At 48.4% G+C, this 115,343-nt stretch carries 119 protein-coding genes and 4 tRNA genes (1 of these 123 cut by a window edge); 31 read left to right on the top strand and 92 right to left on the bottom strand.

The genetic code is table 11. The annotated features are described in order from the left end of the window. Positions 1 to 840 precede the first annotated feature (840 nt). Positions 841 to 1,056, top strand: coding sequence for a hypothetical protein (locus tag ACJJIP_RS06705; RefSeq protein ID WP_444946480.1), 216 nt, complete (start codon positions 841 to 843; stop codon positions 1,054 to 1,056). A 1,163-nt stretch (positions 1,057 to 2,219) separates the two neighbouring features. Here the strand turns inward: ACJJIP_RS06705 and ACJJIP_RS06700 are convergent. The 4 genes from ACJJIP_RS06700 to ACJJIP_RS06685 form a co-directional block, all read right to left on the bottom strand. Then, a complete protein-coding gene (locus ACJJIP_RS06700; RefSeq protein WP_444946479.1) occupies positions 2,220 to 2,747 on the bottom strand; it encodes a CbrC family protein in 528 nt (175 codons plus the stop codon). An 82-nt stretch (positions 2,748 to 2,829) separates the two neighbouring features. Further along, complete coding sequence (locus tag ACJJIP_RS06695) at positions 2,830 to 3,411, bottom strand: hypothetical protein (protein WP_444946478.1); 582 nt, start codon at positions 3,409 to 3,411, stop codon at positions 2,830 to 2,832. 1,372 nt (positions 3,412 to 4,783) lie between these two features. Continuing rightward, entirely contained in the window at positions 4,784 to 5,143 is a 360-nt protein-coding gene (locus tag ACJJIP_RS06690; protein ID WP_444946911.1) for a LexA family protein, read from the bottom strand. A gap of 15 nt (positions 5,144 to 5,158) precedes the next feature. Further along, positions 5,159 to 5,356, bottom strand: a complete 198-nt coding sequence (locus ACJJIP_RS06685; RefSeq protein ID WP_444946477.1) for a hypothetical protein — start codon at positions 5,354 to 5,356, stop codon at positions 5,159 to 5,161. 1,119 nt (positions 5,357 to 6,475) lie between these two features. On the opposite strand from ACJJIP_RS06685, the gene ACJJIP_RS06680 reads away from it, so the two are divergent. The 3 genes from ACJJIP_RS06680 (at position 6,476) to ACJJIP_RS06670 (ending at position 10,194) form a co-directional block, all read left to right on the top strand. Further along, positions 6,476 to 7,699, top strand: a complete 1,224-nt coding sequence (locus ACJJIP_RS06680; RefSeq protein ID WP_282953020.1) for a polymorphic toxin type 44 domain-containing protein — start codon at positions 6,476 to 6,478, stop codon at positions 7,697 to 7,699. 55 nt (positions 7,700 to 7,754) lie between these two features. Next, complete coding sequence (locus ACJJIP_RS06675; protein ID WP_444946476.1) at positions 7,755 to 8,273, top strand: hypothetical protein; 519 nt, start codon at positions 7,755 to 7,757, stop codon at positions 8,271 to 8,273. 1,093 nt (positions 8,274 to 9,366) lie between these two features. Beyond that, positions 9,367 to 10,194 (top strand): hypothetical protein, encoded by an 828-nt coding sequence (locus ACJJIP_RS06670; protein WP_444946475.1) that lies wholly within the window; start codon positions 9,367 to 9,369, stop codon positions 10,192 to 10,194. A gap of 127 nt (positions 10,195 to 10,321) precedes the next feature. Here the strand turns inward: ACJJIP_RS06670 and ACJJIP_RS06665 are convergent, their stop codons facing one another. The 18 genes from ACJJIP_RS06665 to ACJJIP_RS06580 all read right to left on the bottom strand — a co-directional run bounded on the left by ACJJIP_RS06665 (position 10,322) and on the right by ACJJIP_RS06580 (position 21,086). Then, positions 10,322 to 10,678, bottom strand: coding sequence for a GmrSD restriction endonuclease domain-containing protein (locus tag ACJJIP_RS06665; RefSeq protein WP_353376636.1), 357 nt, complete (start codon positions 10,676 to 10,678; stop codon positions 10,322 to 10,324). Between the two features lie 182 nt (positions 10,679 to 10,860). Further along, entirely contained in the window at positions 10,861 to 11,184 is a 324-nt protein-coding gene (locus ACJJIP_RS06660) for a hypothetical protein (RefSeq protein WP_020413309.1), read from the bottom strand. 283 nt (positions 11,185 to 11,467) lie between these two features. Further along, the gene (locus ACJJIP_RS06655; protein ID WP_444946910.1) at positions 11,468 to 12,064 is read right to left on the bottom strand and encodes an IS3 family transposase; all 597 of its coding nucleotides are present in this window, start codon (positions 12,062 to 12,064) and stop codon (positions 11,468 to 11,470) included. Between the two features lie 11 nt (positions 12,065 to 12,075). Beyond that, on the bottom strand, positions 12,076 to 12,384 hold the full coding sequence (locus ACJJIP_RS06650; protein WP_444946474.1) for a transposase: 309 nt from the start codon (positions 12,382 to 12,384) through the stop codon (positions 12,076 to 12,078). Between the two features lie 206 nt (positions 12,385 to 12,590). Beyond that, a complete protein-coding gene (locus ACJJIP_RS06645; protein WP_444946473.1) occupies positions 12,591 to 13,070 on the bottom strand; it encodes a hypothetical protein in 480 nt (159 codons plus the stop codon). A gap of 1,261 nt (positions 13,071 to 14,331) precedes the next feature. Then, positions 14,332 to 14,616, bottom strand: coding sequence for a hypothetical protein (locus tag ACJJIP_RS06640; RefSeq protein WP_444946472.1), 285 nt, complete (start codon positions 14,614 to 14,616; stop codon positions 14,332 to 14,334). Between the two features lie 149 nt (positions 14,617 to 14,765). Beyond that, on the bottom strand, positions 14,766 to 15,014 hold the full coding sequence (locus ACJJIP_RS06635; RefSeq protein WP_020413316.1) for a hypothetical protein: 249 nt from the start codon (positions 15,012 to 15,014) through the stop codon (positions 14,766 to 14,768). A gap of 202 nt (positions 15,015 to 15,216) precedes the next feature. Continuing rightward, complete coding sequence (locus ACJJIP_RS06630) at positions 15,217 to 15,525, bottom strand: hypothetical protein (protein ID WP_444946471.1); 309 nt, start codon at positions 15,523 to 15,525, stop codon at positions 15,217 to 15,219. 89 nt (positions 15,526 to 15,614) lie between these two features. Next, on the bottom strand, positions 15,615 to 15,932 hold the full coding sequence (locus tag ACJJIP_RS06625) for a hypothetical protein (RefSeq protein ID WP_444946470.1): 318 nt from the start codon (positions 15,930 to 15,932) through the stop codon (positions 15,615 to 15,617). Further along, positions 15,925 to 16,788 (bottom strand): hypothetical protein, encoded by an 864-nt coding sequence (locus ACJJIP_RS06620; protein WP_444946469.1) that lies wholly within the window; start codon positions 16,786 to 16,788, stop codon positions 15,925 to 15,927. The genes ACJJIP_RS06625 and ACJJIP_RS06620 overlap by 8 nt, the downstream gene beginning before the upstream one ends. Positions 16,789 to 16,810: 22 nt before the next feature. Continuing rightward, a complete protein-coding gene (locus tag ACJJIP_RS06615; RefSeq protein ID WP_444946468.1) occupies positions 16,811 to 17,215 on the bottom strand; it encodes a hypothetical protein in 405 nt (134 codons plus the stop codon). Positions 17,216 to 17,301: 86 nt separating this feature from the next. Beyond that, complete coding sequence (locus ACJJIP_RS06610; RefSeq protein WP_282953005.1) at positions 17,302 to 17,667, bottom strand: hypothetical protein; 366 nt, start codon at positions 17,665 to 17,667, stop codon at positions 17,302 to 17,304. A 157-nt stretch (positions 17,668 to 17,824) separates the two neighbouring features. Continuing rightward, entirely contained in the window at positions 17,825 to 18,112 is a 288-nt protein-coding gene (locus ACJJIP_RS06605; protein ID WP_282953004.1) for a hypothetical protein, read from the bottom strand. Positions 18,113 to 18,187: 75 nt separating this feature from the next. Continuing rightward, positions 18,188 to 18,931, bottom strand: coding sequence for a lysozyme inhibitor LprI family protein (locus ACJJIP_RS06600; protein WP_444946467.1), 744 nt, complete (start codon positions 18,929 to 18,931; stop codon positions 18,188 to 18,190). A gap of 90 nt (positions 18,932 to 19,021) precedes the next feature. Continuing rightward, entirely contained in the window at positions 19,022 to 19,531 is a 510-nt protein-coding gene (locus ACJJIP_RS06595) for a hypothetical protein (protein WP_444946466.1), read from the bottom strand. A 151-nt stretch (positions 19,532 to 19,682) separates the two neighbouring features. Beyond that, a complete protein-coding gene (locus tag ACJJIP_RS06590; RefSeq protein ID WP_282953001.1) occupies positions 19,683 to 19,976 on the bottom strand; it encodes a hypothetical protein in 294 nt (97 codons plus the stop codon). Positions 19,977 to 20,291: 315 nt separating this feature from the next. Further along, entirely contained in the window at positions 20,292 to 20,675 is a 384-nt protein-coding gene (locus tag ACJJIP_RS06585; protein WP_444946465.1) for a hypothetical protein, read from the bottom strand. A 78-nt stretch (positions 20,676 to 20,753) separates the two neighbouring features. Beyond that, positions 20,754 to 21,086, bottom strand: coding sequence for a hypothetical protein (locus ACJJIP_RS06580; protein WP_444946464.1), 333 nt, complete (start codon positions 21,084 to 21,086; stop codon positions 20,754 to 20,756). Positions 21,087 to 22,260: 1,174 nt separating this feature from the next. Here ACJJIP_RS06580 and ACJJIP_RS06575 point away from each other — a divergent pair. After that, positions 22,261 to 22,533, top strand: a complete 273-nt coding sequence (locus ACJJIP_RS06575; protein ID WP_444946463.1) for a site-specific integrase — start codon at positions 22,261 to 22,263, stop codon at positions 22,531 to 22,533. 1,027 nt (positions 22,534 to 23,560) lie between these two features. Here the strand turns inward: ACJJIP_RS06575 and ACJJIP_RS06570 are convergent. The 32 genes from ACJJIP_RS06570 to ACJJIP_RS06415 form a co-directional block, all read right to left on the bottom strand. Then, the gene (locus ACJJIP_RS06570; protein WP_444946462.1) at positions 23,561 to 24,445 is read right to left on the bottom strand and encodes an FAD-dependent oxidoreductase; all 885 of its coding nucleotides are present in this window, start codon (positions 24,443 to 24,445) and stop codon (positions 23,561 to 23,563) included. A gap of 375 nt (positions 24,446 to 24,820) precedes the next feature. Continuing rightward, positions 24,821 to 25,720, bottom strand: a complete 900-nt coding sequence (locus ACJJIP_RS06565) for an NmrA family NAD(P)-binding protein (RefSeq protein ID WP_444946461.1) — start codon at positions 25,718 to 25,720, stop codon at positions 24,821 to 24,823. 41 nt (positions 25,721 to 25,761) lie between these two features. Continuing rightward, positions 25,762 to 26,763 carry an NmrA family NAD(P)-binding protein gene (locus ACJJIP_RS06560; protein WP_444946460.1) on the bottom strand — a complete coding sequence of 334 codons (1,002 nt, stop codon included), beginning with the start codon at positions 26,761 to 26,763 and terminating at the stop codon, positions 25,762 to 25,764. A gap of 259 nt (positions 26,764 to 27,022) precedes the next feature. Next, the gene (tnpC, locus tag ACJJIP_RS06555; RefSeq protein ID WP_444946459.1) at positions 27,023 to 28,603 is read right to left on the bottom strand and encodes an IS66 family transposase; all 1,581 of its coding nucleotides are present in this window, start codon (positions 28,601 to 28,603) and stop codon (positions 27,023 to 27,025) included. A gap of 68 nt (positions 28,604 to 28,671) precedes the next feature. Next, on the bottom strand, positions 28,672 to 29,022 hold the full coding sequence (tnpB, locus tag ACJJIP_RS06550) for an IS66 family insertion sequence element accessory protein TnpB (protein WP_444946458.1): 351 nt from the start codon (positions 29,020 to 29,022) through the stop codon (positions 28,672 to 28,674). A gap of 5 nt (positions 29,023 to 29,027) precedes the next feature. Beyond that, a complete protein-coding gene (gene tnpA / locus ACJJIP_RS06545; protein WP_444946457.1) occupies positions 29,028 to 29,318 on the bottom strand; it encodes an IS66 family insertion sequence element accessory protein TnpA in 291 nt (96 codons plus the stop codon). Between the two features lie 69 nt (positions 29,319 to 29,387). Then, positions 29,388 to 30,170: a hypothetical protein gene (locus tag ACJJIP_RS06540; RefSeq protein ID WP_444946456.1), complete on the bottom strand. Its 783-nt coding sequence runs from the start codon at positions 30,168 to 30,170 to the stop codon at positions 29,388 to 29,390. Between the two features lie 457 nt (positions 30,171 to 30,627). Then, entirely contained in the window at positions 30,628 to 30,909 is a 282-nt protein-coding gene (locus ACJJIP_RS06535) for a hypothetical protein (RefSeq protein ID WP_444946455.1), read from the bottom strand. A gap of 199 nt (positions 30,910 to 31,108) precedes the next feature. Continuing rightward, positions 31,109 to 32,089, bottom strand: coding sequence for a right-handed parallel beta-helix repeat-containing protein (locus ACJJIP_RS06530; protein WP_444946454.1), 981 nt, complete (start codon positions 32,087 to 32,089; stop codon positions 31,109 to 31,111). Between the two features lie 289 nt (positions 32,090 to 32,378). After that, positions 32,379 to 33,344, bottom strand: a complete 966-nt coding sequence (locus tag ACJJIP_RS06525) for a hypothetical protein (protein ID WP_444946453.1) — start codon at positions 33,342 to 33,344, stop codon at positions 32,379 to 32,381. A gap of 321 nt (positions 33,345 to 33,665) precedes the next feature. Next, positions 33,666 to 34,049 carry a hypothetical protein gene (locus ACJJIP_RS06520; protein ID WP_444946452.1) on the bottom strand — a complete coding sequence of 128 codons (384 nt, stop codon included), beginning with the start codon at positions 34,047 to 34,049 and terminating at the stop codon, positions 33,666 to 33,668. A 15-nt stretch (positions 34,050 to 34,064) separates the two neighbouring features. After that, positions 34,065 to 39,125: a hypothetical protein gene (locus ACJJIP_RS06515; RefSeq protein ID WP_444946451.1), complete on the bottom strand. Its 5,061-nt coding sequence runs from the start codon at positions 39,123 to 39,125 to the stop codon at positions 34,065 to 34,067. Positions 39,126 to 39,127: 2 nt separating this feature from the next. Continuing rightward, a complete protein-coding gene (locus ACJJIP_RS06510) occupies positions 39,128 to 39,508 on the bottom strand; it encodes a hypothetical protein (protein WP_444946450.1) in 381 nt (126 codons plus the stop codon). 14 nt (positions 39,509 to 39,522) lie between these two features. After that, positions 39,523 to 42,129 carry a tape measure protein gene (locus tag ACJJIP_RS06505; protein WP_444946449.1) on the bottom strand — a complete coding sequence of 869 codons (2,607 nt, stop codon included), beginning with the start codon at positions 42,127 to 42,129 and terminating at the stop codon, positions 39,523 to 39,525. Next, entirely contained in the window at positions 42,119 to 42,286 is a 168-nt protein-coding gene (locus tag ACJJIP_RS06500; RefSeq protein ID WP_444946448.1) for a phage tail assembly chaperone, read from the bottom strand. Before ACJJIP_RS06500 ends, ACJJIP_RS06505 begins: the two co-directional genes overlap by 11 nt. Before the next feature lie 38 nt (positions 42,287 to 42,324). After that, positions 42,325 to 42,807, bottom strand: a complete 483-nt coding sequence (locus ACJJIP_RS06495) for a phage tail assembly chaperone (protein ID WP_444946447.1) — start codon at positions 42,805 to 42,807, stop codon at positions 42,325 to 42,327. Continuing rightward, positions 42,807 to 43,718: a phage tail tube protein gene (locus ACJJIP_RS06490; protein ID WP_444946446.1), complete on the bottom strand. Its 912-nt coding sequence runs from the start codon at positions 43,716 to 43,718 to the stop codon at positions 42,807 to 42,809. The genes ACJJIP_RS06495 and ACJJIP_RS06490 overlap by 1 nt, the downstream gene beginning before the upstream one ends. Before the next feature lie 10 nt (positions 43,719 to 43,728). Further along, entirely contained in the window at positions 43,729 to 44,133 is a 405-nt protein-coding gene (locus ACJJIP_RS06485) for a phage tail terminator-like protein (protein ID WP_444901246.1), read from the bottom strand. A 3-nt stretch (positions 44,134 to 44,136) separates the two neighbouring features. Beyond that, positions 44,137 to 44,517: a hypothetical protein gene (locus ACJJIP_RS06480; RefSeq protein WP_282952982.1), complete on the bottom strand. Its 381-nt coding sequence runs from the start codon at positions 44,515 to 44,517 to the stop codon at positions 44,137 to 44,139. Further along, positions 44,514 to 44,894, bottom strand: coding sequence for a hypothetical protein (locus tag ACJJIP_RS06475; RefSeq protein ID WP_282952981.1), 381 nt, complete (start codon positions 44,892 to 44,894; stop codon positions 44,514 to 44,516). Before ACJJIP_RS06475 ends, ACJJIP_RS06480 begins: the two co-directional genes overlap by 4 nt. A gap of 3 nt (positions 44,895 to 44,897) precedes the next feature. After that, on the bottom strand, positions 44,898 to 45,416 hold the full coding sequence (locus tag ACJJIP_RS06470; RefSeq protein WP_444901245.1) for a DnaT-like ssDNA-binding protein: 519 nt from the start codon (positions 45,414 to 45,416) through the stop codon (positions 44,898 to 44,900). 3 nt (positions 45,417 to 45,419) lie between these two features. Beyond that, a complete protein-coding gene (locus ACJJIP_RS06465; protein WP_444946445.1) occupies positions 45,420 to 45,701 on the bottom strand; it encodes a hypothetical protein in 282 nt (93 codons plus the stop codon). Between the two features lie 38 nt (positions 45,702 to 45,739). Further along, complete coding sequence (locus tag ACJJIP_RS06460) at positions 45,740 to 46,750, bottom strand: major capsid protein (RefSeq protein WP_444946444.1); 1,011 nt, start codon at positions 46,748 to 46,750, stop codon at positions 45,740 to 45,742. A gap of 24 nt (positions 46,751 to 46,774) precedes the next feature. Next, on the bottom strand, positions 46,775 to 47,488 hold the full coding sequence (locus ACJJIP_RS06455; protein ID WP_444946443.1) for a hypothetical protein: 714 nt from the start codon (positions 47,486 to 47,488) through the stop codon (positions 46,775 to 46,777). Positions 47,489 to 47,593: 105 nt separating this feature from the next. Beyond that, positions 47,594 to 48,661 carry a minor capsid protein gene (locus ACJJIP_RS06450; RefSeq protein ID WP_444946442.1) on the bottom strand — a complete coding sequence of 356 codons (1,068 nt, stop codon included), beginning with the start codon at positions 48,659 to 48,661 and terminating at the stop codon, positions 47,594 to 47,596. Beyond that, positions 48,651 to 50,072, bottom strand: coding sequence for a DUF4055 domain-containing protein (locus ACJJIP_RS06445; RefSeq protein WP_444946441.1), 1,422 nt, complete (start codon positions 50,070 to 50,072; stop codon positions 48,651 to 48,653). Before ACJJIP_RS06445 ends, ACJJIP_RS06450 begins: the two co-directional genes overlap by 11 nt. Then, complete coding sequence (locus ACJJIP_RS06440) at positions 50,072 to 51,373, bottom strand: terminase large subunit domain-containing protein (RefSeq protein WP_444946440.1); 1,302 nt, start codon at positions 51,371 to 51,373, stop codon at positions 50,072 to 50,074. The genes ACJJIP_RS06445 and ACJJIP_RS06440 overlap by 1 nt, the downstream gene beginning before the upstream one ends. Continuing rightward, positions 51,357 to 51,815: a hypothetical protein gene (locus ACJJIP_RS06435; protein ID WP_444946439.1), complete on the bottom strand. Its 459-nt coding sequence runs from the start codon at positions 51,813 to 51,815 to the stop codon at positions 51,357 to 51,359. The genes ACJJIP_RS06440 and ACJJIP_RS06435 overlap by 17 nt, the downstream gene beginning before the upstream one ends. After that, positions 51,815 to 52,078, bottom strand: a complete 264-nt coding sequence (locus ACJJIP_RS06430; protein ID WP_444946438.1) for a hypothetical protein — start codon at positions 52,076 to 52,078, stop codon at positions 51,815 to 51,817. Before ACJJIP_RS06430 ends, ACJJIP_RS06435 begins: the two co-directional genes overlap by 1 nt. Beyond that, entirely contained in the window at positions 52,075 to 52,533 is a 459-nt protein-coding gene (locus tag ACJJIP_RS06425) for a 3TM-type holin (protein WP_444901236.1), read from the bottom strand. Before ACJJIP_RS06425 ends, ACJJIP_RS06430 begins: the two co-directional genes overlap by 4 nt. Then, positions 52,533 to 52,910, bottom strand: a complete 378-nt coding sequence (locus tag ACJJIP_RS06420; RefSeq protein ID WP_444901235.1) for a D-Ala-D-Ala carboxypeptidase family metallohydrolase — start codon at positions 52,908 to 52,910, stop codon at positions 52,533 to 52,535. Before ACJJIP_RS06420 ends, ACJJIP_RS06425 begins: the two co-directional genes overlap by 1 nt. A gap of 170 nt (positions 52,911 to 53,080) precedes the next feature. After that, positions 53,081 to 53,290 carry a hypothetical protein gene (locus ACJJIP_RS06415; RefSeq protein ID WP_444901234.1) on the bottom strand — a complete coding sequence of 70 codons (210 nt, stop codon included), beginning with the start codon at positions 53,288 to 53,290 and terminating at the stop codon, positions 53,081 to 53,083. A gap of 1,257 nt (positions 53,291 to 54,547) precedes the next feature. Between ACJJIP_RS06415 and ACJJIP_RS06410 the strand changes: the two genes are divergently transcribed. From ACJJIP_RS06410 to ACJJIP_RS06395, 4 genes are all read left to right on the top strand, one after another. Then, positions 54,548 to 55,330: a heme-binding protein gene (locus tag ACJJIP_RS06410; protein WP_444946437.1), complete on the top strand. Its 783-nt coding sequence runs from the start codon at positions 54,548 to 54,550 to the stop codon at positions 55,328 to 55,330. A 681-nt stretch (positions 55,331 to 56,011) separates the two neighbouring features. After that, a complete protein-coding gene (locus ACJJIP_RS06405; protein ID WP_444946436.1) occupies positions 56,012 to 56,983 on the top strand; it encodes a TolB family protein in 972 nt (323 codons plus the stop codon). Positions 56,984 to 57,384: 401 nt separating this feature from the next. Continuing rightward, entirely contained in the window at positions 57,385 to 59,100 is a 1,716-nt protein-coding gene (locus tag ACJJIP_RS06400; protein WP_444946435.1) for a hypothetical protein, read from the top strand. A gap of 1,035 nt (positions 59,101 to 60,135) precedes the next feature. Continuing rightward, positions 60,136 to 60,615 (top strand): ion channel, encoded by a 480-nt coding sequence (locus ACJJIP_RS06395; protein ID WP_444946434.1) that lies wholly within the window; start codon positions 60,136 to 60,138, stop codon positions 60,613 to 60,615. On the opposite strand, the gene ACJJIP_RS06390 is transcribed toward ACJJIP_RS06395, so the two are convergent. The 7 genes from ACJJIP_RS06390 to ACJJIP_RS06360 form a co-directional block, all read right to left on the bottom strand. Beyond that, positions 60,608 to 61,273, bottom strand: coding sequence for a hypothetical protein (locus tag ACJJIP_RS06390; RefSeq protein ID WP_444946433.1), 666 nt, complete (start codon positions 61,271 to 61,273; stop codon positions 60,608 to 60,610). The genes ACJJIP_RS06395 and ACJJIP_RS06390 overlap by 8 nt on opposite strands. 215 nt (positions 61,274 to 61,488) lie before the next feature. Then, on the bottom strand, positions 61,489 to 61,776 hold the full coding sequence (locus ACJJIP_RS06385) for a nuclease domain-containing protein (protein ID WP_444946432.1): 288 nt from the start codon (positions 61,774 to 61,776) through the stop codon (positions 61,489 to 61,491). After that, the gene (locus ACJJIP_RS06380; RefSeq protein WP_444946431.1) at positions 61,773 to 62,243 is read right to left on the bottom strand and encodes a recombination protein NinB; all 471 of its coding nucleotides are present in this window, start codon (positions 62,241 to 62,243) and stop codon (positions 61,773 to 61,775) included. Before ACJJIP_RS06380 ends, ACJJIP_RS06385 begins: the two co-directional genes overlap by 4 nt. 17 nt (positions 62,244 to 62,260) lie before the next feature. Beyond that, complete coding sequence (locus ACJJIP_RS06375) at positions 62,261 to 62,506, bottom strand: hypothetical protein (RefSeq protein ID WP_444946430.1); 246 nt, start codon at positions 62,504 to 62,506, stop codon at positions 62,261 to 62,263. A 27-nt stretch (positions 62,507 to 62,533) separates the two neighbouring features. After that, positions 62,534 to 63,208, bottom strand: coding sequence for a helix-turn-helix domain-containing protein (locus tag ACJJIP_RS06370; RefSeq protein ID WP_444946909.1), 675 nt, complete (start codon positions 63,206 to 63,208; stop codon positions 62,534 to 62,536). 41 nt (positions 63,209 to 63,249) lie between these two features. Beyond that, positions 63,250 to 63,459: a hypothetical protein gene (locus tag ACJJIP_RS06365; protein ID WP_444946429.1), complete on the bottom strand. Its 210-nt coding sequence runs from the start codon at positions 63,457 to 63,459 to the stop codon at positions 63,250 to 63,252. 370 nt (positions 63,460 to 63,829) lie between these two features. Beyond that, the gene (locus ACJJIP_RS06360; protein ID WP_444901221.1) at positions 63,830 to 64,030 is read right to left on the bottom strand and encodes a hypothetical protein; all 201 of its coding nucleotides are present in this window, start codon (positions 64,028 to 64,030) and stop codon (positions 63,830 to 63,832) included. 157 nt (positions 64,031 to 64,187) lie between these two features. Here ACJJIP_RS06360 and ACJJIP_RS06355 point away from each other — a divergent pair, with 157 nt between their 5' ends. From ACJJIP_RS06355 to ACJJIP_RS06315, 9 genes are all read left to right on the top strand, one after another. Next, complete coding sequence (locus ACJJIP_RS06355) at positions 64,188 to 64,625, top strand: hypothetical protein (protein WP_444946428.1); 438 nt, start codon at positions 64,188 to 64,190, stop codon at positions 64,623 to 64,625. 309 nt (positions 64,626 to 64,934) lie between these two features. Continuing rightward, complete coding sequence (locus ACJJIP_RS06350; RefSeq protein ID WP_444901219.1) at positions 64,935 to 65,255, top strand: helix-turn-helix transcriptional regulator; 321 nt, start codon at positions 64,935 to 64,937, stop codon at positions 65,253 to 65,255. A 70-nt stretch (positions 65,256 to 65,325) separates the two neighbouring features. Next, positions 65,326 to 65,721: a hypothetical protein gene (locus ACJJIP_RS06345; protein ID WP_444901218.1), complete on the top strand. Its 396-nt coding sequence runs from the start codon at positions 65,326 to 65,328 to the stop codon at positions 65,719 to 65,721. Positions 65,722 to 65,754: 33 nt separating this feature from the next. Continuing rightward, entirely contained in the window at positions 65,755 to 66,495 is a 741-nt protein-coding gene (locus tag ACJJIP_RS06340) for a hypothetical protein (protein WP_444901217.1), read from the top strand. Continuing rightward, on the top strand, positions 66,492 to 66,995 hold the full coding sequence (locus ACJJIP_RS06335; RefSeq protein ID WP_444946427.1) for a siphovirus Gp157 family protein: 504 nt from the start codon (positions 66,492 to 66,494) through the stop codon (positions 66,993 to 66,995). The genes ACJJIP_RS06340 and ACJJIP_RS06335 overlap by 4 nt, the downstream gene beginning before the upstream one ends. Positions 66,996 to 67,046: 51 nt before the next feature. Continuing rightward, positions 67,047 to 67,496, top strand: coding sequence for a single-stranded DNA-binding protein (ssb, locus tag ACJJIP_RS06330; RefSeq protein ID WP_444946426.1), 450 nt, complete (start codon positions 67,047 to 67,049; stop codon positions 67,494 to 67,496). A 44-nt stretch (positions 67,497 to 67,540) separates the two neighbouring features. Next, positions 67,541 to 67,801: a hypothetical protein gene (locus tag ACJJIP_RS06325; RefSeq protein WP_444946425.1), complete on the top strand. Its 261-nt coding sequence runs from the start codon at positions 67,541 to 67,543 to the stop codon at positions 67,799 to 67,801. A 21-nt stretch (positions 67,802 to 67,822) separates the two neighbouring features. Further along, on the top strand, positions 67,823 to 68,077 hold the full coding sequence (locus tag ACJJIP_RS06320) for a hypothetical protein (RefSeq protein ID WP_444946424.1): 255 nt from the start codon (positions 67,823 to 67,825) through the stop codon (positions 68,075 to 68,077). A 14-nt stretch (positions 68,078 to 68,091) separates the two neighbouring features. Then, a complete protein-coding gene (locus ACJJIP_RS06315) occupies positions 68,092 to 69,309 on the top strand; it encodes a site-specific integrase (protein WP_444946423.1) in 1,218 nt (405 codons plus the stop codon). A gap of 99 nt (positions 69,310 to 69,408) precedes the next feature. Here ACJJIP_RS06315 and ACJJIP_RS06310 read toward each other — a convergent pair. The 11 genes from ACJJIP_RS06310 to uvrB form a co-directional block, all read right to left on the bottom strand. Continuing rightward, a tRNA-Pro gene (locus ACJJIP_RS06310) sits at positions 69,409 to 69,485 on the bottom strand. A gap of 112 nt (positions 69,486 to 69,597) precedes the next feature. Then, positions 69,598 to 69,966, bottom strand: coding sequence for a MerR family transcriptional regulator (locus ACJJIP_RS06305; protein ID WP_020413346.1), 369 nt, complete (start codon positions 69,964 to 69,966; stop codon positions 69,598 to 69,600). Continuing rightward, positions 69,947 to 70,252 carry an integration host factor subunit alpha gene (gene ihfA, locus ACJJIP_RS06300; protein ID WP_020413347.1) on the bottom strand — a complete coding sequence of 102 codons (306 nt, stop codon included), beginning with the start codon at positions 70,250 to 70,252 and terminating at the stop codon, positions 69,947 to 69,949. The genes ACJJIP_RS06305 and ihfA overlap by 20 nt, the downstream gene beginning before the upstream one ends. Positions 70,253 to 70,380: 128 nt before the next feature. Continuing rightward, positions 70,381 to 72,756, bottom strand: a complete 2,376-nt coding sequence (gene pheT / locus ACJJIP_RS06295) for a phenylalanine--tRNA ligase subunit beta (protein ID WP_444946422.1) — start codon at positions 72,754 to 72,756, stop codon at positions 70,381 to 70,383. A 129-nt stretch (positions 72,757 to 72,885) separates the two neighbouring features. Then, the gene (gene pheS / locus ACJJIP_RS06290) at positions 72,886 to 73,899 is read right to left on the bottom strand and encodes a phenylalanine--tRNA ligase subunit alpha (RefSeq protein WP_020413349.1); all 1,014 of its coding nucleotides are present in this window, start codon (positions 73,897 to 73,899) and stop codon (positions 72,886 to 72,888) included. A gap of 193 nt (positions 73,900 to 74,092) precedes the next feature. Beyond that, positions 74,093 to 74,452, bottom strand: coding sequence for a 50S ribosomal protein L20 (gene rplT / locus ACJJIP_RS06285; protein ID WP_020413350.1), 360 nt, complete (start codon positions 74,450 to 74,452; stop codon positions 74,093 to 74,095). Positions 74,453 to 74,488: 36 nt separating this feature from the next. Further along, positions 74,489 to 74,683, bottom strand: a complete 195-nt coding sequence (rpmI, locus tag ACJJIP_RS06280; RefSeq protein ID WP_020413351.1) for a 50S ribosomal protein L35 — start codon at positions 74,681 to 74,683, stop codon at positions 74,489 to 74,491. A 147-nt stretch (positions 74,684 to 74,830) separates the two neighbouring features. Further along, positions 74,831 to 75,370, bottom strand: coding sequence for a translation initiation factor IF-3 (gene infC / locus ACJJIP_RS06275; protein ID WP_157533488.1), 540 nt, complete (start codon positions 75,368 to 75,370; stop codon positions 74,831 to 74,833). A gap of 27 nt (positions 75,371 to 75,397) precedes the next feature. Further along, positions 75,398 to 77,326 (bottom strand): threonine--tRNA ligase, encoded by a 1,929-nt coding sequence (gene thrS / locus ACJJIP_RS06270; protein WP_282952945.1) that lies wholly within the window; start codon positions 77,324 to 77,326, stop codon positions 75,398 to 75,400. Between the two features lie 107 nt (positions 77,327 to 77,433). Then, positions 77,434 to 77,510, bottom strand: a tRNA-Val gene (locus ACJJIP_RS06265). Positions 77,511 to 77,671: 161 nt separating this feature from the next. Further along, positions 77,672 to 79,678 carry an excinuclease ABC subunit UvrB gene (gene uvrB, locus ACJJIP_RS06260; RefSeq protein WP_040628769.1) on the bottom strand — a complete coding sequence of 669 codons (2,007 nt, stop codon included), beginning with the start codon at positions 79,676 to 79,678 and terminating at the stop codon, positions 77,672 to 77,674. Between the two features lie 241 nt (positions 79,679 to 79,919). Here uvrB and ACJJIP_RS06255 point away from each other — a divergent pair. Together ACJJIP_RS06255 and ACJJIP_RS06250 are read left to right on the top strand one after the other, a co-directional pair. Beyond that, positions 79,920 to 79,995: transfer RNA gene (locus ACJJIP_RS06255), tRNA-Asn, on the top strand. A 46-nt stretch (positions 79,996 to 80,041) separates the two neighbouring features. After that, positions 80,042 to 80,117 (top strand) — tRNA-Asn (locus tag ACJJIP_RS06250). Positions 80,118 to 80,907: 790 nt separating this feature from the next. On the opposite strand, the gene ACJJIP_RS06245 is transcribed toward ACJJIP_RS06250, so the two are convergent. The 11 genes from ACJJIP_RS06245 to gyrA all read right to left on the bottom strand — a co-directional run bounded on the left by ACJJIP_RS06245 (position 80,908) and on the right by gyrA (position 93,984). Further along, positions 80,908 to 81,216, bottom strand: coding sequence for a ComEA family DNA-binding protein (locus tag ACJJIP_RS06245; protein WP_020413355.1), 309 nt, complete (start codon positions 81,214 to 81,216; stop codon positions 80,908 to 80,910). Positions 81,217 to 81,359: 143 nt separating this feature from the next. Beyond that, entirely contained in the window at positions 81,360 to 82,070 is a 711-nt protein-coding gene (gene pyrF, locus ACJJIP_RS06240) for an orotidine-5'-phosphate decarboxylase (RefSeq protein ID WP_444946421.1), read from the bottom strand. Positions 82,071 to 82,130: 60 nt separating this feature from the next. Beyond that, positions 82,131 to 83,321: a lipopolysaccharide assembly protein LapB gene (gene lapB / locus ACJJIP_RS06235; protein WP_020413357.1), complete on the bottom strand. Its 1,191-nt coding sequence runs from the start codon at positions 83,319 to 83,321 to the stop codon at positions 82,131 to 82,133. 1 nt (position 83,322) lies between these two features. Next, positions 83,323 to 83,631: a lipopolysaccharide assembly protein LapA domain-containing protein gene (locus tag ACJJIP_RS06230; protein ID WP_245556689.1), complete on the bottom strand. Its 309-nt coding sequence runs from the start codon at positions 83,629 to 83,631 to the stop codon at positions 83,323 to 83,325. A 106-nt stretch (positions 83,632 to 83,737) separates the two neighbouring features. Then, positions 83,738 to 84,046, bottom strand: a complete 309-nt coding sequence (gene ihfB, locus ACJJIP_RS06225; protein WP_020413359.1) for an integration host factor subunit beta — start codon at positions 84,044 to 84,046, stop codon at positions 83,738 to 83,740. Positions 84,047 to 84,187: 141 nt separating this feature from the next. Beyond that, positions 84,188 to 85,867: a 30S ribosomal protein S1 gene (gene rpsA, locus ACJJIP_RS06220; protein ID WP_020413360.1), complete on the bottom strand. Its 1,680-nt coding sequence runs from the start codon at positions 85,865 to 85,867 to the stop codon at positions 84,188 to 84,190. 168 nt (positions 85,868 to 86,035) lie between these two features. Continuing rightward, entirely contained in the window at positions 86,036 to 86,725 is a 690-nt protein-coding gene (gene cmk / locus ACJJIP_RS06215) for a (d)CMP kinase (RefSeq protein ID WP_020413361.1), read from the bottom strand. A 62-nt stretch (positions 86,726 to 86,787) separates the two neighbouring features. Then, entirely contained in the window at positions 86,788 to 89,019 is a 2,232-nt protein-coding gene (locus tag ACJJIP_RS06210; protein WP_444946420.1) for a bifunctional prephenate dehydrogenase/3-phosphoshikimate 1-carboxyvinyltransferase, read from the bottom strand. Further along, positions 89,019 to 90,122, bottom strand: a complete 1,104-nt coding sequence (gene pheA / locus ACJJIP_RS06205) for a prephenate dehydratase (protein ID WP_020413363.1) — start codon at positions 90,120 to 90,122, stop codon at positions 89,019 to 89,021. The genes ACJJIP_RS06210 and pheA overlap by 1 nt, the downstream gene beginning before the upstream one ends. Before the next feature lie 53 nt (positions 90,123 to 90,175). After that, positions 90,176 to 91,255: a 3-phosphoserine/phosphohydroxythreonine transaminase gene (gene serC, locus ACJJIP_RS06200; protein ID WP_020413364.1), complete on the bottom strand. Its 1,080-nt coding sequence runs from the start codon at positions 91,253 to 91,255 to the stop codon at positions 90,176 to 90,178. Between the two features lie 167 nt (positions 91,256 to 91,422). Continuing rightward, complete coding sequence (gyrA, locus tag ACJJIP_RS06195; RefSeq protein ID WP_020413365.1) at positions 91,423 to 93,984, bottom strand: DNA gyrase subunit A; 2,562 nt, start codon at positions 93,982 to 93,984, stop codon at positions 91,423 to 91,425. A gap of 189 nt (positions 93,985 to 94,173) precedes the next feature. On the opposite strand from gyrA, the gene ACJJIP_RS06190 reads away from it, so the two are divergent. The 4 genes from ACJJIP_RS06190 (at position 94,174) to ACJJIP_RS06175 (ending at position 97,765) form a co-directional block, all read left to right on the top strand. Beyond that, complete coding sequence (locus tag ACJJIP_RS06190; RefSeq protein WP_444946419.1) at positions 94,174 to 95,499, top strand: TRZ/ATZ family hydrolase; 1,326 nt, start codon at positions 94,174 to 94,176, stop codon at positions 95,497 to 95,499. Between the two features lie 73 nt (positions 95,500 to 95,572). After that, positions 95,573 to 96,274 carry a bifunctional 2-polyprenyl-6-hydroxyphenol methylase/3-demethylubiquinol 3-O-methyltransferase UbiG gene (gene ubiG, locus ACJJIP_RS06185; RefSeq protein ID WP_020413367.1) on the top strand — a complete coding sequence of 234 codons (702 nt, stop codon included), beginning with the start codon at positions 95,573 to 95,575 and terminating at the stop codon, positions 96,272 to 96,274. A 12-nt stretch (positions 96,275 to 96,286) separates the two neighbouring features. Continuing rightward, entirely contained in the window at positions 96,287 to 96,946 is a 660-nt protein-coding gene (locus ACJJIP_RS06180; protein WP_020413368.1) for an HAD family hydrolase, read from the top strand. A gap of 60 nt (positions 96,947 to 97,006) precedes the next feature. Continuing rightward, positions 97,007 to 97,765: a YciK family oxidoreductase gene (locus tag ACJJIP_RS06175; RefSeq protein WP_282952938.1), complete on the top strand. Its 759-nt coding sequence runs from the start codon at positions 97,007 to 97,009 to the stop codon at positions 97,763 to 97,765. Between the two features lie 62 nt (positions 97,766 to 97,827). Here ACJJIP_RS06175 and ACJJIP_RS06170 read toward each other — a convergent pair whose 3' ends face one another. Further along, the gene (locus ACJJIP_RS06170) at positions 97,828 to 98,142 is read right to left on the bottom strand and encodes a hypothetical protein (protein WP_444946418.1); all 315 of its coding nucleotides are present in this window, start codon (positions 98,140 to 98,142) and stop codon (positions 97,828 to 97,830) included. A gap of 250 nt (positions 98,143 to 98,392) precedes the next feature. On the opposite strand from ACJJIP_RS06170, the gene ACJJIP_RS06165 reads away from it, so the two are divergent. The 3 genes from ACJJIP_RS06165 (at position 98,393) to ACJJIP_RS06155 (ending at position 100,854) form a co-directional block, all read left to right on the top strand. After that, on the top strand, positions 98,393 to 98,812 hold the full coding sequence (locus ACJJIP_RS06165; RefSeq protein WP_444946417.1) for a hypothetical protein: 420 nt from the start codon (positions 98,393 to 98,395) through the stop codon (positions 98,810 to 98,812). A gap of 208 nt (positions 98,813 to 99,020) precedes the next feature. Then, a complete protein-coding gene (locus ACJJIP_RS06160; RefSeq protein ID WP_444946416.1) occupies positions 99,021 to 100,169 on the top strand; it encodes a sigma-70 family RNA polymerase sigma factor in 1,149 nt (382 codons plus the stop codon). Between the two features lie 100 nt (positions 100,170 to 100,269). Further along, complete coding sequence (locus ACJJIP_RS06155) at positions 100,270 to 100,854, top strand: acyloxyacyl hydrolase (protein ID WP_444946415.1); 585 nt, start codon at positions 100,270 to 100,272, stop codon at positions 100,852 to 100,854. A 19-nt stretch (positions 100,855 to 100,873) separates the two neighbouring features. Here the strand turns inward: ACJJIP_RS06155 and ACJJIP_RS06150 are convergent, their stop codons facing one another. Then, positions 100,874 to 101,977: a glycosyltransferase gene (locus ACJJIP_RS06150; RefSeq protein ID WP_444946414.1), complete on the bottom strand. Its 1,104-nt coding sequence runs from the start codon at positions 101,975 to 101,977 to the stop codon at positions 100,874 to 100,876. A 189-nt stretch (positions 101,978 to 102,166) separates the two neighbouring features. On the opposite strand from ACJJIP_RS06150, the gene ACJJIP_RS06145 reads away from it, so the two are divergent. After that, positions 102,167 to 103,057, top strand: a complete 891-nt coding sequence (locus ACJJIP_RS06145; RefSeq protein ID WP_444946413.1) for a TraB/GumN family protein — start codon at positions 102,167 to 102,169, stop codon at positions 103,055 to 103,057. Between the two features lie 266 nt (positions 103,058 to 103,323). Next, entirely contained in the window at positions 103,324 to 104,634 is a 1,311-nt protein-coding gene (locus ACJJIP_RS06140) for an OprO/OprP family phosphate-selective porin (RefSeq protein WP_020413376.1), read from the top strand. A 57-nt stretch (positions 104,635 to 104,691) separates the two neighbouring features. On the opposite strand, the gene ACJJIP_RS06135 is transcribed toward ACJJIP_RS06140, so the two are convergent. Continuing rightward, positions 104,692 to 108,249, bottom strand: coding sequence for an indolepyruvate ferredoxin oxidoreductase family protein (locus tag ACJJIP_RS06135; RefSeq protein WP_353376612.1), 3,558 nt, complete (start codon positions 108,247 to 108,249; stop codon positions 104,692 to 104,694). Between the two features lie 277 nt (positions 108,250 to 108,526). On the opposite strand from ACJJIP_RS06135, the gene ACJJIP_RS06130 reads away from it, so the two are divergent. Then, positions 108,527 to 108,997 (top strand): Lrp/AsnC family transcriptional regulator, encoded by a 471-nt coding sequence (locus ACJJIP_RS06130; RefSeq protein ID WP_020413378.1) that lies wholly within the window; start codon positions 108,527 to 108,529, stop codon positions 108,995 to 108,997. Positions 108,998 to 109,052: 55 nt separating this feature from the next. Here ACJJIP_RS06130 and ACJJIP_RS06125 read toward each other — a convergent pair whose 3' ends face one another. Next, positions 109,053 to 109,559, bottom strand: coding sequence for a shikimate kinase (locus tag ACJJIP_RS06125; protein ID WP_353376611.1), 507 nt, complete (start codon positions 109,557 to 109,559; stop codon positions 109,053 to 109,055). A 37-nt stretch (positions 109,560 to 109,596) separates the two neighbouring features. Further along, on the bottom strand, positions 109,597 to 110,319 hold the full coding sequence (locus ACJJIP_RS06120; RefSeq protein WP_353376610.1) for an acyltransferase: 723 nt from the start codon (positions 110,317 to 110,319) through the stop codon (positions 109,597 to 109,599). A gap of 107 nt (positions 110,320 to 110,426) precedes the next feature. On the opposite strand from ACJJIP_RS06120, the gene ACJJIP_RS06115 reads away from it, so the two are divergent. Beyond that, a complete protein-coding gene (locus tag ACJJIP_RS06115; protein WP_020413381.1) occupies positions 110,427 to 111,044 on the top strand; it encodes a class I SAM-dependent methyltransferase in 618 nt (205 codons plus the stop codon). On the opposite strand, the gene ACJJIP_RS06110 is transcribed toward ACJJIP_RS06115, so the two are convergent. The 4 genes from ACJJIP_RS06110 to ACJJIP_RS06095 all read right to left on the bottom strand — a co-directional run. After that, positions 110,973 to 112,079, bottom strand: coding sequence for a prenyltransferase/squalene oxidase repeat-containing protein (locus ACJJIP_RS06110; RefSeq protein ID WP_353376755.1), 1,107 nt, complete (start codon positions 112,077 to 112,079; stop codon positions 110,973 to 110,975). The genes ACJJIP_RS06115 and ACJJIP_RS06110 overlap by 72 nt on opposite strands. Positions 112,080 to 112,084: 5 nt before the next feature. Next, the gene (locus ACJJIP_RS06105; RefSeq protein WP_020413383.1) at positions 112,085 to 112,837 is read right to left on the bottom strand and encodes a class I SAM-dependent methyltransferase; all 753 of its coding nucleotides are present in this window, start codon (positions 112,835 to 112,837) and stop codon (positions 112,085 to 112,087) included. After that, positions 112,837 to 114,180, bottom strand: coding sequence for a glycosyltransferase family 4 protein (locus ACJJIP_RS06100; protein ID WP_020413384.1), 1,344 nt, complete (start codon positions 114,178 to 114,180; stop codon positions 112,837 to 112,839). Before ACJJIP_RS06100 ends, ACJJIP_RS06105 begins: the two co-directional genes overlap by 1 nt. 576 nt (positions 114,181 to 114,756) lie before the next feature. Next, on the bottom strand, positions 114,757 to 115,343 hold the 3' portion of the coding sequence (locus ACJJIP_RS06095; protein WP_282952927.1) for a glutamine synthetase family protein. It continues 799 nt past the right edge of the window; 587 of the gene's 1,386 nt are visible here — the last part of the coding sequence; its start codon lies beyond the right edge, outside the window — the gene reads right to left on this strand; its stop codon occupies positions 114,757 to 114,759.

Genomic DNA, 115,343 nt, shown 5'->3' with positions numbered 1-115,343 from the left:
AGCAATACTGAAATGTATTCCTGAATTTTCGTTTTCCGTTCTAAAGCTCTAAGTTCAGCTGCGTAATCGAAGCAAAACAGAGTTGAGCAAATCAAAGAGACAAGAAATAGCAATCCGAACCAACCTGTAATCCTCATTAGAAATAAAGAACTTGGGATAAGAAGGAAAGATATTAGAAGCTTTGATCCACTAGATGTCATACGCGCAGCCCTAACAGTTAATTCAAAAGAAGTTTCTTTATATTACCCTACTCCATATTTCCAAGCCCTTCTCTCTTCGAGCATAAGAAAAATCTCGAGGAATCAGTAAGTTACCTGTACTTGGCGCAAATGAACCAAAATAGATATAAAGCAGTGTCTTTATATCTCATCATTTTCGCTGCTTTATATCTATTTGGGAACCCTTTAAATATCAATGAGTTACTAATTTTTACCCATAGATATGAGAGGCTGCTGCTGATCTTTGCTGCAAAATGCATAGCTGTTCATTTTTCACTCAATATCGACCGTTCTTGCATGCTCAATACCGATCATCTGCGGGTTGGGCTAGTCATCTACTTGAGCCCTCCAAACAGCCCCTCACCTGGCAGCCTCTTGGGCACGATATACTCCACATCGCTAGGCATAGCTCCCATCCAAAGCTGTATGCACCCATTTCACTGCCTTGTACACACAAGTCGATACACAGCACTTTCACTCGCCTCTCTTCCCCGAAGTTATTAACCTCCTGATTTTTTTGTTATATGGTGCCAACAGGTTTTTACCCATAAATAACGGCAACAAATCAGAGGGGATTCTGGTTACACAGGTTCAAAAAAGCGTGAAGGGTTGAAGGCTAGAGGTGCAGACTGGCACTTTGCAGGGTAGCCAAGCTGCTTTAGGCTCCGCCCAGGAAAGAATGGGCTGCGAGGAGCAGAAAAACCAAAATTCAGATTCCGTCAAAAGTGGAACTTCCGTTGCTGGCAGCTGGATTGGTCGCTTACTCGGCTCACAAGAGCTAGAGGGCATTGATGGATTCCTCCATCATCAGAAGGCTAGGTATCTTGGCAAAGCATAGGCTCTGTCTTCAGTGCGATTCTGAAAGCCGCTTTAAGTGGCTGGTGAACTCGGTAGTATTAAAGCGGCAGATCTGTATATAGCAAAACAGGCAGTGAGTTCACGTCATGTGGGACTGAGAAAGCTCGCTTACCCTCTCCTTCAGTCGGCTAAGAGGGTTTGCTTGTTAAAAACCTCCAAGACACCAGCATGGCCACTTCGAATTCGCTACCTAATTACCTTTGGCACCCAAGAGGCATACGAATCAGAGCGGGTATATCGCCCAACGAACAGAGGTGCGATGATTCTGCTTGGAATCCCGTTTTTAATTATTGGGTGCCTGGAGTTACTCCACCCTTTTAGTATATTCAAGCCTTTGCTTTCCGTTCCCTTTTGATCCGCACATAGATTTCTTCACTGTGGATGGAGAATGAGTCTATCGCCCGTCAAGCTAATACTGGAGACAACTGTACAGACCGCTTTTGGGTATGCCGCTTTAAACCCCACGCTTTACTGGATGAAAGAGTCCTCGCCATCTATATAGCCCGTGTAGACCTCAATCCGATCTGTGTCAATATCGCGAAGTCACCTGAACAACCTGATTACACTTAGATTCAACGGCGCACTCGTACAGTAGTCTATGATGAGCAGCCCAGAGATCTATTTTCGTTTGTTAGTGGTGAGCGTTTGAATATGTCAGAAGGGATACCCTTTCAGCTGGAAGACTTTTTTGGAGATTGTGGAATAGAGTGACCGGTATTTAGATCCCAGAAATCGAGGTTGTATTGCCAAAAGCACACCACCTATCCTAGAGCGGCTTGGTATCTCACCCAGGCACTAGCTATATCTCAACCGGGGATTTTGAAAGCTGCTTTAAAGCCCCGGTGGGATCAGTGGGGCAGTGCAACAAGCTTGTCGTCAGCTCAATAAATATTGGGTAGACAGCGTGGGCGACTGCCGGCACTTCCTCTCTGCTACCCCCCCTGCCAATCTAGCCCTGCCCCAAACACTTAACGTCACGATTGCCAATTTTATATCCAAAAACAAAGCTTTCCAAAGCCTGAACACTAATCCCCAGTAATTCACGTCACTTACTTCTAAATCAGAAATAAAGAGTCTCCAGAACTGATGCTTGTTGTGTAACTGATACCTCTCTCCAATCTTTCGGTGTCCTTAATCTTCTTATTAATCACAATCGGTATAAAACCTATTCTTACCACAGCCTCGACACATGAATTTATATACTGCAAAACCCCCACCTTTTACATAAGACTGTAAAACACTTGGCCACATATCTGTACTTATATACTCGGAGCTTAGAAATTCATTTAAATCTTCACCGGAGAGTTCTTCTAAATCAGATTTCTCGGCATTTCCATGAAACTCACAAGCATCGTTGCAATGAGATAACCAGCGTTCTTGCTGCCAAGAGATAAAGCTAGGCGTTCTTTCACACACTTCTTTTACAATATCCATCGCAATCGCATCTGATAGCAACGAATGTGAACTTGAGAACTCCCCATCAAATTTAGCTACCGCAGAACCATCAAAAATACACCACGGGCAGATTGTCTCCACTTCGTCTATAGCGTAAATTGTGGATGTTGCTCTATATCCTCTGTACTTCTCGCAACATTCACACTCTTCATTAGTTTTCTCAATGGCACCCGTACCAATTGGATCAGGGTAGTATTTAAATACTGGTAATCTCATGAGTTCTCCGATGGAAAGCTAATGCCTTTAGCATGTATGGCTGCACAGCAGACGTCACCTGCCAAAATCGTTAGAACAACGGTTAGCTCACAACTGGAATATAGATAGTTCTAGTACAGCTAATATTGGCTACTTTTAAAATGGCGGGTTCACTGTATTCCAGGTGCTTAGAGAAAGAGGGATATTCCTGCTCTAAGTACTTTTTAGCATCATCGAAATCATTCGTTACCTTGAAACTTTTTGATCCGTTACTTCCAACAAATTCTAGACTTCCAACATAAACGACTTTCCCAGCCGGAGCCTCAAATGTCATAGTCTCTTTCCCTCCACAGGGCATATAAAGCTGTCCCCCAATACCTTCAGGTAACACACCACCAACTCCATAATTTATACCGTCACTTCTTGGGCTTAGTTTAGCTACGATATACCCACCCTCAGGAAACGTGTTCAATGTAACTGCTACGTTATTCATTTCCCATCCATAATCTAATTCTTCCCCTTTATAAATATGAACCCTGAAATCAGGTTTTATACCCAATATAATCACTGAATCTTCACCAAGATCGGAGTAAGAAGAATCTTTACTCATGTTTGAGAAAGAAATACAGCCACTTAACGCAGTAATAAATAAAGTAACAATTATTAACCTAAGCAAATACTTCAATTTCTTGTCCTTTTAGCCTTGTGATTTCTAACAGTTTATTAAAGAGCCAGAAACTTACTATTTATTTGGCCACTTTCTATGAAAACATCCCTTCAAGCTCCAAAAAATCCCTTATTTAAAGTAGGATTTAAATTTTTATCTAAATAGTAACCCCAAAAAGTGAGCTACCGGATCAAGTTGCCAGGTAAAGCTTCGCACTCTTTGACGTATTTTACACGAAATCAAATCAATAAGTTAGAGAGGATCTTTCTGTGAGTGTTAGCCATGGCTCTACAATTCAGGCCCCCGCACCGGCGATAGGCCTACCCCACCAATGTAACAATCGCCAGTATTATCCAATTGGTATATCCATAGCTGCAATCGAACTATGCACTGCCAGATGATTTTCTACCTCGAAAATTTAGCTCACTACTAAATTAACGGCACTTACCCCCTAGCCTACATCTGCCTAAAGTATCTTCGTTGTTACAAAACCACTGCACACTTAGTCCTATCAATACAAGTGACAAAGCTCCCAAACTAGTTCTGTGCCATCCTAAAATTCGACAGAGATTGACTATTTGTGAGTTTTAGCTAACCCATAATGCAGCCGGGAAATTGACTTACAAGAGCTTACAATTGCGATAGAGCCATCTCTACTAACCACTATGAGACGCCTTTTACTTAATGAGTACATTACTGAAGTTGGTATTTGCAAGTGGATAGAAAACCTACCAATCAGCGGAGTGAAAAGCGCACTGTTTATTTACGGTTTACCTAATCATAACATTCAGGGTTACGATAAATAATAAATCAAGCTACGGAGCTATCACTTAAAACTTACCGTTGTCCGCTTGCAGTTTCGTATCAACCCAAAAAGAGACAGTCGAGAGCAAAGCAAGATGACCAATGGTGCCGACTGGCTTTCAAATCAGCTTAAGGAGGTGAGCGATGACGTAGGTGTTCACCAGGACTTGCCCAGTAATGCCAAGCTAACCTTTCATGACCTAGCCTCTCACCCACTCAAGAAAACCAGCCATAACTCAGAGGAAATAGCGAAACATGCGTCCAAACAGATGCAGAGATTACTGAGAAGCTCTTTCTCGGAGGCATTAGCATCGATCCGAAATCACTAATGTGGAAGTGATTGAGAGTTTTTATACGCTTGGGAATTGGTTTTTTTACGCTCATTTGGGAAAACTGGCTGAAAGCCGCATGAGATATAGAGAAAGATGGTCGGAGCGGCCAGATTAGAACCGACGACCACCACACCCCGAAAAGAACTGGTAAAAAACTTAACCCATTGATTTTAAACGATTTTATAGTTGAAATGGCCGCCTACGCAAACAGCGTCGAAAATAGTGACGGGACTGTATAGACATACAGCATCAAACTAAGTAGTACCATGATACCTAATTGACGCCTTTACAACACCCACAACTATCAGTTCCTGGCCCTCCCAGATGGGAATTGGTGGGTATTTCTCATTTGCAGACAGCAAGCGTCCCCTCCCTCTATCCAAAATTTTGCAAGCTAGATGCCCATCAAGCACCACTACCTCAACATCACCATTCACAGGTGTCAGTGAGCGGTCAAAGATACCCACGCCCAGCCTAGAGTCACCGTTAGCCCTCGACATGAAAGTGGCAGCCGGCTTGGTTATTAAATGTTCATCAAGGCTAAGGGCTGTCTCTTTATGGTCATTAGCAGGAGAGGGGAAGCCACAGCTGACGCCGCTGCTATATAAAGGGATAATTTCATAGTATTTTTACTTCAATAGTTCTCTGAGCTGAGCCTGCCTCTCATTAAGACTGTTCAGCTCATCTACTAGTGCATTGGTTGCCGCATTCAGGTTGTTCACCTGAACCTTAAGCATGTCCCTTAGCTTCGGGTCGGCAGTGTCTGCGGTCATATCAATAGTGTCCAAGCAAGCGCGTATCTCGGCTTCAAGCTCTATGAATGTCATGGTCCAACTCCTTCTTTCTGTCGACACAGAGGCAATCTACCAAAATACTGTATACATACACAGAATCGATATCAAAAAGAAGTTGTCGCCCACATAGGTGTGCTTAGGGAGTCAGAATATACAGAAGACGGCGGGAGCCGGTGTAGAACACTGGTAGAGATTGAGCAACTACTGCCAGAGAAGATACAGGGAGGCGTAGCTCACACGTCCTACAATCTAGAATCAACTTTTTAAAATTGATAAAATCAGCCTTCTCATGTTTAACGGCTTTGATTCAAATGAAACCACTCCTTCCAATTACTAGCATCATTCTATTGTTCATATCCTCTGCTTCCATAGCTGACCAATGGTCAAGCGAAGAGGGACTGAAAGTTACTAGCGTGAGCTCAACATCTGTAAAGCTGAGTTCAACTATTTCAATTGAAGGAACCTGTGTAAATCATAATATTGCTTACCTTGATCGAAGCCAGGATTATCATGGCGCAGTGATGTCCGTACTACTTGCAGCTATGATGGCTGATAGGAGTGTTAACCTGCTTTGTGCTGATAACTGCGCGAGCACCAACCGTTGCAGAGTAGTTGATGCTGAAGTCATCAAATAACAATCACCTAGCTATTTACTTTGCGGGCAGTAAGGTATAACGATGGCTTATTGCTGTGACAAGGCCAAAATTTGGGCTGACTCTTCCTGTGAGAACTTCAGCCCATACTTCTCCACTATTGCCCTCAACTTCCCACCCTACTAACAGCCCCAACTTCCCCCGGGGAAAAATGGTTACTATCTATCATTTTCTAACATCAACCTTTCGACCCTTATCTTCCACCCAAGACTTTTAGATCAGTAAGCTGCTAAAAACCACCATACACATGGCACCACTAGAAATAACAGTTCCCTATGGTTGTTAAGCAACCAGCAAGAAGACTCTCGCTAGCTCTAACCGTTAAATAATATCCACACAGTATGCGGGGCTCTCAAAGAGCGTATCAATATGCACTCCTAACAACCATGCATATGAAAATGGTCACTTTTGACAGTTGTGCACCAAAAGTCACCCTGGTAATCTTCGATTGTCAATATTTATTGGCCAATAACGATAACTTTAAATAGGTAATTGATTGATGTATTTGTCAAGATTTATTTCTGGCTTACTATTGATTGGGGGGTTAGCTGGTAGTAAAGCTTTCGCCTCTGACAGTATGGACTGTGTGGTTATTGAAAAAAATGACCTAGTCCAGGTTGAACTAAATAAATCCAATTCTTATCAGAACTGCTTTTCTCTAGATAAAATCCCTTCTTCAACACCAGTTGACATAGTCTCCTTTGCTTTTGATGATACTAAGAATAAATTATCTGTATATGAGGTAGGGTCTTCCAATACCAAGCAACTAGTCGTAAATTCAATCTCAGGTACTGATACTGTTAACGCAATTTCGTTAAATACACATAATAAATCTCTCATTGTCGAAATTGCTCCAACCATAAAATTAACTTCTAACAAAGATGTTGACATTACATACCTTATGGTAAATGGAAGAGCCCAGGTTATTGTAAAGATTTACGACGTTAAATCACAAACCAGCTCAGGAGGCAGCTCAGGAGGTGGAACCACAATTCCTCCTATTGATCCGGGTGGCTGTGACAGCGTCATGTGTAGAGAACCCGTATTTTTCATGGCAACCTCAAGCTCTGCTCAAGCATGCACTGCAAGTCAGAAGGCCCCAAATCCGCCATCAAATTTTGATATCAATAAGCACTTGAAGCAATTCAAGAGAGCAGGCATCGCAGCAAGCAAACTCCCTGGAGGGAAAGTCACGTTAAGTGCGGCGGTTATGGCTAGCATGTTTGCACCTAATCGAACCTATGACCTTAAAAACAACCCGAATTACAATGCAGACCAAGAGTTTGGGAATTGGTTTTATGGAGCTGCCGCTCATCAAATGGGCTTTACTGAACAGGAAGCACTTACCGCTGGAGCAGTAGTACAACAGTGGCAAAACTATAATAACTCAAACCACCCCGACGCTAATGATATTGGAAAATTAGTGGGAAATATTGCTCATGCGCTCGCAACCGGAGAAGGGGACAACCATGATGATGCGGCACCAATTAAGGGCGGGCATAGTTATAGTAAAGATATATATGAGAATGATGCTAACGCCGATAGCAACTCTGACTCTTGCAGTCCGAACAAAACTGTAAACTCACCTACTACAGCTGCTCCAGGCTATGGTATTGGTGGTCTAGGGTATGGTGGAGGTTGGAGCGGAGGCGGTATGTATTTCGGATCTGGTGGCTGCTGGGGTAGCTGTAGTAGAACTGTAATCATTGTAGAATCGCTTTAAACTACTTTGAGGCCTGTCAATCCAAGGTAGGCCTCACTTATAAGTGAATATCACTATGATAAAAATTGTCTTGACCGCAATTATTTACTTCACATTCTTTATGATTTTCCCCTTTACTGGGTATGATTTTTTCTGGAAATACTCTCCATCCCTGCTTAATATATTTCTATTCTTTGTAATAATTTTTTCAATCTACGTTACGATACTGAAACAGTGGAAAGTCTCATTTAGAGAAAAGGTTAAATATAGCGTATTATTTTTGGCAATATCTACGATTTATTATTTTTCAGTAGAAAAAAAATCATCATACGAAATAAACCCAAGCACTTATTATACTTTTGATAGATTTGATGGAGGGGCCTTTACTTCTTCCACTCTATCTAATCTTATCAGACTAGACAGAGTAGCATTAATTCTCGCAAAAAAAACTGTGATAAAAACATACGAGAATGTTAAAAAAGAAAAGATTAAGTCTGTAGAGGGGGGGCACTTAATAATAGAATTAGAGGACTACTCTGGAAAGATTGAATCTGATCAAATTGAAGTTAACAATCTAAAAGGTAATGTTCAATGAACGGCGTCAACCTCCTCAAATGAAGGAGGAGGTCTCATAAATCTTACGGCCTAGCAAGTACTCAAGACTGAAGACAATTATTACAATGTGTGCAAGGCCATACAAAAGCAGTTGACCCTACTCTTCCAGGAGAGTCAATATCTGAGTTGACTCTTTCGGCGAGAGCTTCAGCCCATATTTCTCCACTATCGCCATAAACCGCTACACGTAGATTGCCTGGACCGGTTCATACGGTGGCATCCACTCATCAGGGCTTTTGTCCCCCTTGCTCTGGTTCCGGCCGTCATCGACCAACCATAGATCCCAAAATCTTCTGCAAACATCTTTTTAGCTCTGTCTAGCAAGCTAAACCACTGGACTGGTCAGCTCAGGAAAATGCGAGGGTGTGTTCAACGGATCAGACTGAAGAACTAGCCAATGTAGGTGTCTAGGCGCACCCCTTTGTTGGCCATTAAGCTCTTAATGCTGATGAAGGCAAATAGGGCTAAGTTAAACCGCCTGCATCCAAAGAGCTGAAGCAAAGATTAGGAAAATAAATTTAACTTATGCTGAAAATTAGCTAAAAATTCTGTGCAATAGATACATCTTTTTATCTTAAGAATACATAAAGCAACAAAAACACATCCTAAATACTTTAAGTCAAAACTGGCAAAGGTATTTATTATCCCTTTTTTGACTATCCATTAAGAGTAATAGAGTTTTATGGCTCAACTGCACCAAAAATAGAGCGCCTCTTAATTGATAGACATTTGAAACACTGGTAGCATCAGCTGCCAAAGAATCTTAAGAAGAAGTGTACCGAAATAATTTATAAGGTAAATACAACATCAACGAATACGCATAATGTTATAACTACAAAGTGTAGTCCCCATGCAAATCAAAATAGCTGACATAATTCTGCGCACATCGACACTTATAGGCTTAACTACCTAGGAGTAATACATCTGGAGCCCACACACTGTGAACCTCAGGTAAAATATTGTCGAAATGCTTAGAAGTGGTTGAATTTTTGATGCGAAGGCTCATTTTTATGTAATCCAGGCTGCCTCTGGAACAGAACCATTCAACCAGTAGTTTATTAAGGATATTTAACGTGATCGCTAGACTTTTGACTTTCTTAGCTCTTATTTTTTCTGGCAGCACTAGTGCACAAATAATAATAATGCCCCCAGAACTTTATGAACCAAACGTATATTGGTGCAACAACTGTGAAAGCTATCAAAATAAAGCTAACGAGGTAGCACTCGACAACTGGCGTAAGAAATACTACATAATTGACACTAACAATGACGTTATTAAAGCATACATAGGTGTGAACTCAAGCGGATCGAGCATGGAGCCAGACGCTGCAATAGGGCAATCATCTAGTGTAGATAGCGAATTTGAGAATCTTTTTGACAACTTAATGGTTGCCTATATAGATTTATCTACAACAGACCCAATACAAATTCCAGCTGAAATTGGAAATAGCGCCTGGGACATGTCAGGAAAAAGTAAGACTAGAAATGATATCGCAGATTATTTATCTGAAAACATTGGCCTAAGAAATAAAATAGGTAACTATGCTACAGCTGCAACGGAAATTGCAGGAATAATCGAAGCAGAGATCACAGTAACAATCGTTTTTGTGGACGGATCATCTGCAAAATTCAAAATTTCTGAAATTAATAACAACCAAATAGAGTTTGAGTATATAGAAGGCAGCGCCAAAGACGCCAACAACAACTCTGTACCAACGACAGTTAAAGGATTCGCTGGAACTTTTGTACTTGAAACTCCTGAGCAAATAAATGAATTCCTGCAAGGATACAATAATTGGGGAGGAAATATGCCAGGCCTGGAAGGGTGCAAGAAAGCTGACGTCACTTGCGAAGTAATAGGTGACGAGGTCAGGTGTGTTGCAAAAAGCGTAAGCTGTTAATACCACCACCCATTGGTAATGGTGCTCTCGAGTAACATTCCTAACCAAACCGCCATATTAAACGATCCTGTTTTGACATAGCTCTAAGAACCAAGGCTGGCTACGATCTCTTAGAGCTATGGCTACCCTACTCTTCCAGAAGTGCCAATATCTGAGTTGACTCTTCCGGCGAGAACTTCAGTCCATATTTCTCCACTATCGCCATAAACCGCTGCACAAAGATTACCTGGACCGGTTCATAAGGTAGCATCCACTCATAGGGACCCTTATCGCCCTTGGTTTGGTTCCGGTCGTCATCGACTAGCCATAGATTCTCAGGGTCTTCTGCAAATTGACGCTTCAGCTTAACGGTCCAATTGGCACCATCATGCTCATGTGCCCAAGACAACGGCACGATGTGCTCAACATCTAAGTCGGACGCCAGACTAAAGAATTGACCTGTATAAGGGTCCAACCACAGGCCTGTATCTACAGCGCTTAGCATTGGTGAAGGTTACAGGTGCCAAGGAGAACTGAACTAGGAGCTCATGGTGTGTGCTCTGACAATTACCGTCAGAGTCAGACCAGCGTGGCAGCCAGATAAAACGGTAGAATCAGGTGCATGACGACCCCTCATTGTTGTTTTAAGGGATCGCACAGGAGGTGGATTAGGAAAACAAACACAGGTTATTGCACATTAGACAAGCGCACGGCATTTATTTTTGGGCGACCACTTAAGCAGCCACTAATACTCAAGCCTACTTGTTTACCGGCCATAAAAGCTGCAAGTAAAGTTGACAGTTTAGCCTCGCTTCCTGAATCGTTTAAGAGATCAATACGGTATGAACTGCTACTACCACAATTCTCAGGGTCTATAGCCGGCGTGCTCATCCGTACATCAACAAAGGGAGTCCAGGGAGCAATGTACGTGATCTCAGACACTGGTACTTCGGCACTAAGCGCATTGTTTGAAATAGAAAAAAAAGCACAAAGAAAATATATTTTTTTCATATTCTAATCTAAATAATAAATAATAAATAATAAGGCATCTAAAAAAGTGCCATGTTATCTACCTTGCATGCTAAATCCATTAAATCAAATAGTTTATATCTCTGATTAAAGCCAAGCACATGGCAGAATCATAATCACTCTTTTGCTGGTCGATATTTTGACCGCTGTCGACCAATTTGAGAACCCCTATAATAGAATTTTAGTGGCAGATTAGAGGGATTGCTTAAGATGCCTGTCACTATTTGTCAAAATTTATACTTATCTTAGATTCCGTTGATAAAGTCTAAGCAGCAACCACTCTATATTGCACACCCCTGTCAGAGTGAACTATTAGTCCAGGCTTTATTTGTCGTCGCTCTAGAGCCATTTTCAATGCTCGGCGTGTCAATTCATCGGTCATCTGGGAGTCGAATGCCCAACCTACAATACGTCGAGAGTACCGATCCATAACTACCGCGAGGTACAGCCACCGCTCCAGAACCCAGATATACGTAATGTCACTTGTCCAGCGGCAATTTGGTCGATCCACATCAAAGCAACGCTTAAGTAAGTTGGCGGAGACATTAATGCTCCCCTCTACGGGCTGACTATATCGAAAGCCTTTGCCGTTTCTCGCTTTAATATGCTCCTGATGCATAAGCTTAGCGACGTAGTTCCGTGAACATGGCTCACCTAACTCTCGAAGCTCGCAAGCGATTCTAGGCGCTCCATAACGACCTTTAAACGCAGTAAACGTCTCTCGGATTTTATCGATTGTTCGTATCTTTCTAATCGTGCGAGAAGGTGGCAACCGCCCTCGCCATCGATAATAACCCGATCTTGAGACTTCTAAACACCGACACATCAAGCTAACCGGGAATGACCCCACATGCTCTTGTATCAGTGCGTACTTTACTCTTGGTGGTTCGCAAAGTACGCAGCTGCCTTTTTTAGAAATTCAACCTCCTGACGTGCTTCATGCAGTTCCTTCTTGAGCTTGCGAACTTCAGTGCTTTCCTGCTTGGAATAGTTGACGCCGTCTAAACTATTGAACTGCTTATCAGACAGTCGATTAAATTGACGACGCCAGTTGTAGATCTGCTGTGCGCTGACGCCTAGCTCTCGAGCCACAGAAGCCGTTGTTGCTCCAGGCTTTTCTGCTCTCTTAACTGCTTCTCTACGGAACTCCTCCGTATACGCCTGAGTTCTTTTCTTACCCATGATACACCTCCGTGTTAGGCCTAAACCTAACTATACAGGGTGTCTACCAAACGTGGGCAAGTCTTACGTATAACGCCCACAGCAGGGGCGGCCAACTTTGTGCGCTTTTTTGCGCGATAATGGGAGCGAAGCGACCGGCGCAATAAGCGCGCAAAGTAGAACGTCTCGCAGAGGCCCAAAAGGCCGTAGGATACTGCCTGTGATTGTTAGTATTGTACCACTGCGATATCCATTGTAATCACCCATCCATCAGCACCTAGGTTTTTGCAAACAAGACCAGATAGATTACAGTTTTTCAGATCGGAAATAAGGTACTTTCTAATAGGCGAACCTTTGCTCCGCACCACAATGTACTCTTCAAACTCTAAGCGATTAGATTGTATCCGGCAGAATCTATCTCCGCCATACAATAAGCACTCTCTTGTATTTCCGTATTCTCTGCCCCAGTTTTGATCAATATTCACAACAACTTTTCCGTTTGACTTGCGGACTTGAGCAATTTCTGGCAACTCATTGCCATCTTTATCTGCAAATGAAACGTTAATTTCTTCCTCGGGTAGATTTGACTGAAGTATGTCGATCTGAAGTTTTCCGTAAGCAATCACAAAACCATCTTCTGTGGTTCTTTCTGTAACAACCACGCAACCTGAAAGAAATAATGTCAATAAAATTACGATATTCTTCATTATTCTCGAACACTAACACCGTGCTAAGCGGCTGATTTTTGTTGATTTTAATTTGTGCTATTCAAGCACAAATTTGAAGTAATGAAAATGAGTTCGCCTTGAGCGCCTTGTTATGTGTATTTAGTAATGGTTATCTGGGTGGTTTCTTGCTACTTAAGATTTGTTTCCACTTTCTTAAACCATGCTCACCTACAATAAGAAGGCTAAAGACTGTTACTACGATAATCCATTTGGGCATAGAGAATGCTATGACTGCGCTGCTTACAATTAAGGTCGGTATGATAATGAAAATAATCCAATAAAGGGGTATGATGTGCTTTTCATTCATTGTGCGAGTATTTTAGTTTAGAAAGGGGCGGAGTTTTTTGCACACAACGCCCGCAACTGCGGAAATCGGGCGATTTTAGACGCGAAGCGCCGTCCCGGTTGTCCGACAGCCTGTGTTTGTTAACTGTGGTGCACGTCACTACACACGCCTTTCTTTATTAGGAACACAGTGCCCCAATAAATCAACAAATAGCACGTTGCAACTAAAAACCTACCTAATTTTGTTGGTAGAAGCCCTATATCTTCTTGGAACCCGAACAATTCGTCTGGCGCTATGAGTCCAGGAGAGAGATATAGCATCTCAACCAGCTGACCAATATTACTTATTGCCTCAGAATCGCTTCGCCCCATCATTAGAAGGGCAAACGGTAAGGCAATAATAACTACGGACACCCAAATATGTTTATTCATAGCGTACAGTTAACGCCGCCGGCAGGGGCAGCTTACTTTGTGCGCGTTTTGCGCAAAAATGTGAGCGCAGCGACCTGCGCAAAACGTGCACAAGGTAAGCTGCCCCGCGAAGGGCCGCAGGCCCGGAGCAAACTGCTCGGCCTTGTTATTGGGCTCGGAATTGCAGAGCCCACCTTACTAGCTTTGTGCCGACTCCGCTCACTACTGCAACAATACCAAATTGGCCGAGCGACTGGAGTACAAGTTTTGGCCAAAAATCGATTTCTTCCGTAAAAATGGGATGCCATATATAAATTAGCGATATATTTCCCGGAAGCAAGAGAGCTTTGTAAGCCGGCATACCTCCTCCATACACGTTCCAATTTATAAAAAATGCTACTAGGCCGACAAGCAGTCCAACCAGTCCTGAAATAGAAGCGACAACCATAGTGCTGAATTTATTCATGTTGCCCAATAACCCCTGCAGTTGCGGACGACTTGTAGCGACGAAGGAGCGAAAAGGCGTTCCGACAACCTGCGCTTGTTATGTTTTAGTGGAACTGACAAGCTCCTCAAATCGACTCCCGAATTGCTCACCGTATCTTTCATCGACCTTTTTGATACTTTCGATTGCCTTATTTATATCGAAATCTTCAGGGCGACCTTCAATTATTGCCAAGGCTTCATTATGTAATGCGTAAGCTAAATGCGCAGATACAGCCTCACAAAGCATTTCTTTATCAGTGCTACCAAGATGATCACTAAGCAGTAAGCGCATCTCATAAACAGCCTGAGCAAGAATCTTTATTTGGGCATCCTTCTTATCCATGTTTCACTCGTTCAGAAAACATAACGCCAATGTAAACGGCAAGCGACGCAGGAGCGAATCCAGCGGAATGCCGAAGGCATGTAGCGGTGTTTAACATTTTTGTTAAATGTTTTTGTTAAATGTTTTTGTCATGCACTTTAAAGTTAGCATTAGCAACCGCCACCATCTCCGCCTCCACAACCCCCATCACCACCAAAAAATCCACCACCGCCATCTCCACTGTGACCACCACGACCACTATCCGGACCTAAAAGAAAAACAAATTTGATTAGCAGTAGAATTAGAAATACGCCTACTAAAATTGGCAAGATCGTACTTTGAAATACACTTTCTGATTGAAGGTCGGTGTAGTGCCATGAAGCAACTAAACCTAAAATAAATACTATCCATGAAAACATCGTTTTAATCCTGAATGACATTTAACATTGAGCTAACCGGCAGCCAGTGCGAAGCACGCTTTTGGCTGTCCGACGGAGGTCGCATGCGGCCGGAGTGTAGTTAAGCTTTTTGTTAGGCATGCTCTCTACTCAGCTACTGAACACGAGTAACACTCCCTTTATTTGAAAACATTAAATGCTTTGCACGCTTCGTGGTAATACCCTAATCGTCGATTTCCCACCGCCTATCGCCTGCCTCGGTTAGAAATAGAATGGTACTCCAAGACTCAGAATTACTCCAATTCTCTACCTTAACTAGGGCGTTGCTTATGGAGTAGTCACTAAAGCTATCTCCGTCTCGCTCACTTAGCAAAATGGTGCCGTCATTGATGAGAGATTCTATGATGTTGGTTACATCAATAGAACCGTGGTCCCACTTCTCAAACTCCCATTTTAGCTCTATCAGCGATGACTCCTCTGATGCATTTAGAGCGACAAGGAAGTAAGCATCTTGCTCGGTGATTATTTTCATATGATGCCTAACACCCCACACAGGGGCAGATAAATAAGCACAGCGTTTTGGTTGTCCCAGCGACCAACGGGAGCGATCGCTGCGGCTTATTATGTTTCATCGATGGGCTCAACTAACCATCGACCTTTATCTAAATATGCCACATAGCCGGGCTTTAGATCTTTAAATCCAGCTATCCATGGAAATTTCGTAAACAAGCACCCCATACACACAATCATTCCGTCACTTGCATCTTCGGTGGTATTGCACATGAACTGCCAATCACCATCCTTCCAGTGGAGAACCTCAACAATGGGCTGCTCTCCGCTCATGGCGAACTTGGTGGTAACTGCCCCTACATTGTCATCAAAATCGGATGGCCAGTCTTCTGGGCTGAAGGAATGTTTATGTGCTTCTACTTTATTCATGACAAAACATAACGCCTAGATCAGGTGCGCCGTGGGCGTCACCTGGATTTTTGTTAGGTGAACATTGCTCCGTTGTTGCAAGCCCAAGATCTATATAAGCGATTATGTAACCGTATTCCTTCTTTGTTAGCTCACCAATAGTATATTTTTCCTTTACCAGTTTATGTGACCACTGACGACCACATGGTGCATTGGGAATCGTTGTATTAATTTCAAGCAAGTAGGTTTCGTTTATTTTATAGCCTTTTTTGACAGCTGCTTTAGCACACAAACTTAAAGAATACTCAACTGCATACTTATCAATAGTAGGATTACCAATAAACTCTATATCACATGCAAGTTTTCGATCTCCTTGTGAGTCAAAGTAATACAATTTACCAGTACTCGTGCATCCTGCCAGAAATAAGGCAATGACAATGAAAACTATTTTCAAATTTTTCAATGATATTCCTTGTTCACCTAACGCCCCGCACAGGGGCAGACAAATAAGCGCAGTGTTTTGGCTGTCCCTGCGACCAACGGGAGCGCCTGCTGCGGTTTGTAAACTACTTTGTATAAGAGCATATGAAATTAGAACTGTTGCAGCCAAGGCTCCCAGTAGGATGGGGATTAGGAAAACCCAAGCTATAGGCCGCCACCCGTCACTCCATATAATAGAACCCTCAAAATGGTTTATAGGTCCATAAGTTAAAACAATAAACAGTCCTAAATTCGTCCACACCCACAGCATTAACAGTAATGCCGTCGAGACAGGAGACCAACCTATAAAAGGAAGAAAAAAGGACACAACTAATAACCACCTGAATGGATAAAGCTTAAGTGCAACCTTTGTATAAAAATCAGTAAATAGTCTCATAGTGCATACAACAGTTAACGCTTCAAACGGGGGCGCGCGGTAGCGCGTCCCGGCCCGAAGGGCCCTTGCTGCTTTGTCTTGTTAAGTGTTTACCCCAGCCCAGACCTACTACATATGATGAAAGCAACGCAAAACCGATGCTAAAAAACGCTAATGACTCAGCGTAGTCTTGATTGGCGTAAGCCATGAAGAGCGATAAAATCACTAGCGGCAGGCTTAAAATAACAGCACACGCTAATACGGCATAGATTGCTTGAACTCCATTTGCTTTTCCGTACCACAAGCCAACACAAATACCTGCAATTAGCCCAGACAAACAAATTGCATCTTGACCGGAATATGTTCCTGCCAATTTATAGAACCCAATAGTTCCTACCCCTATAAAAAGAAGCATCAATCCTAAAATTTTGAAAATGTGCTTGATCATGTTTTTACACTTAACGCCCGGCGTACAAGCAAAGCAGGTAGTGCTTTGTCCAACCACACGAAGTGTGGCGATTGTGCCGCCACTTGTTAAGTGTTGATGTACTGCCTGTACTCTTCATGGACATCATTGTCTATTTCCACACCTCTGTTACCGCCATACAGACGGTCATTTTTATCTTTACGGGGCCCGGATATCCAATAGTGGTCACCAGACTCGACCTCGAAGTAATTTGCTTTAAAGCCACTACCTTTAAGGCTTTGAAATTTCATTCCTCGATAGTAAAGCGTTTTTCCTGACTTTGATAAGTAAACACGACCAATACGAGCCTCACCTTCTAGGCCGCCCGACTTATCTTCGATATACATTATTTTAGAGCGAGATAGCTTGAATTCTGAAGGAAGTTTCTCTCCCTCAAATTCTCGCTCTTCTTGCTTTCCTTGATGTCTACTCATGGATTTTACACATAACGCCGCCGACAGGGGCAGCTTACCTTATGCGTCTTTTGCGCGAAAATGGGTGCAAAGCGACCCACGCGAAAGGCGCATAAGGTAAGCTGCCCCGCGGAGGGCCGGAGGCCCAGAGCAAATTGCCCGACCTTGTTATGGAGCCCTACCACGAGACTTGATCCATGGCATTCCTGTACGAAGAAAGAGTTTTATAAGTAGCCACTTTAAGAGGTAGCTTTTGCCTCAATACCTGGTATAGAAATACTGGCACTAGCCAAAATACAAAGGTTATTCCCTGCACCACCAATCCGACAATTACTATTTCATTCTCGAAACCTTCGACTAGAAAGAAGAATAACACCAGTAAATTGATGCAACCCACTGCCCATAGAGCTCGGCGGGCATCCTTCACCAATACATCATCTACTACTTCTTTTTGTTTATTGCTCATAGTTGAAAAGCTTCATAACGCCCGCGTCATTTGCCGCAGCGAAGCGGAGGTCAAATGCACGCACTTGTTACGTTTTTATTCAGAACTAGCATAGATTTTTTCTAGTTCGACCACTCTCATTTCACTTAATCGGCGTTTACAGAATGCCATATGTAATCGGTAACCACTGAAGTTTTCAAGTCCGTCCATTTCATTTATAAGTGCACAGTGTGAATCCCTATATGAGCGCCACACAGCTGAGGTTGATTTAAAGCGTTCTATTAATTCGTTTCCATCGGCAGCTTTACTTAGTTTCTCAATAATCTCTGCGTCTAGAGCATCAATTCTTCTTTCAGCTATCATATTATGAGCCCAACCACATTGTGCCGCCCCCCATTTACCACCAGCATCGTCGCATGGATCGTAAATATTCAACTTAATGCACTTTATTAGAATCTCCTGATCTTTAGTTGCCCTACATGACTGCCGATCAATCGAAAACGATTCTAAGTCACTCTCGCTCCATAAAAGTTCTCTGAGCTCTGCTGTGCGTTGCTTGTATGCCGAGATGCAACTCTTTTCATCTTTACATGCATCATTCCGCTTTTTAATCCAGCTAATCTGCTCTTTCTTAATCTCCAACGACTTTTGCCCTGCAAATGTCGACATGACAGACTTATAGACAGCTGATAGATTTTCATCATAAGATCCAAGTCGCCTATTAGAACAGATCAATAATTCAGAACTGGTAGAAGCCTTCTCACAATCAAAGCTTGTGGCAAAAATATCAGGTGAGCTAACAATCAAAAAAGCAATTAATGTAAAGAAACTAATTTTCATTAAATATCCTTATCGCACGTAACGTCTCAAACACCGGCATGATGAAGTTGGCGGCTTTTTTGGAACAAAAAAGGGGACAGCTTTGACTTGTTAACCATTGCCCTCATACCTTAGCCAAGTGCTACCAAGAACAATGGAATCGAACTTGATACCTTTTTCTGTAACTTCCATTTCATAAGGCGGATCTACAGCTGTGGCTGATATTTTCTTGCCCGATAATGAAAAAAGGAAGCATTCTAACTCACCAGTTTCAAGCACATACTCTTTATGCCTACTTAAACCCCAAAAGAGGCACATATTCTCAATACCTATGAGTTTGCTGTCTCTTGTAGATACCCGGGCACTAATGGAGCCACAACCTAAGAACAAAACACCTGTTTCAGGCACGTACAACACTTCCTGAGATACACCCGATGAGCACGACTCCCAGAAAACATAAATAGTCAGATAATCATTGAAGGTAATGGTAGATAAAGTGTTATTTTCAGAGTTACTTGACTCAATAAATATATCTTTATCTCGGCACCAACTGGGATCGGAGCACTCTTCATGCTCTATCTTGATTTCTGCGTCATTTATTGTGATTTTGCTCGATATCATTTTTTATGGTTAACGCCCGGCTTAGGGGCGGACTTGGAGTTCTTTGTGATGTGCTAGCCTAGCGATAAGCACATAAGCAAACAACGGAAAGGCCGACCCAGCCATGCGTCTTTTTACATGGCGACTACAGCCGTTTGTTAAGCGATGCCACCTAAACACCAAAATAGCTACTTACAGCTGCTGTTAATAACAGCAAGCCAAAGAATACAAACATATTTTTAGCAGCCTTACACCTATAAATCTTACCTTTTTCATTCAACCCTCTTGGTACCCACAGAGAGTTAAAAAAGTTAAACCTTACAAATGAACTCTGATTAGTTACATCCTTATTTCTATTTACAGATGCTTTAAACATAAAATAAATACCTTTAAAAAAGCACAACCCACCAATTACTATCGTAACGGCTAGCAAAATGGTTGAAATGACGGCTCCAGCTAATTCCATAGTTTACCGCTTAACAGTTTATTAATGAGCCAATGGCTAACTATCCATTTGGCCACTATTTCTGGGAGGGAGCTTCCAAGCTCCACAGAAAAGCCTATACATACAGCAGGTTATAAATTTTTGTCTAAATAGTAACCAGAGATAGTGAGCCATTGGCTCAAGTCGCCTGGCTCGCCCCCCGCTCTTGAACACATTTTACCCATAATTAAATCAATAAGTTAGGGGGGAATTTCTGAAGATGTAAGCCATGGCTCTATAATTTGAGCTTTCGCACCGGCGGCACGCCCTCTCCACTACTGAAAACCACAGCTAGTATCACCCGCTCGGAATCGCTATAGCCACAATCGAGTTATGCACAGCCAGACGGTTAGCCACTTCGACAATGCAGCTCGCTACCAAATCAGCGGCATGGTCGGCGACGATTACCGGCTGGCCCGCATCGGTCTGCAGAGTCTTGATGGTTACATAAACGCTGGACATCAGATCACCAGCGCCATCAGTCTGTACATTATTCTGATCATCAATGACGGCAATGGTGCATTTAAGCACTGCAGCCGCTTGAGCATCGCTATTGGTGGGCTCTGTGATCTGGGTTACCGTTGCACGCACAATAGTGCCCGCACTGTGGCCGTCATCGATGGTGTAGGCGAACTGCCAGGCCACCAGGCCTGGCACTGTTATCGGGGAAAAGCTGTGCATTATCTATTCCTTTGCTTAATCAGATTTATGTACGCCGTTGTGAGTGATTATGCGGTGTAATGGATTTTCGCCAGCAGCTTAGCTCTTGCCACCTACAGAGACCTTGTACACAGTACGCAGGCCGGCACATTCGACCCGCTCGACGGTTTCCCACGTCAAAGGCTCATCTTCATGCAGTACACCCAGCTCAACCCCCTGACAGTTTTGAGCCTCGTACACTTGGCCAGTACGATCAGTAACGGGGGTTTCACGGCTGCAAATTACCTGGGCACCGCTTTCTGTGGTGAGCAATACACGGGGTATTTCTGGCTCTGTATTTACTGCGCCAATAATGGAGCTTCGGTGGGTGTCCTCGTCGCCTGTATCCCAGCAGTCGATCAGGGCTCCGCTTTCACAGTTGTCCGCTAGCAAACCTTCGCGCAGCCAGCTTCCTGCGGCAACGCACCAGGGGTCTCTGGGTACCGTGGTGCCGCCGCCGTTGCTCGGGGTTTTAATGGTTCCTACATTTCGGCGCCAGGTGTTACCGGCCAGCTGGTAAATGTTGGTGGTTGCGTAATAGGTAACAGCGCCGCCCTGAGTATCCGGATCATCGCACTACACGTAGTACGACAAAGACAAGCTCGGCGAACTCCTCGCTATAAATAAAAAAGACCAGTGTGAAGCCGGAAATCTTAGCTCCAGGTTTACTGACGAATGCGCAAAGCAAGTTGCAAAAGAATTGCGTGAGGAGCTGGAGCCTTTAGCAACTGAATATGGATATGTCCGGGCGGCTTGATGTTTAAGCCTCCCTCTTTAATCACGGGAGTGAGCAAAATGTCTGAGAATCTAAGTATCTGGCAGCGAGTAAAGAAAACTGACGCTCGCTTTGTAAAAGAATCAACGTTATAAGGCCGCAAAACCGCCAGTATCAACTATATAACCATGGTTGAGAAAGCCACCGAAATATCGGGATCAACCGGAATTGGTTGGGGTTATGAAATTGTGGAGAGCGAGACGACCGGAGCGCACCAATAATTGTGGAAGGTCAGGAAATTGGCCACAACCTCACCCATACAATCAGGCTCCGCCTCTGGTACATGGTCGATGGAGTGGGCGGTCATGTTGAAAACTACGGCCATATACCTCGCATCTATTGGTCATATAAAATAAGTATTTTTTCGAAGATAAAGAGGCTGCCAAAAAAGTCTCTTTCTGACGCCCTCAAAAAATGCTTCTCGTTCCTCGGATTCTCTACAGACATTCATAGCGGTGCGAATACCATCAGGAGCGTCAATTAGAAAGCCAAATCGCTAATGATTTATCACTGCTTACAACTATGCGCCGTGGTGATGTGTGCAGCTTGCGGCTGGATAAGCATGTAACCGATGCTGGTATTGATAAAGGGGTTGAGAAGTCAATTAATCAACGCGGCGAGGAGAGGGCTACATATTTGCGCTGGTCTTATAATCACCACCCTGGTTTACGCCAGATAATAAACCAAGCCCGACAGCTTTCCCTTCAAAACTACCGGTGCCCTTTTGCGGTTTCATATCAACCAAAGAAAAGACAGCCGCGGGCGAAGCAAGATGAACATTAGTGCAGGTTAATGCCAGCAAGGCTATCAAACCAATTTAAAGAGGCGCGAGACACCGCAGAGGTTCGCCAGGACTTACCCAATAGCGCCAGGCCAACCTTTCACGAGTTGCGCGCCCTAGCCTCTCACCTGCTCAAGAAATCCGGTCACAGCCCGGAAGAGATTGCAGAAATATGCGCCCATACAGATGCGGAAATTACTGAGAAGTTTTATCTCGGTGGACATGAGCGGGAATACAAAGAAGTGGGTATCAGCATCGACCCAAAACTACCGCTGCGGAAGTGATTGAGAGTTTTTTACGGGGTTTTTGTACGCTCAATCGGGAAAACTGGCTGAAAGCCGCATGAGATATAGAGAAAGATGGTCGGAGCGGCCGGATTTGAACCGACGACCACCACACCCCCAGAAGCACTGGTACAAAAACCTAACCCATTGGTTTTAAAAGATTTTATAGTTGGAATAGCCGCCTATGCAAGCAGCGTCGAAAATAGTGACGAAACTGTACAGGCATACACTACTTTGCTAAGCGGTACGGTGATACCGGATTGACGCCTTAACCACCCCCTCAACTAGCAATTCTTGGCCCTCCCAGACCGGTATTGGCTTGTAATTGCCATTGGCCGACAATAGCCGGCCTCGCTTCAAGTCCAAGATTTTGCATGCCAGCTGCCCATCAAGTACCTCTACCACAACGTTTCTTACTACTCGTGCCAAAGATCAGTCAGCAGCACGAAAATTGCTATCGAAGATACCCCTACTTAGAGTTACCATTGCTGCGAGTATAGAGGACGGACTGCCTGTTAAATACTCATCATGGCTATCATCCATCTAACATCAGTCATCTACTGGGGGCGTGTAATTTACTCAGAGATAATTGTGGCCAATACAAGAGGCTGCTTAAAATACTCTTCAATATTTACTGCCACTTACTACTGCATCGTAGAGCCCATATTTCCATTGCCAATTTGCACGACAATAGCTGTTTGACCAATTCCTGTCTGTGTAGTTGAGTAACTATTATTACTACCTATTTGAGAAGTTATCGCTGTACTCAAAGTAGCTCCCGTTTGAGAGATACCTACAGTATTCATGGAACCAAATTGATTGCTAACAGCGGCGCTAGCAGTAGTCTCAATTTGAAACAAATCTGTATTATTCCCCGTACCGACTTGAATGACCGAGGCACTACTTGTGGTTGTTTGACCTTGAACAAGGGTGGCATTATTCCCTAGACCTATTTGATCAATTAGGGCACTGCTCGCTGTTACTTCACTCTGAGCAAGAAAGGTAAGCGGTACGCAAACTACATACTTTAATGAATAATGTGGTTCATGTACCGCTTACTATTGTTAGCAACACGGTCGGATAGATATTTCGACATTGTTCCTTTTAAACTCGAACCGCGTACAAGCATAACTACATTTTCAGCAAAATTCGTAATATGCATTGCAGCCTGACCTGCTGAATTTGCGCCCCCTACAATATAAATTGTTTCACCTTTACATAATGGTGCTTCGGAAACTCCAGCACCATAAAATACCCCCTTTCCAAGAAAGTGTTCTTCACGATCTAATTCAAGTCTACGATACTCAACACCAGTGGCACATATATTGGCTTTAGCTAACATCTTGCTTCCATCAGCTAATTGCCCGTGAATACGTCCATTTTTGAACTCACCCTTAATTCCTTCACTCATAAGGATAATTTCTGCACCAAACTTCAAAGCTTGTTCACGGGCCCTATCTGCCAGTTCGGCACCACTGATACCTTGTGGAAAACCCATATAATTTTCAATCATTGAACTGGTACCCGCTTGCCCCCCAACAGCATGTCGTTCGATTACTACCGTGCTTAACCCCTCTGAGGCAGCATAAACAGCTGCACTTAAGCCAGCTGGCCCCGCGCCGTAAATGGAGACGTCATATTCTTTCAAGCGAGGAAGAGCAATATATCCGAGACGATTTGCCACATCTCTAACAGAGGGATTAAATAGGAGTGAACCATCTGCAAATTGAACGACAGAAAACCTGACGTTATTCACATCAGATATACCAATATTTTTCAAACAGGTTTCTTCAGAAGCTATTTCTATCCATTCAAAACTAACAACATGGCGCTGAAGAAACTCTCGTAAACTATATCCTTCCGTACTTCCTTTACGCCCAAACAACTTTACTGAATGTATTTCCCCAGACATGAAACTTCCTTTATTTCAATATCAGTGAAGCCCTTAGCTAACAGGTCGTCAATCGTGTCGCAGTCGGGCGTCTTATTCACACTTTGATGAAAAACACCGACGGTAAAATTCAATTTTCTGATGTACTTTGATTGCTCATGCAGCCAAGAGACTATGATCGTGGTTTTAGGGTCTCCATTTTTACGTAAAAATTAGAACAGCTTAGGCACCTGTCTTTAGTCCGGGAAAATCGATATAGCCACTTTCGCCACCTCCGTGCCACGACTCACGCGATGCCTCAGGCGCGAGCGGTGCTCCTGAAGCGATACGGAGTGTATAATCTCGATTGCTAATAAGGGGCGACCAAACGAAACCAAGTCGAGGCTATTTTTCGATTTACGAGATTGCTGCAGCCTTTAAGACCTCAGCGTTTCTCTGGATAAAGTCTGGCCAAGTTGAGGGGAGGCGGCCAATAGCTGCTTTAAAAGCTGTTTCGTCAAATGTTTTATCAGCATCAGGGATAGCGCCAGCTGCATTCAAGCGAAACTGATCTCGAATACACGCCATATAAGCTGGATCAGCACCAGAAGCCACGGCGGATTCATAAAATACCTGGGGGTCCAATTGCTCTAACTTTATGGGCTGCCCAGCCAGCTTACTAATCATCTCGGCAACTTCGGACATGGTGGTGGCATCATAGCCAAGGCGCCAGACCTGACCACTAAACTTGTCAGGGCGCATTAGTGCCGCCGCGGCTATTGCTGCCACGTCACGTGCATCAACCCAACACCACCGCGCATCGCCGATCAAGTTAGTTAAGGTACCGGGTTGTAGCCACCCAAAGCTGATTAAGTTCTGCATGAACCCTTCGGGCCGCAAATGAGTAAACCTGAATCCCTGTTTCTCGATATAAGCCTCGATCATCTGGTGCCAACCCCAATGGGAGACTTCAGCTGTGTCAGCTCCAGAAGCACCAATATGGACTATATGGTCGACTTTGGCGCGTTTAGCCGAATCAATCACCCGCTTGGAATGCTTCATCATATCAACGGTATAACCTGTCATTAGAAGAATTCCATCTATACCAGCTACAGCTTTTTCAACGGTACTTATGTCATCTAGATCAAGCTGAACAGGTTCGGCGCCTATGTCTAGCATGGATTGAGCCTGGTCATTCCGGCGGATTGCTGCGACTGTCTGAATATTCGTATCCTGAGTTAACGTACGAACAACTTCCGCACCAACCTTCCCTGTGGCACCTATAACAAGAAGGCGCCTTTTCTTATGTATATTCATCTAGAAATTTCTCACAGTAATGATGCATTGAAAGCAACTTTTTAACCACTGATTGCATCTTTTTGAACGTCCCCAGCTTTACCGCGCCATCCAGTCTCACGAAGCCAGCTCTCGAAGCTATGAAGGCCTGGGTAGATCTTCCTTAGAGCATCGTAGTCCCGAGGAGCTGCATATCCAAGACGATAGAAAAGGAAGTTATTAAGAACATCATGTGCATTAGGTTGACCAGAGGCCATAAATTCCTCATCGCTCAGAGGTGAGTATTCGGCTGGTATGCCGGTAACGGCCTCAAACTTAGCCGCCACCTCTGACATTTTCAGAGCGTCAGATCCTATACGCAGAGTTCTGCCGCCCCATGTCTTTGCATCTGAAAACATAATGCGCGCGAAAGCTCCGATATCGTCAAGTGCAACCATTTGCCATATAGCATCTCCCGCCAATGGACCACGAAAAATGAGCCCCTCGCGCCCATCTTTGAGTTTTCCTGGCTCTGGTAGGAAGATACTCTGAAAGTTTTCGATATAGGGCTCTGTGACTAATACTGAAACATGCTTTGTATACCAGCCATTTTCTTTTTGACTAAAGAATTCCTCTGACCTGTGCCAGTCTATTTCATGCTCAACCGAGGCCTTTGCATCATAGTGTGGAACAGGTAGTGCACCATTGGACAGGTTTGAAGCCGCGTCAAGTGAAGAGTGAATAAATAGCTCCACACCTGTCTGCTCTGCAACTTCCAGGGCTCTTAACCCTTGTGACCGCTCACGTGCCACGGATTTTTCACCAGCTGACCAAAAATTAGTATTTGAGAAAACCCCGTACCCCCCTTTCATTAATGTCTCAAGGCTCTCTTTATCTTCCAGGTTACCAGTAACAAAGCTTATTCGATCAGAACTAGACTCCTTCATATTATTTGCACGTTCGCTATTTGCATTACGTGTTAATATTTTGATTAACCACTCATTATCTGTATCTCCCAGAAGGGCATTAACAACCGCACGCCCCATTGCTCCAGTTCCACCGATAATTGCAATTGTTTTGGACATAGATCAACACCTATTGAAGTAGTAGAATAACGTCTTCGTTTAATAATTCTTTGTCATTAGTTTCTTTTTCTAGCTTTGAGCTTCCTTAAAAGTCACTGTTCGTAAGCGATCTTACTAGGCCACAGGTGAGTACTCTATTCGAGGTACTCAAGTTGGGTTCTTGAGTAGCCAGTCACCGAAGCTAAACAAGAAGTGACGTCAATCCAGAAACATGGCGGGTGCAGCTTGCGCCAGCCTTCTTGCTGGCAACGCCCCTACATTACGCGACTACTGCCAGCCCAACCTTTTCAAGCTGGATGTTCCAGGGTAATAATGCCTCATAATCCTCAACGGACTGACAGTGTGGAATCTGCTTAAGCACCTCCACATAATACCTGTAGGGGTCAAGGCCGTGGAGTTTGGCAGTGCGAATCAAACTGAAGTGTAGACACAGTGCTTTAGCGCCATTGACCGAAGATGCAAATAGGAAGTTCTTACGAGCCATGACAAAGGGTTTGATTTCCTGTTCAGTCAAATTGTTGTCGATTTCTAGGCGGCCATCGTTGAGGGATGCACATAGCCCATCCCAATATTTCAGGCAGTAATTCATTGCCTTTCCCAGCGGGGATTTAGGTAACACTTGCGGATGGTGCTCATCCAGCCAGTACTTAAAGGCAGTCATAATCGGCCTGGACTCCTCTTGTCGTAAATCGTGTCGCTGCTTTGCGGTCAGCTGATTCTCTTTGGCCTTCCTCTCAATCCGATAGAGCTTCTTATAAAAGTGCATTGCCTGCTTTGCCAGCCCATCCCCTTGTGCCGCTCTTGCTATGGGTTCAAATTTTCGTCGGGCATGAGCATTGCAATGATTTGGGTTTACAGCTGCCTGCTCAAATAACAACTCAAAAAATGGATCAGCATCACAATGCAGCGTGCCTTTAAAGCCGGCAAACCAGTCATTTATGAAATTTTTATGATCAGCGGCATTATATTCATAGAGGATCGCTTCCTTTTCTGGAGGGCCACCTCGGAAACAGTAGGCATAAGATTTTCGGGTTGGTGGCCGGCCAGGTTCATTAAGAACCTGCAGTGATGTGACATCCAAAGCTCCAATATCGTAGCCAATGACGTCGTCTTTTAGCAAATTGATCAGTGGTTGTAGGGGAGTAGCACAATCGATAACAGTACGAGCCATGGTTTGACGGGGAAAACTAAAGCCGGCGCGGGTCTCAAACTGTTTTTCCAGGTGATAGAGCGGCTGTCGATCATCAACCTTGCTGACTATGAGGTGGGCTAGAACGGATTCGGTAAACTTACCCTTGGGTAGGATATGCTTTGGCTTGGGAGCAATAACTATTTGGCCTGCACAGCCTTTGGGGCAGGCCACCTTCTCCCGCAACTCGACAATCACCTCATATACCGGGGGTATGTAGTTCAAGCGCTCATGACGTTCGTAATCAACGAGATTCTTTTGGCAGCCACATGCACAGGTTTTATCCTGTTCTGAGACAGGGATTACCACCTCTTTTCTTGGCAGGTGCTCGGCAAAGCTCTTCTTTGTTTTCTTATGACGCTTGTGTGCCGCAATACTAACCACAGTATCCTGGTCTTTGTCGCTATCAGCATCATTTTCCTCTACAGAACCTTCATCCCGAACTTCTGCACTGTCGAATAACAACCCCTGTGGATCATCAGGGTCTTCGTATCGCTCAGAGCGTCGACCAAAGAGAGAGCGCTGCAGTTGTTTGAATTGAAACAATAGCTGACTGTAAGCCTTTTCAAACTGCTCGCACCGTTGGAGCGAATGTTTGAGTTCACGTGTGAGCTGTTCAACTTGGCACTGTAGCGTATCACCGGTAGCCATTGGGTTTTCCGATGTTAATTTATGTGTGGATTATACCATGGGAAACTATTTTCAATGCTCTATACGTATCAGTAAAAGCGTGAAAAATAGAGTTTTTCTGGTTCTTCTTGCTGAGTAAAGTCCAACCCAGAAAGCAGCCACTGTAGCTGTGAAATCGACAACTCTATGGCATCATTTGAAATGCTAGGAAAGATAAACCTCGACTTCTCATTTCGCTTATAAAGGAGCCAAAATCCATTATCTTCCCAGTAGAGCATACGAATTTTATCGGCCTTTTTATTGCGAAAGACAAAGAGCTGACCGGATGTCGGATCTTTATGTAACGTATCAGCCACCAGCAGCACGATACCATCAATCTGTTTGCGAAAATCGATCGGCTGACGGTAAAACCAGACTTTGGTGTTAAACGGTAGCCACATCGTATTTACAGGTCCATAAGGCCAGGGATTTGCGCCAACAACACCGGACTATTGATCACCAGCTTTATGCCATTGGGGAACTCCAATACGCCCAGGTTTCCCGCAGGGGCTACAGAGGGCTTGATATCCACGGGAACAAAGTCACAGCTATCAGACACAGGAGATTGTTCGGACAGATTGCGGTACCAGTAGAGGAACTGGCTGTAGTTTAGGTTGTGTTTACGAGTATAGGCGCGCTTGGATTGAGAGCTTTTCTCGTAGGCCCTGATATGGGTTTGCCATTGCTGCTGATTCACGGGGCTTTCCTCCGAAGTTGATGGAGGGGGTATCATGACAGCCTGCCAGAGCAAGTTGAATAATGTGGTTCATGTACCGCTTACGGTTGTTTGACCTTGAACAAGGGTGGCATTATTCCCTAGACCTATTTGATCAATTAGGGCACTGCTCGCTGTTACTTCACTCTGAGCAAGAAAGTTTGTATTCTGTGAGCCTGCTTGGTTGATAAAAGCAATACTAGCAATAGTATCCCCCTGAGCTAGGAAGGCTGTATTCATTGCCCCTCCTTGATTTATTAAAGCACTACTTGCAATAGTTGCACCTTGACTAGTAGTAGCATCGTTCATAGAGCCCAGCTGATTAATCCAGGCACTAGTCGCCATTGTTTCACTTTGCCCAGAAATAGCCATATTCATAGTACCAACTTGGTTAATCAAAGCACTACTGACTATGGTTGTACCTTGGCCAATATCAGCATTATTCATAGTACCTATTTGATTAATGATAGCAGCGCCTAAAGTAGTATCTACTTGCTCAGCGTATGTTATATTTCCTTGTCCTAGCTGACTAATTGAAATAAGACTAAGTGCAGTATTATCCTCTTGTATAGATTCTGAACTATTTAACTCCCCAACTTGTATATGGTTTACTGTACTATTGTTGGTGCCTGTGGTTTGAGATATATCCGAACCATTAGAAACACCAATCTGTGTTTGGGTAATGAGATTGTTATGAGTAGTTGGATCTACTTGATTTGAGTTAGCTATATTATCGGACCCAACTTGAATTAATATCGCTGTATTGTTTCCCGCAAAGGCATCTAGACCAATTACAGCAGACACGGCAGTAGCTAGAGAGATTAACTTCTTCATTAGTAACCCTTATACAATAGTTGTACACATATATACATCTTGTGGTCATCGTTGAGCACGGCAGTCATTTTCGTACGATTTAATACTACGTATCGAAATGATTGATTTAGTAGCCAGCGAACTAATACTGTATTCATCAAACAGTAAAATCATATATTGCTATGGATACTATCAGCGCATAGAAAGAGTCTGGAAAGAGCAAAACCAACCCTTACTTCAATTTATAAGGTTGGATAAATCTATCTCTGAGTTAATCAAGTAATTCTGACACCTAAAATCGTACTCAAACAAAACCAACGGGATAAGTCTTGCAGAGTATTAGGCTAGGAACCATAGGATAAAAATCTTAATTTACTAGGAAATAAGTTCATAAAAATAGTGGTTAAATAAGTATATTGATGGAAGTCTCATAAAAGCATAATTACAGCTAGAAGCGATATACTGCCACCAGCTTCCCTCAAGATAAAGGCGCTCTCACCATAAACTTCTGCACGTAGATGGCCTGAACGGGCTTATAGGGTGGCATCCACTTATCTGGATCCTTATCGCCCTTGCTCTGGTTTCGGCCATCGTCGACTAGCCACAGATTCTCAGGGTCTTCAGCAATATGCTCAACATCTAAGTCAGAAGCCAGACTAAAGAACTGGCCTATGTAAGGGTTCAGCCATAGGCCAGTATCGACCCTGCAGCGCTTGTCATTGGTGAAGATAACCGGAGCCAGGGAAAACCGAACTAGCAACTCATGACGGGTGCTTTGCCAGAGTCAGACCAACGTGACAGCCACTCATGGCGGTCATAGCCTTTACTGATGTTAGCCTCTATATCAAAACTGCCAGACAAAACAATAGATAAGATGATAGGTAAAATCAGACGCATGACAACTCCTCATTGTTTTGAGGAGTCGTACATGAGGAAGCTAGAGGGAGGCCCCAGATATACTAGGGCAAAAAGCGAAGACAAGCCGGAGAGGAAGAATCCGCAGTATTATTACCCCAATCGTTAATCAAATTATCGCAAAAGCTGTCAGCGAAAGGGTCTTCTAAATCAATGGGATTACCTAGAGCAACATTTTCCCTTATAGTGTTATTGGAGCTTTCAGGAAGTTGATCACTCACTAATATTCCAACAGTGCCATTATTGTTTGACGTATTCCCTCTGACAACATTATTGGAGCCTTCAATTTCAATACCTGCTGCCATATTGTGACTTGAAGTATTTTGAAAAACAAAAGCTCCACTGGTATCGACCTCAATACCATGTAAATCATTCTCCAGCAAGGTATTGTAGGTGATAGTCCCGTTTAAACCTTCAAAATCAATACCGGCCGAGGCACTACCTACTACCTCATTTAAGGTGACTGTTACGGAGTTACCTTCGACTATTATTCCCTCACCTCCAGAGTCAATCACCGTATTTTGAATGATAAAATTGTTATCGCCATTTGAATCAATTCCATCATCCCCATCCACCTTATTTCCAAGGATCGTATTTCCCTGGATAAGATTAAAATTACTGTCAACTTGTATAGCATCGTCAACCAAATAATCGAGAATTTCAACATAAAGGATAGAGTGAAATCCTACCCCCCCTACCAGAATACCCCCTGGGCAGTTAGAAATAGTTCCACCAGTTACTGAGTGAGAACTACCCTTAATAAATATTCCGAATTTTTCATTGGTGACACTGCCAGTACATGTAATCCCACCATCACCAATCATCCTTAAATTTCCGCCTGGACCAGCAATAGTGAGAGCATAAGGATTCGCATCAGACAGCTCACATTGAAGGTTTTCCGTAAGGATGGCGGGTGTTTTGATCACATCATAACAGCTTACAGCCAAGGACTGAGAGGATATTCCTATTGATAGGGTGCCAAGTGCGATGGGCCATAAACTAAAGGCAGGCACTTTTAAAATCATTTTTTAATTCCTTTTGACTAAGTCAATGTTAATATCGATTACAGATTAGAAGTTAAATACCATTTCCGCTAACTCAACACCCAAATAGCTCTCGCCATGAAGATGGCGGCCGGCTTGGTTATCAAATGTTCATCGTGGTAGCCACTCATGGCGGTCGTAGTCGCTACTACTGTTAGCCTCAACCTCTAGGCAGCCAGATAAAACGGCAGAAAAGACGATCAGTAGAATCAGTCGCATAACACCCCCTCTATTGTTTTGAGAGGGTGTCAAGGAGGTGGAAGAAGGGGCGCTATTGGGTAATCGTGCCCATGTTGCCATTGCCAATCTGTATGACTATAGCGGTTTGACCAACACCGGTTTGAGTTGTTGTGTGCATATTATTGCTACCTAGCTGAGTGGTAGAAGCAAGGCTAAGAGCAGCACCCGTTTGGGCAATATCTGCCATATTCATTGAGCCAGCCTGATTAATATTGGCAAAGCTCAAGACGGTTCCATTTACTTGACTGATCTCCGCTTCATTCATTTCTCCTATCTGATTCATCAAGCCACTACTTGCTGTGACATTACTTTGGCCAACGCCAGCCGCGTTCATAGAGCCTGTTTGACTAACCAAAACACTACTTCCTGTGACATCACCTTGGCCAACGCCAACCGTGTTCATAGAGCCTGTTTGATTAACCAAAACACTACTTCCTGTAACCAAACCTTGGCCAACGCCAGCCGTGTTCATAGAGCCTGTTTGATTAACCAAAACACTAGTTCCTGTAACCACACCTTGGCCAACGCCAACCGTGTTCATAGAGCCTGTTTGATTAACCAAAACACTAGTTCCTGTAACATCACCTTGACCAACGCTAGCCCCGTTCATAGAGCCTGTTTGATTAACCAAAACACTACTTCCTGTGACATCACCTTGACCAACGCCAGCCACGTTCATAGAGCCTGTTTGACTGATAAAAATACTACTATGTGAAGTACCATCCTGTTGTTCAGAGAACGAAGAATTCAATTCCCCGACTTGTAAATGCGTCGCCACACTGTTATTAGTACTAGTAGTTTGAGAGGCATCTGAATCATTAGAAGTACCAATTTGCTCCTGCACAATTAAGTTATTGTGGACAGTCCCGTCTGATTGATCAGCAGTGGCCATATTGCCGTTGCCAACCTGAAATAGTACGGCGGTATTATTATCCGCAAAAGTATTTACGCTAAATGCTACTAACATAGCTGCGGCGATGGGGGTTAATGTCTTCATAAGTAAATCCTCTACTTTCTATCGACAAGCCCTGACTGCTCTCCGTAACAGCTTCTCACGCGAAACATCCTATGTTTATACGCAAAAGGCAACAGAGATATGACATTTAAAGCTGTGCTGTTAAAACAGCTTCTAACTGCAGGCTTAAGCTTTACCGAAAACTGATAAATCGCCATGAGATTAAATAGCCAAACTACTAGGAATAAAGTTTGAAAAACAACATTTGTTACCTTTTACGATAAGAGGTACTTCTAGTTGAATCGATAAACCTGCAGAGCCTGACATCCTCCCCGCCTTCTAGGACTCAAGTGGGAGCTCCAATCACCCACTCGGTATCGCCATCGCCGCAATAGAGCTATGCACAGCCAGGCGGTTGGCAACCTCGACAATACAACTCGCTACTAAATCAGCAGCGTGATCAGCAACGTTTACCGGCTGACCTGCATCAGTCTGCAGAGTCTTGGTGGTTACATAAACGCTGGACATTAGATCGCCGGCACCATCAGTTTGTACTGTATTTTGGTTGTCGATTACGGCAATCGTACATTTAAGTACTGCAGCAGCCTGAGCTTCGTTGTTGGTAGGCTCCGTGGTCTGGGTTACCGTTGCGCGTACAATAGTGCCGGCACTGTGGCCTTCGTCGATGGTGTAGGCGAACTGCCAGGCCTCCAGGCCTGGCACTGTTATAGGGGAAAAGCTGGGCATTATCTATTCCTTTGCTTAATCAGATTTATGTACGCCGTTATGGGTGATAATGCGGTGTAATGGATTTACGCCAGCAGCATAGCTCTTGCCACCAACAGAGACCTTGTACACGGTACGCAGGCCGGCACATTCGACCCGCTCGACACGCTCCCAGGTGAGCGGTTCTTCTTCATGCAGTACACCCAGCTCAACGCCCTCGCAGTTTTGAGCCTCGTACACTTGGCCAGTACGATCAGTAACGGGAGTTTCGCGGCTGCAAATTACCTGGGCACCGCTTTCTGTGGTGAGCAATACGCAGGGTATTTCTGGCTCTGCATCTACCCCGCCAATAATGGGGCTTAAGTGGGTATCGTCGTCGCCAGTATCCCAGCAATTGATCAGGTCGCCGCTTTCACAGTTATCCGCTAGCAAACCCTCGCGCAGCCAACTGCCTGCGGCAACGCACCAGGGGTCTCGGGGTACTGTGGTTCCCCCCCCATTGCTAGGCGTTCTTATGGTTCCTACATTTCGGCGCCAGGTGTTACCGGCCAGCTGGTAAATGTTGGTAGTTGCGTAATAGGTCACCGCACCGCCCTGAGTGCCTGGATCATCGCAGTATACGTAGTACGTAGTGTTGAAGGACAACCCAGTAATGCTGCCGGCGTTGTAGCTGATAGGGCCGAAACCAAACTGTACCAAGTGGGAGGCGATGGTAATGGTTGCTGTACTGCCAGCATCGTTAGCGGACAGCGCAGAGCTGGTGGGCAGGCTAGCAATGCTAGCTTGAATCATCGGCAGGTTGCGCTGGTCCTGCACTTCCACCACATCGATTTTTACATAATCAATTAAGGTAACGCCCGCTTTAGTCGGATAATTACAATAAAAAATCGGGGTAATAAAACGTACTTTGTTCTGCAGCTTGGCCGGGTTGCCAATATGGTTTGCCCCTCTGGCGCCACTGTATTCAGCATTGCCACTAGCATTGCCTTTGACATAGGCCACCAGCGTCTGCCAGTACTGCCCTACTAGATTTAAACCTGCACCCAAAATGTAGTGCTGGCTGCTTACATTTTCGACGCCGGTGGCGTTACAGAGCTTGCCCGCACCATCGTACCCGGCCACGCCGGCATACATGGTGCGATCAGCATCACCATTGCTATACACATAAACCCTGGCCTCAAGCCGGTACAACTTACTGGGGTCAAAAGGGATTTTCTCCTGATGCAACATTGTCACAGAATCAACAAGACGAGCCGCGCTACCACCAATCTTTACTTGGCTACTGTCTGTGTATAAAGCCTGAGTGCCACTAGCATAATTTTCCCAATACTGCGGATAATTACTATCAGAAAAATCCTCTAAAAAGGTATTTCGCATTGAGCGGATTTGCGCGCGCTCCTGTGCGGTAGCGCCAACGGTGGCACCGTCTTCGGGTTTATTGGTCCCGTAAATTTCTTCCCAGTCTGCACGGGCTCCAGCAATCTGATCGATCTTAATCAGCACCTTTTGTCGTGTGCTGTATACCGCCTGCCATTTGGCTTTCCAGGTGCTGCGATCAATGCTGGTGACTGTTGAGGTATTGCCCAGACCTGCGCCGCTCAGATAACTGGAGAGTGCTGTTATTGCGCCGCTGTAGTTGGTTTTCTCAGTGGTAATGCCGTAGCTATTGGCCTGTCCTTCGATATCGCCCTGCTCTGCCAGGATCTGGTTATATTCACGTACTGCGGTTAATTTCTCTGTTGGGTGCAGTTTGCCATCTGCGGCAATATTGCTGAGGTCTAATAGAGCAGCCGCGGCATCAGTTTTGGCTTCAGCAGCAGCATTTGCGGCGGCCTCGGCTTTGGCATCCGCTGCAGACACGCCCAACAATGCCTCGGGGTCACCACTACCGCCGAGGGTAACCACGATACCGCCATAACTTCCCCCGTCTGCGGCGTTAGACCAGATAGAGATTTCATTGGCACCAGCTTGAAGAGTGACCGGGAAGCTGTACCACTGGGTTGTATCATTCGGCCCACTCATTACCCCAACCTGCGCACCATTCAAACCAACACGCGGACCACCCTCGGCATCGTATGCCAACACATGGATAAAGCCTTGGCCAGCAGTGGCATTAAAAGAATACTTGGTGCCGCCTGCATAGTTGGTATTGGTAGGCCAAAGTAACCCGGTAGGTCGTCCGTCCCACTGAAACTGCAGCGTGGCCCCGACCATGCCCGCCTCGCGTGCCTGTTGGGCGATAGCGTTGAGTAGGACTTGGCGAGCGCTGTACACCGCCTCCCAATTAGCATTCCATATTGTGCGGCTGATAGAAGTGCTGGCTGCGGTATCGTTCCAGATGGGAGATAAGCCCCCCAGGTAACTAGTGAGGGCTGCCAGGTTGCCGGAGTAGTTGCCTTTTTCGATAACCAAACCGGCACCATCTGCCTGCGCTTCAATACCCGCTTGCTCTGCCTGAAGCTGGGCATACTCACGAATCACGATGAGCTTTTCGTTTTGATGCAGAACACCATCGGCGGCGATGTTATCCAGGTCTGTCAGTGCGGCATCAGCATCCGCCTGAGCGGCTTCGGCCTTGTCGATTGCCTCCTGTACTTCAGGATCTAAGGCCGGGTCTTCATAGTCGGTATAGGGTATGCGAGACTTGGGCACAAACATCAGGCGCGCGGCATTGGTGCCCAAACAGGTGCCCCCGTGTCCCGCATTACCAGGGCTATCCGGGCTTTCCCCATAACATGCGATTATTTTGCTGTTACTGAGGATTGGCATGGGGTTTTGAGTACCGTCTATCAACAGCACTATGCCGCCAGGGGCACCACCGCCGCCACTGCCTCCAGGCACCTGAATTACATTGCTATCGCCAGTAGTACCGGGGCTGCCATCTTCACCGGAGTTTTCTATTTTGCCGCTGACACCAATGGCGACACCTCGCGCTATTACAACAATACCCGCACCGCCCATTCCACCTAAACCACCGCGGCCACTGGGTTCATAACTGCCATCAAAGGAATAGAAAGAGGAGTGACCACCGCGAGCTCCACCAGAACCGGATATGTCGTCAGGGATACCTTGTAAATCTCCGCCGTTATTCTCGATATTAAGGGGCGGCATTACTTCATTGCGGCCTCTGACAGTTTTCCCCCAAGCCCCTCTGGCCGTTCCTCGATTGACAATCTCCCGTGCATTTTTTAACTGGCCAGCACCGCCGTAGCAGGAGCCGAGAAAGCCCACGCCATTATTGGCGGGGATTCCTTGTAAAGTGCCGTCAATTTGCAATACACCGCGCACACGCAGCTCAATATTGCTGCTCACAGAAAGTGTGCGTCCTACAGGTATCGTAAGATCACCCGGGTAGTAATAAATTACGCGGCTATCGCCATTGCCGATTAAGGTGCCGTCAGCAGTTAAAAAGCCGCTGGCATCGATACTCAAACCACTGGCCTTCATGGCCGAACCTTCAGCGCTGTACCAGGCATCCGGTAATTCTGCGCTGGTGCTGTCGGCCTGATCGGCAATCATGCCCGCAGGCTGGTAGCTGCCGAATAGATCTACGGATACTGCACCGCTCACCTGATCGATACTGATGCGCTGTACTTCCATAGCGCGGTTCAAAGTGCCGTTGTCTACGTTCTGGGAGTGGTCACGCAACTGCGGCAGGCTCACCCGTACAATATCCCCCACTTCCAGGTCATTGTTACTGGGCAGTAATCCCAAACGCAGGCTTAAAGGTGGGCCGGCGAAACGATCGCGCAGGGCATCGAAAGTGTTTTTTATTGTGGTATAGGTATGACGGGAATTGTGCAGGCCGCGAAACTTTAGCGTGTGTTGCTTGGCCTCACCATGAATAGCCACCGAGTCCGCATCAACTAAATTATTCGAGCGCAGAAACTTTCCATCAAAGCCCGGTTGTTCAAACCAGCTCCATTGCACCGAGAAGATATTGCGCACTCCAGCCAGGTTGTATTTGAGTTCACCCAGGCTTTTCACATCATCGGGGCCGATGGTGGCTACTGTGCCGGATTCAGCCAGCACCCCAGCCATACGGCGAAAACCTAGCTGGCCAGCCGCATTAACCGGCATAAAGGCACCGAGCAATAAATTAATCTCGGTCTCGATAAACTTCTTGCCGTCGGTTTCTTCCAGACCATCAAAGCGCAGGATTTTGCCCTTGCTGTGGTCGCCGGGCTTATACCAATCTGCCCCAATATTTTCGAACTCATCCAGCACCACAAAGGCGGGATCTATGCCTAAGTGCCAGTTGCTAGGCAGTACGTTATTGGTACCAAGAATATTTCCGGTCAGCAATGCATAGGCCAGCTGGGGGCCAGGGCCTTCCAGGTAGATAAATTCTTCAACTTCTACGCCGCTTTCGTCGTCACTGTTTTCAGGTAACTCATGGTCTCGGGCAAAGGTGCCGAACAGGCCGCGCGTACAGTTGGTAAAGCTACTGCTCGTTTTACCGGTTGCGCGCACAATCTCGAAACCGTCCTGATATTTAATTTTCAGGTAATACACCGATTGGCCAGGGGCATCACCATAGGCCAGAGTATGCGGATTGGCTTCAAAGCTGCTGGTATCGAATACCTGTAGGGTGGTATCTGCTTTGCCAAAATTAGCAGCCAGGCGCGTCATATTAGGTACAAAAATATCGTGACGCATCTCCCGCTGAATATCCCGGCAGCGCACGCGGTAGATGCCCTCAGCGTAGGAAATGGATTCCTCGGCAATCTGGGTTTGTTCCAGGCGAAAATCCGCCCAGTCGAGTCCGGCAAAACCCTGATACAGACGTACCGTGCGGCCCTTAATGCCTTTACCCTGCTCCAGCTCATCGCGCAGCACATAAGACAGCTGACCACCGATATCCACGACTTCAAAGGAAATAGCTCCAATTTCTGCGCGACCCTGTTCAGGAACTAACTTTTGACTGGTTGCACTGCATTTATTTAGTGCCCCATGAATGGCATTGGCTGGAAGGCCGGGAATATTGTTATGGCTGGTGATATACAATGGCAGGTCATAGCCGATCTCAATGACCAGGCGCAACTCACGCTGTGCAGCTTGATTATGTAGATCGAAGATCTCAGAATTGTTGCGCACTCCTACACCTCAATAGCTGTAAACGTCACATAGAACTCAAACGCACCCTGCCGCATCTCACGGAAACCGTTACGCTTTAATCGGCATACAGCGGTCTCTCTGCCTCCTGGAATATCTGAAGTATCCAGTTCAAATGCTTCACCATTGGCACAGCTCGCCTCAAACTCTCTCCATAACTGCAACTGGTTTTCGAAGAATGGCGAAACTGATATTTGCCATTCAATATCTCGCCGATACAGAACACTTTCGGTATTTCCGGATAGGGCTGTGTGCTCTTTACCAGTAGATTTTGGAGTGCGATTGCATCTTGTCGCAGTAAAAGAGAGAGACCCGCTCGAACCGTCTACCAACTCTCGTGTCGGGGTGTAACTAATACTTGGCATATGTGGTCCTTGAATTAACCGGCCAGCTCCTGGGCCTGACGAGAATCTGCATTTATGATTACGACATCTTGTTCATTAATCAGCTCTTTGAATTTCTCTACTAAACTCTCGGCGTTATCGCTATTTACATCGCCATCAATATTGAAAATGACCTGAGTTCCAGTTTGTTGCTCAGTGCTGGTTGAGATCTGATCATTTGAGGCCAGCGGTGCAGTGGGTGAGGTCAAGCTGCTGGATGCTGTTGCTCCTGAGCTTGTAGAGCTGCCACCACCTCCGCTAATAGCTGTGGCAGCGATAGCGGCAGCTGACAAATAACCCTTAGCCTTAACAGCGGTAGCCAAGCCAGCTCCAGCGACAGGTCCAAGCCCTAACGGTGGTGGGGCCAGTGCGGCCACAGCAGCAGCTTCCGCATTAATAACTGCTTGTGCGGCTGCCAATCCACGCTGCATTAAAAAAACAGTACGGTTATTGCTGTCTACATACGAGAGGATTTCCTGCAATGTCCCCGTGATGATACCCACTCGCTTTCTTGAGCTTTTCTGCTCGAGCTTTTCACGGTCTTTAGCGTGTTTGGATTCCAGAAAAGTTAGGTTGCGCTGATACTCACCTTCGAGCGCCAAACTGGCTTGGCGAGATTCTTCTTCGGTTGCCCGGGTAGCTTCTAGATGCTCAGCTAATAGTTCTCGTTTGGAGATGTAACCCTGATCGAGGATTTCCATTTCCTCATCGTGCCGAACTTGAAGAAGTTCATTTTCTGTGAGCCATGATTCCCTTAGACCTTGAAGGCGAGCATCAATTTCCTCATCAAGCTGTTCCTTGCTACGCTGCAAAAGCTCTTCACGCTTCTCTGGATCATGCACATTTTCTTCAATAATTCGATTGCGGCGTCGGTAGCTTTCAGCAATGGCCTCTTCCTCTGTCATTAGGCTCTGGCGCAGGTTATTAACCGTATCCAGTCGCTTTTGGACCGTGCGTTCGAATTGCTCCTGTAGTGCTCGCTCTAAGGCTGGAAGGTCATCTCTAACATCGACTGAGCTTGAGCCGGGCTGGCCACTGTCGGACGTGAGTGACGTAGGCTCATTGTTATCAGTGAGAGACTTAGGTTTACCGAGATTGGCTAAGCGGTCTTCGGCCTCCTGCAACGACTGGTTAAGTGTGTCAATCTGACTATTAATTTTTGTTATCTGGCTAGAATTATCTACCCGGCGAATACCATCGTTACTATTGACTGCCCCATACTGTAAGTTCGTACGCCTCTCCACCAATGAAGCAATTTTTTTATTAATGGAGCGTTTTTCTTCAGCAATTTCTAGCTTGATTGCTTCGCGCTGCGCTGTGGTCAGGTCTTTATATTTACGCTCCAGCTGAGAAATTTTTCCAGAAAGCGATTCAGCTCGCCTTTCCGCTGCCTCAGCTCCACTACTCCAAGAAACTAATGACAATGCGGCAACTGTTATTACACCAACAGGACCGCCCATGAATGCAAATGCAGATTTTAATCCCGTAGCGGCAACGGTCGCCGTTCGAGTCGCTATCGTAGTACGACCAATAGCTTGGCCAAGCGCATTGGTTTGAATTGTGGTTTTGTAAGTGGCCGCATTCAGTAGACCCATCTGAACAACTTGCTTGCTAATAGCGCCCGCGAACTTTCCAGCGAGGATTGCGGCAACTGCAGTCAGTGCGAACTCCATACCATTAGCAACTTCGCGCACCGCTTCTGCATCATTTCCAAATGCTTTTAGATTTTCAGCAAGCCCGCTGATTGCGCCTGCAACCGATGTGGCCGCACCCGAAGCATTACTCAATTGACCGACAGCAACAGTTATATTATTGGTTAACTGCTGCATGCTCTGGCCGATAGTGGTTTCCATCCCAGAAGCTTCAGCATTGATATCTTCAGCAGCTGCCCTGAAAGCCTCAACTAATGTCCTGGCGCTTAACTCCCCTTCCCCGGCCATATTCCTCAACTTACCCGCAGCAGAGCCAGCGGCATCACTAGTGAGGTTGAGGTGATCTATCAGGGCTTGTTGCAGCCTTGGAGCGTTCTCCATTACAGAGTTGAACTCATCCCCACGAAGAACCCCTGAAGCAAGGCCTTGGGCTAGTTGGCGCAACGCTCCAGCGCTTTCTTGAGCTGAGGCACCAGACACAAGCATGGCCTGGCTAATGGTCTTGGTGACCGCAAGAATGTCTTCCTGGCCGTCAAACAATTCACCCGCCGATTGCGCCAAGCGCTGATACAAAACGGCGGTGGAATCCAAAGAGCCACGGGTCTCAAATGCAATCTCGACCAGGCTCTGTTGAACATCTGCCAACTCTTGAGTGCTATCAGTCACCAGCCTTAAACGGTTAGTGAGATTGGTCCAAGTATCCGTGTACTGAACGATCTCTCGAATAGACAGAGCAGCACCGATAGCCGTGAGAGCACCGGCTAGTAAGTTACTGCTCGTGGCCATGGTTTCAATGCGACCGCTAGCCTCACCACTACTGCGCCCAAGGCTCTCCACAGTCCTTTCAGCCTTTACTCCGGAGCGTTCCATCGCATCCAGTTTTCTACGGGCAGCATCCGGCCCTTCGGCCTCTACACGGATACCCAGGCGAGCAATTTGATCAATCGGCATTTTGTTGAGCCCAGTAATTAATATCGAGAGCACGAATTACAGAGACCTCCCACGCAGATACATTGCGCTGAGTGAGCTGGCTCCAGTTCTGAATCTCGGTGAAAGTGAGGGGTTCGGTTCCGCGAATCTCGCGGTAGTAATGGAAGAGGTAAATCAAACCCTCAGGGGGTTCTTCGGTCTTAAGTTCCGGTGGCGTTATGCCTGTTGTTTCTTGGACCTGCTGGAGTTGCTGGCGGAGGCTTTCTTTGCACCCTTTCGGGATTTTGTCGAGCCGGAACTGGCAGCAGGCCCAGTCGATGAAGACTTGCTGCCGCTGGCGAAAAAAAGTGCGCGATTACTGGCTGCGCGATCAATCTGGTCAACTAATTGTGGTGCCTCAACTAATAGCTCCTTAACAGCTTCCTGGTTGAAATCATCTTCAAGGGACCAGCCAATTACCAATGCAGCCGCTGCAGCAACTTTAGCCTCCCGCACAAGCTCAAACCGTTTCGTCTTATCTTCCTCTAGATTGGCCGTTGCCAGGTTTCGCTGCATCTCTGACTGAGCCATCTGGAATGCATCTGAATCAACACTTAAGACTTCCAGGTAATGCTCTGTGGCTGCTCCTTCAGGAGTGTAAAGTGGTAATTTAACCCCTTTATTACCTTTCTCCCGGGTATAAAAATCGCTGGCTTTCATTAGGCTGCTATCCTTTCGATGATTAAATTAGTCCCTTCAGTTTCGTCGTACACTGCCTGGAATGGCAGGGGCAAAATAATTGCACCCTCCCCTGAAACATCGACTTGACCACCGGTATATTTAATTTTCGGGAGCGTAATTACGTAAGAGTTACCAGCAGCATCAACCAGACTAAACTCCAGGCTTGAAGCATCCTCGTTGAGGAACTTCTCAAGGAGCGTTGAATTCTCGAAGTAGGCTGAAAGCTGCCCGGTGACATTTGAGCGCCCTGCCCCCGGCTGGACAGTAGTATCGCTACCGATCACATAGCGTGACTCGAGGCCGTTTTCCAAAGTAAGGGTGACTTCAGTCACTATGGCTAGGTCAGTTGAACCCTCGTTGATAACACCCTTGAATGAATCAAAAACTTGTGTGGATGTTGCATCCCCGTAAGTCGACCCCGGTAAGGCTGCAGCCCCAAGATTCATATCCTTCCCAATAATTCCAAAGCTGCCACTTACCCGGGCACCAGGGGCAACCGTAAGATTTAAGGTATTAACCTCACAGCCCTTATAGCGGTGATAAGGTTTATCAGGGATGCCTCCAAACTTTCGCTCAATAGTAAAGCTGCGACGTGTTGCTCCAACAGTCAGCTTGTCATTGGTCCATGTGCCCATGCTCACTGCTTCGAGAAGATCATCAAAGGATCCATAGGAAAGGTTTATATTGATATCGCCACCGACACTCTTATTCATGTGCCGATAGTCGGTTATCTGGCGGTCATCGCGCAGCTCCTCATCTGCTGACCCTTCTTTGGTCAGAGCGAGAGTGGTCCCCTTATTTCGGATTGCCTTAAATGAAGGTGAGGCTGGAGTAACGCCATAGGTGGACTCTGCCGCATAGGCCATTGAGTGTTGGCTGCCATCTGCCATTAGTGTGCTCCTAACGTAGAGTTGTAGCGGTCCAGGACGCGCTTATATCAAGTTGATACCAGCCATCTACGACCCTGCCGGGAGAGATGGTTGAAGATTGAATAGTTACGATTTGGCCGGAGTACTCCGGAAAGGAACCGGCTTTGAAGTGCATGAGAATTTGATCCGCTTTTGCTAGGGCATCCCCTCGCCCTTTTCCTACCGGATAGAAAATGCTGATCTGAAATATGCCTACCCGCTCATCCCTGCCTATCTCGCCAACAGTGTCCTGATAACTATCTGCAGGCAGGTTGTACACGGCCGCATAAGGTGTACCCACATCCGGCTCAAACCCGTCATTTTCATAACCAGTAGGCAAGCCGAACCCGCCCGATACATAGTGCTGCACCAGGGCCGAATAGATTTTGCTGTACATGGATTATCTGATTATTCGTCGGATGATCGATTTAATGCGTAAGACATTGCGGCGAACCATACCCGCTGGGGCCTGCTTTGAATGACCATATTCCAGAGGCTGGATATACGGCAAGTTGTTGATTAGATAATTCACTTTGTCCAGGCCGCTAACATTCTGAATTACCTCTGCCTGGGCCTCAGCACCTGACCTATCCAACCGCAAGCTTGAGCTCTGAGCAGGAGTGCCGACAGTCGTCTGCCAATTGCCGCGAGCCCGACCTGTATCAACCGGCGTATCGCGAATAACAGAGTTAAACAGCTCGATATTTGTTGCCCGATATAAGCGATCAGCCTCGGCCAAGGCATCTTCATTGAATTGTTTTAAGCTCGCTGAAAATTTCATTTGCGCACCTGGCAGAAGTAAACCAATGGAGTTCCTGCAGGATTGGCTTCTTTAATGTTAACCACCTGCCACTTAACCCCGTTAATCTCAGCTTCAGTGGTAAGGGTTGGAGCCCACTTCAAGCCAGCTGCAGCGATGATGAGTTTTTTGTCACCTTGCTGAATGCTCTGGCCCTCTGCATACATCAAGCCGGATTCTTTGAGGTTGTAGTCCTGCAGAATCACTTGGACGGGTTGATTTATGGGGGTATCGCCTGAGCTCTGCCCGGTAACCGGATCAGATACACCCGGAATAATGTCATGAAGGATTTGCTCAGAACCAAAACGCGCAATAAGCCGTAGAGCCGTATCGGCCATACGGTTGTAGAAGTCGCTCATAGGTTATGTCCGGACTAGGAAAAGCCCGTTGTTTTTAAGGAGTGGAGCAAGCAGAGCGTCGACCTTGGCAAAAGCGGGGGTAAACTGTTGTTGTACAGGCGCGGCATAGGCCACATCTACCGCCCCCTCTACACGCTCTTTGATTATCGGACCGGTATCGGTTGGTAGCCGGTTGGGCTGCAAGTCGTTCTCTCTCGCCTCAATTGCCAGGGCCAACTGTGCATACACCAACTCACGCGGAATCTCATTACTTGGGAAAAGTGCATCTGGATAGGAAATTCCCCAAGCATCAGAGCGGGGCCACTGCAGAGGCTGGCCCTGCACAGAGATATGCCCCTTGTACCGATCTCGCTTGCCTTCTAAGAAATCCATGGCCCTGATAAGAAGTGGCTCGCACTGCTCGTCCGACAACGCAGATAGGTCTACCCCACGTGCATCTGCATAGTCGCGCAAGTCTTGCACGTTGGCATAGCTGTTGGCATTCGGATTAGTACCGTTGCCATCTTCTATCATCAGGGCCATGGGTTAGTCGCCTGTAAGCTCAGATTTAGCAGACTCAAATGCCTTCAAGCCGCCGGATGTAAGAGTCCCGTCTTCGCGCACTTGATTTCGTGCCGGTGTGAATTGGATGCCTTCCAGTTCAACAACAAAACCCTCTTCATCATCCTGTATAACTTTAACAGGGACTTTGGGCGGTTCGACAGATACCGGGAAATCAGAGGCGGCTATTGTCACTTCTTTCGCTTTAGCAGCAATACCGCGATCTATTCGCTTGGCACTGGTCAGAAGCTCTTTAATACTGGGCATGGATATCTCCAGAAAAACCGGGGCGAACCCCGGCACGGTTAGCCGTTGGTGATTAGGAAAGCCAGGGGCACATTTTTACGATCAACAACCCGGTCCCAGTTGCTCGGCATAGCGAGTTCTGCCCAAGTAGGACTCACTCCAGAAACGGAAGCCTCCAACCATTTAAAGCCAAGCGGGTGTATCAGCCAGCTCTTGCGCTCCCATAGAGTTTCCACACCTCCACCGTTGCCCTCACTGGCCGCACGCTCAAGCTCTACCGGAGTTTTTGCTTGGCCTTCGCCATAGCCGAGAGCACCTGCACCGAACAAGACAGAAGTGTATTTAAATCCGCTAGTACCACCTGGTATCACCGGCATACCGTCATCCAGAATGACGCGACGACCAAGAAAGGTAGGAATTGTTAGGTCACCTTTAGAGTCAGGGACAAATTCCACATCATCGTTATCCACCATGCGCTTGTAGACCATCGAGTGGACACCAATAGCAGACATGGACTCAAATCGGTCACCGAGGGTAAATGCCGCACCGGTAAAGGCCGTACGGCTAAACACATTGCTTGCGCCGGCATTGTTACCATCTTCAATGGCAATATCCTCGACCATATCCGCATCGTCATTGGCGATGTTATCTGCCAGGATGCCATTGAGGACTGGAATTACTCGGCGCTGCCACTGACGCATCCAATAAGTGCCGAATCGATTGCGAACACGCTGCATTGGATCGGAACCAGCAATTTCTCCGGACAGATCCGCAGAGCTATACCCCTGGTTGATATAAGCCATACGTGCGACTTGTTTGCCCGCAACAACTTTTTGCGGCGAAGCTTTCTGGGCCGGATTGTCAGTGCTGTAATTGGGCTCGACAGAAGCGTCCAGATCTCTCCAGAAAGGAACATTCAGCGTATCACCGCCAGAGTTCGCTTTCTGGTCCAGCATTGCATTGCGGACAGCAACACCTGACTGGAAAAATACTGTTTTTTCAGGTCCATTTTCTGCCTGATAATCGGAATAGACTTCCGGGATAACTACATCGGATAGTTGGGTTAACATAATTTTTAACCTTTAGGTTGGCGATTAACCTGCATCGCGTGCCCGGCGATATTCCTCCGGGTTACGTTGATACAGCTCCACACGTTCTTTTTCGGATAATTCCGAAAACTTCTTGGAGGCACCGCCTCCCCCGCCACCGGCAGCACCGCCGCCTGAGGCTTTACTTCCAACAATCAACGGCGCAAATACCGGATTGCTGGAAAATTCTTGTTGTAGTTCTGCAACCGTCATAGCACTCGGCTTACCGGAATCATCCAGCACAACGGTTGTCGGTTTACCGTCACGAACCTCCATCGACAAACGGCGTTCAAGGTGAGGAATAAGAGCCTGTGCACTACCTTGAACTGCAATATCTGAAGCAATCGAACCTGCAACCCCGGATACCATTTGCTCACTCAGCCAGCCATCACGCTCGCTAACCGCCTGGTCCATATCGGCCTTGAGTCGGTCATACTTGGCCTGCCAGCTCTTCTCCAGAGCCTCAATATCGCCGCTCTCACGATGCTTGCCGTTCTTCAAATCATCCAGGCTGTTTTGCAGTTCGCCCATGCTGGTTTCCAGGTCACTGACCTTTTTTTCAGCAGCTTTGCGATGGCGTTCCGCTTCTTCGTGCTTGGCTCGATAACGGTCCTCTTCATCACCCTCAATTTTCAGAACAAAACCGTCACCACTTTTTTCATAGAGGCCGCGATACTGCTCTTCAACCTCACTGAGGTCGCTGATACGCTTCTTTAACATTTGAGCACTGCTCCTTTTCTCGGGGCACAGCCCCTAGTTGTTTACCGAATAAACGGCAGATACAAAAAAGGCCCGCCGAAGCGAGCCCAGTTATTAATTTGGTATTTAGAGGCCTGCCCGCTCGAATGCGATTGGCTCTTTCAGTTTCATTTCTGCCAGAGTGAGAGGTTTAAAGTTACGCCCCAGGTTTAACGCTGCAAAGCGCTCTGCAGTGAGCCCTCCTTCGATGAGAAGTTTTGCTCGGGTGGGGCCAATAGCATCCTGTATAAAACTAAGGGGCTGCTTCTTGAGCCACTGGTAATAAGTCAAGCTAGCATCGACATATCCGCCCTTACTGGCCCGTGTGGCACCCTCGCTTAATGCCCGGTACCTTTCCTTCAATACCGCAATAACTGTACTGCGGCAGCGTATGTGAACTGGTGGACGCGGTCCTTTGTCGAGGGGGAACACTTCGTTATCCAAACTGCGGCATTGTGACGATGTACGGCTATCCAGGGTGGATACCCAGCGCATGCCTTCCAGCAAATCGGCATTGTTCTGCAGCGTCTCCATCCGCGCAGTGGTGGCTGTATGGGCAATCGCTGTTCGGACTACTGCATCGGCATTGCGTTGGGTTATTGCCAGAATTCCATCGCGGTACTTGTTGGCTTTGGATCCCCGGACATTACGAATAATTTGGAGAGTTGTTTGCCCCTCGAAGAAACCCTGCCGTATAGCCCCGGTGACCCGCTTTCTCTCGCTGCTAGTCCAGTCCTTGATAAATGGCTCTATTAGCTGACCACCATCGGGACCACGTACAGAGAGCGGCGTGGAGAGCACCGCGGCACGGACCTGAGCAGGTGCAGGGATTACAGTCTCTATCCCGGCAATTAATGCGGTCTGTAAATTGCGAACCTCAAATTCCGATTCATATTCGGCCAGGTCCAGCAGGTGACCCGCAAGCTGGTCGTAATACTTGCTGAATATTTCGGATAGATCACTATCAACAGCGGTAAGCAACCGCTCCAACCTTGCCCGGGAGAACTCGGTTAAATCGTGGCTTGATAGGCGTTGTTTTATGGAGCGGTCTATCTGCTGCAGGAATGCCGCAAACTGATTTACTTCACCAGACTTTAATCGCTCCAGGTAGACAGCATGGCGAGTGCTTGAAGTGGCAAGGGCTTCACTCATCATTTAACCCCGGTCCAGGCTCCTCTCCTTCCAGCTCTTCGCGAATTACCTCGTCAGTCTTTTCAGCATTAATAACGCCATGCTTCCGCAGGTTCGCCCAGAGGTCAGAACTCGGTAAGCGGCCGGATTGCCAGGCCTGTACCAGGGCTGTGAGCATCTGCGCATCAAGGTTGGATTCAGCAAAGTCCTGATTAAGCTTGTACTCCGTATCTACCTGGACATTTTGGAATTGAGCCACCCATTGGATTGCCTGGGTGTATGCCTCACTGACGTTCTCGGCGACCAGGGACAAAACCGAGTGCTCTGATTCGTTCTCTGCCTGAGCTTCGGTGGCTGTCTTTACTGCTGAGCCACGCTCAATTAATCGAGCACCCAAGGCGACCATTTGCTTTTCTTTCTGGTCCATTGCTTCTTTGACCAGGGTGTTAGGTTCAACTTGAGAAAATCCAAAGGCGCCTCCATCGGGAAGCAAAATTGGAGAGCGGGAACCAATATAAATGCCCTGCTTTTCCAGATGGTCCCGCCAGTTCTCAGTCAATCCAGAAATCCAAGGCTGAGCCTGACCGACGAAAAACGCCGAATCCTCATAGTCTGCCGAATTGCGGTAATGAGCTTTGTTGAGGTTTGCCAGGTCTAACAATGGAGACCGGTCGATACTTGAATCATTGTTCTCGGCGCCGACAAAGGTAAATGGGATAATGTCCCAGGCTTTCCCTACTCCATCTAACGGTATGTATGTGTCGTGAATAACCCAGGTGCCGGTATCGCCACTGCGCCAAATCTCCACGGTGTACTGACCATCTATCAGCTTGAGTGCGCGGTACTGTGTTTTCTCCTCTATGCCGAAACCATCCGAAGTGACTTCTTCATAGCTTTCTCGGATAACAACCAACCCCAGCCGGTGCACACCGCCAACCCTAACGGTTCGCCAGTTAATAACCTGATTCGCTGGATAGCTAACAATCGATGCGCGCACCAGGCCAGCTTGCTGTTCAGCCTTGGAGGTTTGCCCCTCTGTTTTGGGGTAATCCACCAGCAGGCCACGACGGCCAGACTTAAGCACCGCAGCAACTACAGACTGAGACTGCTGGTAGATGCTTACCCCATTGCCATTAGCATCTGAAGTCAGGTATTCCAGACCTGCCGGGATATCTACCGTAGGCGCTCGGCGAAATACGGCACCAACCAGGCCCTGCAACGTGCGGCCAGTTGCGTTATAGAAAACTGCCCTGTCTGTGTACTGCTGATAGCGAGCTCTATTTGCTTCACTCTGGTCTTTTGGGTTCGGCATAGGCAAATAGGTGGTGCCCTTAGCCTTAATAACCCGCTCACCCGCACAGATATCATCAACCAGAGTCCAGTCTGGCAGCGCCTTGGCGAAGTCGTCGCGCTGATAGGTAACGTCATTTGCCATTAGTAGGCCATTCCCATGTTGATTGTTAGTGCTGGTTTGATGAGCGGGTAATCGTGGTGGATGAAGTAGCCACCAGCGTCTGGAGCGTGGTCGAGGTCGCCGCTTTTATCTGGTTCGCCATTCTCCGCCCAAGGTTGTTGCTCTAAGCAGTCCGAATAGCCCGGGCACTTATCGGTGTTCACTAAATAGCGGCGCTCACCCTTGGCATTGCAGAACATCGCGTTCATTGCGTTGACCCGGTCTTTCACCGGGGGATTGGCTTTCGGAGCGTGTACCGAAAACCCAGCATTTCTTAGCAAGGCTAAATCCGTGGTGCTGGCGTTCACAGACTTGCGAGAATCACCAGAGGCATCCGGATAAATACGAACCTCGCAGGTTTTCCGATAGTCCCCATCTTTGTATTCCCAATACCGCTCTTTAATTCTCCGAATCATGTCGGGAGTGTCATAACCCCCAAGGATTTCATCGACGGCCCGCGGCTTACTCTCTCTCTTAACGTGAGTGACTGCCGCCATCTTGCCGACATTAAAGTCCATGCCGATGAATAAAGGCTCACCGGGTTTCACCGAGTCATTGCAGTGATTGAGCTTGCGGTCGAACTGGTGATAGACCGTTCCGGTCAGCAGGTTTACAAACTGACCATTGAGATATGCCCGGATAATCTCAGGCGTATAGGCCTCAAGCATTGAATCGATATAGTCATCAGGCAGGTTCGACTCATTGTCGAAGGTCGAGGCCTGAATTAACCCGTATCGCTCACGAAGCTTTGGTTTATCCCGAAGTGCCTTTACGAACTGGCGGTAGACAAACTTAAACCCTTCCGGGGTGGTCGTTACATCGATGCCATTTTTGACACCGTGGACCTTGTAGCGCATGCGCGCCATGATTTTCCGCCAAGCCTGCTCTGCTTTCTTCTCAGCAAGCAGGTCCAGCTCATCGACCAGAGCATGGCCGATTTTAAATCCGACAATATTGGCCGGGTCATCTATCGAGCGGCAGATAACAGAGCCGCGGTAGCGACTACCGCTGTATACCTCAACTTCGTGGTCACCTCGCTTGACCTTAACCCGCAGCCCCATAGTCTCAGCAACTTCGCCGATTGTGGGGTAGTAAATATCCCTAATTAGTGGATAGGTTGGAGCAAAGTAGCCCTGATTAATCTTGGGATGCTCGTAGAAGTGGGCCAGCTGTCCTGAACAGCCAACCCAGGTTTTCCCAGACCCAAACCCCGCGACATAGGCCCTGTACTTGTGCGGTAAATTAAGAAACCGACTTTGCGGAACATTAAGTGCCGCTCTCACTTCCCTCCCGCGTTCTTGCATCCTTGACCTCGAATACGACTTTTGTCGGTGGTATGTCGGCACCGCCACCGGCTGGGTCAGGGTTTCGTTGCCATTTTTCTCTTTGCCGGTTATGAAGCCAGGCTAAACAGGCAGTTGTGTCTGGTGGGTAGTGTTCGGTGTACTCCTGAACGATAGGGTTGCCGTTGTGCTGCATGATCTTTACGGCTTCATGGCTGTAGCCGCATGCCCTTCGGAAGAGACTCTCGACCACGTTGGCATCAGCCAAAGTTTTGCCCTTTTTTATGGACTCAAAAAATTCGGGATGCTTATTCTTCCAATTGTTGATTGTTTGCTCTGTTACCTCGAAGAATTCGCCTAACTCTTTGTCAGTCAGACCCAGCTTGCAGAGCTTTTCGGCCTGCTCAGCAAACTCCTGCCTATAGCTGGTCAGCCTTGCCACTATTCCCCCCGCTCTATCAACCGCTCCAGCTTGCTATCAATACGCTGGAGCCGGGTTCTGATTTCGTCTTTGAATTCAGCTATGTGTTTTTGCTCCAGGGCGCGCATAGCTGATTCGTGCTGAATTGCTTGAGTGTTGGCGGTTATCCCTTTCTCAACATCAGAACCCCATATAAATAAGCCAGCCACCAATAAGATAATGCTGGCTATCTGGGTAATGGATACGCTTTTACTCAGGTGCCAGTGCTCTGTTTGTTGAGTCATCGAATCTTGTCCGTTTGGGTACCGCATGTTTTATCGTATGAACGCATGGCACCTATCCCGAGCATGGCCGTTATCATTGAGAACAGCGCGCCAGTTTCTAGCACGGGGGGCGGGGTCACCTCGGTAGGTATCGAGCCTTTAGCGCTGCAGATAGCCCAAACCCAACAGAGCAATGGATACAGAACAAACTGATAGGCCAGAGCCATACCCCCTACCCAACCAATCCAGGGGCGCCAACCGGCAACAAAGATGCTTTTGTGTTGGGCTTCGGCTTTATTGACCTCCAGCTGGCCGAGAAGCAATTGAACCTGAGCATTTAGCTCTGCCAAGTTACACTTCTGCTTAAGTTCCTCGAGCTTACGCACTTCCTCAGCACGTTTAACCGGGTCAGGCCATATACGCTCAATAGCCATTTTGCCGGTTTCAAAAATTGCTGTTAGTGGGTCAAAAGCCATTAGTAGCTCCAGACTGTAGGGCGGGTACGCTCGCCAGGTATTGATTCAAGGTCATCCAGATGCAGGAATCGCTTACCGATTGGGCCTTTCTGCTTTACGCCTATACCGGTAAACCCTTCCTCTTGGGCGATTTGGATTAACCGATAGGCGCGTCCTACAGCTACCTGAACATCAACAGCTTGCCCGGTGGCGTGGGTCATGGTGGCATTTAACCGGGCGTTATGTGCTGGGCAGCGGTAACCGGAATTGATAGCCATTGGCTTGGCAAAGCGCTTCCTAACTCTTATCAGACGCTTTAGCGTTTCATCTTTGAAATGGTTTTTGCCACAGCAACGACAGGCCAACTCCGACTCTGTGAAGTAGTCGTTTTGGAACATGAGAGTCTCAAATTTTAGGCATAAAAAAACCGGCTGGGGGGCCGGTTTAAGAAAGGATGAACGGTCGCTGCATGGAAACCAGAGCAACTATGGATGTATTAATCAAAATTACAAATACTGATTGAGATCAATTCGCTGTAAGACAACCAATTTTTAACATAAAGAACAATCTAGTCTAAAAAAGGTTGGAAAGCTGAAACTTCCGATAGAGGTATAATAATAACAGTTTTAGTCTCAGTGAGCTCCAGAATGGTATCGCTCACGCTTGAAAACTTTCCTCTATGACGCTCACCATTTTTAGTAGTTACTTCTACTTCTGTCCCGGGAGGAGTCGCAGTTACTATTGCATTTGCTAGATCTTTCAGAATGCCCTCTTCCATTTTATCACCTCAATTCAAGTAGTGAAGAAGCCCAATGCCAACCAGGGGCAAAAAGCAACTTAAAAAATAGAAATGGCTGCTCAAAGCATAAGCATGTTAGTTTATAAAAACCGCAAATGGCCAGACAGCCCTAGAAAAGGCTAATACATTTTTCCTGATCTCACAAAAACAATATTGAAATAAGAAACAAAAATAGAAAAAGATCAGAACACCCCTGAAATATCATCTGAAATAGTACGAAGACTAATTGATCAATAGCCGTCAAAAGATATTGGTCTTAGTGTAACCTCTATTTGGGCTTGAAAAATGACCAGTATCAGTCTTCATTCTCAATAATAATTGAGGAGCTAACACTCGGAACAAAATCGCATAATAAGTACCCCATCTAATCTCCTAGAAATGAAGTGATAAGTATCGTTTCTACCCTTGCTAAGACTCATCTTTGATCGTGTACTCCGTATCAATACTAGACTTGACATAGAGTTTAAATGCTAACCACCGACTTCTTAACCATTTTGGCCACCACTATAATTCCCACCGGCCAGGCCATTTAGCTGAACTGAAAGACTCTATACCCTCCCAAGGGTACGACTCTCGCATAAACCTTTGTCAAACTATTTCTGTACTACGGTATAAAAAACGGTCACGGATACATAGCTACTAAGTGTGGACTCCAGATTGCATGCGTATCATTTGAAGGTGAGCAAAAGGGCTTTGATTTCCATTACCTGGCATAGAAAAGCCCGTATTAAACAGGCTTCAGAGTAATCAACTAAAGATCTACACACTTACCCCAGTATGGGATTTTTATACAATTCTGACACAGAGAAAGTCAAGGGTTTTCAATTCATTGATTTACCAAGCTTACTACTATCCGATTCAATATGGAGCAAATCGAAAAAAAGTATAATTGGCACGAAAATAGACGTAGCAACCTCTCAAAAAGCATTTCAGAAAACTCATCTTCGAGATATAAAATATCAATCAACTAGAAACCTATAGCCAACTGGCAAGCTAAACCTTTTAACCCAACACTAACTAATTTAAATTTACGCCCCAGTTTATTCCTAAAAAAACAAACCAAAACCATACAATCTAAACATTTTCCTTTTAGACCTCAATGATATATTGATGTCGCATCTAATCATGGCCTTGTTTGAAGTCAAATTTTATTATACTCCAGCTTTTTGCCTTTACCGTAACTGGTAATTACATTGCCACTTAAAGCCGCCACAAAGAGAGTAAGGAGAATAAAAAATGATAATAAAGCAGGATGCGTTAAAGCGTATCTTATCACGCCATCGTAAAATTATTAAAGAACCAGATCCCAGCAATGAAGATCTTGGGCCACTGAAAGAATTTCCGGGAATATGGGAAAATACAGGTGATTTTAAAAACCATGGATGGAATATAATTGCATTGCCATTCTTGGTCTTGGATAAATGTGGCGAAATAGAAAGTACTTATCGACTTCTTGTTAATCAATATAATGAAAAGTTGACATTTAATGCGCTAGACGGCCCGGTACCTAATAGAGGAGTAATTCAACAAACAAAAGAAAACTTAGATCAATTTTTGTTTGCCCTGGAATATGAACAAACAATTACTCAAGTAGCATCTGAAGATTTTCCAAACAGTGGATGCGCGGGTGATCCCGGAGTTGTCATTCATGATGAGCCTGGGCTATGGCTCCACATATTCAATCACACCACCAATAATATTAACATTGCACGTCTTGCAAGCATACCGCACGGCAATTCTGTGCTGGCACTTGGTAGCTACGAAGAATTTAATTGCGCCCCAGTTATTCCTTTTACAGACAGCTTGCCAGTGGGCCACACTAGGGATGTTTGTAAAGGATATTTAGCTCCTTATCGTCACTTTAGTGAGTTCGACATTGATAAAGAATGTATATGCGAATCGAAACCTGCACCTGACCCAAATCAAGGAAAGTTTAGAGGTAAGCTAGATGTATTAGACCCAGCAGCTTTGTTACGTGAAGGCACTCCTCCAAATGTGGTAAAAACCACCAAAATTTAGGTTACTACTCGTATTGAGGATGCTGGTATCGTCAATATTCCGTTCATCGTAAAACACGCGAATGCTACGGAAATGACCTCTACGTTCTGGGTAATGGAGACAGACGACAAAGATGATAAGGGCCGCCCCATTTATGTAATGCAATATATGCAAGTAATTATGCTTGAGTTCTTCCCTCGTCTTGATGGTGAACCCGGTTTGATTAGATGGCCCCATATAAGCTTCAATACAATGCAACGACGTCCATTTGATTGAAAGCTTAAAGGGAAACAAAAAATATGCTTTGCACTAATACTTATCATTTATAGTCAGCATGAGTCTCAAGTACACAAGTTAACGCACTTCAACTAAATTACTGTCGTAGAGGCTCTCACATCTTTATTCTTACCTATATTTTAATCTACATTTTTCCTTTACAACTGACATTTGAGATATGGTTTCTCCATTCAAAGTAAACCACCATCGAATATTTAGTAACCTGGCACAAAAAAAGCCCGCATTAAGCAGGCTTTAGGGTGTTTGGCTTGGAATCTGCGTATTTATCCCAGCATGGGGTTTTTATACAGTTCTGACACAGAGAAAGTCAAGGGTTACTAACTTATTATGCTAAATTTGCAAAGTTCCAAATTACTCTACCATTACACGCATTTCGGCCATTAGCCTAAGCAGGGAATGAATCCTATGTCTAGCTACCCCACTCTAAATGTAATTGCGCCCGACACTTTATTAAACCTATATCGACCAAGCATCGGACCTGATGGAAGTACAGCAATATTTGAAGGATGGGAACAATTCAAAAATGATAAATCTGCAATACTATATTGCATAAATGACCTTAACCAAAATGAGCCAACTCCCTTCCTTAAAACCAACGATCCAGCCCCACAGACACGTAATGACTGGTGCTGGGCTTCAGGTGAAATTGTTTACTGTCAAGGTGAATACTTGAATACGACCAGGTGCGATGGCCTGGAGTCAACAAGATTAAACAACACCAAGAATCTTATTTATGGATCATGGTCTCAAGATGGGTCAACACTGGCTGCAATGAATCAAAATCAAAATTTGAAGCCCCACCCACATACTTGCCTCTACAGTTACAACTCACGGGAAATATCTGTTAGCAATATTAATGGCAAAGACATTGATAACAATAATATGTACGGTGGAATGCCCTCAATAGACCCCACGAACTCCAATACTGTTGCATTTGCCGGGCAGCCGGCAATTGAAACATGGCATCCTAACGAAGATGGCAAGAAAGAAGTTTGCTATAACCAAAATTACAACTATATCTTCTTGAGCATGAGAAAAGTTGATGGAACTTACTTCTCTACGTCATTGGAGCCTGTGGAGCAACTCCAAAATTTTGAACCCAGCTTCCAAGGCCGAGCCCCATCCTGGTCACCCAATGGAAATCGGGTCGCTTTTGAGTCAAATCGTAATTCTTCAACTGGAGACAGCTACCAAATATTTATTTATAACGATTCCGACCCAGCTGGGGCTCCAGTTGCCGTAACCGATCCGAGATTCGATTGCCAACATGCAAAGTGGTTTCCCTGCGGCACAAAACTAATCCTTTCTGTGAAGTCCGAGGGTAAAAATCCTATCTGGCGTATCGCCTGGATTGATATTTCGTCGTATGTTAACTAAGAATAATATTAATCATCACTATTCGTCTGCATGGACAACAAGCTAGTCCAGTTTGAATTCATTATATTGAGTTCACCTGTATCAGTGCTTACTTATATTTAAAGAGTGCGGGAGCTGAGAACCTGCAGCCATTTTCAACCCTCGAATTTTGGACACAAAAAGCCCACGTTGAGCGGGCCTTGGGGTGTCTCGCTAGGGATCTGCATATCTATCCCAGCATGGGGTTTTTATACAGTTCTGACACAGAGAAAGTCAAGGGTTTCCACCCCTCCTATATGGCATGGCGCTGCATTAATTTTTGTTAATTATTAAACTGCCAGTTTAATTTTATAGCTTGACATAATTAACTAAAACAGAACTAATCCCAATAATACCGCTTACTCAAAAAATGGAGAGGACCAATGAAGGCCTACTCGATAATTTTAACGTCAATACTTAATTTAATTTTTTTAAGTAGCACCATCGCCAATGAAAATACAAACAATGTACTGGAGAGTTCTGATTACAATTCTCTAAAATCCATCTCTGATCGCTCAATAGTCAACTCAGACATTTCCCAATCCGACATTGCTCAGCTCGCAAATAGATCAAAGTTTCAAGTTGAAAAATCTAGCGAATATATAAGGGCAGATTTATCCGTTGACGGTATGTCAGCATTAATTATTACGGAAAAATCCAAAAGTAATCCAAACTTCCTAACCATAACTATCCGGGCTGCTAACGCTAACTACAATATCGAACTAGACCCCAAAAACACTAAGTATATAATTTCAGGATATGGCTCAAAACTAGGAGTCGAAGGAAAAATACTTCTTTTCGCCATGATTACGAAAATGACAGAAAAAAAATGGAGCGAATCCGAAAACCCTTACAAATCTATGTCATACAGGATAGTCAACTGGATCGCTGGAATGCCAGCAGGCATGGTAACCCATACTATTGACTCAACAGATAAACCCAAAAAAGGTGAACCTGACTCCAATAACAGATCAATTATTTTGCCAAGAGCACAAAATAACTCATCAACTGAAAGTCATAAAATTCGAGGAATGCTTGGGGACTGCTCTGACCCTTTACTTCCGTGCAATCCTCCCCCAGTACCCGAATGCATTAACATTGGAGATGAGGACGGGATCCTTTATATGACTTGCACTTATCAACTCAAACAAAGTTCTCATGATGCATGTGATTTACATAACTTTCAAAGCTTTACTTCCCATCTTGGCTGCAATATAGAAAAGAATTGCCCCGGTCGATGCGGAGAAAAGTGCGGATCAGATAATTCAGGGAAAGGAACATATTCACAAGACTGTGCTGACCATGATTATTGCTGCTCACAACATGGCGGATGCACATGGGCAACTGGCTCTATTTGTTCTGATGAGTATTGGGAGGCAGATGACGACTATCTATGGGGCAATCAAAATTGTAATGGATGCTCGGCCGTACCGCCCCCGCCTCCGCCTCCCTGTTGTCTTGCAATATCGTCAACTCAAACAATAGTTTGGGGGGGCGGAGCGGACTCAAAGTTTATCGAACTAGACTACGATCTTAGGCGTTTCGAGAAAAGAGATGATAGATCTATATTTTTAGATGAGTGGGCCATTATTAATAGTAACAAAGCTGGCTTTCAGGTAGCGAGTTCCTCCTCACAGGAATTTTCAAATTTTGTGAAATCAAACCAGGAGAACTTTCGAGGAATTAAAGTTAAATCAGGCAAAATTCTTATTATTGAGACCGCAGAGGGCGTTCACAATCAGAATGAAATCCCACATTACAAAATTCCAGAAATAAAAATAGACCTTGGTGACAACATTGATTATGGCAAACATAACTTTTGGTTCCGCGCAGAAGTAAATCAATCAGGAAAAATTGACATATTTCAAATAATTGATGATGGTCAATTTGAAAGCAACAATAAGATAAATTCAATAATCAAAAGCGAGATCGAAAAGTACACACACAAAAATAATGAGCATCGGATGATTTTATATACAAGTGTATCTCTAAAAGATTACACCATGGAAATATCTGAACCAATGATCTCAACTCCACAATGCTGTGCCGCAAACTCTGAAGCAAGTAGCAGCTCAGAGTTGCTACCAAACTGCCCATAACGAGTCTAAAATAAATACATTTTGATTTAATAATTGTTTCACGATTGACACTTAAAGCCGCCTGAAAAAAAGGCGGCTTCCCAACTAAACTTTTAGCATTGAGCCCAAAACCCACCAGCCTACAGCCACCACCGAGCATATAAGCTATTACCAGAGTCTATGAGAGTTAAAATTGATTGATTTAAAAAGGTTTGTCATGGATCTGCATATCTATCCCAGCATGGGGGTTTTATACAGTTCTGACATAAAGAAAGTCAAGAGTTGTACCCACTCTTATTTACCTTCAATATAACTGTATCACCCACAAAGACGAAAATTATATTTTTGAATGAAAACAGCAATTAAAATATATTAAGCAATTGGAAAACGGCAAATCACACCATGAAAACTGATTCAAATATTGTTGAAAAACACCCTTTAACCACTCCATAAACACCCTAATAACAGAGGGGCTTCCTTTGTAAATGTTAATGAAGACCTGGAAAATTGTATTAATGCAACCCCTATCAGATCCAATATAAAAAAACGTCATATCTGCCAACCAGGACAACGGCAACAAGTAACCGGACTACACAATGAATCTGCTCACCAGCCACTATAATTCACTCCGACCCAGAAAACGAACTAAGAGAAGGTTTAATCAAGCTCATTTGGCCAATTTTCAAGGATCAGCTTACACATTTAAATTTCAAGTGAAAAATATATTAAACATCTCATGAAAAACTCTTTAAAGCTCCTAACAAAATCCATTTACAACAAACTATCCAGCCTAGCTAGAAACATAAAAGAGAGGTTTGTTGAGGTTATAAAGCGCTGTTATCATCAAAATATCCTCGTGCTTATAAAAATCTGGAAAGATGAATACCCTGAAGGTGACCCAAAGATACATAGCTTTCTTGAGAAGCTTTTATTCCCCTCTATCCTTTTAGCTCGATGCTTATCGGCCTCTAATTTGGTTGCACTCTTAAAGCCAAAGGGTTCACCAGCATATTTCTTATCGATTTATACCTTATTGGGTGGCTCATGGTGTTACTAATGACCCTGTCGCTTGCCCAAATTTTTCCTTATACGTCTACTCTCTTAGCTACTTACCGTATTGCAGATATTATTTCCTATCAGATGTGCATTCTTTTGGTCGATAGTCAACAGAAAACATGGAAATTAGCCTCAATCCGCAGAAGTTTTCTTAGCGCAATGATTAACATCATTGAAATTATAATAGCTTTTGCCATTATATATTTAGTAACAGGCAGCATCGTAAGTAATGATTGCTACGATAAAGTAGTTTCCAGCCCGGTTAACGCCGCATACTTTAGCTTCGTAACTTTTACAACACTAGGATATGGTGATTTCATTCCAAAAAATGAACATGCAAGATTAATTGTCATCACACAAATAACATGCCAAGTTCTATTCTTGTTGGCGGTAGTTCCAGCTCTAGTGTCAAATATCGTATCTCAGTTCAGTAATAGAGAATACAAAAACCCAAATTCACAAGATAAGAATACTAATTAACCTCTAAAAAGATGTTAGACATCCTTTCTCGGTGCTCACTGAGAGCTTGACTTATTTGTAGTAGCGCACGCTCAGGAAGAAAATCTAATAACCTTCCCAAGCGAGCATATAATTTACGCCAATACTGGTCCCACTCATATTTATCACATCGCAGCAACTGTCTGGTTTGACGAAGATTGGCTCGCTTTCCAGTTACATCTCGAAGTGCAAAAGAATGAATACAAAAGAAAGCCAACTGACCAACTTTCAACGGGTCATGAGGCTCACCCCAGCTATAAAATCGCTTCATCATATAATTCAGAAGATAGGCCCGCTCCCGATACCGATTCCCCGGCGGTGCATAAGCAGCCATTCCCCAACAATATGCAAGCTCATCGGTTTCTCTCAATTTGGCTATAGCATGCTGCACCAAACCCTTTTCATAGGCATCCATTACTCGACCGCTACTACCCTTCCCCACTCTAGTTTCAGTTGCATAAACAGTCTGACCTGCCAATCGAGCGGTGACTTTTCCATTCTCATCCCGAATCTCATCAATGTAATGCTTCGGTCCCCGACTCCGCACCGTCTGCCCAGCCAACATTGCCGCATAATCAGATTGCTGAGTGGCTGTATCGAACGCATCATGCCAAGCCTGTCGAGCTGAGTGAAAATTCATTGCTTCACCTTGAAGATTTTTCGGAATATCTTTGATGTGGGTTCTCTATCTCGATACCTCACCTTCCCTGTGTCTTGCCAGCGTAGGTAATCACTACAAGCAAGCTCTTCAACGGCACACTTTCGCCTTTGCTTGCATCCATCGCATGGTGACGGCTCAAACAGGGCGCTCTGCTGGTTGCGAGTTAGTTCGGTATTTCCCCAGCTAGGCATTGGTTACTCCTTTATCAATCCCTTTTCCCGCATCTTGCTTTGGGTTTCGTATAGCGCTCTTAGCTTGCTACGCTCCACCTCAGCCTTTGAGATGTCCGTCTTGCTCCGCCCATCAATAACGTCATGGCAACTGCTACAGCCGTATACACCCCACCAATCAGGAGACTTGCGGGCTAGACCTGCATTGCTGGGCAGGTGGCAAAGCACTACGGTTTCAGGGTTGCTGTTGCAGTGAGGAAACAACCTTAAGGTGCATTCCTCACCGCGCGCTGATTTGCGCAACTTTGTCACCGCAGCTCCTCCATAAGAGTTTTGAAGTAGCCGCTAACGGGGTCAGGAATGGTGATATTCCAGTACTGGTAAACAAACCCGCGCACTTGCTCGACATACTCAGAGAACCGAGCCCGATTCATGGTGGCAGTGCTCTCAAACTCATAGAAGGTCCGCCCCTTGATTTGGTACTCCCGTATTACTCGAAACTTCTTACCGAAAACCCACTTGTGGAGAACATCCCGGGTGTATGGAATTTCTGTCCCGTCATCGCAGGAGATAACAATTCCCGCATCCTCAAGCTGCTGAGCAATGTTTTTATAGATCCACCCATTGAGGAATCTATTTTGCAAGTCGGTTCTCTTTGGTTTGAATTGCTGAACTTGAACAGCCATCGGCTTTTCTTTGTTCGGCTGAATGTTTGCCAGCTCACCAAACATGTGCGCCTTCTGCTCTTCTGTGCGAACGACCCAATATTGCCCTTGCATAGCTAGATACCTAAGCCTTACGCGACTTCTTGCATGCTCTCAAAATAATCCCGAAGCCGTTGCCGAGCCTCGGGCAAGCAGTCCTTGTGAAAGCTACCCAGGTAGTTGATATCGCCCCACTCGATGCGCTGCTGGGTGCGGATGGTGTTTGCAAACATCACATCTACTTGGTCATCTCGCTTAGTGCGGAATACTGCTAGCGGGCTACAAGGCTCAGTGGTTGAGATTCGCTGAAGGGCTTCTGGAATGGTGGCTACGGTCATGGGTATCACTCCTTGATGGTTCTAGGTTTACCAGTTGGTATCAGTGAGTATTTCGGTCACAGATCGGTCTCGGGTCCGCCCCTGCTGCATGGATTGAGCGTGCGGCTGCTGTCCTTGGTTCTCGTGATTTAGCAGCCACTGGAATTGGAATCCTCGCCAACCTCGCTCACAGCAAATGGCAAGACAGTGGTCAACGCTGTAGCCGTGTTGGCTGGCTAGGTGAAACTGCTTAGCAATCTGGTTGACAGCGGTTTGAGTGAGCGGCGCCTTGCGAACTTTTTTCCAGTCCTCCAGAACTTCCTTCCCAGGCTCAGTTGGCCAAGATGAAAAATCTAATCCCCTATTAATATTTTTAGGTTCTTTTAGATTCTTTTTAGATTCGTGGTCCGTTTTTGGTACTGGTCCAGTCCCGTTTTTGGTACTGGTTTTGTCCGTTTTTGGGCCTGGTCCGTTTTTGGGACTAGTACCGTTTTTGGTACTGGTGATTTGGCCAAAATTCAAAGTGAATTGATTGCTGGAGCCGCTCGATTTGAGGCGAATAATCAGGCTAGATTCTTCCAACTGTTCCATTGCAGAAATTACGGTTTTACGGTTGAGACCTGTAGCTTGAGCAATGTACGCAATAGATGGATTACACTGTCCATTTGCTTCATTGTGGCAATTGGCAAGAGATAGCAGCACTAACTTGTGCGTAGACTTCACGCCCTGCTGCCATGCCCAAAAGGTGGCCTCAGCGCTCACAGTTAACCCCCCTTTACTTCAATAAAGTTAGAGGGAGCCTCTGAGACTCTCTGAGGCTCACAAAGTGAATCGACAATATCGCTACATAAGCCAGCCATCTGCTGGCGTCGCTTTTCGTCTGTTTGTAATTCACTGTAATTTTTCGGGGGTTGGGCAGGAATTGTTATACGCGGCTCATTTAGAGTTAGCGCATTAGGAGTTTTATTAGACATAAATTGCCCCTTTATTTTGCTCTTGAAAGTTGCACCGCTTTTGTTTTTTATCGGTACTTCTACGGCTGAGAAATCTAAATCTATTTAGAACGCGCGGACTTTGGAGAGGACCGCCATACCCGTTAGGGCTTCTTTTAAGTCTGTGGGAGTCTGAGCTGTATAAACTGGAAGGCAGGCTTCAATCATGATTCTCAGTAACTGTTCATGGCCTATGCCCAATTCCATAGCTCTGGACTTAAGCTGGTCGAAGTCAGACTGCTTAATCCTTAAATTGCATTTCCTTAAACTCGTCTCCATTGCTGTTACCTGAATCATCCTTGGTTTGAAAAGTTGCTTTTAGCTCTTCGGTTGTTAGTGAAGCCAATCAGTCCTACTGCCAGAGGTCTGGCCGCGCCTCGGGGCGACTCACCTGCCCGCCACTTGCGGATACAAACCTTTTGGCAAGACTTGGTCCCAGACGACGGTGCCCGCCTCGAACTAGGTTCAGGTAGCCAAGTGTCGTGCCTATCTTCTCTGCGAAGCTTGCACGTTCTCTTTGGCTCATTGGTGTCAGGAATTCGATTGGTGTCATGCTTAAAATGTATCTTATTGATACATTTTAAGCAATCGTTGATAAACTAGACTTGTGGTAAAGTGCGCCACAATGAATCATTCTGGCCAATTGATTGGGCTTCCTGGGTTTATCAAAATGATGTGAGCAAATAAAAATGGTCTACAGGCGCGCACGAATGGAAGTTAGCAATATCAGGCTTGAGAATACCCGACAGCTCTCCAAAGAGTTCAATAGTCTCAAGGAATTCGCTGTGGCATTAGATATGCAGCCCTCCCAGCTTTCCCAGCTAATCGGCCCCAATCCCCGCCGCAGTATTGGCTCTACAGTCGCTAGGCGAATCGAATCTACCTGTGGTCGTGAAAAAGGTTGGCTTGATGTAATACATAGAGAGACTGGGGATGCCGTAACTACAAACAAAGGCATTAACCTCGATTTACTTGTCGATTGCATCACAGCTGTAGAGGAGAAGGTAACTGAACTAGGCATTAAGAGTATGCCGGTAGAGGCTAGAGCCAGAGCAATCACCACTGTTTACGCTTATACAGAGCAATCCCAGTCCACAGAGGTTATGGACCCGACTTTTGCGATTCGCATGGTTTATCGAGGGGAGTAGAGAACTCCCAATCCAAGCAGAACTCCTCCTGAGCCACCTTGGTGCAACTACGAAATTTGATGCAATCGCCACACTGATATCCGGCCCACCTTAACCCCTCCTTGATTGCATCAATCACAATTAAACTATCGCCCCTCTTCTGCTCTCGCAGCTCCCTGAATAGACGACTCACGTTGCCTCCCGTCCATAGGTCCCCGTGTGACCTGAAGAGATTAACACCCGAAATAAAATCGAAAAGGAGGCATAATCAATCATTTTGATAACTTATGCGTGATAAATCCCGCAAATCCGCTAAATATTGTATCCCGGATGACGCAAAACCTCACACCCGGCCAGGTGATTCACCGAGCCAGAAAGTCAAAGAAAATGAGCCAGGAAAGACTAGGCAAGCTCCTAGGACTGGAGCGCGGCGCTATCAGGGACCTTGAAAGAGGAAAGAAAAACTCACTTACATTTCAGCAGTTTTCCACGCTTTACCGTGAGTTCTCTATAACACCTAACGATATCCTCGGCATACATTCAGATGTGGACACCTCGGATGAGGAAGCTCTTTCATTGGCTATCGGGCGAGCAGCGCCAGAAATTTCAACGTTAATACTCAAGAAGTTACACGCCAGAAAGATAAAATAATTTATCTTTAATGTTGCATGACTTTATCATTGTGATACATTTATCTCAGACGCTACATGAGGACAAGGAAATGTACACAGCCAGCTCAACCACCCCCGCCGAAGACTCTCTCAGAAGTTATGAGCGTCAGCAAGACTCTCTGCCAGATGAAGGGGCAATTCAAAAAGCCAAGACAGAGAACCTAGCTGCCGATTTTTTCCTGCGCCGTATCCTCACAAAAGATGGCCGCCTATCTAGAGCCGAAGCCAACTGCCATAGCCGGTTTACCGAAATAGCGAACGACGAACTTGGAGAAGATGAGCTTGGAAAAATCTTCAAGCTCGCTGAAGAGGATGGTTGCGCTGCGGGAGTTGAGATTAAAAGGCTGGCCAAGCAATACGCAATACAAATGGCTAAAGGGTGTCGCGAAGATTTAGAAATTGCAGCTCGCAACACTGGATACCTCGACGAGCGGGAAGGCTTTTAAGCCCTCCCCTCTCTAATCAAAGGAGTGAGCAAAATGTCTGAGAATCTAAGCATCTGGCAGCGAGTAAAGAAAACTGACGCTCGCTTTGTAAAAGAGTCAACGCTAGAAGGCCGCAAAACTGCCAGCATCAACCATATAGCCATGGTTGAAAAAGCTACCGAAATATGGGGGCCAATTGGTATTGGCTGGGGTTATGAAATTGTCGAAGAGCGTGATGATAAAGGCGCGCCAATATTTGTAGAGGGTCAGGAAATTGGCCATAACCTCACCCACACAATCAGGCTGCGTCTCTGGTACATGATCGATGGAGTGCGCGGTCATGTAGAAAACTACGGCCATACACCTCGTATCTATTGGTCACATAAAAATAAGTATTTTGTCGAAGATAAAGAGGCAGCTAAAAAGTCCCTTTCTGACGCCCTCAAAAAATGCTTCTCCTTCCTCGGATTCTCCGCAGATATTTATAGCGGCGAATGGGATGACCCCGAATACCGCCAGGAGCGTCAGTTAGAAAGCCAAATCGACAAAGCAGAAGACAAAGACTCTGCGCGAGACAAGCAAACCAAAGAGCTTACCGAGTACGTCCAGAAACACCTGGAAACACTGAAAAGCTCTCGTCGTCTTCATGAGGCCGCCGGAATATTCAAAACCTCAATCAAACACCTTGAGCGGCAAGGAAATATGCCACACCTCGCAGAGGTCGCCAAAAAAGGAATTACCGCTCTCACCCAAACCTACGAAGCACAAAAGGAAAGCCTCAAAGGAGCCGCATGATGACCACCTTAAAACTATATGAAATCACCGACCAAGCCCGCGAGCTGAAGCAACTAGCCGAAGATAACGACATGACGCCGGCAGACATTGCCGACACTCTGGAAGGTATCGAACTTGAATTCAATGAGAAGGCTATCCAGATAGGAAATCTCCTCATGAACTTCACCCCCTTCGAAAAGGGGCTTGATGATGAAATTAAGCGGTTACAAGCCAAGAAAAAAGCTCTGCAAAACCGCCGCAATTCAATCACCGAATATCTCAGCTTCAATATGCAGGAATGCGGAATCAAGAAAATTGAATGCCCGGTGTTCACGATCTCTCTCAAGAAGGCCGCACCTAAGGCTGAGATTGAGAATGAAGATGCCCTACCCGGTGAATTCGTCACCGTGAAAAACACATTCACACCCGACAAGAAAGCCATATTGGCCGCCCTGAAAAAAGGCCAGGAAATTCCAGGGGCACGGTTGGCCGAAGCCAGACCTGCCTTACAAATACGTTAGCGCGTGGGTCTTGCGCCGCTAGTACAGGGCGCTTTTTTGAAGGAGCCAATCATGGCTAGAGGAATCAACAAAGTAATTCTTATCGGCAACCTGGGTAGTGACCCGGAAACTATGTATGCGCCCAGCGGTGGAGCTGTAACCAAAGTTAGCCTAGCTACTAGCGAAAGCTGGAAGGATAAGCAGACCGGCCAGCAGCAGGAGCGCACCGAGTGGCACCGCGTGGTGTTCTTTAATCGCCTTGCAGAAATAGCCGGGGAATACCTGCGTAAAGGTTCAAAAGTTTATATCGAAGGTTCGCTACGCACCCGGAAGTGGCAGGACAGGCAAACCAGCCAGGACCGCTACACCACAGAGATTGTCGCGACTGAAATGCAGATGCTGGACGGGCAGCAGGACAGCCCACAGCAAGGCCAGGGGCACCGGCAGAATCAGCGCTCACCCAACGCTATGGGCGGAACAAGTGACTTCAGCCAGCGGCATGGTGAGCCACCACGATTCTAACCACCAACCTGGGCCGCTAGTAAAGGGCCCCTAACGGGGGTCACATGGAGATTTCAAAACTGCCTCTTAATATACAGGCGAGTAAAGTTATCACAGAGGTAAATAATTTTATTTTTACATTTGAGCGACTTAAAAGTCGCAAGCCAATACAAGTAGCGATCCGTAAGGATAAATTTCTTCAAGCTGAGCGCGCGGTAATTGCACAGCTGCGCAGGCAGACAGAAAACAAAGCTGCAGCAAAGGATATTAAGGCGCCAGAAGAAATAAAGATAAATGGTGTTTTGATTTACCCATATGCTGCGTAAAAGAAATCGAAGGGATTTGATATGCAACAGCGCACTACCCACAGTAATAATCAACTCATGTACTGGAAGGATTGGGTGCGGGAAAGTTTCGCCGGCACTCAGCCTGCACGTGAAACCGTTATTAAGTGGGTTTCTGCTGGTGAAGTTGCCGGGCGCTGGTTAGGCGATAGATTATATATTTACCGAAATGGGTTTCATGACCCTAACACAATACGCACGGAGGAACGCACACCGATAGATGCGGAACCAATTTCACCACTTTTAGCGCGCAGATAACACGGAAGAAAATAATGGCTAGACCAAGGAAACCTAGGTATGTGGACGGTCTGGAGTTGCCAGAAAACCTCTATACCGACCCCAAAAAGCGGGCAAACTATTGGCGCTATATTCGCCCTGATGGTTCCAGCCTCACATTCCACGGCACCACCGCCGAAGCGATTCGTCAGGCAAAGCAGGCCAACCGGCAGCGCGACCTCTATGAGCGTCAGCCAGCAACAATGGATACCGTTTGGACTGCGCGAGCAGGAAGTCTGCTGGACCGCTACAGCGACTGGGTTGCCTGGATGGAACTAAACCACCCCAAACAGGCCACAGCTGCACGCTGGAGCCAAAAGCGCCGCTATGTTGAGCGTATGTGCGAACAGCTTAAAAACCCTATGCCGCATGAGCTAACGCTGACAATGGTTCGCGACTGGTGGGAATCGCAAGATTATCATCCCCAACGAAATAGCCGTGCTGCCCTGCGCAGCTTTATTAATTATTTAATGCTGGAGGGCTCGGTTCCAAAGCTTACATTTAATCCATTTAATACCAGTGACGAAGCCCCTAAATTAATTCCAAGGCAACGACCGGAAAAAGTACGTCAACGGCTTACCCTGCAAGATTTTTGGCGCATACACGACGCAGCTGGCGAGCTGGGTTATACAGGTCTGCAAATTGCTATGGATTTATCACTGCTTACAACTATGCGCCGCGGTGATGTGTGCAGCTTACGGCTGGACAAGCATGTAACCGATGCAGGGATTGATAAAGGGGTAGAGAAATCAATTAATCAACGCGGCGAAGAAAGAGCTACATATCTGCGCTGGTCTTACAATCATCACCCTGGATTACGCCAAGTAATTAACCAAGCCCGACAGCTCTCCCTGCAAAATTATCGATGCCCTTTTGCGGTTTCATATCAACCAAAGAAAAGACAACCCCGAGCGAAGCAAGATGAGCATTGGTGTAGATTGATGCCAGCAAGGCTATCAAACCAATTTAAAGATGCACGAGACGCCGCAGAGGTTCGCCAGGACTTACCCAGCAGCGCCAAGCCGACATTTCACGAGGTGCGCGCCCTAGCCTCTCACCTGCTTAAGAAATCCGGTCACAGCCCGGAAGAGATTGCCGAAATATGCGCCCATACGGATGCAGAAATTACTGAGAAGTTTTATCTCGGAGGGCATGAGCGGGAATACAAAGAAGTGGGTATCAGCATCGACCCGAAATTACTGATGCGGAAGTGATTGAGAGTTTTTGTACGGGGTTTTTGTACGCTTGAGAATTGGTTTTTGTACGCTCAATCGGGAAAAGTGGCTGAAAGCCGCATGAGATATAAAGAAAGATGGTCGGAGCGGCCGGATTTGAACCGACGACCACCACACCCCCAGTGTGGTGCGCTACCAGGCTGCGCTACGCTCCGATTTTGAAAAATCGCTCACTTCGCTAAGTGATTGATTTTTAAAGACATCGTATTCCGATGTGGCGTGAATCATACCGGACTAGCAGTGGATTGCAAGCCCGGATTAGTGATTTTAGAAATTATTTTCCCCTTCCAGCAGGGCCACCACATCTTTGAGTTCTGCAATCACTTCTGGCAGTACCTGCTGTAGTTGTACCACCTCCGCCCGCTCGCTGCCGGTCTCTATCTGCAGGCGGGCCCCTCCAATGGTATAGCCCTCTTCGTACAGGAGCGCACGAATCTGGCGGATCATGATGACATCCTGATGCTGGTAATAACGGCGATTACCACGGCGCTTTACAGGCTTCAGCTGCGGGAATTCCTGTTCCCAGTAACGCAGGACATGGGGTTTAACGGCGCATAATTCACTCACCTCTCCAATGGTGAAATAGCGCTTTCCAGGAATTGCAGGCAGCTGAGCGTTATTGCTCGGTTCCAGCATATTCTTCTACTCGTGCCTTGAGTTTTTGCCCTGGTTTGAAGGTAACTACCCTGCGGGCTGAGATGGGAATTTCTTCGCCGGTTTTCGGGTTACGGCCTGGCCGCTGGCTTTTGTCGCGCAGGTCGAAATTGCCAAAGCCCGAGAGCTTGACCTGCTCGTTATTTTCCAGCGCATTGCGGATTTCCTCGAAGAAGTACTCGACGATCTCTTTCGCTTCGCGCTTGTTAAAGCCCAGCTCTTCGTACAGTTTCTCGGCGAGCCCGGCCTTGGTCAGTGCCTCTGTCATTGGATCCTACCAATTGATTCAGAGGCGTCGACTCCAGATCGGAAGCGGCCCAAACCGCGGCGGCTTCAACCCGGTAGCAGACGCTCTCGGGGTGCAATTCAGCCTGCACCCGAGAGCATCATGCCCTGCTAGCGCAGACTAGCGTTATATTTTTCTTCTAGTTTACCGACCACCGCATCTATAGCGGCATTGATTTCGTCGTCATTAAGGGTGCGCGACGAATGCTGAAAGGTCAACCCCAAAGCGACACTTTTTCTATTTAAATCAATGCCTTTGCCCTGGTAGACATCAAATATTTTGAGGTCGGTCAAGGTTTCGCCGGCTACTTCGACGGCGGTTTCCACCAAGCTGGCGGCAGGAACATCGGCATCGATCAATAAAGCCAGGTCGCGGCGCACTTCCGGGAACTTGGATAGCGGGCGGAATGCAGGCACTTTGCCCTCTCCTATCGCTTCCAGGCTCAACTCAAATACGAAGGCGGGCTTGGACAGATCCAGCTTCTTCTGCAGCTGAGGGTGCAGAGCGCCAATAACCCCTACTTCGCGGTCGCCACGCATGATCTTGGCGGTTTGGCCTGGGTGCAGTGCGGGGTGCTGGCCGGCAACAAAGCGGAACTCATTGGCGGCGCCAGTACGTGCCAGCAGGGCTTCCACATCAGCTTTCACATCGTAGAAGTCCACACTGTCTTTACTGCCCGTCCAGTTCTCTGCGTAACGGTTGCCATAAGCCAGGCCCGCGATCATCTGCTCCTGGTGCAGCTCGGCACCAGGTACAAAACGCAGGCCGGTTTCAAACAGGCGCACACGATTCTGCTGGCGGTTGAGGTTATATTGCAGTGCTTTACAGAGGCCTGGCAGCAAGGTGGTACGCATAACCGCCAGTTCGGCACTGATCGGGTTTTGCAGGGCCACCGGGTCGGCTTCCGGATCAAACAGGGCGGCGTTGTCGCTATCGATAAAGCTGAAGGTGATCGCTTCGTAGTAGCCGCGGCTCAGCAGGGTTTGCTCGAGGTTGTCCTGGGCAACCATGCTCTCTGGGCGCGGGGCAATTTCCAGTTCAGCGGTAAAGCTTTCGCTGGGGATACGGTTGTAGCCGTACACACGCGCCAGCTCTTCCAGCAGGTCTGCTTCTATGGCGATATCGAAACGGAAGCTGGGTGCGAGGAAGGTCCAGCCTTCATCATTCTGATCGATCTTTTCCAGTCCCAGACGGGTGAGGATATCGACGATTTCGTCATCGGCCAGCTGAATACCCAGGCCCTGCTCTACCCGCGCGCGGCGCAGGGTGATATGACGCTCGGCGGGCATGGTTTCAGTCAGCTCGCGCAGATGTACTGGGCCGGGCTCGCCGCCAACAATATCCAGCAGCAGCTGGGTAGCGCGCTCAACCGCTTTCTCTTGCAGGTGGTAGTCCACGCCGCGCTCAAAGCGGTGGGAGGAATCGGTGTGCAGGCCGTAGGAGCGGGCCTTGCCGGCAATCGCCAGCGGATTGAAGAAGGCGCTCTCCAGAAAGATATGCTGGGTACCTTCGGTAACAGAGGAATCCAGGCCGCCCATAATACCGGCCATGGCCAGTGGCTTTTCCTCGTCGGCAATAACCAGGGTGCCTTCCTGCAGTTTTACTTCCTGGCCATCCAGCAGAGTCAGTTCTTCACCGTGCTCAGCCATACGCACTTTGATACCACCGGAGAGTTTCTCCAGGTCAAAGGCGTGCATGGGTTGGCCGAGTTCCAGCAGGACGTAGTTGGTGACATCCACTACCGGGTCGATGCTGCGCAGGCCGCTGCGGCGCAGGCGCTCCTGCATCCACAGGGGCGTCTGGGCTTTGATATCGATATTGCGAATTACCCGGCCCACATAGCGTGGGCAGGCAGATTCCGCCAGCAGGGATACTGGCAGGCTTTCTTCAATCTGCTGGGGTACCGGGGCAATTTCAGGGCCCTGAACGGCGCAGCGGTTCAGAACACCCACTTCGCGGGCAATACCGGCAACACCGAGACAGTCGGAACGGTTCGGGGTGAGATCCACTTCGATGGTCTCATCATCCAACTGCAGGTATTCACGCAGGTCGGTACCGGTGGGAGCATCTTCTGGCAGTTCCCAGATACCGTCGTTGTCTTCTCCCAGCTCCAGTTCGGTTTGCGCACAGAGCATGCCAAAGCTCTCTACACCGCGCAGCTTGGCTTTCTTGATTTTAAAATCGCCCGGCAGCTTGGCGCCTACCAGGGCAAAAGGAATTTTGATACCCACACGCGCGTTGGGAGCACCGCACACCACTTGCATTTCACCTTCAGGGTGACCGGCTACTTTACACACGCGCAGTTTGTCTGCATCCGGGTGTTGTTCACAGGCGATAATCTCACCCACCACCACTCCGGAAAAATCACCCGCTACTTTTTCTATGCCATCCACTTCCAGGCCGGCCATGGTGATTTGATCGGCCAGTTCCTGCGTGGTGAGTTCCGGGTTTACCCATTCCCGCAACCAGGAGTTGCTGATTTTCATAGTTGATCTCTTTCTGTATTCCGTCAGCGCAGCTCTGTGCGCATTTTGCCTGGGGCCTTTTCGCCGCTCAGGCCTCCACAATTCGATTGCTACTGCGAACAGCCTGAGCCATTCGCGCTCTCACTTGGCTTAGAACTGTTTCAAGAAGCGCAGATCGTTATCGAAGAACAAGCGCAGGTCGTTAACGCCGTAGCGCAGCATGGCGAGGCGCTCGATACCAATACCGAAGGCAAAGCCGGAGTATTTTTCACTGTCGATATCACAGGCGGCAAAGACGTTTGGGTGCACCATGCCGCAGCCGAGAATTTCCAGCCAGCCAGTGCCGGAACACACGCGGCAACCTTCACCACCACAGGCGGTACATTGGATATCCGCTTCTGCAGAAGGCTCGGTGAACGGGAAGTAAGACGGACGGAAACGCACCGGTACTTCCGCTTCGAAGAAGGCACGCAGGAACTGGTCGATGGTGCCTTTCAGGTGGGCGAAGCTGATGTTCTCGCCGATTACCAGGCCTTCCACCTGGTGGAACATGGGCGAGTGGGTGACATCGGAATCACAGCGGTATACGCGGCCCGGGCAGATAATACGCAATGGTGGAGACTTTTTCTCCATGGTGCGGATCTGCACTGAGGAGGTGTGGGTTCTCAGTACGGTGGTGGGGTCCACATAAAAAGTGTCGTGCATCGCGCGCGCTGGGTGGTGCGCGGGAATATTCAGGGCTTCGAAGTTGTAGTAGTCCTGCTCGACTTCCGGGCCGTTCTCAACAGAAAATCCGATACCGGCAAAGAATTCTTCTACGCGCTTTAAGGTGCGGGTAATCGGGTGAGCATTGCCCTGCTCTTCACCGCGCCCCGGCAGGGTGACATCTATGGTCTCTTCCGCCAGCTTGGCATTGATGGCCTCTTGTTCCAGCCTATTGCGCCGCGCGTTAATTTTTTCCTGAACCTGCTGCTTGGCTTCGTTGATCTTGGCACCCGCCGCCGGGCGCTCCTCAGCAGACAGCTTACCCAGGCCTTTCAGCAGTGCCGTCAGCTGGCCCTTTTTGCCCAGGTAATCAACACGCACCTGATCCAGTGCGGCGAGGCCGTCGGCCTTCTCCACCAGCTCCATTGCCTGCTCGGTGAGGGACTGCAAATCTTGCATCGAACTGTTCCCGTTTGAATCCAACTTCGATTAATTTTTTCTGCTTTGTTCGGCCGGTGCTCTCTGCACCGGAGGGGTCTACCCCAGGTACCGCCACCGGTAAAAAATAGCGGAAACCCCATAAAAAAATAGGGAAGGGCCGCTACAGCCCTTCCCTATTTTAAGTATTCAGTTTTACAACTGAAGTGACAGCTTACGCTGCCAGGGCTGCCTTAGCTTTTTCAACTACGGCAGCAAAAGCGGCTTTATCGTAAACAGCCAGATCAGCCAGTACACGGCGATCCAGTGCGATGTCCGCTTTCTTCAGACCTGCGATCAGGCGGCTGTAGCTCAGGCCTTCTGCACGGGACTGGGCGTTAATACGGGTAATCCACAGAGCGCGGAAGTTACGCTTCTTAACGCGACGGTCACGGTATGCATACTGACCAGCTTTAATAACTGCCTGCTTGGCAACGCGGAATACGCGAGAACGCGCACCGTAGTAACCTTTAGCCTGCTTCAGAATCTTCTTGTGACGACGACGCGCCTCTACACCACGTTTAACACGGGCCATACTTCTATCCTCTTAAACCTTTGCGATTTGGACCAATTACTTGGCGCGCAACATACGATCGACCAGACCGGCATCAGACTTGTTCATAGTCTGGGTGCCACGCAGCTGACGCTTACGCTTGGTGGTCATCTTGGTGAGGATGTGGCTCTTGTTAGCGTGCTTGTGCTTGTAGCCCGCAGCCGTCTTCTTGAAGCGCTTGGCAGCGCCACTATGAGTCTTTGCTTTCGGCATTTTGTACTCCAAAGTGAATAATCGCCTGTAAAACAGGCACCTTTAGTAACTGCCGATAACCGGGGTTATCGGCACTGCGAGAGTGGGGAGGCAGCCGTCGCCCAACCACTTCTCAAAAGGAGACCTCGGGAATGACTTCCCCAAACCTCACTTTTTCTTTTTGCTAGGAGCAAGAACCATCAGCATCTGGCGACCTTCCATTTTGGGTCGCTGCTCTACAATGGCCAGCTCTTCCAGGTCCTTCTCGATGCGCTGCATCATTTCCATACCCAGCTCCTGGTGGGCCATTTCACGGCCACGGAAGCGCAGGGATACTTTGGCTTTGTCACCCGCTTCCAGGAAGCGGACGAGATTGCGCAGCTTGATCTGGTAGTCACCGATATCGGTGCCCGGGCGGAATTTCATTTCCTTGATCTGTTGCTGCTTCTGTTTCTTCTTGGCGGCATTCTTGGCTTTCTTGGCCTCGAATACGTGCTTGCCATAGTCCATGATCTTACAGACTATCGGCGTGGAGTCCGGGGCAATTTCAACGAGATCCAGGCTGGCCTGTTGCGCAGCCTCGAGCGCCTCCTCCAGGGAGACAATGCCCACCTGCTCGCCATCAGCACCTATCAGGCGGAGTTCTGACGCTTCAATCTGATCATTTATGCGGGCCTTTTTGGACCGTCCCTTAGTGTCTCGTTTAATAGCTATGGTCTCCCAGTTGCCAAGTTGTTATGCATTATCTTCTGTCAAACGACCGCGACGACTAACGTCCTGCTCAAGGATCTCAAGGAATGACTCATACGTCATAGCTCCCAGATCTTCACCGCTACGGGTGCGAACAGCCACAGTCTGACTTTCCACTTCCTTATCGCCGATCACCAGCAGATAAGGAACACGCTGAAGCGTGTGCTCGCGGATTTTAAAGCCGATCTTCTCGTTTCTCAAGTCAGCTGTGGCGCGGTATTGCTGCTCACTCAGGCGGGCTTGCAAATCGCGACAATAATCAGCCTGGCGATCGGTGATATTCATGATCGCCACCTGCTGCGGTGCCAGCCAGGTGGGGAATGCACCTTCGTAGTGTTCAATCAGAATTCCGATAAAGCGCTCGAAGGAACCCAGGGCTGCGCGGTGCAACATTACCGGCGACTGGCGCGAGCCATCTTCAGCAACATATTGTGCATCCAGACGCCCCGGCATAGAGAAGTCCACCTGAATGGTGCCGCACTGCCATACACGGCCGAGACAGTCTTTCAGGGAGAATTCAATCTTGGGTCCGTAGAAGGCGCCTTCACCCGGCAGCTCTTCCCAGGGCAGGCCCGCGGCATCCAGCGCATCGGCCAGGGCTTTCTCTGCCTTATCCCAGCTTTCATCGGAACCTACACGCTTCTCCGGGCGAGTGGAGAGACGGTAAATAACATCATTAAAGCCGAAGTCTTTGTACACGGAGTGCAGCAGATCCATAAAGTCAGAAACCTCTGACTGGATCTGATCTTCACTACAGAAGATATGGCCATCATCCTGTACAAAACCGCGCACGCGCATCAGGCCATGCAGGGAGCCGGAAGGCTCGCTGCGGTGACAGGAACCAAACTCCGCCAGGCGCAGCGGCAGGTCGCGATAGCTGCGCAGGCCCTGATTGAACACCTGTACGTGACAGGGGCAGTTCATCGGTTTGATGGCGAACTGACGCTCCTCACTGGTGAGGGTAAACATGTCATCGGCAAATTTGTCCGCATGACCGGACTTGCGCCACAGGCTGAAATCCACCAGCTGCGGGGTTTTGATTTCTTTGTAGCCGAATTCGCGCTGGCGACGACGCATGTATTGCTCGATAGTGCTGTAAATAGTCCAGCCGTTCGGATGCCAGAACACCATGCCGGGTGCCTCTTCCTGGATATGGAAGAGGTCATATTTCTTGGCCAGCTTGCGGTGGTCGCGCTTCTCTGCCTCTTCAATACGACGCAGGTAAGCCTTCAATTCTTTTTTGTTGGCCCAGGCGGTGCCGTAAACACGGGTCAACATTTCATTGTTGGAGTCACCGCGCCAGTAGGCACCGGCCACTTTGGTTAACTTGAAGGCTTTCAGCCTTCCAGTGGAGGGCACGTGTGGTCCGCGACACAGATCTTCGAAATCACCCTGGCGATATAAAGAGATATCTTCATCGCTGGGAATGCTGTCGATAATCTCAGCCTTGTACTCTTCGCCCATATCGCGGAAGTATTTCACCGCTTCTTTGCGGGGCATCAAGCGGCGGGTAACCGGAATATTTTCCTTGACCAGCACTTCCATTCGCTCTTCGATCTTCTCGAGATCCTCTGGCGTAAACTGACGCTCGTAGGCGAAGTCGTAGTAGAACCCATCTTCAATAACCGGGCCAATAGTGACCTGGGCGGTGGGGTACAACTGCTTTACCGCCTGTGCCAGCAGGTGTGCGGCGGAGTGACGGATCACTTCCAGGCCTTCCGGCTGACGATCTGTGATGATAGCCAGATTTACATCGCGATCGATGATGTAGCTGGTATCAACTTCTTTGCCGTCAACTACACCGGCAAGTGCAGCTTTGGCCAAACCTGGACCGATATCTGCAGCAACATCGTGTACGGAAACCGGGGCGGAAAATTCTCGACGGGAACCGTCGGGGAGAGTAACAACGAGCATTGTATGTCCTTTCTCTCAGTGGCGATCCCTACCAAAGACCGCATGAAACTATCCATGAAATCGTTCATGGAACTATTGATCCGGATGGGCCAGCCATCCTTTATAGATGGTAGACCCGAGCGGATTTGAACCGCTGACCTCTGCCATGTCAAGGCAGCGCTCTAACCAACTGAGCTACGGGTCTAAAACTCTGCAGCGGGGGAACCCAGTGCTGCGAAGAGCGCGAACTTTAGCACCGCTTTTCAGTGTTTTCAACAACTTACTGAACTTTTGTATGATTAAAATTAAGGCCGTGAACCCTGCAAATCGGGCTGAGCCGATTGCAGAATACAGCCCGGCATTCACCTATTCCGCCTCCTTCAGACGGGAAATCTCATCGCGCAATTTGGCTGCGGATTCAAACTCCAGGTTCTTGGCGTGCTCGTACATCTGCTCTTCAAGCTCACTGATTCGCGCCCAGCGCTGCTTGTCAGACAACGGCTTGGCATCAACTTTATAAGCACCCTTCCCTTCGGCCACCTTACGCTTGCTTTTCGGTACGCCGGGCGCCACAGCTCCTTCAAGAATGTCCGCCACACTTTTGCGAATCCCTTTGGGGGTAATGCCATGCTCTTGGTTAAAGGCGAGCTGCTTCTCACGGCGGCGGCGGGTCTCCTCAAGAGCCCGCTCCATAGAGCCTGTCACCTTATCCGCATATAGAATAGCCCGCCCCTCAAGGTTACGCGCCGCGCGGCCAATAGTCTGGATCAACGAGCGATCTGAACGCAGAAAGCCTTCCTTATCTGCATCAAAGATGGCTACCAGCGCTACTTCAGGCATATCCAGACCTTCTCGCAGAAGGTTAATACCCACCAATACATCAAATTCACCGATACGAAGATCCCGAATAATCTCTACCCGCTCTACGGTATCAATATCAGAATGCAGGTAGCGTACACGCACCCCATTCTCAGCCAGATACTCAGTCAAATCCTCGGCCATTCGCTTGGTCAGCACGGTAATAAGGACTCGCTGGTCTGCATCTGCGCAGCGGTGAATCTCTGACAGGGCGTCATCCACCTGGGTTTGGGCCGGGCGAATCTCCACCTCTGGGTCAACAAGCCCGGTTGGCCGCACTACCTGCTCGACCACCTGCCCTGCGTGATCACCCTCGTAGGGCCCCGGTGTCGCCGAGACAAATACCGTCTGCGGAGCCAGGTGCTCCCACTCTTCAAACTTCAGGGGGCGGTTATCCAGGGCGGAGGGGAGGCGGAAACCGTATTCCACCAGGGTCTCTTTACGCGAGCGATCCCCCCGGTACATGCCGCCAATCTGCGGGACGGTTACATGGCTTTCATCAATAAACAGCAGGGAGTCATGGGGCAAATAATCAAATAATGTGGGTGGCGGCTGGCCGGCATCACGCCCGGACAGGTAGCGGGAATAGTTCTCTACGCCATTGCAGTAACCCAGCTCCTGCATCATCTCCAGGTCATACCGGGTGCGCTGATCCAGCCGCTGGGCTTCCAATAATTTATTGTTACCGCGCAACTGATCAAGGCGCACCCGCAGCTCTTCCTTGATGTGATCAATAGCACTGACGATGGTTTCCCGAGGGGTTACATAGTGAGACTTCGGGAAGATAGTGACCCGGGGAACCTTCTTGAGCTGTTCACCAGTAAGGGGGTCAAACAGGGTAATATCTTCAATCTCCTCATCAAACAAGGAGAGGCGCACCGCTTCCATATCGGAATCTGCCGGGTAGATATCGATGATATCGCCGCGTACACGGTAGGTCGCACGGCGGAAGTCGGCATCGTTACGAGTGTATTGCAGCTCCGCCAGTCGGCGCAGAATTGTACGTTGATCGACCAGGTCACCACGATCCAGGTGCAGTACCATCTTGAGGTACTTATCCGGGTCTCCCAAACCATAAATAGCTGACACTGTAGCAACCACTACCACGTCTCGCCGCTCAATCAGGGCTTTGGTGGCGGAAAGGCGCATCTGCTCAATATGCTCGTTTACCGACGCATCCTTCTCTATAAAGGTATCCGAGGATGGCACGTAAGCTTCGGGCTGATAGTAGTCGTAGTAGGAGACGAAGTACTCTACAGCATTCTTGGGGAAGAACTCTTTGAACTCACCGTAAAGCTGGGCAGCCAGTGTCTTGTTGTGGGCCATCACTATCGCCGGACGCTGCAGGCGCTCAATAATGTTGGCCATAGTGAAAGTCTTGCCCGACCCGGTGACCCCCAGCAATGTCTGATGGCTAAGGCCATCATTAATCCCTTCTGCCAACTGCTCAATTGCCACCGGCTGATCGCCGGCCGGGCTGTAGTTACTCTCTACCTTGAACGGACGCGACTCCATACACTCACCCAACCATCAATCCAAAAAACAGAATGCGATTGTAGGCCCTCCTCAAAGACCCCACAAACCCGAAAGACCTGTCACACCTCACCTCTCCCACTATTATTCGATATCTTTTTGCGTACAAATCGAACAAATAATTTCCTGACAAATCAATTAGTTAAATCGAAAAAAAGAGTTGACCTGCCCAAAAGTGCTCTATAATATACGCGCCATCTCAACGGCACAGCCGTTAAGAAATTCCGCCTTAGCTCAGTTGGTAGAGCAAATGACTGTTAATCATTGGGTCGCTGGTTCGAGCCCAGCAGGCGGAGCCAAATTTCTAAGCGCAGCTTAATTTGCGCTATACAAATTAGATTAAATTCCGCCTTAGCTCAGTTGGTAGAGCAAATGACTGTTAATCATTGGGTCGCTGGTTCGAGCCCAGCAGGCGGAGCCAAACAAAAACCCCACACGGTACAAAAACTGTGTGGGGCTTTTTATTTACTGTAAACTGAAAATCTTATCCCTCAATTAAAGCTCCAGCTACCGCCAGGGCGATTCGCAGACCTGACCATCAGCAAGCCCTAGCCACCTCATGAAGTCGCTTAACCGGCGCCTTGCTCTCAGGCGGAGAATCCTGACGCCGCTGCGCCCAGGCCATATCCACCAAACTCTGCCTTGGCGAATAATCCCCGACTGCCTCACGCAAGATTCGGTGGATCTCTTCGCAATCATGCCGCAAACAGGCCTGACGCAACTCGCCAAGTAAAACCTGAAGGGCTTTTGGTACAAGGCAATCTTCGGCTCGGCAACGCACATGATCACCGGGTGATAAAAACCCAGAAAAAGATATCAAAGACTCACACCGAGAAGGATACTTTACTCTGGCGAGGGTTATGAACACGATGAATTGCCCCACAACCCCTACGGACGACCCGCTATGTTAGAGGCATTGATACAACCACAAGCAATAGCGGATAACAATTACACACACAACAGGAAGCAGCCAACCCATCAATAGGCGCTGCTAACGCCTACCACCAATACAATTTACAATATTCTATCGATACGCCGTAGAAAGGACTAAGCAAACTACATGGTAGCGAAGCCCAAGGAAAGCATCAGGACACAACCCTTAAACCCGAAGTAAAAGGCCTGACCTGCTAGCGCACCCAAATTAAAACCGGGCCCAACTGGGCACCAGTTGAATGCCCGGCAATAGCTAATAATGGACAGCTTTCCAAATACTAAAGGCGAATCCTCTCCTTGTTTTTCTTAAGTGTCGTCGCGCCGATACCCTTTACATTCAACAACTGATCAATAGAAGTAAAGGGGCCATGTTTCTCACGATACTCTATGATTAACTGCGCCCGAGCTTCCCCTATGCCATCCAGCTTTTCAGCCAGCTCAACGACTGATGCACTGTTTATATTAACCTCTGATATCAATTGTTTTGCAGCTTCAACCTCTCCATCATCTGCAAAAACCATCACCGGCTGACAAAGTGCAAAAGTTAGTACAAATACAGCAGAAAGTAATACACGAAAGTTTGTCATGATTGACTCCAAGTGAAAGTGTTTTTTGTTTCACATTGGGACTGCCAATACTTCCCCAAGCCGCACCATGATAACTACGCGCCGAGCTCAAACTTACTTAGCACTAATTACACCACATCACATACGACCAAAGTAATCAAAGCTTACTTACCTGAAACTTCGGTCAAAATACCCTGTAGTGCCTCTAGCGGATTTGCAGATGCGGTTATCGGGCGCCCAATAACGAGATAGTCAGAACCTTCCGCAATAGCTTCAGAAGGTGTCAATGTGCGGCACTGATCCCCAGCATCACTCCCAGCCGGGCGAATACCGGGAGTCACCAAGGCAAACTCCGGCCCACAGGCCAGCTTAAGAGCGCTCGCTTCACGTGCAGAACACACAACCCCATCAAGACCGCAGGCTTTGGCCTTCTCTGCCAAACCCACTACATGATCTTTTAGTGATTTTTCAACTCCCGCGGCTTTCAGCTCCTCTGGAGTGGTGCTTGTTAATACAGTTACCCCGATTAGTAGTGGCTTACTATCGCCAAACTCTTCAAGAGCTTCAGAGGCCGCTCTCATCATGCGCTCGCCACCACTGGCATGTACATTGACCATCCAGACACCCAGGCGCGCTGCGGCCTTCACCGCAGAGGCCACAGTATTTGGAATATCGTGAAACTTTAAATCGAGAAAAACCTCAAAACCTCGCTCTACAAGAGCCCGAACCACATCGGGTCCAGCAATGGTAAAAAGCTCTTTACCTACTTTTACCCGGCAAAGGGCCGGATCAAGCTGGCCCGCCATAGCCAGGGCCGCTTCTTTATTGTCATAGTCGAGAGCGACAACGATTGGAGAGGAAACTTGAGAGCGCAAAGAAATACCTCATATAAATTTCATTGGTACATTGATTGAGCAAAAGACAAGCAGCCGGAACTACTCACCTTCGATACCCTTGACCGAACGGACAGAGTCCCAGTGCTTGCAACTGGGGCACAGCCAATGCAATTGATTGCCGGAAAAACCACAATTACTACATCGATAATGGGGGCGGTTTGCGATCAATTGATCAACCAGCGTTTTTAACAGGGAGAGATTCTCTCTCGCTCTACCTTGTGCCGTGCCAATATACAAATCAAGAAAACGCCCCAGCCCTCGCAAAGAAGGGCGCAAAGCCAATTGCTTACCCATAAACGCTGCCGCAGCGGCTTCGCTATCCTGCTCCTGGATTCGCTCAGCCAGTGCTATTAATACGCTATTCGAGGGGTGCTCCTTTAGGAGGGACTCCAGATACCGATCCAGGCCTCGGCCATCACCAAGCTCTCCATAACACGTCAGGAGAAGCTCCAGAATCTCCGGAATATAGTCAGGACTCTGCTTGGGGATCCTCTGCAAGACCTTGATGGCATCACGCTGCTTGCCGAGTAGATACTCCAGGCGCGCCCAAAGCAAACAGGCCCGCACTGAACTGCGATCATACCCCAGGGCTGCATCTAAATGTTTACGCGCACTGAGGTAGTCCTTAGCAGCAATCGCCTCCTCTGCCAACTCACAGCAAAAATGTGCCTGCACTGGCGCCCAATCAGCAGATAAGCGCTTAAATCGGCGGCCATGCAACAAGTTGACGGCATGAATTGCTTTGGCCCACTCGCGCTCATCCCGATAGACTTCTACTAAGTGCTCAAGACTGGTTGTACGCAGCTCCTGGGAAGTTTCTACCAGTTCCTGCAGCAGGCGTTCAGCACGGTCGAGCCACCCCGCAGCAATATAATCACAAGCCAGTTCAAATTGAGCCTTATGCTGACTCTGCCTGGATAGACTGGGACGCGCCAACAAATTTTGGTGCACTCTTATTGCCTGATCGTACTCACCCCGCCTTCTCAAAAGATTCCCCAATGCCAAATGGGTATCAAAAGTGGCCGGGCTGACCTCAAGCGAGTCAATAAATTTATCAATACTATCGTCGTGGTGTTCGCTGAGCAGGTAATTCAGCCCCTGCGCATAGGAGCGAGCCAGGGATTCTTCCTGCTCGCTGAAGTCCGGCTTCTTTTTGGAGCTGCCTCGCCCCAGCATCCAGCCTATGGCGATGGCTGCCAGCAGGAAAAAGAAATAGGCGAAATCGAGCAAATCAGTCTCCGGATACCTTGCGGTGAGCAGCCTGAAGCTCTCGCTCCATTTTCTTTAACTGTCTACTCAACCCCCTTACCCGGCGACGCTGCGTAAAGAGAGGCAGTAGGCTAGCCAAAACTCCCAGCAAAATCCCCAACAGCAGCATTGCGATAAGCCAAACTCCCACACTGCCAGAAAATGGGGAGTACCCTGCGATAACCGGTGAAATAATTTGGGGATTTTCCACTGATATATAGATGCCGAGGGCGACACACAGAAGGGCCACAAAGCCAAGAAAAACGTGCATCAACCAACGCAAGAATGACAAGGGAACCTCCACGTTCCACTAGATAGCTTTATTAAAAGCCACAGAGACTATTCAGGAAAATCACATGATGCAGAGCGAATCACAATCAGCCGCTGCCGAGGTGTAATCATACCCCGATCCCTGCCTCATCGTGCATACTCCGATTGACTCTGTCGCGCAGTTCCTTACCAGGCTTGAAGTGAGGAACATATTTGCCCGCCAAGTCCACGGCATCCCCGGTTTTAGGGTTCCGCCCTGTACGTGGTGCCCGGTAATGTAATGAAAAACTACCAAAACCTCGTATTTCTATCCGCTCCCCCTGGGAGAGCGCGTCAGACATGGAGTCCAACATAACTTTGACTGCCAGCTCTACATCCTTTACCGGCAGCTGATCCAACCTCAACGCAATCCTTTCGATCAGTTCGGATTTGGTCATGTGCCCCGCAACCTTTCTAAGTCATTGATTATTTTGGAGTAGAGCAGCAATCATCTAATAGAAAGCCGGACTGGGCAACCCCAGTCCGGCTTTCGGGTCACTCCAAATGCTTCATCTGGAGCTCTAAACAATCAAAGATAATTAGTCTTTGTTGTTCATCTGCGCCTTGATCAGGTCACCGATAGTAGCGGGCTGAACCTGCTCAGACTGCTTCTTACTGTGATCCTTGATAGCTTGCTTCTCGTCATCCTGGTCTTTGGCTTTGATAGACAGGCTGATCACACGGTTCTTGCGATCCACACTGGTGATCTTAGCTTCTACCTCTTCACCTTCTTTCAGGACATTGCGAGCATCTTCAACCTTATCGCGGCTGATTTCAGAAGCGCGCAGAACGCCTTCTACTTCGTTCGCCAGGGTGATTACTGCCTGCTTAGCGTCAACTTCCTTAACAGTACCTACAACGATGCTGCCGCGGTCGCTGGTAGAAACGTAGTCGGAGAACGGATCGGACTCCAGCTGCTTGATACCCAGGGAGATGCGCTCGCGCTCGGAGTCGATACCCAGGATAACAGTCTCGATTTCGTCGCCTTTCTTGAACTTGCGTACGGCTTCTTCGCCAGCTTCGTTCCAGGAGATGTCGGACAGGTGCACCAGACCGTCGATGCTGCCGTCGAGACCGATAAAGATACCGAAATCAGTGATGGACTTGATCTTACCGGAGATCTTGTCACCCTTAGCGAATTTACGCGCAAAGGCATCCCACGGGTTTTCCTGGCACTGCTTGATACCCAGGGAGATACGACGACGCTCTTCGTCGATATCCAGGATCATCACCTCTACCTCGTCGCCCACCTGGACAACTTTGGACGGGTGGATGTTCTTGTTGGTCCAATCCATTTCGGAAACGTGTACCAGACCTTCCACACCTTCTTCCAGCTCGGCGAAGCAGCCGTAGTCGGTCAGGTTGGTTACAACCGCCTTCACGCGGCTGTTTTCTGGGTAACGCTGCTTGATGGATACCCAAGGATCTTCGCCCAACTGCTTCAGGCCCAGGGATACACGGCTGCGCTCACGATCGAACTTCAATACTTTTACTTCGATCTCGTCGCCAACGTTCACGATCTCGCTCGGATGCTTGATGCGCTTCCAAGCCATATCGGTGATGTGCAGCAGGCCATCGATACCGCCCAGGTCCACGAAAGCACCATAATCGGTCAGGTTCTTCACGATACCCTTGATGCTCATGCCTTCCTGCAGGCTTTCCAGCAGTGCTTCACGCTCTTCGGAAGTCGCAGCTTCCATTACCGCGCGACGGGAAACAACAACGTTGTTACGCTTGGAGTCCAGCTTGATAACTTTGAACTCGAGCTCTTTACCTTCCAGGTGCGCGGTGTCGCGAACCGGACGAACATCAACCAGAGAGCCGGGCAGGAATGCGCGGATATTGGCAACGTCAACAGTAAAGCCACCCTTAACCTTGCCACTGATAACACCTTTAACCACTTCGTCAGCTGCGTGGGCTGCGTCGAGGATTTTCCAGGCTTCAGCGCGCTTGGCTTTTTCACGGGACAGACGGGTTTCACCGAAACCGTCTTCCACAGCTTCCAGGGCAACCTGTACTTCGTCGCCCACCTGCAGCTCAACTTCGCCCTTGTCATTGGCGAACTGTGCGGCAGGGATAACACCTTCAGACTTCAGGCCCGCGTGAACGGTTACCCAGTCTTTGTCTACGTCAATTACAACACCGGTTACAATAGCGCCCGGTGCCATTTCAACGCTTTTCAGGCTCTCTTCAAATAGTTCAGCAAAGCTCTCGCTCATTACATTACCTATAGTGCTGGGCCCAGCCGTTGGTAACTGTTGAGTTTAGTCAACCGCCAGCCGTGACCCCAACCGCGTTGCCAGCACGCGGGTCGGATTACAACAACGGCCGGGCAATTCTGGCTGATCCCGGCCGTTATCGTTAGTAAACTATGTGCTGCTCAAACTTCAGGACGAAATTCGATCCTGTATCAAATCGAGCACCTTTTGGAGAACTTCATCGATACCCACCCCTGTGCTATCGAGCTCTACCGCATCCTCAGCGGGAGCCAGGGGAGAGGCTTTTCTATTCATATCCTGTGCATCGCGGGCACGGATGTCCTCCAGCAGGTCGCGGAGGCTAACAGAAACACCCCTCTCCCGCAACTGCGCCTCGCGACGCCTGGCGCGCTCCTCGGCACTGGCTGTCAGGAATACTTTGACTGGCGCGTCAGGAAACACCGTAGTCCCCATATCCCTGCCATCTGCAACCAGGCCGGGAGACAGACGAAAATCTCGCTGCCGCTGCAATAAAGCGGCCCTCACTCCAGGAATTGCAGCCACAGATGATGCAGCCATACTAACCCGCTCCATCCGAATATCATCAGTGACCTCGCGCCCATCAAGAACCACCCGCAGCTTACCTTCACTCACAGCAAAGTGAACATCCAAGGCCTTTGCCACCTGAGTGAGCGCCCCCTCATCAGCCAGGTCTACCCCCTTATCAAGAGCAGCCAGAGCCGCAGCCCTATACAGGGCGCCAGAATCAAGCAAGGTAAAGCCCAGGCGGTCCGCCAGCAGCTTGGCTATAGTGCCCTTCCCCGAGCCACTAGGGCCATCAATTGTGACTACCGGCGGCAGCCTGTTCGAATCACTCATATCTTCTAATAAAACTCTACTTCTGAAATAACTGCGCGAACTGCGAGGTTTCCAAATTCCCCCTAAGCCAACTGAAGCTTTAAGCCAGCCTCCGTCGCCAGTTCGGCAAAATTTGGAAATGAGGTAGCCACGTTGGCGCAATGAAGGATGCGGATTGTATCTTTTGCGCGCAATGATGCCACTGCAAAGGCCATGGCAATACGGTGGTCCCCCAGGCTATCAACTGTCCCACCAGAGAATACGTTTTTCTCGCCAGTACCCTGAATCACAATACCATCTGGGGTTGCCCTGGCCGACACCCCCAGCGCCGCCAACCCATTCGCCATTGCCTGAATGCGGTCGCTCTCTTTAACACGCAATTCCTCTGCCCCGGTCAGCACAGTCTCTCCCTCTGCACACGCAGCGGCAATAAACAGAGCCGGAAACTCATCAATAGCCAGTGGCACCAGGTCTTCTGGAATGCGAATGCCTTGCAGTGGGGCATAGCGAATCCGTATGTCCGCTACTGGCTCTCCACCCACCTCTCGTGCATTTTCGAGCTCAATATCAGCCCCCATAGCCCGCAAAATACTTATTACGCCGTCTCGCGTCGGGTTGATCCCCACATGCTCCAGCACAATATCTGAACCAGGAGAGATAGCCGCTGCCGCCATAAAGAAAGCAGCGGAAGAGATATCTGCTGGCACATCAATACGGCAGGCCGCCAAAGCCCCTCCGCCACAAACACTTGCCTTAGCGCCGTTTCGCTCTACTACATACCCAAAACCTTGCAACATACGCTCGGTATGATCTCGGGTAGGCGCCGGTTCCACAGTAGAGGTTTCGCCATCAGCGTAGAGCCCAGCGAGGAGCACAGCGGATTTCACCTGGGCACTAGCCATCGGCAACGGGTAGTTGACCCCTGCCAGCTGGCTACCGCCTTTGATCAAAAGCGGTGGGCGCCCTTCCGGCCCGGTTTCAATATTTGCACCCATCTCCCGCAACGGATTGGCCACCCTATTCATGGGGCGCTTGGAGAGAGACTCATCGCCTGTAAGGGTCACATCAAAGTCCTGCCCGGCAAGCAGTCCCGCCAGCAGCCGCATGGAGGTACCTGAATTACCCAAGTACAAGGGCCCCGGAGGTGCCTTCAATCCGCGCATACCCACGCCGTGGATAATTACCCGACCATCGTGCGGCCCCTCTATCACCACTCCCATATCACGAAAAGCCTGTAAAGTCGCCAGCGCGTCCTCCCCTTCAAGGAAACCCTCCACCTGCGTCACCCCTTCTGCCAGGGAGCCCAGCATAATGGAACGGTGTGACATCGACTTATCTCCAGGTACCCGGAACTTGCCTGTGACCTTGGCAGCAGGCTGTGCAATAAAAGTAATTTCCTGTGCTTGCATAGAATCTGAATACGCTTGTTTCGCCAACATTTTTGTAAAGTGATCCCGGGCCGCTTTGGCTCGGGTGAAGACACCCATCAGCGCCGCACTATCGCCGGAGGCAATGGCACTACGTAAAGATGAGAGATTGAGACTGTAGAGATCGATTGCCTTTAAAATGGCATCCCGGTTAGCCAGCATAATATCTCGCCACATGACCGGGTCACTGGAGGCAATTCGAGTGAAGTCGCGAAAACCACCGGCTGCATAGCGAAAAATATTTTCATTTTCTGCATCGTGCGCAAGAGTGTCCACGAGACTAAAAGCGATGACATGAGGAAGGTGGCTGGTCGCCGCCAATACCTCATCATGCTCCTCCACTGGCATTTTAAGCACTTCAGCACCAGCCGCCTGCCAAGCCAGCTCCACCAGCTGCAAATGACTCGTATCGGTTTCCGGCAGCGGAGTAAGAATAACCCGATGATCGCGATAAAGATCATCCCTGGCCGCTGTCACGCCACTTTTCTCTGACCCGGCAATAGGGTGGCCCGGAACCAGGAAATCGGGCATTCGCCCCCATACCTTTTTTGCCGCAACTACCACACTACCCTTAACGCTGGCAGCATCTGTAGCGGTTACCCCATTTGGCAAGGCCCCTTTAAGTTGAGCAAACACCGACTCCACCGCAAGCGTGGGTACCGCGACAAAAACCAGGTCGCCAGGCTCAAGCTCGGGTAGTACTTCCTCGAGACGGGTACTGGCTCGGTCGACAATGCCCAGCCTTCTAGCCTGTTCACAGGTTTCAGCGTTAGGGGCAACACCAATAACCTCCCGGCAGGCACCTGCTGCCTTTAGTGCCAGAGCAAAACTTCCACCAATAAGGCCAACCCCAATAACCAGCAGCCGGCCAATTTGCTCTTGCTCCATCAGAGTACACCGCGCGGATAGGAGCCCAGCACCTTCAAGTCGGAGGCACAAGCCCCAACCTCCCTCAAGGCTGCAGAGATTCCATCTGCATCCCGGTGGCCTTTAAAATCAATAAAGAACACATAAGTCCAGTTACCTGATTGAGACGGGCGGGTTTCCACACGGGTCAAGTCGATACTGTAGCGACGGAACGGTTCCAGAAGATCATGCAATGCACCCGGCTCGTTGCGCATGGATACCATCAGGGAGGTCTTATCATCCCCGCTGACTGGAACCTGCTGCGTACCAATAATCAGAAAGCGGGTGGAGTTGTCCGGGCGGTCCTCAATCTTTTCCGAAAGAACCTTCAGGCCGTACAAATCAGCCGCCATGTCACCGGCAATCGCCGCAGTATTCCACTCCCCCTTAACTCGTTTGGCCGCATCAGCATTGCTGGACACAGCCACCCGCTCCACATTGGGGTAATGGGCATCAAGCCATTTGCGGCACTGCGCCAGACTTTGCGCATGGGAATAAATACGGGTGATTGACTCAGGCCGTGTTACATCCGAGATCATCAAGTGATGGTGAATCCGCAATTCCACCTCTCCGCAAATACTCAGATTGGAATTCATGAAGTTGTCCAGAGTGTGGTTGATCACACCCTCGGTAGAATTCTCAACGGGCACCACGCCATAGCTCACCGCCCCCGCTTCCACCTCTCGAAACACTTCATCGATAGCGGCGAGCGGGCGGCTTTTGGCCGAGTTGCCAAAATGCTTCAATGCGGCCTGCTGGGTAAAAGTACCCTCTGGCCCCAGATAAGCCACCTTTACCGGCTCTTCTAACGCGAGGCAGGCTGACATAATTTCACGGAACAATCGCGCCATTTCCTCATTGGTCAAGGGCCCTGGATTGCGCTCCATAGCCTTGCGCAACACCTGCGCCTCCCTCTCGGGCCGATAATACAGCGCGTCTTCACCAGTTGCCTTTTTCACCTCTGCAACCTCCAGCGCACAGCGCGCCCGCTCACTAATAAGCTGGGCGATCTCGGCATCAATGCCATCTATACGGTTGCGCAGCTCTAATAAGCGCTGGTCGCCACTAGTAGTTTCCTCTGTCATTCGCCTATCTACTTTTCCGTGAATTCATCAGTATTATTTACCCTTTCCGACACTTAACCCCGGCGAGCCTCAAAGTCCGCCATAAATGCCACCAAAGCCTCCACCGCTTCCAGAGGAACAGCGTTATATAGAGAAGCGCGCATGCCGCCGACCGAGCGATGCCCCTTCAAACTTAACAGTCCAGCAGCTTGGGATTCCTCCAGGAATAATTTATCAAGACTGGCGTCTGCCAATACGAAAGGCACATTCATACGCGAACGACTACCCACCTCTACCGGACTGGAGAAAAAGTCGCTGCTATCCAAGAAGTTGTAGAGCATTTTGGATTTTGCATCAGCCTGCTTTGCCATCTCCTCAACACCACCCTGAGCCTTCAGCCATTGGAAAACCAGGCCTGACAGATACCAGGCAAAAGTAGGCGGCGTGTTATCCATAGAGCCCGCATCAGCAGCCACCTTCCAGCTCAAACTGCGGGGGATATTTTCCATTGAACGATCGAGCAAATCATCACGAATCACGGCTACGGCAATACCTGAAGGACCAATATTTTTCTGTGCGCCGGCATAAATTACACCGAAGTTCTCCACCTCAATAGGTTGCGACAAAATAGTCGAGGACATATCAGCCACCAGCGGGCAATCCACCTCCGGCACATAATCAAACTCCACACCGCCAATCGTTTCATTCGGCGTATAGTGTAGATATGCGGCCCCTTCCGTTTGCTGCCAACTGTCTGCAGCTGGCACATAGCTGAAATTTCGATCCTCACTGGAAGCCACTACATTGACCTCACCGTAGCGACGAGCCTCTTTAATCGCCTTGGCCGCCCAGTGACCTGAATGAATAAAATCAGCCTTGGTAGACCCAGCGCCGAGAAGATTCCAGGGCACGGCACTGAACTGCCCAGTTGCACCACCCTGAAGAAACAATACTTTGTAGTTGCTCGGCACACTGAGCAGATCGCGGAGGTCCTGTTCGGCCCGCTCAGCCACCTCAACAAACTCTGGAGAGCGGTGGCTGACCTCCATTACAGAGCAACCGAGCCCTTGCCAATCGAGCAACTCCCTTTGCGCCTGCTCCAGTACGGGCTGCGGCAAAGCGGCAGGGCCTGCACAGAAATTAAACTTCCTCATGAGCTGATTTCCACAATACAAAAAAGGTTTCAAATACAACTAGATGTGTCTACGCACAAATTGCCATTCAGGGGGATAGATATCGCGCCTTTAGCGTTTTTCGTGGGAGCCAAAGGCAAGAAAGGCCGCGATAAACGCAGCCTTTCTTAGTGGTCTGGAGCGGTGGGTCACTCTTCCCCACCGTTTTCTTCACCGTCATCTTCGGTCTCTTCAATGCGACCGAGACCAACCAGCTTCTCGCCAGTCTTCAGGCGAATCACTCGCACCCCCTGCGTGTTGCGCCCAAGTACAGACACTTCATCAACACGGGTACGCACCAGAGTGCCCTGGTCGGAGATCAACATCATCTCTTCACCCGGATGCACCTGACAGGCACCAACCAAGGCACCGTTGCGTTCACTTTCCGCGATCGCAATAACACCCTGGGTACCGCGCCCCTTGGTGGGGAATTCGCTGATAGCTGTGCGCTTACCGTAACCATTCTCAGTAGCCATCATCACAGAGCCACCCTCTTCAGGGATAACCATAGCGATAACCTGCTGACCTTCCTGCATACGAATACCGCGAACACCACGGGAAACACGACCCATAGAGCGCACATTGGACTCGGAGAAGCGCGCTGCTTTACCAGCGCTGGTGAACAGCGCTACATCGCGCTCACCATCGGTAATCGCAGTGGCTACCAGGCGATCGCCCTCTTCCAATTCAATTGCACGCAAACCAACACTGCGGGGGCGGGCAAACGCGGTGAGGGGGGTTTTCTTTACGGTGCCATTGGCGGTAGTGAAGAAAATAAAGTGATTTTCGTCGTACTCGGAGACCGGCATCATGCTGCTGATACGTTCACCCTCTTCCAAGGGCAGCATATTAACCATTGGGCGACCACGGGAGGCTCGGCCAGCGGTGGGCACTTCGTAGACTTTCAGCCAGTACACCTTGCCCTTATTGGAGAAGCACAGAAGGGTGTCATGGGAGTTGGCGATCAATAGATGCTCGACGAAGTCCTCGTCTTTTACCTGGGTCGCAGATTTACCCATACCACCACGGCGCTGGGCCTGGTAATCGGTCAGCGGCTGGCTCTTGGCGTAACCACCGTGGGAGATAGTTACTACCTTGTCTTCCGGGGTAATCAGGTCTTCAACGGTCAGATCCTGGCGAGACGCAACGATATCGGTTCGACGCTCGTCGTTAAAGTCCTTTGACAGCTGCTCTAACTCTTCGCGGATCACTTCCATCAGACGCTCGAAGCTACCGAGGATATGCAGATATTCAGCAATCTGCTCCAGTCGATCCTGGTATTCTGCCAACAGCTTGTCGTGCTCCATACCCGTCAGGCGGTGCAGGCGCAATTCGAGAATTGCCTGAGCCTGGGCCGGGGACAAGTAGTAAGCGTCGTCGCGCAAACCAAATTCTTGCGGCAGATCATCTGGACGGCAGGCATCAGCACCAGCCCGCTCCAGGAACTGCTGAACATTGCCCACAGGCCAGCCTTTGGCCAGCAACGCCTCGCGGGCATCTGCCGGCGTGGCGGAAGACTTGATCAGCTCAATTACCGGATCAATATTGGCGATGGCAATCGCCAGACCTTCCAGAATATGACCGCGCTCGCGGGCTTTGCGCAACAGGTAGACCGTACGGCGGGTAACGACTTCCTGGCGGTGGCGAATAAAGTGCTCGAGCAGCTCTTTGAGGTTCAATACCTTGGGCTGGCCATCGACCAGGGCTACCATATTGATACCGAAGACGCTTTCCAGCTGGGTCTGGGAATAGAGGTTATTCAGAACCACATCACCCAGCTCTCCCCGCTTAAGCTCAATCACTACGCGCAAGCCGTCTTTGTCGGACTCGTCGCGCAGCTCAGAGATACCCTCGATCTTTTTCTCTTTCACCAGCTCAGCTATACGCTCAATCAAGCGCGCCTTATTCAGCTGGAAGGGGATCTCAGTAATGATGATGGTTTCGCGATTGGTCTTGTCATCGCGGATCACATCTGCTTTGGCACGCACATAAATGCGCCCACGGCCAGTGCGGTAGGCAAGGAGAATACCGGCGCGGCCATTGATGATGGCGCCCGTGGGGAAGTCCGGCCCGGGGATGTACTCCATCAGGTCGTCGACGGTCAACTCGGAATTGTCGATCAGAGCCAGGCATGCCTTGATCACCTCACCCAGGTTGTGGGGAGGAATATTGGTAGCCATTCCCACCGCAATACCGGAGGAGCCATTGACCAAAAGGTTCGGCACACGGGAAGGCAACACCTCCGGCATTTGCTCGGAACCGTCGTAATTATCGACAAAGTTAACCGTTTCTTTATCGAGGTCGGACAGCAGCTCATGGGCCAACTTGTCCATACGGATCTCGGTGTATCGCATGGCAGCTGGGCTGTCACCATCGATAGAACCGAAGTTACCCTGGCCATCTACCAGGGTGTAACGCATAGAAAACGGCTGCGCCATACGCACAATAGTGTCGTAGACCGCAGTGTCTCCGTGCGGGTGATATTTACCGATTACATCACCAACGACACGCGCTGATTTTTTGTATGGTTTATTCCAGTCGTTTTTAAGCTCGCTCATCGCGTAGAGCACGCGGCGGTGTACCGGCTTGAGGCCATCGCGTACATCCGGCAGTGCGCGCCCGACAATCACGCTCATGGCATAGTCGAGATAAGACTGCTTGAGTTCTTCTTCGATATTAATCGGAGAGATTTCTTTGGCTAATTCGCCCATGGCTTACGGCGTTCCTTTTATAGCGCGGGCATGTGTACCGAGCCCGGATAAGCGGGCGATTCTAGCATAGTTTGACGCCGTTGGAGGGGGGCATCTGAATAGCCACTCACGCCATTTAGATCCCTGGTTGCCGTAACAGTCCCCCGCCGCTAAAGTTGAATCCACTTTAACCGCCGCCTCTTAGCACTTATGTCACAGCCCGTCGATACATTGATCCACGCACGCTGGATTATTCCAGTGATTCCTGAACAAAAAGTGTACGAAGATTGCTCTCTCGCTATTGAGCACGGCCGAATTACGGCACTCTTGCCCTCCTCAGAAGCCAAGATCCGTTTTAAGGCAAGCCAGGAAGTAGATCTCAACCAGCACGCCTTGATTCCCGGCTTAATTAATACTCACAATCACGCCCCTATGACATTGCTGCGAGGCTATGCCGATGACCGCCCGTTAAAAGAGTGGTTGGAGCAACATATCTGGCCGACAGAACAACGCTGGGTGGGCCCAGAATTTGTCGCAGATGGCAGTCGTCATGCCATTGCCGAAATGCTGAGATCTGGCACCACTACATTTTCTGACCAGTATTTCTTTCCTGAGGCCGTAGCTTGTGCAGCACGGGAAAGTGGCATCCGGGCCCATATCGCCTTTCCTGTACTGGACGCACCCACTCCTTGGAGCCGGCATAGTGAGGAAGCACTACATAAGGGTCTAGCTCTTCGAGATGATTATCGCGCCCATGAGCGTATCGAAGTGGTCTTTGCACCGCACGCCCCCTATACAGTGGGGGATCAGACCCTGGAAAAAATCGCTGTATGCTCTGCGGAGGCCCAGGTTCCCATACAAATACACCTGCATGAGACTTTTCACGAGGTAGAAACCGCTTTAGAGAAAAGTGGAGAACGCCCAACTGAGCGCCTCTTGCGCCTGGGCCTGATGGGGCCGCAAACTCTATGTGTGCACATGGTCGCAACCAACGAAAGGGATATCGAGCTACTAAGTAAAAGCGGCGCCCATGTAGCGCATTGCCCCTCTTCAAATCTCAAACTAGCTTCCGGCTTCTGCCCTGCGACAGAGATTCTAGACGCCGGTATCAATGTATCGCTTGGCACTGATGGCGCAGCCAGCAATAACAGCCAGGACCTTTTTGCCGAAGCTAATACCGCCGCCCTTCTGGCAAAAGCAGTCAGCGGCCGAGCTACCGCTCTACCCGCACACCAAGCCTTGGCAATGGCCACTATCAACGGCGCACGCGCACTGGGAATTGATGAAATTACCGGAAGCCTTGAAGTTGGTAAAAGTGCAGACATTACTGCTATCAATTTGGGGGGAATTGAGCAACAGCCAGTGCACGACCCGATCTCCCAGCTGATTTATACCGGGGGCGGCCATAATGTAAGTGATGTCTGGGTAGCCGGCAGACAACTTTTAAAGCAACGCCAATTGCAAACCTTGAACGAAATAGAGGTAGTTCAGCGAGCACAACTGTGGCGTGATAGAATTGCCGGCCATTCGCGCTGAGCGCGAATTAACCCCCAGTGATCCTATTACCGGCGAGGGTCGGCCACTAGCGACGGAGTTTGCATAGAAGTTCATGAGTAATGTAGATCCTGCAGAAATTGCCAAATTCGAACAGCTCGCCAGCCGCTGGTGGGATAAAGAGGGCGAATTTAAGCCACTCCATGAAATCAATCCGCTGCGCGCCAACTATATCGATGGACTTGCATCAGTCGCGGATAAGAAGCTATTGGATGTCGGATGTGGCGGGGGCATTTTGACGGAAGCCATGGCCCAGAGAGGCGCTGACGTTACCGGCATCGACATGGGAGAGGCACCACTGAATGTGGCCAAACTGCATGCACTGGAAAGCGGCGTAAATGTAAATTACCGGCGGGTAGCTGTCGAAGACTTGGCTGAAGAAATACCGGCTAGTTTTGATGTCGTTACCTGCCTGGAAATGCTGGAACATGTGCCCGATCCGTCATCGGTGATCCGCGCCTGCGCGAAGCTTGTCAAACCCGGTGGCCACCTATTTTTTTCGACAATCAATCGCACTCCTAAGGGCTGGCTTTTCGCAGTAGTAGGGGCAGAATATATCCTACGCTTACTACCCAAAGGCACCCATGAATACGGCAAGTTTATCCGTCCCTCAGAAATGGGCGCCTGGCTGAGGGAAAGCGATTTGGAGTTAAAGGATATTACCGGTATGACATACAACCCGGTAACTCGCACTTATAAACTCAACTCTCGCGATGTCGACGTAAACTACCTTGTGCATGCCATTAAACCCGAGTAAGCGGACGATAAAATGAAAGCAGCTTTATTTGACCTGGATGGCACTCTTCTCGATACCGCGCCAGATTTTATTGTTGTACTTAATCAACTACGGCATCAGGAACAACTGCCTCCACTGCCAGATGAAATAATCCGCGGCACGGTTTCCAATGGTTCTCGCGCATTGGTAACACTGGGGTTTGGCAAGGAAGAGGGAGACCCAGAGTTCAGCAGTCTGCTACAGCGCCTTTTGGATCTATACCTTGCTCACTTGGCTGAGCAAACAGCGCCTTTCCCGGGTATTGAAAACTTGTTGGACACCCTCGTGGACAACAGTATTCCCTGGGGCATTGTGACCAATAAGCCCGAGGCATTTACGTTACCATTAATGCAGGCATTTGAGCACTTGCCACCAGCAGCAGCTGTGATTTGCCCAGACCACGTCAGCAAGACAAAACCAGACCCGGAGCCCATTTTCCTGGCATGCAATCAAATTGGCTGTGCCCCCTCGGAAGCCGTTTATATTGGTGATCACGAGCGGGATATTGTTGCGGGGCAGCGTGCTGGCATGCCAACAATCGCCTGTAGTTATGGTTACATTGATGCATCAGACAACCCAGCCAACTGGGGCGCAGATCACTTGGTCAGCTCTGTAGAGGAAATCTGGCCCCTGCTTAAACAACATTATATTTAACTTTCTAACCCGCGCAGTAACGCCCAGCTCTTGTGCTTGGCGATAGCATCAGGATTTTTCATGTCAGAATTTGCCGGCGACTATGTTGCGCCCACCAACCTGCTCAAAGATAAAATAATACTCATTACTGGTGCTGGTGACGGCATCGGAAAAACTGCCGCAAAAACTTTCGCCTCACACGGAGCCACTGTAGTTTTGCTGGGGCGAACCACAGCAAAACTGGAAATGGTATATGACGAGATTGAAGCGGCTGGCGGTCCTCAACCAGCAATATTTCCGCTCGACTTGAATGAGGCCCGGATCGAGAATTTCGAAAACCTTGCCGAAGCAATTGATCAAGAGTTTGGTCGACTGGACGGGCTGCTACACAATGCGAGTCTCCTCGGCCAACGAACACCACTAGCCAACTACAACTTCGCCACCTGGCAGCAGGTCATGCAAGTAAATATCAATGCAACATTTGGTCTCACTAAAGCCCTGCTACCACTACTGGAAAAATCTAAAGCTGGGTCGATTGTATTCACCAGCTCAAGTGTTGGTTTAAAAGGGAGAGCCTACTGGGGCGCCTACTCAGTATCAAAATTTGCTACCGAAGGGCTAATGCAGGTTCTCGCCGATGAATTGGATGGCGTATCAAATATACGGGTAAATAGCCTAAATCCCGGCGCCACACGGACATCTATGCGCGCCACTGCATATCCAGCCGAAAACCCCCAGTCTGTGGTAGCTCCCGAAGAAATAATGCCCACTTATCTCTACTTGATGGGAGATGACAGCCTAGGCCAGAGTGGTAAGCACTTCAGTGCACAAAAACGATAATATTGCTAACTGGAAAAACCGGGCATAGCTCGGTTTTTTTATGTCATAAATCAAGAAATTAATTAGCCCTTCCGCTGCCCTGGAGACTTCTTGTCCAGATCGCTATCCCGCTCTGTACCACCATGCTCAGGGGCATCTGCAAAAATATCCCCTTCAAACTCCATCATTTCATTACCCTCGAAAATCTCTGCTTTTTTATCTACCTTACCACTGCTGTCGAAGAGATTTTGCTGAGCTCCACCCTCGAGTGACTGACCTGCTACCAACTCCGTCGCTACCGCTAATGCCGCCCCCGAAACTGAAAGTCGCATGCCCTCATAACAAAAATAGGTGGCCACAAGGGCAAACAAGACTGCTGGAGTTGCTAGACTTTTCATTTTCCACTCCTGGATAGCTTTAATTTATAAAATTTTTCCAATTGATAAATTAATACCCAGGATTTAGTTGATATGCCCCCCCTGGATACCAAGTCAGATTTAGCCAATAGATCAATCAGACTTAAGAATGAGGCTATTTTTCCACGCAGATTCAGGCAAAAGCGTGAAATATCGCACAAATTTCATTGTCCAGCCCTGCTGGGTCGGGCAGAATAACGCTAACACTAGGCAATAATATGAAATAAAGATTATGAAAGCGGTTCTTTGTTCTCTTGCTTTAATTTTATTGACCCCAATAGCGTATGCTAACTCCTTGACAAAACAGCTGGAAACCTGTTCTGCAATAGCAGTAGATGAAGATCGATTGGCTTGCTTCGATAGCCTCAGTGGCTCCTTGGAACAGCAAGCAAAACAAAACTTTGGCCAAGAACATAAAGCGACCCTTCAAGTTCCAGAGTACATCGAAGCCAAAATCGCCAAAATTCAAGATGACTCTTATGGTAAAAAAATTATTACGCTAGACAATGGCCAGATCTGGAAGCAAAGCGGAAGTGCACGCATATTTTGGGGGGCTGGCGATCTAGTCACTGTAGAGCGTGCCATGCTCGGCTCTTTCTTTATGAAACAAGCAGACGGCGGTCGCAAAATGCGAGTAAAGCGGGTTAAATAACAACCTTTCTTGTCTAAAGGGCAGTAACAGACCCTATCAGCTGCCCTTCCAACCTCAAAGAAGCCTGACAATTAGAACCTTCTAGTCATCGAAAGGAAGGCGCAATAATCAACTTTCATCTATGGTTAAGGTGAAATGGGCGCCACAGGCTGCCTGGAGAGACCAACCAGTACATATCGTTCACGCAGTCAACAGAAGGTTTGAGCACTTGTCCCGAGAAAATTTCTACTCAAGGGATGAAGACTGGCTGAAGGATACAGACAACGCCCTCTCCGATTCCTGCTCCAATGCAGATGATCGCGACCAGGCCACTGATGCCGGGCCCGATATCGAAGAGATTCATTCTGTTGGGGAGCCACTCTCTGAGAGTGGCACAACCCCCATGCAAAGCTACTTAAAGCACCTTTATCGACTCGAGCTGCTAACTCCTGAGGAGGAACACAGTACCACATGCATGCTCAGAGATCTGGAAGACAAACTCATTGTCATCTTACAGCAATACGGCACCGAGCTAGTGCAATTGCGCAGTGAAGGTGTAGAGCAACGGGGCAGTACAGGGGCCTATGATCATGGGCTGATCATAGAGCGCACAGAAGCCCTATTAGTCCTCGATCACCTATCACGCAGAGAGCGCAGTAGACTCAACGGCGTGCTAAAGCGCTTCCAAAAACAGCGCAAAAAGCTGATCCAGTGCAATCTGCGCCTGGTAATCGCCATTGCCAAGCGTTTTCGCAACCCATCGGTTCCTTTTATCGACCTTATCCAGGAAGGCAATGTCGGTCTGATGAAAGCCATAGAGCGCTTTAAGCCACAAATGGGTTATCGCTTTTCCACCTATGCCTATTGGTGGATTCAACAGGAAATCCAGCTGGCCCTGCGCCGAAATGAGGACCTGGTTCGCCAACCTGCAAATGTCCAGGATGATCTGAGAGCGATCTACAGGGCGATAGGTGAAGTCCGTGCCCAAGGGCTTCCCGCATCCGATGAAAATCTCGCTACGCAAACCGGCTTGGACCTGGAGCGCATCCAAAGCCTACTAAAGCTGCCTGGGCCCACCGGCTCGTTAGATGACCCTGTTGCCGATGACCAAAGCAGCACGCGACTCGACTACGCGCCAGCCGACGAACTCTACAATACCGACGAGCTGGTAACCAACCAGGAGTTGGCCGAGCGATTGCGTGAAGCTGTCGCGCGACTACCTGCCAGACAGAGAACTGTTTTAAATCTTCGCTATGGGCTGGTATCCGATAGAGACTGCTCATTTCGAGTCATCGGCGAACAACTGGGATTAAGTCAGGAAAGGGCCAGACAACTGCATTCCGACGCACTTCGACAACTGAAGCGGCAATGGCGCTGAAAAAAAGGAAGAAGCCGGTGGCAAGCCTCATCATTGAAACTTGCCATCGCCATCTTTCCCTCTAGTCTTAATAAAGCTCAATTAGTTAACATCGGAAGTTATGCGTAAGCCAGTGGTTTCATGTATGTGCGGTAATACCCTTAAAAATTACGCACCTTTTTTTATTTATGGACTCTTAATTTCCCCTTTCACTTTTGCTGAGTCAGAATTTATTGCTAGCGCAGGAAAGGGGCTGGGCAGTGAGCTGATGCAAGTGCACTCCATCTCAGCCGCAGAAATGGCAGGCTTCAGCTATTCCTACCTGCTCGCATCATCCAATCTCGACAACAATTTTTGGGAATGGTGGGGGCAAGGTAGTTATTCCCACATGCGAATAAAATATCGCGACGAAAGCCAGCAACAAAATATATTTGAATTAAAGCCTCTACTGCGCTGGTACCTACGCAATGAACCTCGCGGCGGATTTGGAGAAGCTGGTGTAGGCGCATCCTATTTAAGTAACGATCATTTTGGCAGTATCAGAATGAGCACAAAATTAAACTTCGCACTGCATTTTGCTTTGGGCTATCGCTTCTCAGGTGGCCATACACTATCTTTACGCTATAGCCACTTCTCCAATGCCAGGACCAATACACCCAACCCCGGCTTCGACTTCGCATCTCTAAATGGGCACTTCAATTTTTAGTCAGGCCAAAAATAGATTATCAAGGCCTATCCAGTAATTCATGGTAAAGGTTTACAGTTTGTTTAACTAAATCCTCATTATAAAAACTGTGAAATTCAATTTTTACTAAACGATCGGTTAAGGCTAAAGCAGCTTCAGATAAAGCTTCTACATTTTTGCGCTCTACGATTCCCTCCGGAAAACAATGGGCCAACACTTCCCCCGCACACGTATCCTTATAAGCAATCACTGGACATCCCATTGCAAGCGCTGCCATAGCATTCCTGCCGCATGGCTCATACGGGCGAGCAAGACTAACTAACACCTGGGAAGAGGCATACAGCTCGCGCATGTCCTGGCGAGCCCCAAGGAACAGCACGCGCCCTTCTAAACCCAGTTCTTGGGCATATAACTCCAGCTTGCGGATATAACGCAAATCATCCTTTTGTTGCTTGCCAATAACCAAGCCCATTATATCCTCACGACCTCGCACTGAATAAGCGAGTCCCTGTAGAAAAAAGCCTAACTCTCCTTCCAGGGATAAATCCCCCGAATACAGCCACCAGTTTTTTCCCTCCAGCTGAGGATAATTATTAAGAAGACGCAAATGCCATTGCCCTGAAATGGGTTTGCTACGATCAAATTCCTTAGCGCTAACTCCCCAAGGAATAACACTGGCCGGCGAGACCATCTTCTTTCCGTAGTGCGCCTGTAATTGATTAGCCACTCCAAGGGATGTGGCGATAACCCGCTCCCCGGCAATCACACCAGCATCTCGGCGACTGGGTGCACGATTGCTATCGACATGGGTTACCAAACCTGGACGATTTACATCATCCATACGCCGCCAAGCCCGCGAAGTCAATAAAGCGGCTAACCGTCCATGCACATGAATGATATCTGCTTGTAGCCCGGCCAAAATATTAGTAAGACGCCGTACAAGGGGTTGTGACCAGAGGGGCTTTTTATTCAAAGGCAGTTGAATATGCTGGATACCATGTAGCTTGAGACGAGCAACCAGCGCCCCACCTGCCGAGATCACAACAGGCTCATGCCCCTGTTGGCTCAACGCTTGTATAAAGTCCAATGCGGCCTTCCCTGCATCTCCAGGCTCTAACTCAGGCCAAACTTGTACAATTCTCAAAATGTTTACCGCGAAAATGGAACAAAGTCACTATTTTGACTCTCACTGATTTAGTTTCCCAGTAAATTCCGCACATGCCAACGGGAAAACCTACACATATGGCCAGTTTATCTTTGCCGTCACCTCCAGTATCAGCGCCTACTCCAGGGTGTTACTATTCTTTCGCTTAAACAAGATCAGGGACCAGCAATGATTCATCGTTACTTATCACAGTCGATAGCTCTCGCTCTCATATTATTTGTCGGTTTAGTAAATGCCGCAGAAACTGACCAAGGTATCTTCTGGAAGGCCACCAAAGAGAACCAGACTATCTATCTGCTGGGCTCAATCCACTTAGCTACAGAAGACTTCTACCCCATGCGCCCCCAAATTGAGCGCGCCTATGCCGAGAGCGATGCCATTGCAGTAGAAGCCGATATTCTCGCTGCGGAAGGCAATATGCTGCTACAGCAGAAAATCATGATGGAATCAGTCTACCAGGGTGAACGTAATCTACGTGACGACCTCCCCCCGGAAACGTACAAACAGCTACAGAAGTGGATACAAAAGCACAATATGCCGGAAGCTATGTTTATTCGCCAGCGCCCTGCAATTGCCATGATTTCCATGAGTATGGTCGAAATGCAGGCCCATGGCCTCAATCCTGAACTGGGTATAGATCGCCATTTTCTGCAAAAAGCCAAGAAAGATGACAAACCGGTCGTTGAACTCGAAGGGGTTTTACAGCAGTTCCAACTGTTAAATGGCCTGGACAACCCAGCTCTTCTGTTACAACAAACCCTTGAGCAGCTGGAAGATATATCCAGCTTCCTCCCCAAGCTCACCAAGGCTTGGAAGGACGGCGATGAGAAAACTCTCCACCACCTAATTATTCTTGACGGACTCAATGAAAACCCGGAATACAAACCGCTTTACGATACGCTGTTTTTCAAGCGCAATGAAAATATGGCGAAGCGAATCAGCTTAAAAGCGCCAAACCATTCATCCCTGTTTGTTATTGTTGGAGCAGGACACCTAGTTGGGGGGGGCAGCATCGTGGAGCTGCTCAAAGAGGACGGATACAAGCTGGACCGGATATAGCCCCCACCGGATAATATTCGAGCTATTTGGTAGTACGAGACGATACTCCCTCCTAATAACCTTGCCGCCAGTTTCTTTTGGGCGGCAATCTTCTTCCCCCATTTCCCGCCAGGACAACAACTATTAACAGCAATCAGCTTTGCTCCATCTCGCGCGGGGTACATACAGAGAAAACCTAATACTCCCTTACAACTGGTCCATGCACACTTGCTAAACTGCAACAACACGCCGCGGTCGCTAAGTACCGCTTTGATACGGAGCGTCATATGAAATGCTATGGCCTATATTGCGCCTTAGCCTTTGCTTTTCTATCGCCCCCTGCTTTGGCAGACAAAGCCGAATCGAAAGGGGGGCTCAAAATTGTCTCCGACGACGGGAACTTTTCTGCGGAACTTGGAGGTCGCATCCATTTTGACACCTACCTCTTTGATAAAGATGATAGCTACTATGAAGACCTCATTCTCATTGACGACTTTGAAGAACCGGTAAATACCACAGATTTCCGTCGGGTACGCCTGGCAATGAAAGGAAAGCTATGGGAATGGGAATATAAGCTCGAACGGGACTTTGCCACTAGCGGTACCGCTGGGCTTAGAGATGTTTATTTGGCGACCGAAGTCTTCGATGGAAGGCTCCGAATAGGAAACTACAAACCGAACCGTTCCATTAATGAGCTTACGTCCTCCAACGAAATCACCATGATGGAACGCGCCTTTGCTACCGCTGCCGGCATCTATGACAACCGAGGCAGGCAGCAGGGCATCGGCTGGAATACCTATTGGTGCTGCCATACTTTTGGCTTTGATTTGATAAATTTGCGCAATCCTGGCGACCCCCGCAATTCAGGTGTTGGCGCCACAACCAGGTTTACCTGGGCTCCGATTGATGACTATAAAAGTACATTGCATCTGGGTGCCTCGCTTAGTTATGAAGATGCCAATCAAGACACTCCTCCTCGGAAGGCCCTAGTCGAATATGCCGGCCGCCGCGGCCCAGAGCAATTAGTCGCATTGAGCCCAGGCGGAAACGCTTTATTCTTTGGGGAATTTGGCGATGAGGAGTTTTATCTTGGGAAGCCAGAAGGTGATGTACTGATACTGGGCCTGGAACTGGCTGGTACTTATGGCCCTTTTTTTGCTCAATCGGAGTATGCTATTGGCAGATTCTCCGGTGACTTTTTCCTCTCCGAGTTCACTTTCGAAAAGTTTTTTGGTGCCCCACCCAACTTCTTTTGCGACCCACTTACTGGTTGTTTTATCGGTGACCAAAGTGTCCATACTTGGTATATCACTGGAAGCTGGGCAGTAACCGGGCAGCACAAACCCTATAACTATAAAAAGGGGCTTTTTGAGTCAATTAAGCCCCAGCCTCCAGCTGGGGCTTTCGAAGTGACGGCCCGTTACGACACAATTGAAAATCGCGACATTCCCGATATGACGGTTCGAAATTTTGTCTTTGGGTTTAATTACTATTTCAATCCCAAAGTACGATTCATGTTAAATGTGACTCTAGGAAATAACCGCTTTACTGGAGATCAAACCCGACAGTTTGCTGTTCGCATGCAGGGATTTTGGTAATTATCAACGAGGGAGGCTCAACGGCAAGCCGTCAAACCGCCCAATGAGAATTAATAATTAACCAACCTGCTGGGCATTTGCAGGATCAAATACCTCCACTTCAGAGGCCCGTTTGATATCGCGCACCGGGTTTTCGAAGCGAGTGAGAGCCACATCACGCTGTTGCCTGGCTTTCTCCAGATTGGCCTCTTTCACGTGGCCATAACCTCGAATTTCCTCTGGATAGTTGAGTAAATCAATAGCTGCGGCGTGGTTCTGTGCATTCAGCTCACCCATTACCTTATCGACCAACTCCTCATATTCGCTAATTAAGGCACGCTCCATTCTGCGCTCGGCAGTGTAACCAAACACATCCAATACGGTACCACGCAGGAATTTTAATCTGGCCAGGACACCGAAGGCTTTAAACATCCATCCGCCAAACTTCATTTTGCGTGGGCGCCCCAATACCTTGTCAAAACGCGCCAGCAGGGGCGGGGCCAAGTTGAACTCCAACTCAATTTCGCCGCTGAAATTCTCCTGCAGGGATTGAGTAAAACGGCCATCGGTATATAAGCGCGCCACCTCGTATTCATCTTTATAGGCCAAGAGTTTGGCGTAATTACGCGCGACAATCTCTGCAAGCTTGAGATTGCCCGGCACTTTAAGAACTTCCGCTGCCTTCACCTTATCCACCAAGTTTTGGTAGCGCTGCGCCAGTTCAGTATTCTGGTAACCAGTGAGATGCTTTACCCGGTGAGCAACCACTTCTTCCAACCCCTGCGGTAAAGCAACAGGGACTTGGTCGTGAGCCAGTAGCTTGTTTAAGGTTTTGGAATCAGCAGCGGCAAGGCGACCAGCGGCAAAGCCCTGCAGGTTGCCCTCAACTGCAACACCATTCAGCTCAATAGCCTGTAACAACGACTCCTGAGAAAGCGGCAATAACCCTTTTTGCCAGGCAAAACCCAACATAAAGATATTTGCGGCCAGGGTATCCCCCAGTGCCAACTTGGTGAGCCTATGCGCCTCTACAGACTCCAACTCACAAACAGCATTACTCAAGGTGTCTAATACAGCCTGAGGCGAGTGTGCATCTTCACGACCCAAAACAGTAGCAGCGGTTGGACTCAGATGGGTATTTACCACTGCCCGACTATGGGTTTCATCCAGCTTAGCCAGACAGGCTGCGAGGTTGCCCGCGGCAATCAGGTCACAAGCCATCAGCGCGTCTGCTCGACCATCAGAAATACGAACAGCCTGCAACGCGTCAGGCTTTGCAGCAAAGCGGATATGGGAATAAACCGCCCCGCCCTTTTGCGCAAGGCCAGTCTGATCCAGGGTACTGCAGGCCTTACCTTCAATGTGGGCTGCCATTGCCAGCAAAGCACCGATAGTAACCACTCCGGTTCCACCTACACCGGTTACCAGGAAGTTAAACGGCTCACCCAGGGCGGGTAGTTGCGGTGCAGATAATTTATCCGCCTCAGTGCGTAACACATCGCCAACCCCGGCACCTTTGGCCAGGCGCCCACCTTTCACAGTAACAAACGATGGGCAAAAACCATTGATGCAGGAGAGGTCCTGATTGCAACCAGTCTGGTTTACCCGGCGCTTATCCCCCAGGGCAGTAGCAACTTTTTCTACCGCGATACAGCTGGATTGCTGCACGCAGTCACCACAGCCTTCACACACCAGCTCATTGATAAACGGGCGCCCCTCTGCCTGGGGTAACAGGCCGCGTTTGCGCTTGCGGCGCAGCTCAGTAGCGCAGGTTTGGTCGTAGATAATTACTGTACAACCTTCAACTTCGCGAAGCTCTTCCATAACCGCCGGCATATAATCGCGATGGCGGATCTCCACCTCGGCAGGGAAAGATAGAGCACCCTTATATTTATCCGGGTTATCCATCACCAGTACAACTTTCTGCACCCCCTCAGCCAATACCTGGCGACAGATCATATCCGGTGCCAGCTCTCCGTCATGGGGCTGGCCACCTGTCATAGCGACAGCGTCGTTAAACAGAATTTTGTAGGTGATATTCACCTTGGCTGCGACAGACGCCCGAATGGCCAAGATTCCTGAGTGAAAATAAGTGCCATCACCCAAGTTCACGAATACGTGCTTTTCACTGGTAAAAGGCGCCTGGCCTACCCAGTTGACGCCCTCGGCGCCCATCTGAGTAAAGGTAAAAGTCTCCCTATCGAGCCACTGGGCCATATAGTGACAGCCAATTCCCGCGAGAGCACGGCTACCTTCAGGCACTTTTGTTGAGCGGTTATGGGGGCAACCGGCGCAGAACATGGGCAAGCGTGAAACACTGGAGCCCGCCTGCTGGGAAATCCGCTGGGAAAGGGCATTGAGGCGCATCAGGCGATGGCGACCACGCTCACCCAACTTGTCGTCACCCAACACAAAGCCCAAAACCTGGGCAACAATCGCCGGTGAAAGCTCACCGTAAGCGGGCATCAGTGGCTGGTCATGCTCATCCACCTTACCGAGAATACGCGGGAAATTAGGGTCTTTAACGTGGACGTTATACAGCTCCTCTTTAAGCTGCACTTCCATCAAGCTGCGCTTCTCCTCCAGCACTAGCAGGGTATCCAGGCCTCGAGCAAATTCCTGAATGCCAGGTACATCCAGCGGGTAAGTCATACCCACCTTGAGAATCCGAATTCCAAGCTGCTTAGCCTGGCCTTCATCAATCCCCATATCCTCAAAAGCCTGCATCAGGTCAAGATGGGCCTTGCCGGTAGTGACGATGCCGAGACTGGCCTCGGGATTTTCCAGCACAACTTTGTTCAGATTATTGGCACGGGCAAAAGCCAACGCTGCCGGACGCTTATAACGCCACAGGCGCTCCTCCTGCTCCAGGGGGTTATCCTGTTTGCGAATATTTAAGCCCCCCTCGGGGCGCTCGATTTCCGGATAGGTGAACTGCACACGCTGCGAGCCCACTTCTACCGTGGCAGAACTGTCCATATTTTCCGCCAGAGTGATCATCGCTACCCAGCAGCCACTGAAGCGGGACAACTCCAAGCCATAATGACCATAATCCAGTACCTCCTGCACAGTGGCGGGGTTGAGCACTGGAATATGCATATCTACGAAAGCAAATTCAGATTGGCCCGGGTATGAAGATGACTTACAGCCGTGGTCGTCGCCGGCCACAATCAGGGCTCCACCCTTTGGAGAGGACCCTGCAGCATTCGCATGGCGGAAAGCATCACAGGAGCGGTCCACACCCGGTGTCTTTCCATACCAAATGCCACAGACGCCATCTACCTCAGCGCCTTCAAACAGACCCACTTGCTGGGAACCCCATACCGCAGTCGCAGCCAGCTCTTCATTGACGCCCGGCTGGAAACGAATATTGTGCTGCCCCAGTAGTTTTTTGGCGCGAGAAAGCTGCAAATCATAGCCACCCAGCGGTGATCCGCGGTAACCAGAGATAAAAGTCGCGGTATTGAGACCGCGGGATTGATCCATACGCATCTGGTCGATCGGCAGGCGCACCAACGCCTGGATGCCAGAGAGAAGCACACGGCCTTTAAGGGTGGTATAGCGATCGTCCAGGGATACTTGCTTCTTTACCTGGTTGTCCGCCGCGCGCTGGGGACTGGTTACGTTATCAGTCATACACCTAACTTCCGGTCGTTTATTCTTCTCGAAACTCGGTTCGAGTTTTAAGTCATTATTCTTCCGAATCGCCTCGTATCAGCAGTCGGATGCCGGGTTCGTGATGGGCCCACAGAATCCTTTGGCGGGCAATCACAAAAAGCATCCGCCCTGAGACGGATTGGTCAGGTCATACTAGTTCGTTAAGCGCAACAGAGCATTGCTTTATTTACGTAAATGTGCGTAAATTTGTGATGAAAATCTCGATCGATCAAATTTTTATAGGATAGGAGTCTTTATGAAGCGTTCGACAGACCTGGATGATTTTGACCGTAAGATTCTGCGAGCGCTGCAGGAGAACGCCGATTATTCCATGGCGGAGCTAGGAGACAAAGTCGGCCTCTCCCACACTCCCTGCTGGCGCCGGATCAAAAGGCTGGAGGCGGAAGGGATTATCCGTGGCCGGGTAACCCTGCTGGACCCCCGCAAGTTAGACCTGGGAGTGACAGTATACTGCTATGTCACTATCCACAACCATGACGAAGAATCCCTGAACAATTTTGAGTCTGCGGTCCAGGATGTCCAGGAAGTTGTAGAGTGTTATTCAACCAGTGGTGACAAAGACTATGTTCTACGTGTTGTCGTGGACAGCGTGGAGCATTATGAGCAACTTCTAAAGCGCTCTCTGGTGCACCTGCCCAACGTGGCCTCGGTGAACTCTACTTTTGCCTTAAAGCAAGTGAAGTACACTACCCAGCTTCCCCTCTGAGGAAAGATATAAGTCAGAGCCCCAACAATCAAGGGGCTCTACTGCCGCTCTAGGGTTATCGTGGCAGTTGACTTAACAACCGATCCAAAGCCTGCTGCATGGTCAGACCGTCGCAGTCTACCGTAATGTCCGCATATTCCCGGTACAGAGCTTGGCGTTCAGTAAACAGAGCTTCAAAAGTCTGCCCCGGAGCCTTGGCAATCCCGCGACTTTCATAATTGTGAATACGGCGGCGCAACTCTTCAGCAGAGCACTCCAAGAACACGATTGTGCCAAGTTCTTTTAAATTGGCCATACCTTCGTCGCTATAGACAGCGCTGCCACCCGTAGCAATGACATGGCTGGGCAGATGGGCAGCCGCGATCACTTCTCCCTCAATAGCCCTCAAATTCAAATAGTCGCTTTCTGCCATGATCTCCTGCAGGGTTTTCCCCTCCCTGGCTTGGATCAGTACATCGGTATCGACAAAATCCAGAGCCAACTCCTTTGCCAGCAACACACCCAGGGTGCTCTTGCCTGCACCAGGCATACCAATCAGAACAATACTTTTTCTTTTTTTCATCAGTTCAAATGTTCGAGAATAAATCGTGCATACCTTTTTAATCCCCACGGCGAGGGAAAACTACCGAACGCAACCAACCTAAGACGCTGTTGCCCTTGAGCATCATCTTGTCAAGCTCATCCAGATTATGGGCCTGGCGAAAAGCATCGGCAAATAATGCCTCACGAGTAATCATTCGGCGTTTGGGATTAATACTTTTTACAGGCTTTGCAGGATTACCAGCAACTACAGTATTTGCCGGAACATCCTTGGTAACCACACTGCCTGCTCCAACCACCGAATTATCCCCAATACTCACCCCCTTACAAATCGTCGCACTATCACCAATCCAGACATTATTTCCCAAGCGGACTGGTGCAGTGCAGCGAAAAGGCCTGGTGCGATTATAGAGTCCATGCCAATCCGAATCCGAAATATATACATTCGCGGCAATCATACAGGCGTTGCCAATTTCTATGGACTGTGCAGCGGAAATACGCACACCCGGGGAAATCAGCACATAATCACCGATGGTGATAAATGCCTCGCCACCCTTATGGCCAAATGTCGTAAAGCGAATACATTTTTCTGCATTGGAAATTAAATGGGGATAATTACCAATACGGACATTACTGCCAAAAACATAGACCGAAGAGGGATCCATCACTTCAGGCTCGACCCCCATGGCATCAAATTGTGGCAGCAGAAAGTACTCAGTGCGCCAGTTGCGCCAACGCAACTGTAAACGCTTCATCCAATAGGGCCTATGGTCCTTGCGCATACATTAAATTCTGTTTGATTTAGCACTACATATAAAACAAATCGCAATTGCTTTTGTATAAGCAGCGGTTTAGTGTTTGGTCCACAAAAAATAGCAAGCGGTTACCCATGTCCATTAAATTATCTATCGATATTCGAGCTATCAAAGGATTTCTTGCTGCCCATGAAGGTGAAGCACTTTACCATCTGGCCGCGGAGGCCAGCGGCCTGGGGCCCTGCCTGGAGGTCGGCAGCTACTGCGGAAAATCGACAGTGTACCTAGCTACCGCCTGCAAACTCACAGACAATGTGGTCTTCGCTGTGGACCACCACCGCGGCTCGGAGGAGCATCAACCCGGCGAGGAGTACCACGACCCGGACCTTTTTGACGAAAGAGCCCAATTAATGGACAGCTTTCGCAATTTTCGCGCAAATATCCGTGCAGCTGAGCTCGAGGACTGGGTAGTTCCTGTCGTGGCACCCTCTGCTATCGCTGCACGCCACTGGAATACACCTCTCGGCTTGGTGTTTATTGACGGAGGCCACTCTTTGGAAGCTGCGATGACCGACTACCGCAGCTGGTCCCGCCATATTGTTCCCGGTGGCTACCTCGCCATCCACGATATATTCCCGGACCCGGCCGACGGCGGCCAGGCCCCTTACGATATTTACAAGCTAGCCCTGGCTTCCGCTCAGTTCGAGCTCGTCGAAACTGTAGACACCCTGGGTATCCTGAGACGTATTTGAAGACAGTTGTACCGATGTAAACAAACTACTCGCCGGCGTCAGGTCGGCGAGTGCATCCGCCGCCAACAACATAGCACCCACAGTCCAAGTAGTTTTCTCTTCCGGCCAAACTGCCTCATCCCGATAGACATAACCAGTCCAGTAACCGCCATCACTGTCCTGCCAGCGGTGAAGCCCCCGAAATATAATCTCAGCACGGGAACGCTGCCCTGCAGCCAATAGTGCCATTGTCAGCTCGCAAGATTCCGCCACAGTTACCCAGGGCTCATCATTAACACAGCGACAACCCAGTCCCGCCACGACAAACTCATCCCAACGCTGATGCAGGCGAGTGCGAGCAGCTTCTCCAGAAAAGGCCCCTGTTAACACAGGATAAAACCAATCCATGGAAAAGCGTGCCTTACTTTCCCAGGTTCGATCGAAACGTTCCGGCTTGTGCCGCAAAGCGTACCCCAAAGCCTGGCGCCCCTGCTCCCAACTGGGGCGGTCAACACGCAGCTCTCTGGCAATGTTGATGGCACATTCGAGGCTCTTAAAAACCGAAGAACAGCCAGTTATCAGGGCATCTTTCTTTGGCTCTCCCTCTGCATCCACCGCCCAGTGAACTTCCCCGTGCTCCGTCTGCAGTGCCAAAACAAAATCAATTGCACGCTCAACCATCTGCCAGTAGCGGCGCAAAAAGCCTTTGTCTCCGCTAATCAGATAAAAGTGCCAAATGCCGGTGGCCACATAGGCAACAAAATTTGTCTCGCGGCGCTCACGATTATCAACAGCACCGTTTTTGTATGCCGCCCACCAGCTGCCATCGGCCAACTGAATATCTGCCAACCAGCGATAAGCTTTTTCTGCGGCGGCAAATTCACCTGCGATTGCCAAGCCCATGGCCGCCTCAACGTGATCCCAGGGATCGGCATAATGTCCCTTAAACCAGGGAATAGAGCCATCGGGCAGTTGCTGGGAGAGAATATAGGCAGCACTGTCACGGACAAACCCATCGGGAAAGAGGTTTGTGTTTTTTACCGGAGGAATAACCATCTCACTCACGAACTCGCCTCCCCCACCAAGCGCAAAGTCTCCGGCGCTTCCTGCTCAGCTTTGACAAAATAAAGCGCGATACTTTTACCTAACAGCGGATTCAGTATCTTTTCCGCGGCACGAGTAAGCATTGGCTGCTTCATCAAGTCCCAAACCAACAAGCGATGATAGGCTGCAACTAAGCGGGAGTCCGGCTGATTCCAGAACAGACACTTCAGCCACCAATACGGGGAGTGCAAAGCGTGAGCCTTATGGCGCGCAAAATAGCGATGCCCCAAGGACTCAATACTTCCCCTCAGCTCTTTCTCACGGAATATACGAATATGGCCCCCCTCCACCTCATGGTATTCATCGCTCAGTTTCCAGCAGACCCACTCGGGGAAGTAAGATGGTACCGTGGCAGCAAAAATACCGGAGGGTTTCAAAACCCGATCGATTTCTGCTAGGACCGCTTTGTAATCCTCAATATGCTCCAATACCTCTGAACAAATCACCACATCGAAAGTGGCATCGGCAAAAGGTAGCCGCAGGCCATTGGCAACCCCAAGTAACAGGCGCCCTTTGGCATGCTCCGGGCTTTTAAAAGGCTCAGCCCGCTTACTGGCTGTACGCACATCATCAAGGCATAAATCTATGCCGAAGATATCCACTTCATCAGTAATCATCAGGTGAATGGAGTGGCGACCTTCGCCACACCCGAGATCCAGAACTTTTTGTCCTGGGCGAAGACTCAGGTGCTTCGGATCTACAGTAATCATCAAGCCGCCTCCGCACCGCTGACATCTGCGCCAACTATCTCATCTTCATGTCGACGCTGCACTGCAGATTCACCCAGTATTTCACGGTAATAAGCCACGAGGCTCGCAGCTGCCAGCCCCCATGAGAACTTATCCTCTATTCGTGCCCTACCCTTAGCACTCAGCTCAGCTTGAAGAGATATGTCCGACAAAACCCGACCAAGGGCTTCACCCAATGCCTGGCTGTTACCAGCCGGCACCACTATGCCAGCATCCCCTACCACCTCTGGTAGCGCGCCACCGTCGCTGGAAACTACCGGTGCCCCACAGGCCATGGCTTCACCAGCAGGCAGTCCAAATCCTTCATATAAAGATGGGCAGGCTACCACTGTGGCACTGCGGTAATACCCCACTAATTCAGCATTGGAAATGCCAGAGACAAACTGCACTGCATTCTGCAAATCGAGCCGATGAAGCAGCTCCTCCGTTGCCCCCCCCTCCCGTAGCTTCCCCACCACCAACAACTCGAGACCGTTAAACCTCTGGCGCAAGCTGGCAAGTGCCAGCAATAACACCCCCAGTCCTTTGAGTGGCTGATCTGCTGAGGCAGTTGTCATAATTCTAAGTGGCAGGCGCTCAACACTTTCGCTGGGGCTGAATATTTCTGTGTCGATGCCGTTATAGATCAGGTTTATCTGTTCTGGCTTCACGCCAAACTGTTCGATGATATCCCGCTCTGACTGGCGTGATACTGTCACAATATGGCGCAGCTTACGTGAAACCTTGATCTGCATTTTCAGGAAGTTATGCCAGCGACGCACCAGCAGGCGAAAACGCCAATCCGGCGCCGCATCCAACGCCAATTGGCGATCACGGGTAATGGGGTGATGGATAGTAGCTACTACAGGCAGCCCACTTTTTTCAATATCCAACAATCCATAACAAAGAGACTGGTTATCGTGCACTATGTCATAGTCACGGCCGTGTTTACGCAAGTATTTGGCCACGCGGCGACCAAAGGTGTAAGGCTCGGCAAAACCGCCGGTGAGTTTGCTCCACCACTCAAAAAAGTCCGCCCAGGAAAGCAGGTGTTTAGCCTTAAGAGCTCGCACCGGGTTCTCAACCTCATACAGGTTCAGTCCCGGCATCTTTATCAAATTTACCCGCTCATCCAACTCTGGATAGGGTTGGCCTGAGATAACATCCACAGAGTGGCCAGCATCAACCAATGCCTTACTCAGGTAGCGAAGGTAGATTCCCTGACCACCGCTATGTGGATTGCTGCGATAACCTAATAAACATATTTTTAGCGGCCGCGTCTTGCCAGCCATTGGACCGTCTGCACAATTTCCCAAGGCGGTCATAGATTCCCCATCTGCTTGTTCTGAGGCCCACCTATCTTTCACCAATCCGGTAACACCGCGTCGTGGAGCTATGTTACGTCGACTGATAAATCGGGGGCCTTACGCTAGTAAAGCGGAAGAATACACTGGCGTGGAAATGACTGCTAGGCAGAAGCTGTCCACACTATTGGCCAACCCGACTGCCATGTAGATTGACGAGCCAAACTGAAAGCCACATACAGCAATGCTTTCCCCCCAAAGAGTGAAAACAAACACGACTGGATTCAGGAGAGCCTATTCCATATCGACCCAATCTATGTATTGACAGTCACTCACTGATCATTGGGAAAAAGAACCGAAGGAAATCCTAAGCATCTGCGATGGTGTAATGGATAACTGAAGAAACGTTTTGCGAGGATAAAAAAATGCCCGCCAGAGGCGGGCCAGGTTTCTCGAACACACTTTCAGGAGGAGAGTTTCAAGCGCGTTACGCACTTAAATTTAGGTATAGCAGAGTATTACAGCTCTCCATCTGCCCTGTCGTAAAAGCCGTTCAGTATTCATACAATCGGTGCTGTATCACCTCTTAAGTCATCGCTAAACGCGGTGCAAATAGCTCTGGTACTCCACATCTGTAACCCGTGAACCAATTTCCACCTGTTCCTGACGCTTAAGTAACAGGAATAATTCAATAAAGCGTGGATCAAGGTACTCACGCCATAGCTGGCTCTGCTCAAAACGCTTGAGTGCGCCACTCCAGGTATTAACCAATTGCTCACTTTCAACTTGATAGGCGTCGCCTTCCACTGGAGCTGGCGGTTGCAGCTGGTTTTCCAGGCCATGACAGACGCCAACAAGAATTCCCGCCAGAACCAGATAGGGGTTTACGTCTGCTCCGGCAATGCGGTGCTCAATACGCCGAGCTTCGGGGTTACTTGCCGGAATCCGCAAGGTCGTCGTGCGGTTATCATAGCCCCAGCAAAGATTTAGCGGCGCATGTGAGCCCTCCTGGAAGCGACGATAAGAATTGCTATGCGGCGCGAAAAATGCCATCGCATCGTTTGCGGTTGCCAACATACCAGCCGCCGCTTGGCGCAGCAGATCTGACCCCATCTCACTGCCGTCGTCAAAAACATTTTTTCCCGAACTGTCGATCAAGCTCATATGCACATGCATACCGTTAC

Source organism: Microbulbifer variabilis (assembly GCF_052467165.1).
The sequence above is the reverse complement of the archived record's forward strand: the minus strand, read 5'-3'. Positions and strand labels throughout refer to the sequence as shown.

Bases quoted from the DNA above. Each gene is read 5' to 3' on its own strand.
- ACJJIP_RS06700 (WP_444946479.1), bottom strand. From the start codon at position 2,747: ATGAGATTACCAGTATTTAAATACTACCCTGATCCAATTGGTACGGGT.
- ACJJIP_RS06685 (WP_444946477.1), bottom strand. From the start codon at position 5,356: ATGACATTCATAGAGCTTGAAGCCGAGATACGCGCTTGCTTGGACACT.
- ACJJIP_RS06680 (WP_282953020.1), top strand. From the start codon at position 6,476: ATGTATTTGTCAAGATTTATTTCTGGCTTACTATTGATTGGGGGGTTA.
- ACJJIP_RS06675 (WP_444946476.1), top strand. From the start codon at position 7,755: ATGATAAAAATTGTCTTGACCGCAATTATTTACTTCACATTCTTTATG.
- ACJJIP_RS06665 (WP_353376636.1), bottom strand. From the start codon at position 10,678: ATGCTAAGCGCTGTAGATACAGGCCTGTGGTTGGACCCTTATACAGGT.
- ACJJIP_RS06660 (WP_020413309.1), bottom strand. From the start codon at position 11,184: ATGAAAAAAATATATTTTCTTTGTGCTTTTTTTTCTATTTCAAACAAT.
- ACJJIP_RS06650 (WP_444946474.1), bottom strand. From the start codon at position 12,384: ATGGGTAAGAAAAGAACTCAGGCGTATACGGAGGAGTTCCGTAGAGAA.
- ACJJIP_RS06645 (WP_444946473.1), bottom strand. From the start codon at position 13,070: ATGAAGAATATCGTAATTTTATTGACATTATTTCTTTCAGGTTGCGTG.
- ACJJIP_RS06640 (WP_444946472.1), bottom strand. From the start codon at position 14,616: ATGGATAAGAAGGATGCCCAAATAAAGATTCTTGCTCAGGCTGTTTAT.
- ACJJIP_RS06635 (WP_020413316.1), bottom strand. From the start codon at position 15,014: ATGTTTTCATGGATAGTATTTATTTTAGGTTTAGTTGCTTCATGGCAC.
- ACJJIP_RS06630 (WP_444946471.1), bottom strand. From the start codon at position 15,525: ATGAAAATAATCACCGAGCAAGATGCTTACTTCCTTGTCGCTCTAAAT.
- ACJJIP_RS06625 (WP_444946470.1), bottom strand. From the start codon at position 15,932: ATGAATAAAGTAGAAGCACATAAACATTCCTTCAGCCCAGAAGACTGG.
- ACJJIP_RS06620 (WP_444946469.1), bottom strand. From the start codon at position 16,788: ATGAGACTATTTACTGATTTTTATACAAAGGTTGCACTTAAGCTTTAT.
- ACJJIP_RS06615 (WP_444946468.1), bottom strand. From the start codon at position 17,215: ATGATCAAGCACATTTTCAAAATTTTAGGATTGATGCTTCTTTTTATA.
- ACJJIP_RS06610 (WP_282953005.1), bottom strand. From the start codon at position 17,667: ATGAGTAGACATCAAGGAAAGCAAGAAGAGCGAGAATTTGAGGGAGAG.
- ACJJIP_RS06605 (WP_282953004.1), bottom strand. From the start codon at position 18,112: ATGAGCAATAAACAAAAAGAAGTAGTAGATGATGTATTGGTGAAGGAT.
- ACJJIP_RS06600 (WP_444946467.1), bottom strand. From the start codon at position 18,931: ATGAAAATTAGTTTCTTTACATTAATTGCTTTTTTGATTGTTAGCTCA.
- ACJJIP_RS06595 (WP_444946466.1), bottom strand. From the start codon at position 19,531: ATGATATCGAGCAAAATCACAATAAATGACGCAGAAATCAAGATAGAG.
- ACJJIP_RS06590 (WP_282953001.1), bottom strand. From the start codon at position 19,976: ATGGAATTAGCTGGAGCCGTCATTTCAACCATTTTGCTAGCCGTTACG.
- ACJJIP_RS06585 (WP_444946465.1), bottom strand. From the start codon at position 20,675: ATGCACAGCTTTTCCCCGATAACAGTGCCAGGCCTGGTGGCCTGGCAG.
- ACJJIP_RS06575 (WP_444946463.1), top strand. From the start codon at position 22,261: ATGCCAGCAAGGCTATCAAACCAATTTAAAGAGGCGCGAGACACCGCA.
- ACJJIP_RS06570 (WP_444946462.1), bottom strand. From the start codon at position 24,445: ATGTCTGGGGAAATACATTCAGTAAAGTTGTTTGGGCGTAAAGGAAGT.
- ACJJIP_RS06565 (WP_444946461.1), bottom strand. From the start codon at position 25,720: ATGAATATACATAAGAAAAGGCGCCTTCTTGTTATAGGTGCCACAGGG.
- ACJJIP_RS06560 (WP_444946460.1), bottom strand. From the start codon at position 26,763: ATGTCCAAAACAATTGCAATTATCGGTGGAACTGGAGCAATGGGGCGT.
- tnpC (WP_444946459.1), bottom strand. From the start codon at position 28,603: ATGGCTACCGGTGATACGCTACAGTGCCAAGTTGAACAGCTCACACGT.
- tnpB (WP_444946458.1), bottom strand. From the start codon at position 29,022: ATGTGGCTACCGTTTAACACCAAAGTCTGGTTTTACCGTCAGCCGATC.
- ACJJIP_RS06540 (WP_444946456.1), bottom strand. From the start codon at position 30,170: ATGAAGAAGTTAATCTCTCTAGCTACTGCCGTGTCTGCTGTAATTGGT.
- ACJJIP_RS06530 (WP_444946454.1), bottom strand. From the start codon at position 32,089: ATGATTTTAAAAGTGCCTGCCTTTAGTTTATGGCCCATCGCACTTGGC.
- ACJJIP_RS06525 (WP_444946453.1), bottom strand. From the start codon at position 33,344: ATGAAGACATTAACCCCCATCGCCGCAGCTATGTTAGTAGCATTTAGC.
- ACJJIP_RS06520 (WP_444946452.1), bottom strand. From the start codon at position 34,049: ATGCCCAGCTTTTCCCCTATAACAGTGCCAGGCCTGGAGGCCTGGCAG.
- ACJJIP_RS06510 (WP_444946450.1), bottom strand. From the start codon at position 39,508: ATGCCAAGTATTAGTTACACCCCGACACGAGAGTTGGTAGACGGTTCG.
- ACJJIP_RS06505 (WP_444946449.1), bottom strand. From the start codon at position 42,129: ATGCCGATTGATCAAATTGCTCGCCTGGGTATCCGTGTAGAGGCCGAA.
- ACJJIP_RS06495 (WP_444946447.1), bottom strand. From the start codon at position 42,807: ATGAAAGCCAGCGATTTTTATACCCGGGAGAAAGGTAATAAAGGGGTT.
- ACJJIP_RS06490 (WP_444946446.1), bottom strand. From the start codon at position 43,718: ATGGCAGATGGCAGCCAACACTCAATGGCCTATGCGGCAGAGTCCACC.
- ACJJIP_RS06485 (WP_444901246.1), bottom strand. From the start codon at position 44,133: ATGTACAGCAAAATCTATTCGGCCCTGGTGCAGCACTATGTATCGGGC.
- ACJJIP_RS06480 (WP_282952982.1), bottom strand. From the start codon at position 44,517: ATGAAATTTTCAGCGAGCTTAAAACAATTCAATGAAGATGCCTTGGCC.
- ACJJIP_RS06475 (WP_282952981.1), bottom strand. From the start codon at position 44,894: ATGAGCGACTTCTACAACCGTATGGCCGATACGGCTCTACGGCTTATT.
- ACJJIP_RS06470 (WP_444901245.1), bottom strand. From the start codon at position 45,416: ATGGCCCTGATGATAGAAGATGGCAACGGTACTAATCCGAATGCCAAC.
- ACJJIP_RS06465 (WP_444946445.1), bottom strand. From the start codon at position 45,701: ATGCCCAGTATTAAAGAGCTTCTGACCAGTGCCAAGCGAATAGATCGC.
- ACJJIP_RS06460 (WP_444946444.1), bottom strand. From the start codon at position 46,750: ATGTTAACCCAACTATCCGATGTAGTTATCCCGGAAGTCTATTCCGAT.
- ACJJIP_RS06455 (WP_444946443.1), bottom strand. From the start codon at position 47,488: ATGTTAAAGAAGCGTATCAGCGACCTCAGTGAGGTTGAAGAGCAGTAT.
- ACJJIP_RS06450 (WP_444946442.1), bottom strand. From the start codon at position 48,661: ATGATGAGTGAAGCCCTTGCCACTTCAAGCACTCGCCATGCTGTCTAC.
- ACJJIP_RS06445 (WP_444946441.1), bottom strand. From the start codon at position 50,072: ATGGCAAATGACGTTACCTATCAGCGCGACGACTTCGCCAAGGCGCTG.
- ACJJIP_RS06430 (WP_444946438.1), bottom strand. From the start codon at position 52,078: ATGACTCAACAAACAGAGCACTGGCACCTGAGTAAAAGCGTATCCATT.
- ACJJIP_RS06425 (WP_444901236.1), bottom strand. From the start codon at position 52,533: ATGGCTTTTGACCCACTAACAGCAATTTTTGAAACCGGCAAAATGGCT.
- ACJJIP_RS06420 (WP_444901235.1), bottom strand. From the start codon at position 52,910: ATGTTCCAAAACGACTACTTCACAGAGTCGGAGTTGGCCTGTCGTTGC.
- ACJJIP_RS06415 (WP_444901234.1), bottom strand. From the start codon at position 53,290: ATGGAAGAGGGCATTCTGAAAGATCTAGCAAATGCAATAGTAACTGCG.
- ACJJIP_RS06410 (WP_444946437.1), top strand. From the start codon at position 54,548: ATGATAATAAAGCAGGATGCGTTAAAGCGTATCTTATCACGCCATCGT.
- ACJJIP_RS06405 (WP_444946436.1), top strand. From the start codon at position 56,012: ATGTCTAGCTACCCCACTCTAAATGTAATTGCGCCCGACACTTTATTA.
- ACJJIP_RS06400 (WP_444946435.1), top strand. From the start codon at position 57,385: ATGAAGGCCTACTCGATAATTTTAACGTCAATACTTAATTTAATTTTT.
- ACJJIP_RS06395 (WP_444946434.1), top strand. From the start codon at position 60,136: ATGACCCTGTCGCTTGCCCAAATTTTTCCTTATACGTCTACTCTCTTA.
- ACJJIP_RS06390 (WP_444946433.1), bottom strand. From the start codon at position 61,273: ATGAATTTTCACTCAGCTCGACAGGCTTGGCATGATGCGTTCGATACA.
- ACJJIP_RS06380 (WP_444946431.1), bottom strand. From the start codon at position 62,243: ATGCAAGGGCAATATTGGGTCGTTCGCACAGAAGAGCAGAAGGCGCAC.
- ACJJIP_RS06375 (WP_444946430.1), bottom strand. From the start codon at position 62,506: ATGACCGTAGCCACCATTCCAGAAGCCCTTCAGCGAATCTCAACCACT.
- ACJJIP_RS06365 (WP_444946429.1), bottom strand. From the start codon at position 63,459: ATGTCTAATAAAACTCCTAATGCGCTAACTCTAAATGAGCCGCGTATA.
- ACJJIP_RS06360 (WP_444901221.1), bottom strand. From the start codon at position 64,030: ATGACACCAATCGAATTCCTGACACCAATGAGCCAAAGAGAACGTGCA.
- ACJJIP_RS06355 (WP_444946428.1), top strand. From the start codon at position 64,188: ATGGAAGTTAGCAATATCAGGCTTGAGAATACCCGACAGCTCTCCAAA.
- ACJJIP_RS06350 (WP_444901219.1), top strand. From the start codon at position 64,935: ATGACGCAAAACCTCACACCCGGCCAGGTGATTCACCGAGCCAGAAAG.
- ACJJIP_RS06345 (WP_444901218.1), top strand. From the start codon at position 65,326: ATGTACACAGCCAGCTCAACCACCCCCGCCGAAGACTCTCTCAGAAGT.
- ACJJIP_RS06340 (WP_444901217.1), top strand. From the start codon at position 65,755: ATGTCTGAGAATCTAAGCATCTGGCAGCGAGTAAAGAAAACTGACGCT.
- ACJJIP_RS06335 (WP_444946427.1), top strand. From the start codon at position 66,492: ATGATGACCACCTTAAAACTATATGAAATCACCGACCAAGCCCGCGAG.
- ssb (WP_444946426.1), top strand. From the start codon at position 67,047: ATGGCTAGAGGAATCAACAAAGTAATTCTTATCGGCAACCTGGGTAGT.
- ACJJIP_RS06325 (WP_444946425.1), top strand. From the start codon at position 67,541: ATGGAGATTTCAAAACTGCCTCTTAATATACAGGCGAGTAAAGTTATC.
- ACJJIP_RS06320 (WP_444946424.1), top strand. From the start codon at position 67,823: ATGCAACAGCGCACTACCCACAGTAATAATCAACTCATGTACTGGAAG.
- ACJJIP_RS06315 (WP_444946423.1), top strand. From the start codon at position 68,092: ATGGCTAGACCAAGGAAACCTAGGTATGTGGACGGTCTGGAGTTGCCA.
- ACJJIP_RS06305 (WP_020413346.1), bottom strand. From the start codon at position 69,966: ATGCTGGAACCGAGCAATAACGCTCAGCTGCCTGCAATTCCTGGAAAG.
- ihfA (WP_020413347.1), bottom strand. From the start codon at position 70,252: ATGACAGAGGCACTGACCAAGGCCGGGCTCGCCGAGAAACTGTACGAA.
- pheT (WP_444946422.1), bottom strand. From the start codon at position 72,756: ATGAAAATCAGCAACTCCTGGTTGCGGGAATGGGTAAACCCGGAACTC.
- pheS (WP_020413349.1), bottom strand. From the start codon at position 73,899: ATGCAAGATTTGCAGTCCCTCACCGAGCAGGCAATGGAGCTGGTGGAG.
- rplT (WP_020413350.1), bottom strand. From the start codon at position 74,452: ATGGCCCGTGTTAAACGTGGTGTAGAGGCGCGTCGTCGTCACAAGAAG.
- rpmI (WP_020413351.1), bottom strand. From the start codon at position 74,683: ATGCCGAAAGCAAAGACTCATAGTGGCGCTGCCAAGCGCTTCAAGAAG.
- thrS (WP_282952945.1), bottom strand. From the start codon at position 77,326: ATGCTCGTTGTTACTCTCCCCGACGGTTCCCGTCGAGAATTTTCCGCC.
- uvrB (WP_040628769.1), bottom strand. From the start codon at position 79,678: ATGGAGTCGCGTCCGTTCAAGGTAGAGAGTAACTACAGCCCGGCCGGC.
- ACJJIP_RS06245 (WP_020413355.1), bottom strand. From the start codon at position 81,216: ATGACAAACTTTCGTGTATTACTTTCTGCTGTATTTGTACTAACTTTT.
- ihfB (WP_020413359.1), bottom strand. From the start codon at position 84,046: ATGACCAAATCCGAACTGATCGAAAGGATTGCGTTGAGGTTGGATCAG.
- rpsA (WP_020413360.1), bottom strand. From the start codon at position 85,867: ATGAGCGAGAGCTTTGCTGAACTATTTGAAGAGAGCCTGAAAAGCGTT.
- cmk (WP_020413361.1), bottom strand. From the start codon at position 86,725: ATGAGTGATTCGAACAGGCTGCCGCCGGTAGTCACAATTGATGGCCCT.
- ACJJIP_RS06210 (WP_444946420.1), bottom strand. From the start codon at position 89,019: ATGGAGCAAGAGCAAATTGGCCGGCTGCTGGTTATTGGGGTTGGCCTT.
- pheA (WP_020413363.1), bottom strand. From the start codon at position 90,122: ATGACAGAGGAAACTACTAGTGGCGACCAGCGCTTATTAGAGCTGCGC.
- serC (WP_020413364.1), bottom strand. From the start codon at position 91,255: ATGAGGAAGTTTAATTTCTGTGCAGGCCCTGCCGCTTTGCCGCAGCCC.
- gyrA (WP_020413365.1), bottom strand. From the start codon at position 93,984: ATGGGCGAATTAGCCAAAGAAATCTCTCCGATTAATATCGAAGAAGAA.
- ACJJIP_RS06190 (WP_444946419.1), top strand. From the start codon at position 94,174: ATGTCACAGCCCGTCGATACATTGATCCACGCACGCTGGATTATTCCA.
- ubiG (WP_020413367.1), top strand. From the start codon at position 95,573: ATGAGTAATGTAGATCCTGCAGAAATTGCCAAATTCGAACAGCTCGCC.
- ACJJIP_RS06180 (WP_020413368.1), top strand. From the start codon at position 96,287: ATGAAAGCAGCTTTATTTGACCTGGATGGCACTCTTCTCGATACCGCG.
- ACJJIP_RS06175 (WP_282952938.1), top strand. From the start codon at position 97,007: ATGTCAGAATTTGCCGGCGACTATGTTGCGCCCACCAACCTGCTCAAA.
- ACJJIP_RS06170 (WP_444946418.1), bottom strand. From the start codon at position 98,142: ATGAAAAGTCTAGCAACTCCAGCAGTCTTGTTTGCCCTTGTGGCCACC.
- ACJJIP_RS06165 (WP_444946417.1), top strand. From the start codon at position 98,393: ATGAAAGCGGTTCTTTGTTCTCTTGCTTTAATTTTATTGACCCCAATA.
- ACJJIP_RS06155 (WP_444946415.1), top strand. From the start codon at position 100,270: ATGCGTAAGCCAGTGGTTTCATGTATGTGCGGTAATACCCTTAAAAAT.
- ACJJIP_RS06145 (WP_444946413.1), top strand. From the start codon at position 102,167: ATGATTCATCGTTACTTATCACAGTCGATAGCTCTCGCTCTCATATTA.
- ACJJIP_RS06140 (WP_020413376.1), top strand. From the start codon at position 103,324: ATGAAATGCTATGGCCTATATTGCGCCTTAGCCTTTGCTTTTCTATCG.
- ACJJIP_RS06135 (WP_353376612.1), bottom strand. From the start codon at position 108,249: ATGACTGATAACGTAACCAGTCCCCAGCGCGCGGCGGACAACCAGGTA.
- ACJJIP_RS06130 (WP_020413378.1), top strand. From the start codon at position 108,527: ATGAAGCGTTCGACAGACCTGGATGATTTTGACCGTAAGATTCTGCGA.
- ACJJIP_RS06125 (WP_353376611.1), bottom strand. From the start codon at position 109,559: ATGAAAAAAAGAAAAAGTATTGTTCTGATTGGTATGCCTGGTGCAGGC.
- ACJJIP_RS06120 (WP_353376610.1), bottom strand. From the start codon at position 110,319: ATGCGCAAGGACCATAGGCCCTATTGGATGAAGCGTTTACAGTTGCGT.
- ACJJIP_RS06115 (WP_020413381.1), top strand. From the start codon at position 110,427: ATGTCCATTAAATTATCTATCGATATTCGAGCTATCAAAGGATTTCTT.
- ACJJIP_RS06110 (WP_353376755.1), bottom strand. From the start codon at position 112,079: ATGGTTATTCCTCCGGTAAAAAACACAAACCTCTTTCCCGATGGGTTT.
- ACJJIP_RS06105 (WP_020413383.1), bottom strand. From the start codon at position 112,837: ATGATTACTGTAGATCCGAAGCACCTGAGTCTTCGCCCAGGACAAAAA.
- ACJJIP_RS06100 (WP_020413384.1), bottom strand. From the start codon at position 114,180: ATGACCGCCTTGGGAAATTGTGCAGACGGTCCAATGGCTGGCAAGACG.